This window comes from uncultured Aliiroseovarius sp., from assembly GCF_947497285.1.
Taxonomy (GTDB): domain Bacteria; phylum Pseudomonadota; class Alphaproteobacteria; order Rhodobacterales; family Rhodobacteraceae; genus Aliiroseovarius.
Genome location: NZ_CANMFT010000002.1, coordinates 1 through 112,298, shown reverse-complemented (window position 1 = coordinate 112,298; position 112,298 = coordinate 1). Strand labels below are relative to the sequence as shown.

Here is a 112,298-nt window from a genome sequence, read left to right as displayed (position 1 = left end):
TGGCGGTTCACCTTTAGCGTTCCCAAAGGTGGAAGCTTCAATGTGTCTCCATTCAGCAAGGCATCACCAAGCTCTTCCAGCACAGCCTCATAGACCTCTCGCGCTTTATTGGGTTGCACGTTGGCCCGTGCGGCGACGCGCGCGAGCATCGCCTTTTTGTTGACGACCGAAACCACCGCATCGCTGGTTTGGAAGCCCGCGGCGGGCTTGGCGGATGCCGCGGTTTTGGGTGACGTGGACGTTTTGCGGGGCACAGGCGTACTGGCCGTCTTTCGGACGGACCCTGCAGCGGCAGGCGCCTTGGCAGTCGTCTTGCGGGTCGCGGTCGCGGGGGATTTCGGCTTGCTCGCCATGTCTGGAACCTCATTATATGCGTTTGAACACATCATAGGCTGGCGGGCTGCAGACTTCCACCTTTGCAACGCGGCAAAGCAAAAGGCGCGGCAATCGGCTGCCGCGCCTTTCGGTCTTTCATACGTCCCGTTTGGGGTCAGTGTGCCATGGGCGCCGCACCTGCCGCGTCCTTGGCCAAGGCCTTGGCGGCGGCTTCTTCGGCGGCTTCGTCCCATTCGACGGGATCGGGCTGGCGCACAAGCGCATGCTTCAGAACCTCCGACACGTGACTGACCGGGATAATCTCCAGCCCCTCTTTCACATTGTCGGGGATCTCACGCAGGTCTTTTTCGTTCTCTTGCGGGATCAGCACGGTTTTCACACCACCACGCAACGCCGCCAGCAGCTTTTCCTTTAGCCCGCCAATGGCCAACGCGTTGCCGCGAAGGGTCACTTCGCCGGTCATGGCGATGTCCTTCTTCACCGGGATACCCGTCAGAACCGACACGATCGAGGTCACCATCGCCAAACCCGCCGACGGCCCATCCTTGGGCGTCGCGCCTTCGGGCACGTGCACGTGGATGTCCCACTTTTCGAACTTCGGAGGCTCCACGCCGATTTCAGGCGCAATCGAACGAACATAAGAGCTGGCCGCGTCGATTGATTCCTTCATCACATCGCCTAGCTTGCCCGTGGTCTTCATCCGACCCTTGCCCGGCAGACGCAGGGCTTCGATCGACAGAAGGTCACCGCCGACACTGGTCCAGGCAAGCCCCGTGACGACACCCACCTGATCTTCTTGTTCTGCCAGCCCGAAGCGGTGCTTGCGCACGCCAAGATAGTCGTCCAGCAGATCGGGCGTTACCTCGACCGAGGTGACTTCCTTTTTCACAAGTTTGGTCACGGCTTTACGCGCCAGCTTGGCCAGTTCGCGCTTCAGGTTCCGCACACCCGCTTCGCGTGTGTAATACCGGATCATGTCCGTCAGCGCGCTTTCCTTGACGGCGAATTCGTCTTTTTTCAGCCCATGATCCTTGATCACTTCCGGCAACAGGTGACGGGTCGCGATCTCTCGCTTCTCATCCTCGGTATAGCCCGCCAGCGTGATGATCTCCATCCGGTCCAGAAGCGGGCCGGGCATGTTGTAGGAGTTCGCGGTGGTCAGGAACATCACGTTCGACAGGTCATATTCGACCTCAAGATAGTGGTCGACGAAGGTCGAGTTCTGTTCCGGGTCCAACACCTCAAGCATCGCCGACGCCGGGTCGCCACGGAAATCCTGCCCCATCTTGTCAATCTCATCGAGCAAGATCAGCGGGTTCGTGGTTTTCGCCTTTTTCAGCGCCTGAATGATCTTGCCGGGCATCGAGCCGATATAGGTCCGGCGGTGGCCGCGAATCTCGCTTTCATCGCGCACCCCACCCAACGAGATGCGAATGAACTCGCGCCCCGTGGCCTTGGCGACCGACTTGCCCAAGCTGGTCTTACCCACACCCGGAGGGCCGACAAGGCACATGATCGGCCCCTTCAGCTTTTTCGAGCGCTGCTGAACCGCCAGATATTCGACGATCCGTTCCTTGACCTTCTCAAGCCCGTAGTGATCTGCGTCGAGCACTTTTTGCGCGTTGTTCAGATCGCGCTTGACGCGGCTTTTCGTGCCCCATGGCAGGCCCAGCATCCAGTCAAGATAGTTGCGCACAACGGTCGCTTCCGCTGACATGGGCGACATGTTCTTGAGCTTTTTCAGCTCGGCATCCGCTTTTTCGCGCGCCTCGGCCGACAGTTTGGTGGCTTCGATCTTTTCTTCAAGTTCGTTCAGTTCGTTCTGGCCTTCTTCGCCGTCACCAAGCTCTTTCTGAATGGCCTTCATTTGCTCATTCAGATAATATTCGCGCTGAGTGCGCTCCATCTGGCTTTTGACGCGGGTCTTGATCTTTTTCTCGACCTTCAGCACGGACATTTCGCCCTGCATCAGCCCATAGACTTTTTCCAGCCGCTCGCTGACCACGAAGGTCTCCAGCAGCTCTTGTTTTTGATCAACTTCGACGCCCAGATGGCCGGCCACAAGGTCGGCCAGCTTGTCAGGCGCGCGCGTCTCGGACACGGCGGCAAGGGCTTCTTCCGGGATGTTTTTCTTGACCTTGGCGTAGCGTTCAAACTCGTCCCCGACTGACCGTAGCAACGCTTCGACGTCGTTGGGATCGCCGGGTCGTTCCTCGATCACCTCAGCGAAGGCCTCGAAATAATCTGCATTGTCGACATAGTCGCTGATGCGCACACGCGATTGCCCTTCGACCAGCACTTTCACAGTGCCGTCGGGCAGCTTCAAAAGCTGCAAGACATTCGCCAGAACGCCAACGGAATAGATGCCATCCACGTCTGGTTCATCCACCGACGGGTCGATCTGGCTGGACAAAAGGATCTGCTTGTCATCCGCCATCACTTCTTCCAGCGCACGCACGGATTTTTCACGTCCGACAAAAAGCGGCACGATCATGTGGGGAAAGACCACAATGTCACGCAGCGGCAGGACCGGGAAGGATTGGCTCAGTTGCTCACTCATAGGATTTCCTTGTTATTGGCAAAGCGCCCTGCCCCTGTGTTTCGGCAGCGCGGGCACCTCCTGTTCGGGTATTCAGATGGGGATCGTGCCGTCCAACGTCAACCCGGTTTGCCCCAACACTCTGCCCCTGCCGCGCGCTGACGACAAGGGGAAAGCTGGCGCAAAATTGGCATGGTCCGGGTTTCGGAACCCTTAAAGCGGTTCAATATCGCCTTGCGCGCGGTTCGCGTGGAAATCTGCTTCCCATTCAACAAAGCTGTGCGTTGAAATTGCGTCGCGCATACCCTGCATGATGTCTTGGAAATAGTGCAGATTGTGCCATGTCAGCAGCATCCCCGAGATCATCTCTTGCGCGCGGAAAACATGGTGCAGATAGGCGCGCGAATAGTTGCGGCAGGCGGGGCATCCGCAGTTTTCATCCAGCGGGCGCGGGTCGTCCTGGTGGCGGGCATTCTTGATGTTCAAAACGCCGTGACGGGTGAACACCTGCCCTGTGCGCCCCGAGCGTGACGGCAACACACAGTCCATCATGTCGATGCCGCGTTTGACCGCGCCGACGATGTCATCAGGCTTGCCAACGCCCATCAGATAGCGCGGCTTGTCGTCGGGCAGGAAATCCGGCGCAAAATCAAGGCAATCGAACATTGCCGCCTGCCCTTCGCCCACGGCCAGACCGCCCACCGCATAGCCGTCGAACCCGATCTTTTTCAGGGCCTCGGCGCTTTCTTCGCGGAAGTCGCGTTCCAGCCCACCTTGCATGATCCCGAACAGGGCGTGGCCGGGGCGATCCCCGAACGCATCGCGCGACCGTGCGGCCCAGCGCATCGACAGGTGCATGCTTTCGGCAATCCGGTCGCGATCAGCGGGCAGCGCAGGACATTCGTCGAAACACATCACGATGTCCGATCCCAGCAGCTTCTGGATCTCCATCGAGCGTTCCGGCGTCAGTTCATGCTTCGAGCCGTCGATATGCGATTTGAAGGTCACGCCCGCTTCGGTCAGCTTGCGCAAGCCCGCAAGGCTCATCACCTGAAAACCGCCGCTGTCGGTCAGGATCGGCTTGTCCCAGTTCATAAACTTGTGCAGCCCGCCAAGACGGTCAATCCGCTCTGCCGTCGGGCGCAGCATCAGGTGATAGGTGTTGCCCAACAAAATGTCGGCCCCGGTCGCCGCCACGCTTTCCGGCATCATCGCCTTCACCGTGGCCGCCGTTCCGACAGGCATGAAGGCGGGTGTGCGGATCTGGCCGCGCGGCGTGTCGATCACACCGGTGCGGGCCTTGCCGTCCGTGGTCTTAAGGGAAAACGTTATGCGGGGTGGGTTTTGATCTTGCATGCGGCTGATGTGGCGCATGCCGGCAAGATTGCCAAGAGTTTTCTGTTCGCAGGTGATGTAACGGGTGTTGGGCGCGACATGTCAGGTCGTTTCGTCCTGTTCTAACGGGACGCGTCCATAGCTGCTGGTCGAAAACCGTTCAGACAGCCGCTCAAGCTTGCGACAGGCCAGCATGAGCTCCGTCAGGGTCGTGCTGTCGACACGGTTGGCCAGCGTATAGGCCACGTCCTGCACCATGCGTGCAGCCTCATCCAACTGCTCTTTACATGTAGGTGAACGGTTTTCGCCACTACCTGTCGGTTTCACTTCTTTGTGCTCCCCTAACAACACGGATTCTGCATGGACGCAAATGATTGACCCATCGTCAACGTCAGCGCGGATATCGTCCATTTTAAGGCAAATTCTTGTCGATTGCGCATCAATCCTCTGGCAATTGGGCGACAGTTCTCGCTTTTGACGCTTATTGGCGTCGGAAAAGAAACGAAAGGCAGCCGCGCAATGTGGCCCAAGCGGCCACCGCGCCGGTTGTCTGTTCCGCTGTGCGCAAAGGTCGCGCTGCAAACGCATCATTGAACGCGACGCCGCCACTGGACCTCTGCCGCTCCAATCCTTATATGTTCAGTCAGGATTAAGACGGACACAGCATGACCATGAACACTCCGGACCAACTTGAAGGCGAACCCCTGATCAAGCCGTCAACAGTGGATCACCCCCTGTATGACAGTGTTGTCGAGGCATGCCGAACGGTCTATGACCCCGAAATTCCAGTCAATATTTATGATTTGGGCCTTGTTTACACGATCGAGATCAACGACCAGAATGAAGTTGACCTGACCATGACGCTGACCGCGCCCGGTTGTCCGGTTGCCGGTGAAATGCCGGGTTGGCTGGTCGAAGCGATCGAGCCGGTGGCGGGCATCAAGCACGTGAACGTGGAAATGACGTGGGATCCCCCCTGGGGCATGGAAATGATGTCCGACGAAGCCCGACTTGAACTGGGCTTCATGTAAGCCCGGACGCCAGCCACTTGAGTGACACCCTTCGAGACCTTACCTTGAAGGCGAAGGAGACATCCATGTTTGGTATTCCCGGCAAATCGCCGATCACCATGACCGCCACCGCAGAAGCGCAGATCGCCAAGCTTATGGCGTCTGGGGGCCACAAAGGCTTGCGCATCGGCGTCAAGAAAGGTGGCTGTGCGGGTATGGAATACACCATGGACTATGTCGATGAGGTCGACCCCCATGACGAGGTTGTCGAACAAGGCAATGCGCGTGTGATCATCGCCCCGATGGCGCAGATGTTCTTGTTCGGGACCGAAATCGACTATGAGGTGTCGCTTCTTGAAGCTGGCTTCAAGTTCCGCAACCCCAATGTCAGCGAAGCCTGCGGCTGCGGAGAATCGATCAAGTTCGACGACAACCTGACCACGCAGACCTCAACCAGCTGATGGCGGTTTCAGACGCCGATATCGCCTTCGTCAAAGAGCTGTTCAGCGGACTTGGCCCGTTGACACATCGCAAAATGATGGGCGGCGCGACCTTTTATGCCGACGGGCAAGTCTTTGCGATCCTGTCCAGCGACGGCCAGGTTTTTCTGAAGGCCAAGGGCGATTTTGCCGACGCTTTGCAGGCTGACGGCAGCCGCATCTTCGGCATGAATGGAAAGACGATGGGCTACTGGACCCTGCCCGAGGCCGCTTTGGATGACCCAGAGCTTGCCTGCGATTGGGCGCAGCGGGCGCTTGCGGCCTTGTCTTAATCCCGCGCGGCCTTTTTCAGGTGTAGATAGGTTTCGTCAAACCTCTTCTTCATATGATCCCCCGCCAGTATGACCCGCCCCGCGCCTGGCGGCGCGACGTTGGTGTCGTGATTGGGGTTGAAAAACAGAGGGACCGAAATGCGCTCCTCGGCCGTGCCAATGACGCGGTGCAACGTCGCTTTGACGCGCCCTGCCGTCCACATCTCAAGCATTTCGCCGAAATTGATGACGAAGTCTCCGATCGGGGCGTTCACCTTGGACCAGCTGCCATCGGCGCTCAGAACCTCCAGCCCTGCCACGCCGTCTGAGGCCAAAAGTGTCAGGCAGCCATAATCGGTATGGGCTGCGATGCCGAAGTCTTTTTCAGCCGCCCAATCGGGCCGCGGCGGATAGTAATTTCCGCGCAACAGCGCCATCGGTCGGGTGAAGGCTGCGTCGAAATGGTCCTCGTCCTCACCAATCGCGGCGGCGATTGCGCGCAACAGCCCCATCGCCACCGTAAGGGCCTTTGCATAATAGCCTTCGATCACGTCGCGAAAGCCCGGCACGTCAGGCCAAAGGTTGTCGCCGTAGACCGACAGGTTTTGGGCGCGCAAGGGATCGTCGGCCTTCAACGCAAAGCCGCTATCAAAGACTTGCTTGTAGTCGGGGTTGGCCGCCGGGTCGACTTGCTCGGCTCCCTGAGCGCCCCAGCCCCGGTTGGCCCCGGTCTGGGCCATATCTACGGCGCGTTTTTCAGCGTCGGGCAAATGAAAAAAGGCGCGATAGGCTTCGATGACGCGCGCAATGTCGGCGCGCAAAATCGCTGTGTTGTGCACTGTCAAAAAGCCGACCTTTTCGACGGCGTGTCGAAGGGCATCCATTGTCGCAGGATCGCGCGCGTCAATCAGTGCAGCGTCCAGTCTGGGGACCATGGCGACATTCCTTCTGGCAGTCCATTGTGCCGTATGGTTGTAGCGATCCCACCTGCCCGCGCAAGGCCTGCGGATTGCGCCGGGGCTTGACGCCCCCCGCCCTGCATCGGACAACGGTCCCATCAGACAGAGGAAGGATAAAAAAGATGCGGCGCAAACTGGCAGCGGGCAATTGGAAGATGAACGGAACCAACGCAAGCCTGACCGAGTTGACGGCACTGGCATCTGCCCACCCCACGCCGGGATGCGACATCCTGATCTGTCCCCCGGCAACGCTTCTGTCGCGGGCCGCTGACATAGTGCCTGAACAAATTGCCATCGGCGGGCAGGACTGCCACGCGCAGGAAAGCGGGGCACATACGGGCGATATCTCGGCCGGGATGGTGGCGGATGCGGGGGCGCAGTTTGTGATCCTTGGCCATTCAGAACGGCGCGAAGACCACAAGGAAAGCGACGCAAATATCCGCCAGAAGGTGTATGCCGCCATCGCCGCAGGCTTGAAAACCGTGGTTTGTGTCGGCGAAACGCTTGACGAACGCGACGCTCATAACACGCTGGAAATCATCGGAGGTCAAATGGCAGGGTCCATCCCGGACCATATGACGGGCGAAAACCTTGTCGTCGCCTATGAACCGGTCTGGGCCATCGGCACGGGCAAGGTTCCGACATTGGACCAGATCGGCGAGGTTCATGATTTCATCCGCGCCCGTCTGGAACGCCGCTTTGGCGAAGGGGTCGGCCGCTCGACGCGTATCCTGTATGGCGGGTCGGTCAAAGCCTCCAATGCGGCCCAGATCTTTGCCGTGTCCAACGTGGATGGCGCGCTGGTGGGCGGGGCAAGCCTGTCGGCCGCGGATTTTTCGCCGATCATCACGGCACTTGAAAACGCTTGAGCCGATCCGATCGTCTGGTGTTGACGCTATGGATAACTTGACGCTGCCACTCACTCGGTTAACAAGTTAACAATATACCTGTTGGAGCGAGCAATGGACTATTCAGAACTGGCAGACTGGCAAAAACGCGCAGCCGACTGGGCGCGTGACTACCACGCCGGGCTGCGCGACCGCCCGGTGCGCCCCGACATCGCGCCAGGCGACTTTCTGGCCAGGATCGAGGCCCCCGTCCCCGAAGCGCCCGAACCGATCGAGGCGATCTTCGACGATTTCACCCGGCTGGTGCCCGACGCGATGACCCATTGGCAGCACCCGCGCTTCTTTGCCTATTTCCCAGCCAATGCGGCCCCGGCCTCGATGCTGGCCGAACAGCTTGCCAACGCAATGTCGGCGCAGGCGATGCTGTGGCAAACGGCGCCGGCGGCCAACGAGATGGAAGACCTTGTCATCCGCTGGCTGCGCGACGCCTTGGGGCTGCCTGCCGATTTCACCGGCACCATTCATGACAGCGCGACCACCGCGACATTTTCAGCCGTGACCACGATGCGAGAGCTTGCGTTGAGCCATCAAGGGATCACCAAGGGCCTGTCTGGTGCGCCCCGCCTGCGCATCTATGCCAGCGCGCAAACCCATTCCAGCGTGGACAAGGCGGTGCGCCTGTCCGGGATCGGGCAAGACAACCTTGTGAAAGTGCCGACCATCCCCGACCACCCCACCTGGTCGATGGACGCTGACGCGCTGGAGGCAATGATCCGCGCGGATATTCAGGCGGGGATGAAACCCGCAGGCGTCGTTCTGTGCGTCGGTGGCACATCGATCGGGGCGTGTGATGATATCGGCGCCTGTATCAAAGTGGCGCATAGCCACGGGTTGACCGTTCATGTCGACGCGGCTTGGGCAGGCTCGGCAATGATCTGCGAAGAGTTTCGGGCGCTCTGGGCTGGGATCGAGGCCGCCGACAGCATCGTCTTCAACCCGCACAAATGGCTTGGTGCGCAGTTCGACTGTGCGGTGCAGTTTCTGCGCGACCCCGCCCCCCAGATCGGGGCCATGGGACTGCGGCCCGAATATCTGAAGACACAAGGTGGCGACGAGGTCGTTAACTACAACGAATGGACCTTGCCGCTGGGGCGCCGCTTTCGGGCGTTGAAGCTTTGGTTCTTGTTGCGGTCCGAGGGACTGTCCGGCCTGCGCACCCGCATCCGCAACCATGTTGCATGGGCCAATGATGCCGCGCGTGCCATCGCGGCCCTGCCCGGCTTTGCCATCACGACACCCCCGATCCTGTCGCTGTTCACCTTCCGCTTCAAGGATGATGAGGCAACGGCCACCCTTCTGGATCGTGTGAACCGGGACGGGCGGATCTATCTGACGCAGACCAGCCACCAGGGCCAGTTCGTCATTCGCGTCACGGTCGGCCAGTTCGCTTGCACACGCGACGATGTCATGATGATCCCAACCATCCTGTCGGAAATGTCGCAGGGCCTCTAAGGTCATTATTTCTTTACATTTCTCTGCCAGCTTTTAGACTGAAAGTGCGTCGTGTCACGTGCGGTTGACATTTTATTTCCCGCATATCGACATGCCGATGCCCGTATTGGCTCTTATCTATTAGATAAGCGAAAGGGTGGTTCGATGGAGTTCGGGAAGGACTTTACATACCGCGAATATATCGCAGATGGCGTTGTCCATGGGTTTGGTGTTTTTGCCGCCCTGATCGGCGCAGCGGCTCTGATCTATTGGGCGCTGGGGGATGCGCCCATGGGATATTTGCCTCCCATGCTGGCCTATGGTGCCGGATTGATCGCCAGTTTCACGCTTTCGGCAGCCTATAACATGACGCTGCACAAATCAGCGCGCAGGGTCTTGCGTCGCTTCGACCATGCAGCCATTTACCTCATGATTGCAGGAACTTACACGCCGATTGCGTTGATCGGCATTGGCGGGACCAATGGCATCGCACTGGCGGCCGGGGCATGGACGCTGGCGTTAATCGGCGTCACGCTGAAGCTGTTCTTTTTTCGCCGTTTCGAACGGCTCAGCTTTATGCTGACCCTGATGCAGGGCTGGATGGCTGTGCTGATGATCGGCCCGTTGATCGCTGTGTTCAGCCCCGTCGTGCTTGTGTTGCTGGTCGGTGGCGGCGTTCTGTTCACCCTAGGTATCGTATTTCATCTGGGCGATCATCTTCCGTTCAATCGGGCGATCTGGCATGCCCATGTGCTGCTGGGGGCTGCGGCCCATTATGCGGCTGTGGTGATGGTTGCCGGCTTCTGACCCTGCCTGAGCGACGCGGGATGCCGCAAACGCGATAGACCTGTCGCAAATTGTCTTCCAGGCTGCTCGGCAGGAGGGGGCGGAATGGACCAACTGGACTGGCTCGTGACCATCATCACGCGCACCATCGGTGCAGAGCGTGGGCGCGCCGCGCGCGGGCGGCCCTGAAGGCGCAATTTTGTCGCCATTCCTTGCCCTTATCCTCAGGTTTCTCACATGACCAATTCCTCTGCCCGCCGCTCTGGTGGTCGCCTCGCCCGGCAAGCCCTTCGTTCAGCGCCTTTGTCCCGTGACCTTCGCCCAGTGCGCCCGGGGATGGAAGGCGGAACATACACGCCGCTTTCGCCGGATGGCATCGCGCGCATCCATGCCGCAGCGTTGGACGCGCTCGAACAGATCGGACTGGCGGATGCCCCGCGATCAGGCATCGACCATATGACCCGCGCCGGGGCCATTCTGGGAGATGACGGGCGCCTTCGCTTCCCACGCGCATTGGTCGAAGACATGCTGGCCAAGGCGGCCAAGGACATCACCCTGTGCGGTCGCGATCCACAGCACGACCTGACCCTCAGCGGCAAGCGCGTGCATTACGGCACCGCAGGCGCGGCAGTTCACATGGTCGACCCACATGGACGGGAATACCGAGAAAGCACGGTTCAGGACCTGCATGATGCTGCACGCATCGTCGATCAGCTGGACAACATCCATTTCCTTCAGCGGCCCATGGTCTGCCGGGATATTCCCGACAACCGCGAGATGGACCTGAACTCAATCTACGCCTGCACATCAGGGACAAAAAAGCATGTCGGCGTCTCATTTTCAGAGCCCGACTTTGTAGAAGACGGGATCGAGCTTCTGCACATGATCGCGGGCGGCGAGGACGCGTGGCGCACGCGCCCCTTCGTGTCGAACACCAACTGTTTTGTCGTGCCGCCGATGAAATTCGCCACCGAAAGCTGTCAGGTGATGGAGAAGGTCATCGCGGCTGGCATGCCCGTGTTGCTGTTGTCAGCCGGCATGGCCACAGCCACTGCGCCCCCCACGCTGGCCGGCGCGATCGTTCAGGCCGTGGCGGAATGTCTGGCGGGCGTTGTCTATGTCAATTCAATCGCACCGGGGCACCCCGCGATCTTCGGCACGTGGCCCTTCCTGGTCGATCTGCGGTCCGGGGCGATGTCGGGCGGATCGGGCGAACAGGCTTTGATGACGGCAGGCTGCGCGCAGATGCACCAGTTCTATGGCCTGCCCGGTGGGGCCGCCGCCGGGTTCTCGGATTCGAAACTGCCGGATATGCAGGCCGGTTGGGAACAGATGTGTTCCAATGTGCTGGCCGGTCTGTCGGGTCTGAACATGGTCTACGAGGCCGCAGGCATGCACGCTTCGCTTCTGGGCTTCTGTCATGAAAGCCTGATCCTTGGCGACGACATCGTCGGGCAGGCGTTGCGCTGCGTGCGCGGGATCGAGATCACTGAGGATTCGGTCAGCATCGAAATGATGAGATCGGTCTGTCTTGGGGGGCCGGGTCATTACCTAGGGGAAGATCAGACGCTGAGCCGGATGCAGACAGATTTTGTCTATCCGACCCTTGGCGATCGGACGTCTCCGAAAGAATGGGCCGAGGTTGGCAAACCCGATCTGATCGCTGCCGCCACCGCGCGGAAAGAGGATATTCTGGCGCAGCGGGGCAGTGCGCGCTTTGACCCGCAAGTTGACGCGGCGATCCGGGCGCGGTTCAACATTCACCTTCCCGTATAAAAGATAAGATGCGGGGCCTGCGGCCCCGCCTCACCCGCGCGCGGCCTCTGCCTTTTCTTCGAGCGCCAGCCATTCCTCTTCGGCGTCGGCCAAGGCATGTTGCCGCTGGGCCAAACCTTCAGATGCTTTCTTGAACTTCACCGGTTCTTTGGTGAACAGATCGGGGTCCATCAGAAACTCTTCCAGCTTGGCGATCTCGGCAGACAGACGGTCCATTTCGGCAGGCAGCGCGTCAAGACGGTGCTGTTCGGTGAAAGAAAGGCCTGCCTGTTCGTGGCGCGGATTTTGCTTGACCTTCACCTCGTTAGGCTTTGATTTTGTGGCTTTTTGCTCTGGCTCACTCGCGCGCGCCTTGCGCTGTGACTGATAATCCGACCAGCCACCGGGATAAATCGTGGCGCGGCCGTCCCCTTCCATCGCGATGGTGCGTTCGGCGACGCGGTCCAGAAAATCACGGTCGTGGCTGACCACCAGAACCGTGCCGTCATAGGCTGAAATAAGCTCTTGCAGCAGGTCCAGCGTTTCAACGTCCAGATCGTTGGTGGGTTCGTCCATCACCAGAAGGTTCGATTGCCGCGCCATGATCTTGGCCAAGATCAGGCGTGCCTTTTCGCCACCCGACAGCGACCGGACCGGTGCGCGGGCCTGCGCGTCAGAGAACAGGAATTCCTTCAGGTAGCCGACAACGTGTTTCGGGGTGCCGCGCACCATCACCTGATCGGCCTTCCCCGACACCCGCATTTCGGGATCACCCACCAGATTTTCCCACAGGCTGTCATCTTCGACCAACCCGGTGCGATTTTGATCGAACACTGCGATTTCCAACCCGGTGCCATGACTGACACTTCCCGTGTCGGGTGCCTCGTGCCCAATCAGAATTTTCAACAGCGTGGTCTTGCCCGCCCCATTCGGCCCCACAAGCGCAAGGGTTTCGCCGCGCATGACACGCAGGTCGAAGTCGCGCAGGATCACACGGTCACCGTAGGATTTAGAGATGCCTTTCGCCTCGATCACCTTGCGGCCCGATTTCGGGCCCGCGTCAAGCATCATTCCAGCAGCACCTTGCCGGGAAATCTGTGCCGAACGTTCCGCCCTCAGATCGCCAAGGGCGCGCAATCGTCCCTGATTTCGCTTGCGCCGTGCGCTGATGCCTTCGACCGCCCAGCGCGCTTCGGCTTTGATCTTGCGGTTCAGTTTGTGGCGGCTGGTGTCTTCTTCGTCCCAGACTTTGTCACGCCATGTTTCGAAATTCTCAAAGCCCTTTTCCTGTCGGCGCACCTGCCCACGATCCACCCAAAGCGTGGCACGTGTCAGCGCCCGCAGAAAGGCGCGGTCGTGGCTGATCAGAACAAAACCCGCGCGCGTTTGCGTCAGCTCGGCTTCTAACCACTCGATGGCTTCGATATCCAAATGGTTCGTGGGTTCGTCCAGCAACATCAGGTCAGGCGCCTCGGCCAGCAACTTGGCCAGCGCCGCGCGCCGCCGTTCACCGCCCGACGCCGTGCCGACCGGGGCGTCCAGCCGCATCTTCAAGCCCTCGGCCACCCGTTCAACCAGATAGTCCTGCCCCGGCTCAAGCCCCGATACCGCGAAATCGCCCAAAGTGGCGTATTGGGACAAATCCGGGTGTTGTTCCATATACCCCACCGACACGCCGGGCGACAAAACCCGTGCGCCACGATCGGGTTCGACCAGCCCCGCCATGACCTTCATCAGGGTGGACTTGCCCGACCCGTTCCGGCCAACCAGCGCAACCCGGTCGCCGGGTTGGATGACCAAATCCAGACCATCAAAAACCGGATCGCCGCCAAAGGTCAGCGAGATATCGGTCAATTGTAGAAGAGGTATACGAGCCATGGCGCCGGGTTAGGCAATTGACGCCATGACGTCAACCAGCCTGCGCGCCTGCAAGCGCGCGCAACAGGCGTGCCCGCGCCGGCGGCACCGCGTTCACCTCGACGCCGGTGAACACATGCAGCGTGTCCAGATCGCGATCAACCACAGCATGGTCCGACACGCCGCCCCCCATCACCAGATACGACCGCAGAAGCGGCGGCATTGTTTGCGCGGCGCGTTTCAGATCCGGCACATGGTCTGTATCTTGCGAGAATCGGATAACGTGCGGGGCCTTGATGCGAGGCCGCCAGCGCTTGGGCGCCATATGCCGGTCGTGCAAGACCGCGAAGGCGTCGCGGTATTGGATCGGGTCGGTGCCATGAAACGTGGAACAACCGAACAGCATTGCAATCCCCTGCTCGTCCACATACCGCGCTATTGATCCCCACGCGACGCGCAGCGCCTCGACCCCATCCTTGGCCTCTGGGTCGATGCAGAACCGGCCGACCTCGACCATCGGGGCCTTGAGCTGGCCAAGTGCCGTCAGGTCATAGAACTGCGCAGAGTAGCTGTCATGGATCTGGTGCCCTTCCGCCAATGGGAACAACCGGAAACAGGCGGCAAGCTGCCCTGACGTGGCATCATCGACCAACACATGTCGGCACAGGTCATCGAAACGGTCGCTGTCGACCCCGTTGCCTTTGCGAAAGCAACGGTGGCGCAAGGCTTGCGCGGCACGCAGATCACGGGCGTCATCGGCAAACCTTGCCCTGTATCGGGCTTTACACATACTCGGCATCAAGGCTCTCCGCCCTTGGCGCAACGCGCTTTCGTTCCTAAATATGTCTGCGGCACACGACCGCCGCAAGGTGCAACTGGATGATGTTGTTCCTGACCGGATAGAAAAGGAGGCCTTATGGCGAAGATCAAGAAAACCGAAGCGGAATGGCGCGACGCACTTGGCGACGAGCTTACTTTTCAAGTGACCCGTAATGCGGCGACCGAACGCGCCTTTTCGCATCCCGGATTTCCCGAAGGCGACGGCGTCTTTCGCTGCACATGCTGTGGTGAACCCCTGTTCGACAAGGCCGAGAAGTTTGAAAGCGGCTGCGGCTGGCCCGCTTTTTCTGCCCCGCGCGACACCGCCCCAGTGGCGGAAAAGGTCGATACCAGCCACGGCATGCGCCGCACCGAGGTGCTGTGCGCCAATTGCGACGCCCATTTGGGGCATGTTTTTCCCGACGGCCCCGGCCCGACCGGCTTGCGGTATTGCATCAACGGGGTTGCGCTGGATTTCGAACCGGATCAGGCCACCGACGACACGGACGCCTGACGCCCTCTTGAAGGTTGGCAAACGAAAAAGGCGCGGCGGCCGTGACAGCCCCGCGCTTTATCTATTCGTTTCTATTCGTTGGCAATTCTGGCCGGGCGTCTAGCGCCCGGTCAACTGCTCTGCCACGTCGATGCGTCCGATCGACCCGAACAGCTGGCGCAGGAACCCAACGCCTTTGATGTTGCTGTCTGTCACGCGACGCTCAAGCACTACGACCCGCCCGTCTTCCAGGCCAAACCGCTCGATGTTTTCAACGACGCCCTTTTCGGTGAACGAGACCGCAAGCACTTCGCGGTCAATTTCTTGCGGTGCGTTATAGAGGTAGTGCTTGAACCGCGAGCGCACATAGTAATAGCCACTGTCAGCCAACAGCCCCGCCGTGCCCGGTTTGCCGATGGCGGCCGCAACCGTCTCGCGGGTGTCCTTGCCGACCACGATCAGATCGACATCCTCGTTCGGTGGCATGTAGCCATGGTTGCGAAAGGTTGCAGAACAGCCGCTTACGACTGCAACCAGCAGCAATGCAGTGACTGCCTTGCTGATGTTTTTGCCTATCTGGTGCAGATTAGACATGCCGCCCCCCTTGCCTTAGCTACTCGCTCTTGGGTATCGGCTTAGCCTAGGATCGCCGCTGGTTCAAGAAACGATCACCCGGCACGTGACACCCTCTTGGATGTCCCGACCCCGGTCGGAATATCCACCACAGGACGCGGAGACGCAAGATGACTGAGACACCCAATGGCGCGGACCCCCTTTCGGACGCCCTGCCCTATACCCATCCGGTGCGGCCTGCTGCGCTTTCCACCAGTGCGCCGACATCTTTCGAACTGGTGCCGTCCGCACAGGACTGCGACGCAATCGCTGCCTATCTGGGTCTGACCGGGCTGCGCAAACTGCGCTTCACGGGCGCGTTGCGTCCTTTGGGCAAGCGTGACTGGCAGATGCAGGCGCAGCTTGGCGCCACCGTCGTTCAGGACTGTGTCGTCACGTTGGCACCTGTCACCACGCGGCTGGAAGACACTGTCGATCTGCGCTGGCTGCAGAACATGCCCGAAACGGACACCACCTTATCCGAGGTCGAGATGGCTGGGGATGTCAGCACCGAACCGCTGACCGAGGTGATCGATCTGGGACAGGTGATGATCGAGGCGCTTGCGCTTGCGCTGCCGCAATACCCCCGCGCCGAGGGTGCACAGACGGGAGAGCTGATCTTTACCGAACCTGACGCCAAACCGATGACCGACGAAGATGCCAAACCGTTTGCCGGGCTGGCCGCCTTGCGCGACAAATTCGGTGACAACAGCGACAGCGATGATGGCGAAGGTGGTGAAGGTGGGGCTGCATAGGGTGCCAAAGCGCCTAATTGTGACGCAGATCCGGGGTATTCACCGATAAGCGTGCAAAAACGACGGAAATCTGCCGAATTCGGTGCAATTACCCCCTTGCGCCGCGAGCGAATCCCAGTATTTTCCCGCCTTCTTCCACAAGATGGGTTGGACAGCGCACCGCAAAGAGCGTATGAGGCGCCGAGACTCAGGAATGACTTGAGAACACCGGGCGATCCCGCCCCAGAAATACACCGGGCTCTATGCCCCCGAATTCCAAAGGTTGAGACGATGGCTGTCCAACAGAACAAAGTATCAAAGTCGCGTCGCAACAACCGTCGTGCACATGACGCTCTGGTTGCTGCAAACCCGAACGAATGTTCGAACTGCGGCGAGCTGAAGCGCCCTCACCACGTGTGCCCTTCGTGCGGCCATTATGACGACCGTGAAGTGGTCGCAATTGCCGACGAAGTCGAGTTTGACGACGAAGACGCGGCGTAAGGCTCTTGCCCGACGCGGGTGGTCGTGTCAGAAAATCCCCGAGCATGGGATGAAGAATGACAATGGACGCCCCCAAACGCACAATCGTATCGGTCGACGCCATGGGCGGAGATCTTGGACCGGCAGCCGTTGTTGCCGGTCTTGCGCTGTCTGCGGACAAGAACCCGGATATCGGGTTCATCCTGCACGGCAACAAGTCAGAACTTGACCAACTGATCGCCCGCACCAAGGGCCTGTCCGAGGTGTGCGAAGTGCGTCACGCCGACGAAGTCGTCACGATGGATGACAAACCCAGCCATGTGATGCGCAACGGTCAGAAGACCTCTATGTGGTCGGCAATCGAGGCGGTGCGCGACGGCGACGCCGATGTGGCGGTCAGCTGCGGCAACACCGGTGCGCTGATGCTGTTGTCGATGGTGCGCCTGCGCAAGCTGCCCGGCATCAACCGCCCCGCCATCGCCTGCCTCTGGCCGTCGCACAACCCGTCCGGGTTCAACGTGATGCTGGATGTGGGTGCCGATGTGCGCGCCGATGAAAACGACCTGCTGCAATATGCCATGATGGGCGCGTCCTATGCGCGCAACGGGCTGGGCATCAACCGCCCCCGCGTCGGGTTGTTGAATGTCGGGACCGAAGAACACAAAGGCCGCAGCGAATTGAAGGCGGCGCATGAGCTGATCTCGAATGCCGCAGATGGCGCGCAAATCGACTTTGTCGGCTTCATTGAAGGGGTTGATCTTCCGTCGGATCGCGTCGATGTGATCGTCACCGACGGGTTCACCGGAAATGTCGCCCTGAAAACCGGCGAAGGCACAGCCAAACTGATTTCCGGTCTGTTGCGCGAGGCGTTCGGCGCCACGATCTTCTCCAAGATCGCCGCCGTTCTGGCAATGGGACCGCTGAAGCGTATGGGCCAGCGCGTGGACCCCAGCCGCAACAATGGCGGTGTGTTCCTAGGCCTGAACGGGACGGTTGTGAAAAGCCACGGATCAGCAGATGCCACAGGTATTTCCGCAGCGGTCCGGCTGGCCTTTCAACTGGGCAAAAGCGGTTTCAACCAGAAGCTCGCAGCTCGGGTTGCATCCGGGGACGCATCACGCCAAGATGTCGCTACGGAAAGCCGGCAAGGTGAGCAGCAAGAATGATAAGACGCGCCGTGGTCAAAGGCGTCGGGCACTATCTGCCTGAACGCGTTGTCCCGAATTCTTTTTTCGAAGACATCGTGGACACCACGGACGAATGGATTCGCACCCGCTCTGGCATCGAACGGCGCCACTTTGCCGCCGAGGGGGAAACCACCTCGCAAATGGCAGCCCATGCCGCCCGCGCCGCACTGTCCAATGCGGGGTTGGTGGTGGACGATATCGACGCGATCATTCTGGCGACCTCGACCCCTGACCTGACCTTTCCATCTGTTGCGACCATGGTTCAAAACGAACTGGGCATGACACGTGGCTTCGGTTTTGATGTGCAAGCCGTCTGTGCAGGCTTCGTTTTTGCGCTGACCAATGCGAACGCGCTGATTATGGCGGGACAGGCTGATCGTGTGCTCGTGATCGGCGCCGAGACGTTCTCGCGGATCCTCGACATGACCGACCGCGCCACCTGCGTGCTGTTCGGTGATGGCGCCGGCGCACTGGTGCTTGAGGCGCAAGACGGCAAAGGCGACACCACGGACCGTGGCATCTTGTCGGCGGACCTCAATTCAGATGGGCGGATGCGCGACATGCTCTATGTCGATGGCGGTGTGTCGACCACGCAGACATCGGGCCATTTGCGCATGCAAGGCAACCCCCTATTCCGCCAAGCCGTTGGAAAGCTTACCGAAACCGCTGAAACTGCGCTGACCAAGGTCGGCCTGACCGATGAAGATGTTGACTGGATCGTGCCCCATCAGGCCAATATCCGCATCATTCAGGGCACCGCCAAGAAAATGGGTGTGCCGATGGATCGGGTGGTCGTCACGCTTCAAGATCATGGCAACACCTCGGCCGCGTCGATCCCGCTGGCCTTGTCGGTCGCACAGGCCGAGGGCAAGATTAAGCAGGGCGACATTCTGGTCACCGAGGCAATCGGGGGTGGTTTGGCGTGGGGGGCTGTGGTCCTTCGCTGGTAGGCCGTGGCCTTGGCCTGAACGACCGGGGCAGACCAACAGAACAAGTCATTGATATTGACTCGGAAATTCAAACCTCCCATGCTTCCGGAAATCATTTCAGGGGGACAGCATGAGTGAAAAGACTTTGACCAGGATGGATCTGAGCGAGGCGGTGTTCCGCGAAGTGGGCTTATCGCGCAACGAAAGCGCGCAGCTTGTCGAAACCGTTCTGGGCCACATCTCCGATTCTCTTGTCGACGGCGAAAGCGTCAAAATCTCGTCCTTCGGCACCTTTTCCGTCCGAGACAAAGCCGCGCGCGTCGGGCGCAACCCAAAAACCGGCGAAGAAGTGCCGATCTTGCCGCGTCGTGTGCTGACCTTCCGCCCGTCGCACCTTATGAAAGACCGGGTCGCAGACGGCAACAAACGCTGATCCTGCGCGTGGGGCTGTGTGCGGGTCACGCCATTTGATAACCAGTAGAACGGACAGGTCTGAGCATGGAAAAGAAGTCTCCTGACGCCTTTCGCACCATCAGCGAGGTGGCCGAATGGTTGGGCGTGCCGACCCATGTTCTGCGGTTCTGGGAAAGTCGGTTCAGTCAGGTCAAACCGGTTAAACGGGCGGGTGGCCGTCGCTACTATCGTCCGTCGGACATGGAGCTCTTGGGCGGCATTCGCAAACTTCTGCACGAAGATGGCATGACCATACGCGGTGTGCAGAAGCTTTTGCGCGAAGAAGGCGCCAAACACGTGGCCGCCATGTCGCCATCACTGGACAGCGACGATATGCGCGATGTGACGCCCTCAAATGTGGTGCCGCTTGACGTGCAATCCACCGACACAACGTCCGAGGTGCCCAAAGAGCCGCGCGAACGCGCTGAGGCCGATTTGGTCGAGGATGCCGAGATCGTCGAGACCGACGTCGAGCCTGACATGCCCATGCAGGACACGACAAAAGCCGAACATGTTGACGCATCGAAAGCCGCAGAGCACGTGGACACGTCTGACACCAAGCCTGACACAGCACCTGACGCCCCGTCAGAGGTCGCCGCTGAGGCTGCGACGACCGCCGGTGACCAGCACGACATCAGCCAGCGAATTGACGCAGAAACGGCAGCGTCTGCACCAGATGATGTGACCTCTGACCCTGTTCCCGCAGTCGAAACGCCAGAAGGCCCCACCGCTTCTGACGTTGCAGTCGACCCAACAGCTTCAGCCGAATCGCCCCCCTCGGCTGATGCGGCACCCAGCGGCCCTGCCCTGCCCGACATCACGCATATCCCTGATGATCCGTCGGATGAGGATGCCATCGCAGACGCCCCGATCCTTGCCGTGTCCCTGCGTAAAGCGCGGACCAATGGCACCGACGCGCATATTGCAGCGGTGCAGGCACTTGCTGATCGCCTTGAGACGCTGGCCGCACAGATGCGTCAGGCGCGTGGGCGCCAGCCATAGGCAGCGCTTGCGGCCCCCGCTTTGTCGCGCCCCGAAAAAGGACAGGCGAAACATGACTTTCCTGCCGTTTCCCGCTTGCCCTGCCTGCGAAAATCACTATGTAAGGTCTCCAGTCGGGCTATGGCGCAGCCTGGTAGCGCGTCCGTCTGGGGGACGGAAGGTCGCAGGTTCGAGTCCTGCTAGCCCGACCAAATTCAAAACCGCCCGCCCGACTTTCGGGCGGGTGTTTTTGTATCCGCGATCAGGATCAAGGGGAGGATGGGCATGAAAACCGGCGTTTTGGCAGACCACCAGATCAAGCAGATGGTCGTGGGCGGCGCAATCGCGGCCTCGTCCCCGATCCTGAACGAACAGATTCAACCCGCATCGCTTGATCTGCGTCTGGGTGACATCGCCTATCGTGTGCGCGCCTCGTTCTTGCCCGGCAAGGGGTCCACCGTGACCCAGCGCCTGGACCAGTTAACCATGCACGAGGTCACGCTAACCGGTGGTGCCGTTCTGGAGAAAGGCTGCGTCTATGTCGTCCCGTTGATGGAGCGCCTGCAGCTGCCCCAGGGCATGACCGCCGCCGCCAGCGCCAAAAGCTCGATTGGCAGGGTGGACCTGATGACCCGCGTGATCACCGATCAGGGGATCGAGTTTGACCGTGTGCCCGAAGGCTATGACGGTCCCTTATATGCCGAGCTTTGCCCCCAAAGCTTCTCCGTCGTCGTGCAGCCGGGGCAATTGCTGAACCAAATCATCTTTCGGCAGGGCAAAACGATCTTGACGGATGACGAACTGCTCGCGGTTCATGCCCGCACACCGATCGTGTCGGGCGATCCGGTAATTTCCGACGGGTTGGGGTTTTCGGTCGATCTGAAACCGCGCTCGGGCGATCTGGTCGGTTACCGCGCCAAACGGCACACCGGCGTGGTTGATCTGTCAAAGCTCGCCCATTACGACCCGGCAGACTATTGGGAAGAGGTGCACACCACCGAGGGACGCATCATCCTGGACCCCGGTGCGTTTTATATTCTGGTCAGCCGTGAAGCCATCGCAATCCCACCCGATTGCGCCGCCGAAATGGCCCCTTACCTTGCCATGGTCGGCGAGTTTCGCGTCCATTATGCAGGCTTCTTCGATCCGGGCTTTGGCTATGACGCCGCGGGTGGCTCAGGGTCGCGCGGCGTGCTTGAAGTGCGCTGTCACGAAGCGCCATTTGTGCTGGAACACGGACAGGTTGTTGGACGGCTGGTCTATGAGAAGATGTCGGACCGGCCGAGCGCCCTTTATGGGGAAGATATCAAATCGAACTATCAGGGGCAGGGATTGAAATTATCTAAGCATTTCAAATCCGTATGACGTTTTGTCTGGCCATACCGCGGTATCAGAACAGCTTGCGTGACACTTTCTGCGCCTTCCGGGCACGGTTGGCCAAGTCCTTGCTCTGACGCGCGCGCGCCTTGTCTTCTGGCGACATCTCGTCGTCGGACTTGCCGCGCCGCGCCGCCATATCAATCCCGGCATCAACGCCTTTGTTAACCAACTGACGGGTCACCCGACGGATGATCATATTGATGATCTGGTTCACATTCATATCCGTGTTTCCTTTGCCTGCTCAGGCGCAGTCTATCCCAATATTTGGGTATTTTCATGTCCCTTCACAAGACATGCCGCAGATCGCGCGCGGGCTCGCTTAGTCCTCGAACAGCTCTGACTGGCCTTCAGGGCTTTCATCTTCGTCATCCGTGTCCGGGCCGGGTAGGGTTCCGGGCGGCGGGCGGCTTTCCAGAAGGCCAGCCGAGCGCAGTTCTTTCAGCCCCGGCAGGTCGCGCGCGCTTTCCAGTCCGAAATGGTCCATGAAAATCTGGGTCACGACAAACGTCACCGGACGGCCCGGTGTCATACGGCGGCGGCCAAAACGGATCCACTCCATTTCGATCAACTGATCCACAGTGCCGCGACTGACCGAGACACCACGGATTTCTTCGATCTCGGCGCGGGTGACAGGTTGGTGATAGGCGATGATCGCCAGCGTTTCGATGGCGGCGCGCGACAGTTTGCGCGTCTCAACCGTTTCTTTCTGCATCAGATAGCCAAGGTCCGGCGCGGTGCGAATGGCCCACGCGTCGCCGACCTTCACCACCGACACGCCCCGCCCTTCATAGCGTTTGCGCAGATAGACCAGCGCTTCAGCGGCGTCTGACCCATGCGGCATGCGCGCCTCAAGTTCCTTGACCGTCACAGGCTCGGCAGAGGCAAACAGGATGGCTTCGACCATGCGTTCCTGTTCGCCCATCGGCGGGGCCTCAAACAGGCTGTCATTGGGCGCGGCTGCCCCCTTGTCGGCGGTTACATCGTCACGCGTTACATCATCCGTCATGTGTCTTCCTGCGGATCTGAATGGGGGAAAAGACCTCCCCCTGTCTAAGTTCTACGGCACCACGTTTGGCAAGTTCCAGCGTGGCTGCAAAATTTGCGGCGGTGGCCGAGCGGCGGCGCGCGGGGTCGGTTTGCCAGCCTTCCGGCAGATACGAGGTCAGGTCGGTCCAGTCGCCCGCATAACCGATCAGCCCCCGCATCCGGTCCAGCGCCTGTTCCATCGTCATCACCGCGTCACGGTCCATGACGAAGGGGCGGAATTCATCCTTGGTGCGGATGCGTGCGTAACCCTGCATCAGGTCCAGAAGGGTCGCGGTATAGGTCACGCGGCGCACGCGCGTCACGTCTTCGGGAATACCGCGGGCAAAGAAATCGCGCCCCAACTGGTCGCGCGCCATCAGCTTGGCCGCCGCATCACGCATCCCCTGAAGGCGTTCAAGCTGGAACGCGAGGTGGGCTGCCAGTTCTTCGCCTGACGGGCCGTCTTCAGACGGATCAGGTGGCAACAACAGGCGGGATTTCAGAAACGCCAGCCACGCCGCCATCACCAGATAGTCCGCCGCCAGTTCGATGCGCAGGTGGCGCGCCTTTTCCACAAACCCCAGATATTGTTCGGCCAGTTCCAGAACCGAGACCTTGCGCAGGTCAACCTTCTGGGTGCGGCTCAACGTCAACAGCAGGTCAAGCGGGCCTTCATACCCCTCGACATCAACGATCAAAGCCTCGGCCGCCAAGCGTTCCGAGACCGACATCGCGTCGCTTTCAAATTCGTCAGTCTCGTTCATCCGCCGCCCGTTCAGACCCCTGACCTGTCATCAGGTTCTGAAACTCGGTGTCAAGCGCGGGAATGTCAATGGGATCGGGGGACCTGCGCCATGTCAGCGCGTCATCAGCGCGTGCCTGGGCGGGGCCGCCCAGCGGCCCGGTGGCGTCAGCAACCTCTTCCATTTGCTCCAACACACCGTTGCAATGCAGGACCATGTCGCACCCGGCCTGCAACGACCGGCGCGCGCGCAGAGACAGCGGGCCCGACAACGCCTGCATCGACAGATCATCGGTCATCAACAGGCCGCCAAACCCGATCCGGTCGCGGATCAGCTTAATCACCGCGGGGCTTTGCGTGGCAGGGTTTTCAGCGTCGATATCTTCGTAGACGATATGCGCGGTCATGCCGATGGGCAGTCCGGCCAAGGGTTCAAACGCCATGAAATCTGTGCGCGCCAATTCCTTGGCCTTGGTTTTCACGTGCGGCAACACTTTGTGGCTGTCCAAATTGGCGCGCCCGTGGCCGGGGATGTGCTTGACCACTGGCAAGACGCCGCCTTCCAGAAGCGCTTGCGCCACCGTGCCTGCGCGTTCAGCCACGCGCACAACATCTTCGCCGTAACAGCGGTTGCGCAGGATAGGATGGGTGTCGGCGTTGGCAATGTCAGCGATTGGCGCACAGTTTCCGTCGATGCCGACGGCCAACAATTCATCGGCGATCAGGCGATACCGGATAAAGAGCGTGCGCAGGGCGTCGCGTTTGTTCAGCGTCACCTGATCCAGCGCAGGCAACCATTCGCGCCAATGCGGCCCGGTCATCCGCGCCACGCGCCCACCTTCTTGGTCGATAAAGATCGGGGCATCACGACCAACCGCGCCGCGCAGCTCGGCGGTCAGCGCGCGGAGCTGATCGGGGGTTTCGACATTACGGCCGAACAGAATGAAGCCCCAAGGCTGGGCGCGTTCAAAAAAACTTCGTTCGTCCGGGGTAAGCTGTAGCCCCTTGCAACCGAAGATATAGGCGCCCTGCCCTGTCATGATTTTACCGGTTTACGACCGGTATGCACGCAGCTTTCGAGGCCATCAGCACCGAACAGAACCGACGCGCATCGGCCAGATCTTCGAACCCCATCGCGCGCAGGCGATAGAAGGTTTTGCCACCTGATTGTGCCTGTTGGATGACCCGCGATTTACCGTCCAAATAGTCTTCGAAGCGCACAGCAAGCTTGTCCCATTCGGCACGCGCCACGTCGGCGCTGTCAAACGCGCCCAATTGAACCAGACGGGTGCCAGCGGCGATCTGGTCAGGGGCGACATCGGTGACGGCGGCCACACCGTTGGCGGCTCCGGCTGCGGGGGCGGCTGCGACACGAGTGTCCAAATCCATCGGTCGGCCTTCGGGGCGCGGCGATTGGCGCACGCCGGGAACCGAGGCCGGGATGATCTTCGGCCCGTCGGCAGCCTCGGCAGCAGGCGCAGTTTCTGGAGCTGCGGCGACAGCGGCCACCACAGCATCGCTGCTTAGCGGTTCGGCGCTGGCGGCCACGCGTTCGGCAATCGCCAACGCAGCAGCGACCGGGTCCACCGGCAGCGGTTCGGGCACAGGTATGACAGCGGATGCCTCTTGCAGGGGCAAGAGTTCCGATGGCGATGTATCGCTGCGCGCAGATACCTGGGTGGCGATATCCTCGTCGGCAAGTTCATCAGGTGCGGGGGCCAAGACAAGCCGGTCAGCCGGGGCAGAGGCTTGGCCTTCGGACTGAACGCTGTTCACAGCCAAACCCTGATGGGCCGCCGAAAGGCCGCCGGGATTGTCAGGTTGCACACGCATTGGGCCTTCCAGCGCACGCACGACCGGAATACCCGTCACGTCGCGCACCGCCAGCTTGTAGCCCCAGACACCCAGCCCGACGATCAACGCCAACGACAGGGCGGCTCCGACGTAATTGAAGACTGTTCCAAGCCCACCAGGTGCGGCAGGCCCGCCCATGGCACCGGGGTCGGTCTGTGTCGGGTCTTCGGTCAGGTCTGCCATCGGCGCGTCATGCCCATAGGGCACCGCGCTCAGATGCGGGTGATGATGTGACGGGTGTTGTTGCGGATGCGGCGCGGGCCCACCGTGGGCGGGATGAACATGCCGCGACGCTGCCATGGTATGTCTCGGATCAACGACCGGAGGCTCCGGTCGATATGCTGGGGCGTGGCCCTGATCATATTGGTTCTGATACGTCGCCTGCGGAGTGCGGTGACTCCAATTCGTTTCTGCCATCTTGCCTCACATCCGGCGATGGACACCCTGGCCGTTTTCGGCTCTGTCGGCGTCCTGTTCCGGTTACTGCATCAACCTCTCCCCAAGACCGAACAGCACTTGTGATCAGCGCATTTCCTCAGCCGGGGTGACGCCCAAAATACCCAAGCCGGCCGAAATAACAACGGCTACTGCGCGCGGTAGGGCGATTTTCGCCGCTGATGATGCGTTATTGCCATCCTGAAGGAAGCGCAGTTCAGCTTTGTCATTGCCGCGGTTCCACAGGCTGTGGAAATCCGAGGCAAGCTCATAGAGGTAAAACGCGATCCTGTGGGGCTCATGGGTGCGCGCGGCAATCTCGACGAGGCGCGGCCATTCGGCCAGCTTTTTGGCCACCGCAACTTCGGCCTCGTCCTCGATCTTGGGCGTGTCGGTCAGGGCGATCCCCTGATCTTCTGCCTTGCGCAACACCGACCGCACCCGTGCGTGGGCGTATTGAACGTAGAACACGGGGTTGTCGCGGCTTTGCTCCAACACCTTGTCGAAATCGAAATCCAGCGGCGCGTCGTTTTTCCGCGTCAGCATCACGAAACGGGTCACATCGGAACCAACCTGTTCCACCACGTCGCGCAGGGTCACGAACGTGCCCGCCCGTTTGGACATCTTGAACGGTTCACCATTCTTGTAAAGCTTCACAAGCTGCGTCAGCTTCACATCCAGAGGCACACGGCCATCCGACAGCGCCGATACCGCGGCTTTCATGCGTTTTACATAGCCACCATGATCTGCCCCGAACACATCAATCAAGGCGTCATAGCCGCGTTCGATCTTGTCGAAATGATAGGCAATGTCGGGGGCGAAATAGGTCCAGCTGCCATCAGATTTCTTGACCGGCCGATCGACATCATCGCCGTGATCGGTGGACCTGAACAATGTCTGCTTGCGCGGCTCCCAATCTTCAGGCGTTTTGCCCTTCGGCGGCTCCAACACACCTTCGTAGATCAAGCCCTTGCTTTCCAAGGCTTCAAGGGCCGCTTCGATGCGCCCCGTGCCATACAGCGATTTTTCCGAGAAGAAGACATCCATCTTCACCCCCAGCATCGCCAGATCCTCGCGGATCAGGCCCAGCATGGCTTCGGTGGCAAACTCACGGATTTCGGCCAACCAGAACTGTTCGCCCTTACCGACATAGGCGTCACCAACCCTGTCTTTCAGCGCGTGGCCCAGCGGAACCAGATAATCGCCGGGATAGGTGCCATCTTCGAACGCGACGGCCTGACCGTGCGCTTCGAGATACCGCAGGTAAACGGACCGCGCCAACACATCGACCTGCGCGCCGCCATCGTTGATATAATACTCGCGCGTCACATCATGACCGGCGTATTCCAGCAAACTGGCAAGCGCGTCACCAAATACCGCACCCCGCGTGTGACCCACATGAAGCGGGCCGGTCGGGTTGGCCGACACATATTCCACATTCACCTTTTGCCCCGCCCCCATCGACGATTGGCCATAGTGATCAGACGCCAGAACCTGTTCTACCAGCTTGGTCCAGATCACCGCATCCAAACGCAGGTTCAGAAAGCCGGGTCCGGCCACATCGACAGTGTCGATCCGTGCGTCTTCAACCAACTTGGCCGCCAGAGCCTCGGCGATGTCGCGAGGCTTCATCTTGGCAGGCTTCGCCAGCACCATCGCAGCGTTGGTCGCCATGTCGCCATGGGCCGCATCGCGTGGCGGTTCGACAGTCACGTTGTCAAAGCTCAGGCCTTCGGGCAATGCTGCCTCGGCAACCATCGCGTTCAGGGCGTCGATCACAAGGCTGCGGATATCGGCAAACAGGTTCATAGCTTGGGTCCTTTTCTCGTGGCGCACTCCTACCAGTCCCGCCCCAAAGGTCAAGCGGGCAACGTGCAACCCCGAAACCCAAACGCAGCCACGCCCTAGCTGCCCAGCCCCAGACGTTTGTGTTCCTGAAGCGCGAAGCGGTCGGTCATGCCCGCGATATAGTCGGCCACCAGCCGCGCCAGTTGGATGTCGCTTCGGGCGGCTGCGATTTCGTCGCGCCATTCTTCCGGCAAGTCGCTTGGCGTGGCTTGAAAATGGGCAAACAGCTCTTCAACCACACAGGTGACGCGCTTGCGCATCGCGACCACCGACGGGGCGCGATACATGCGGGTGAACAAGAAGTCGCGGATCGCCTTCAGGTCACCCCACAAATCCGCAGAGAACCCGATCACAGCATGATCCAGCGCGCGAATGTCCTCGACTGATTGCGGCGCGGCGCGGGCCAGATGGGTTTGCGAGGTGGCAAGCACATCTTCGACCATCACCCCGAAGACGCGCCGCAATGCTTCGTGTTGGCGACGGCCGGGATCAAGGTTGGGATAGGTGGCATCGACCTCGGCGATGGCCGGGCCGACGATGGGCAGCGCGGCAATCTCGTTCATGGTAAACAGTCCCGCCCGCAAACCGTCGTGCAGATCATGGTTGTTATAGGCAATGTCATCGGCAAGTGCCGCCACCTGCGCTTCTGCGCCTGCATGGGTGTTGAGCTCCAGATCGTGCAGCGCATTATATTCGGCCAGCGCATAGGGCAGATCACCCACCACAGGGCCGTTATGTTTGGCAATTCCTTCAAGGGTTTCCCAGGTCAGGTTCAACCCGTCCCATTCCGCATAATGGCGTTCCAACGATGTCACGATCTTTAATGCCTGTGCATTGTGATCAAAGCCGCCAAAGGGCGCCATCAACGCGTTCAACGCGTCTTCGCCGGTGTGACCGAAGGGCGTGTGGCCCAGATCATGGGCCAGCGCGACAGCTTCGGTCAGGTGGCTGTTCAACCCCAGCGCACCTGCGATCGTGCGCGCGACCTGCGCCACCTCGATCGAGTGGGTCAGTCGGGTTCGGAAATAATCGCCCTCATGCTCGACGAAAACTTGCGTCTTGTGCTTGAGGCGCCGAAAAGCCGAGCTGTGGATGATCCGGTCGCGATCGCGCTGATACGGTTCGCGAAACGCGCTTTCGGGTTCATCGTGAAGCCGACCGCGGGAATTGCCCGGTTGGGTTGCATAAATGGCGAGCATGCTCTGCCCCCTTTTTGCCTGTCACTGCTGGTGCGTGCGGTTGTCCCGACCGAAACGCGCCGTCCGGGCGTCTTGTCGCGCCCGCATGCCCCCCCTATATTCTGTTTAGCGTGAACATGAAATGGATTTCCTATGGATCTGACCCTTCCCCCGACCGTCACCGAACGCGCCTTCGCGCGACTGGCCGAAATCGGCGCGGGCGCACAGGGGAAAGCCCTACGCGTTGCCGTCGAGGGCGGCGGCTGTTCGGGGTTTCAATATGACATTTCTCTGGATGAGCCGGCCGAAGGCGATTTGGTGCTGGAAGGGGCTGGCGAACAGGTGGTGGTGGACGAGGTATCGCTGCCATTTCTTGGCAACGCGGTCATCGACTTTTCCGAAGAGCTGATCGGCGCACGGTTCGTCATCGAAAACCCCAATGCTTCGGCATCATGTGGTTGTGGCACGTCGTTTTCGATGTAGCGGCACCTAAGCTGCCATCAACACAGCGCCCGCTTCTATGTCGCGCAAGGCTTCCATCTTCGCAATCCGCCACGCATAGGCAAAATCGCTTTGCCAGGATTGTTTGAGCTGTCGTTTCAGCGAACCGATCAGCGTGTTGACCAGAATGTCGGCGTGATCACGATACATGCCGCGCATTGCCATTCGAAAGCCGAGCACTTGCAGCTTCGTTGCCAAGGCCTGCTCATCCCCGACAAACGCTATAATCATCTGATAAAGCGTGTGAGTTTGCACCATCGGGTCGTCAATACCCTTGGGAAACATCGCCTTCAATTCGGGCGCCCGTTCAAACAGGAGTGGAAAAAAGGCGTCGGCAATTTCCCGTTCCTGCCCGACCAGAAGATCCAGACTGTGTTGGCATTGTGCGCGTGTGAGTTGATCCATGGTCGCGATCCTTTTGCGATGATGCAGATTTGCGTCGAATTTGACGGATCTGCGTTAACAAAAGCTAACCAAGTGCAGAAAATCTGCCCCAACGTCGCATTTTTCTTCCCCCTAAAATTCGAACGCGCTAGGTGCAGCCCATGAAGACCGACTGGGATACGATCATCATTGGCGCAGGCGCCGCCGGCCTGTTCTGTGCGCCCTTCGCGGCATCGGGGGGCAAGAGCACGTTGCTGATCGACCACGCCGCCAAACCCGGCGAGAAGATCCGGATCTCGGGCGGAGGACGCTGCAATTTCACCAACATGAATTGCGAGCCCCCCAATTTCACCGGTCAGAATCCGCATTTCCACAAGTCAGCTTTGGCCCGCTTCACGCAGTGGGATTTCATCGAGCTGATCGACCGCGCGGGCATCGCGTGGCACGAAAAGACATTGGGGCAGTTGTTTTGCGACGGCAAAGCCACGCAGATCATCGACTTGTTGCTGGAACAGATGAACGAAGCGGGCGCTGAGATCCGGCTGTCCACAACGGTTGAACGCATTGACCGTCAAGACGGGACGTTCGCCCTTAAAACCTCGGTCGGTGATCTGACCTGCCGCAATCTTGTCCTTGCGACGGGCGGCAAGTCGATCCCCAAAATGGGCGCGACGGGCTTTGCCTATGACATTGCGCGCCAGTTCGGCCACGAGGTAATCGAGCCGCGCCCCGCCCTTGTCCCGCTTACCTTCCCCGAAGGCCGTTTTGCAGCCCTCGCCGGTGTGTCCCTGCCCGTTCGCGTCTGGACCGACGCTGCCCGCTTTGACGAGGCGATGCTGTTCACCCATCGCGGCTTGTCCGGCCCTGCGATCCTGCAAATCTCATCGTTTTGGCGCGAGGGCGAACCGATCCATGTGGACCTGACCAGCGGACGCGACGTGTTCACAGCTTTGCGCGACCAGCGCCAAACTGAGGGACGTCGCCAGATCTCGACCGAGCTTGCGCGCCATCTGCCCGCGCGGTTGGTGGAGTTTCTGACCACTGAATGGGCCGACCAGTTCGACCTGACCGCGCGTCTGGCAGACCAGTCGGATACGGCGCTACGCACGTTGACCGATCACTTGTCGGATTGGGTGCTGACGCCCTCTGGCTCGGAAGGCTACCGCACAGCCGAGGTAACGTTGGGCGGCATATCGACCGATGGGATCGACAGCAAGTCGATGATGTCCAAGACGGTCCCGGGGTTATACTTTGTCGGCGAATGTGTGGACGTAACCGGATGGCTTGGCGGGTTCAACTTTCAATGGGCTTGGTCCAGCGCGCATGCCGCCGGGCGGCATATCGCCGAAACCTAAGACGCATCGCTTGCACACCCGCCCGTTTGCGCCCACATTGTCCGCCACGAACAGGAGGGGCTTCATGAAAATCGCCAGTTTCAACATCAATGGTATCAAAGCACGTTTGCCTGCATTGATGGACTGGCTGGACGAGGCGCAACCCGACGTCGCAATCTTGCAGGAGATCAAGTCAATCGACGAGAACTTCCCGCGAGAAGTCTTTGAGGACAAAGGATATAACGTCGAAACCCACGGGCAGAAAAGCTTCAATGGGGTTGCGCTTCTGTCCAAGCTGCCGCTGGAAGATGTGACGCGCGGCCTGCCCGGTGACGACGCCGACGAACAGGCTCGTTATATCGAGGCGACGGTGGTCGGCGATCACGCCGTGCGCATCTGTGGGCTATACCTGCCCAATGGCAACCCTGTGCCGGGGCCGAAATACGACTACAAGCTTGCGTGGATGAAGCGCCTGCAAGCGCGTGCAGAAGAATTGCTCGCCGCCGAGGAGCCCTTTTTGATGGCGGGGGACTACAACATCATCCCGCAGCCTGAAGACGCCGCCCGCCCGCAAGATTGGGTTGAGGACGCTCTGTTCCGCCCCGAAAGCCGTGAGGCATGGCGCAAGATCGTGAACCTTGGCCTGACCGAGGCGTTCCGTGCCCGCAATCAAGCGCCAGAGCAATATTCGTTCTGGGACTTCCAGCGCGGCGCGTGGCAGCGCAATGACGGCATACGAATCGACCATTTCCTTTTGTCACCAGAATGCGCCGACCTTCTGACCGACTGCCAGATCGACAAAGAGGTGCGCGGGCGTGAAAAGCCCTCCGACCACGTTCCGGTTTGGATTGAGTTGGCGGCATAAGGACCTGACATGGTAAGAAAAATTATCATTGACACTGACCCCGGTCAGGACGACGCCGTGGCCATCCTTCTGGCCTTGGCCAGCCCCGAGGATATCGAGGTTCTGGGCATCACCGCCGTCGCTGGTAACGTGCCGCTGGAGCTGACGGCCAAGAACGCCCGGATCGTTTGCGAACTGGCCGAAAAGCCCGACACCAAGGTATTCGCGGGTTGTGACCGCCCGCTGCGCCGCGATCTGGTCACAGCGGAATATGTGCATGGCAAGACGGGGTTGAACGGCCCGGTTCTGCCGGACCCGACCATGCCCCTTCAAGACCAGCACGCGGTGGATTTCATCATCGACACCCTGCGCGCCCATGATGCCGGCACCGTGACCCTGTGTCCGCTTGGTCCCTTGACCAATATCGCCACCGCCTTTGAACGCGCACCCGACATCGTCGACCGCGTACAGGAAATCGTCCTGATGGGCGGGGCTTATTTCGAGGTGGGAAATGTCACCCCCGCCGCTGAATTCAACATTTACGTTGACCCGCAAGCCGCTGATATCGTGTTCGGATCTGGCGTGCCGCTGGTAGTGATGCCGCTAGATGTCACCCACAAGGCGCTGGTGACGAAAGCGCGCAACGACGCCTTTCGCGCCCTGCCTGGTGACGTGGGTCATGCGGTGGCCGAGATGACGGATTTTTTTGAGCGGTTCGACAAGGAGAAATACGGCTCGGACGGTGCGCCTTTGCATGATCCGACCGTCATTGCCTACCTGATCCGGCCCGACATATTTCGTGGCCGCCACGTGAATGTGCAGATCGAAACCCAGTCCGAACTGACCATGGGCATGACCGTTGCCGATTGGTGGGGCGTGACCGATCATGCGCCCAACGCGCTGTTTGTCGGAGATCTGGACAGCGACGCCTTTTTCACCCTTCTGACCGAAAGGATCGCCCGGTTATGAGCAGCCTGCGCCTTGCCACCCCGGAAGATCTTGACCGGTTGATGCCGCTTGTGGCCGGCTTTCACGCCCAAAACGGTATCGAACAAGATGAAGAGACACGGCGCGGCGCGCTGCAACCTCTGCTGGAGGGCTCGCCGCATGGGGCAATCTGGCTGATCGGTCCACGCGTCGCCCCGGTCGGCTATATCGCTGTCAGCTTCGGCTGGTCGATCGAGTTTGGCGGCTTGGATGCTTTTCTGGACGAAATCTATGTGCGCGAACGCGTCCGTGGCCGCGGCATGGGCAGCGAAGCATTGTCTGCTCTGGTGCGGGCACTGTCCGAACAGGGCATCAATGCCATGCATCTTGAGGTCGACACCGACAATGACCGCGCGCGTCTTTTGTATGAACGGGTCGGGTTCCAGTCCCGCAACCGCTATCACCTGATGACGCGGGTGATGTAGCGGGTAGTGAATTTTGATAGGGTGCTGGCAATGCGCGACGACTTTGACAATTCCTACGCCCGTCTGCCCGACAGGTTTTACACCAAGCTGCCGCCTGTCCCGGTCGCAAATCCGCAGGTCTTGCGCGTCAATGACGCCCTTGCACGGGAGCTTGGGATAGATCCCTCTGACCTGACCGCCGAGGTTCTGACCGGCAACACGCTTTTGCCCGGCACCGATCCGTTGGCGCAGGTCTATGCGGGCCACCAGTTTGGCGGTTGGGTGCCACGTCTGGGCGACGGGCGCGCGATTTTGCTGGGTGAGGTCGCCGGCGATTTCGGGCGGCGCGACATTCAGCTTAAGGGCTCCGGCATCACGCCTTACAGCCGCAACGGCGACGGGCGGGCGTGGGTTGGTCCGGTGATGCGCGAATATATCGTCTCCGAGGCGATGAACGCGCTTGGCATCCCTACCACCCGCGCGCTGGGTGCCGCTTTGACCGGCGAAGGCGTGCAACGCGAGCGGCGCTATCCCGGCGCTGTCCTGATGCGCGTCGCCGCCAGCCATATCCGCGTCGGCACCTTCCAGTATTTCGCCGCACGTGGCGACCGCCCCGCCCTGCGCCTGCTTTTGGACCACTGCATCGCGCGCCATTACCCCCAAGCGGACGACCCACTATCCTTCCTTGCCGAAGTGGTGGCCGCACAAGCGCGGCTGGTCGCGAAATGGATGAGCGTGGGGTTTATCCACGGCGTGATGAACACCGACAACATGGCCGTGTCGGGCGAAACCATCGACTATGGCCCATGCGCGTTCATGGATGCCTATCACCCGCGCATGGTGTTTTCCTCGATCGACCAGCAGGGGCGCTATGCGTTTCAGGAACAGCCCAACGTGGCCGTCTGGAATCTGGCGCAACTGGCGACCTCGCTGTTGCCGCTGATGGATGGCGACCCCGAACATGCCGCAGGCGAAGCGACACGCGTGCTGGAAGGGTTTGCCACCCATTTCAGCCCGGAATGGTTGCGACTGTTTCGTGCCAAGATCGGCCTGACCACGCAGGAAGACGGGGACGAGGCGCTGATCACCGGGCTTTTGTCCCGCATGGCCAGCTCGCAGGCGGACTTCACCGTCACCTTCACGGCGCTGACCGAAGGTGATGCGCGCGACCACACCACCGATGAGGGCGCATGGGACAGTTGGGCACCCGATTGGGAGGCCCGGCTGTCACGCGAACCCGGTGATCCCAAAGCCACGATGCGCGCCGCCAACCCCGTTCTGATCCCCCGCAATCACCGCGTCGAAGAAGCCATTCAGGCCGGAATTGACGGGGATTACGCGCCTTTCCACCGCCTTGTCGATGCCCTCGCCCGTCCCTTTGATCCGCTGCCCGAGCATCTGGACCTCGCCACCCCGCCGCGCGCAGATGAACGCGTGTTGCGCACGTTCTGCGGCACCTAAACTGGCCGACTTCTGGAAATGCCCTGCTGCGGTTGTTAAGTTGTGAGTATGAAATCCCATGCCAAGGACCTGAAACTGGTCACATACAACATGCGCAAGGCCGTGGGCCTTGACCGGCGCCGCGACCCGCACCGCATTCTGGACGTGATCAACCGGCTCGAGGCGGACGTGGTCGTGCTGCAAGAAGCCGACCGCCGGCTTGGCCCCCGACCAACGGCCCTTCCCTATCACCTGTTGTCGGACGAGACCGATTTCGTGGCTGTGCCCTTTGCCAGCAATGGCGTGTCGCTTGGCAGCCACGGAAACGCGATCCTTGTGCGCAAGGGGCTGACCTTTCACGCGGCCGAACAGCTGGAGCTGCCAGGGCTTGAACCACGCGGCGCCGTCTCGGTCGAGATCGACGGGCGGTTGAAACTTGTGGGCACCCATCTGGGCCTGCTGCGTCCCTATCGCCACCAGCAGATGCGGCAACTGGCCAAGAAGCTGGCCATCACGCCGCTGCCCACGGTCATCATGGGCGATTTCAACGAATGGTCCCCGAAACGCGGGTTCGAGCCATTGGAACATCGCTTCGACGTGGTGTCGCCCGGCCGGTCCTTTCATGCGTCCCGCCCGGTTGCTGCGTTGGACAGGCTGGCGCTAAGCCGTGGTGTCGAACTGCGCGACGCAGGTGTGGACCAGTCTCCGCTGGCCAAGGTGGCATCCGATCACCTGCCGGTCTGGGCGTCTGTGCGCCTGAAGGACTAAGCGCGCAATTGTCGTGTTGGGTCAGTCTTGGCGATTTGTCATGGCGACCCCGCATGATAAGAGGGGGCTGAACCTCTCAGGACCGCGCATGAACATCCTACAAATCACCTCACTTCTGATCGTGCTGGCTGGCGCTTTTGGGTCGATCAACTATCTGTTCCTCAAGCTTCCCTCGCCTATCGGGATCTTGCTGGTGTCTCTGATGGCGTCGCTGGCGCTGATGGGGCTGGACTTTCTCATACCCGCGATGGGCGTTGCCGATCAGGTGCGCACCACGGTGGAGAACCTCGATTTCTCCGACACATTGCTTGAGGGGATGTTGGGGCTGCTGCTGTTTGCCGGCGCATTGCACGTGAAAATCCGCGATTTGCGGGCGCAATGGGGCGTTGTTTTTTTGATGGCGACGATGGGCGTCGCGCTGTCCACCGTGGTGGTCGGCGTCGGGTTCAGTTGGCTGACTGGCGCACCGTTGCTGATCGCGCTGGTGTTTGGCTCTCTGATTTCACCCACCGACCCGGTGGCCGTATTGGGCGTGTTGCGCGAAGCCAATCTGCAAAAGTCGCTTGAGACGAAGATTGCGGGCGAAAGCCTGTTCAATGACGGCGTCGGCTATGTGGTTTTCTTGGTGCTGGTGGGGCTGGCCTTTCCGTCCGGCCACGGTGACCATGCCAGCGACCCGAGTATTGAAGCCGCCTTCACCCTGTTCTTTCAAGAAGCCGTCGGCGGCGCGGTGCTGGGCGTTGTGCTGGGGTGGCTGACCTTCCGCGTGATGCGCCACATCGACGACTATTCGCTTGAGGTGCTGCTGACGCTTGGGCTGGCCTTTGGCGGCTACGAGCTGGCCGTGGCGCTGCATGTGTCCGGCCCGATCATGGCGGTCTGTGCGGGGCTATTGATCGGCGATGTTGGCACCAAACACGGCATGACCGAAGAAACCCGCCGCTATGTCGAAGCGTTCTGGAAGCTGATTGACGAGATCCTGAACGCGGTCCTGTTCCTGATGATCGGGTTCGAGGTCTTCGCCGTCGCCTTCACCACCGACGCCGTGACCGCCGGCGTCCTGTCGATCGTTCTGGCCCTGTTTGCCCGCCTGACTGCCGTCGCCGTGCCGGTGTATTTGCTCAAACCCTTCCGCAGTTTTTCCAAGGGCGTGGTGCCGATCATGACATGGGGCGGCTTGAAGGGCGGGATTTCGGTCGCCTTGGCGCTGAGCTTGCCTGACAATGAATGGAAACCGCTGATCCTGACGGCGACCTATATCATCGTGGTGTTTTCGATCATCGTTCAGGGCTTGACCGTAGCCCCCCTTGCGTCCCGCTTGGGTCGCGAACCTGAACTGATGTAGCGCCGTCAGTCCACCCCAAGAATGTGGCGGACGGACGGTGGAAAGGCGCGGTCGAATTGGTGCACAGCAAAGCTGTCGCGCAAATCGGCGGGCAGTGTCGCGGGGTCGCGACCGGATGGCAAATCAAGCTGCGCCGCCCCCAGCAAAGCCTGAAACAACACCAAAGACAGCGCCTCGGCGCGGGCGGGTGGCACCTCCAACAGGGTCGCCAGCTTGTTTGAAAACCGGTTGCTGGTCGCAAGAATCCGGCGCTTGGCGGCAAACAATGGCTCGTCCGCGACATTGGCCTCGATCACCGCTGCGAGCCGCGCATAAAGCGGCAGAAACAACGGTGTGTCCGACACCAGGCGGGTCAGCTGCTCGGGCAATTGATCGGCACATGCCTCGGCTTCGAAGCGGGTCACGACATCTTCCATCGCCTCCACGAACAGCAAAAGAAACAGCTCTTCCTTGCTTCGCACGTAGAGATAAAGGGTGCCTTTGGCGACTTGGGCACGTTTGGCCAAGGCGCTCATCGTGACGCCGTCAAACCCAAGATCGCTGATCAGTCCACGTGCCGCCGACAGGATCGCTTTCTGCCGCTCGGCTTTCTGGTCGACTGATCGCGCGCGTTTCGCTGTCCCGTCCAATTCTGTTCCCCGATCGTTTGCAGTCGCGCCCTGAAATGGTCACCAGTTGATCATACCGCCCTACTATCCGCGCCGGGTGACTGCAATTGCAAGGGAAAGCATACATCACTGACCAATCAACCTGCCGCTTCCGTCAGGTTCCGTCAGGTTGACCATTTCCCCCGGTGCGATTTCACGTCATAACGGACACCACTTGATTGAGCCGACCGGAGGTTACATGGCAGCTGCGTCTGTTTTGAAACGTTGTGAAGAGCTTGGGCTGCGCATGACCGAGCAGCGCCGCGTCATCGCGCGCATTCTTGAACAAGCCCACCGTGACCACCCCGATGTAGAAGAGCTGCACGCGCGGGCGGCCCGTCTGGACAGCCGTATCTCTCTGGCAACCGTTTATCGCACTGTGAAACTGTTCGAAGAAGCAGGCATCCTTGTCAAAAACGAGTTTGGCGATGGGCGCGCGCGCTATGAAAGCGCGGATCGCGACCATCACGACCATCTGATCGACCTGACAACCGGGCAGGTGATCGAGTTTCTGGACCCAGAGATCGAAGCCTTGCAGGAAAAGATCGCCGCCAAGCTGGGATATCAGCTCAAAGGGCATCGGCTGGAGCTGTATGGCGTGCGCCGGAAAGACCCGAAATAGGCGCGACCGATCACGCCGCGTGATCTGCCCCATCACCCGGAACAACTTGCCCTGTCATGAAAAAACGGGTTTGGTCGCGTGACTGTCTGTCCCCGAACCGCGCAAAGCTCCGACGCCCCATGCAAAACATCCGTGGCATCATCCTTGTTATCGTGTCCATGGCCGCTTTCGCGGTCGAGGATACGTTCATCAAGTCCATGTCGCGCGGCCTGCCCGTGTCGCAGGTCTTGGTCATGCTGGGGCTTGGCGGGTCGGTGGCGTTTGCCATCCTGACCTATGTCCAACGCGGCACATTGGCCCCGCTGGTGCATCGCGACATGCGCGCACCCATCATGCTGTGGCGCAACGCGTCCGAGGCGATATCGGCGATGTTCTTCATCACCGCGCTATCACTTGTCCCGATCTCGACCGTGGCGGCCGTCTTTCAAGCCACGCCGCTGGCCATCACCGCGGGGGCTGCGCTTTTTCTGGGCGAACAGGTCGGTTGGCGCCGCTGGACCGCCATCGCGATCGGGTTTATCGGCGTGTTGATCATCATTCGACCGGGCGCTGAGGGCTTTCAAATCGCCGCTCTACTTCCACTGGCGGCCGTTTTCGGCATCGCACTGCGCGATCTGCTGACGCGCCAGCTCGACCCTACCATCCCCTCCGTCAGCGTGGCTTTCTATGGGTTCGCCGCAGTGATCCCGGCAGGGCTTGCCATGTCGATTTTCACCGCCCCGTTCGTCATGCCCATCGGGGTCGAATGGGCGTTTATCCTGGGCGCAATCTGCTTTGGCGTGTCCGGGTATTACGCGATCGTTCTGGCGATGCGGATCGCCGAAACCTCGATCATCATGCCGTTTCGCTATGCCCGGCTGATCTTTTCGATGATCCTTGGCATGATCGTGTTTGGCGAGAACCCGGACAGGTGGACCTATCTTGGGGCCAGCATCGTGATCGGCATGGGCATTTACACCTTCCTGCGCGAACGCCGCGCCACCCGCGACGAGGCGCCCGAACAAGCTGCATGACAGTTGTCGAAAGGCGCAGGACGCGCTAAAGAGCCTCAACTGAAGTTTTCTTCTTATTGGGAGCGCTAACATGAGCACCATCGTCGATATTTTCGCCCGCGAGATTCTGGACAGCCGCGGCAACCCCACCGTCGAGGTGGATGTCATTCTGGACGACGGCACGCTGGGCCGCGCGGCTGTGCCATCGGGTGCCTCCACCGGCGCGCATGAAGCGGTTGAGAAACGCGATGGCGACAAATCGCGCTATATGGGCAAGGGCGTTCTGGAAGCGGTCGAGGCGGTGAACGGCGAGATTGCAGATGCACTGGTCGGCTTTGACGCGACAGAACAGGAAGCCATCGACGCGACCATGTGCGAATTGGACGGAACGCCCAACAAAGCCCGCCTTGGCGCCAACGCCATTCTGGGTGTGTCGCTGGCTGTCGCGAAAGCCGCTGCCGACGCGTCCGCCCTGCCCCTTTATCGCTATGTCGGCGGAGCGTCCGCGCGCGTGTTGCCGGTGCCGATGATGAACATCATCAATGGCGGCGAACATGCCGACAACCCGATCGACATTCAGGAATTCATGATCATGCCGGTCGCAGCGGAAAACATCCGCGAAGCTGTGCGCATGGGGTCGGAAGTGTTCCACACTCTGAAAAAGGAACTCTCCGCCGCTGGTTTGTCCACCGGCATCGGGGATGAGGGCGGCTTTGCGCCCAATATCGGATCAACCCGTGAAGCGCTCGATTTTATCATGAACGCGATCAAGAAAGCGGGCTACACGCCGGGCCAAGACATCTATCTGGCGCTCGATTGCGCCGCGACCGAGTATTACAAGGGTGGCAAATATGTCTTTTCAGGTGAAGGCAAATCGCTGACCAGCGACGAGAATGCCCAATACCTGAAAGCGCTCTGCGATGACTACCCGATCATCTCAATCGAAGACGGCATGTCGGAAGATGACTGGGACGGCTGGGTCGCGCTGACCGAATTGTTGGGCGACAAGATCCAACTGGTCGGCGACGACTTGTTCGTGACCAACCCCGAACGTCTGGCCGAGGGGATCGCCAAGGGCGCGGCCAACTCGATGCTAGTGAAAGTGAACCAGATCGGCACCTTGTCCGAGACGCTGAAAGCCGTCGACATGGCGCACCGTGCGCGCATGACCAACGTCATGTCCCACCGTTCCGGCGAGACCGAGGATGCCACCATCGCAGACCTTGCCGTCGCCACCAATTGCGGCCAGATCAAAACCGGCTCGCTTGCGCGCTCTGACCGGCTGGCGAAGTATAACCAGTTGATCCGGATCGAGGAACTGCTGGGCGAGACGGCGGAATATGCCGGGCGGTCGATCTTGAAGTAAGCGACCCGCCGACTATCAATAGCAAAGGCCGGGGCAATGCTCCGGCCTTTTTTCTTTGCTTGGCGATCAAGACGCCTAGCTTGCCACGGCCTGATATGACTTCTGGCCTTCCTGCGCTTTTTTCATCGCTGACATGGCCTCTTTACTGGTCATGAGCTTGGTCGTTGATCCACCCGCCATGGTCCCCGAGGCGCCAACCACCAAGGCACATGCCGCCATGACTTCGTCGCTTGGCGCTTCGATCAGCGCCATCACGTCATCTTCGCCGAAGCAAAAGAACATGTGGTGTAACTTCCCACCCATCGCCGCGATCATCTTCCCCGCGGCAGCTTCGCGATCTTGCGGTTTCTCCACGAGGGAGCGCAATGAATCCGTGCTGTATTGACCTTTGAACATATAAAACGACATCTGATCTTCCTTTTTTGTTTGGAAGGTTTCATGCCGATGGCGCCTGCCCCATTGTGCAGTCTGGTGGCCGGACCCTATCATGGATGCGCGCTTTTGTCATTTCTTGGCCCGCGCGCCACGGGGCCGGACCGGAGATCGAAATGAACATGACGGCTGAGCAGATCATTCGCCACCTCAACCTCGCCCCGCATCCGGAAGGCGGGCATTATCGTCAGACTTGGGTGGACGCCGACAGCGATGGTCGCCCGACGGGCACCTGCATCTATTTCTTACTGAGAAAGGGCCAGCGCAGCCATTGGCACAAGGTCGATGCGACAGAAATCTGGTTGTATCACGCGGGGGCGCCATTGGTTCTGTCTACGGCGGCGACTGACGCGGGGCCTGCGAAGGGCCGCGTGCTTGGCCCTGAACTTTCCGCCGATCAGGCCCCCCAACTGATCGTGCCGAAGGGTCATTGGCAGTCTGCGGTCTCGACCGGTGAATACACGCTGGTCAGCTGCACGGTGTCGCCGGGGTTCCGGTTCGAAGGTTTCACCCTAGCGCCCCCAGGTTTCGATATTCCTCGAAGCTAAGATCGTTGCGGGTGCGTGATCAATTCCCCAACAAAATCGCGGACACAGGCGCCATGGCCACCGACTTGACCCGATTTCCAAGGCTCCATTCGATCAAGGCTTGAACCGTTTCAACGTTGGCGCGACCAAACATGATCACGCCACCTTCTTGCCCAGCCTTGAAGGCCGCATTGTCCATGAAACGCCGGATGACCTTGCCGTCCTGCCCCTCGCTGTCCAAATCCCGAAACACCAAGCCCGAAGCAACCCCCGTTTTGAGCGCCGTTTTATGGCCGGTGTTCAGGCCTTGTGGCTGGGTCACCAAACCATGGCCAGAGGCCGCCAGGATCGCGGCAATCTGGGCGGCAAGTTGGCTGTCGCTCTGAAAGCCGCTGTCGTGGTCCATGTAAATCGCGACCGCCTGGTCCAACAGCGGGGCCTGCACTTGCAGGTTTACTTCGGCATCGGTTGGCGTCGCGTTGGGCGGCAGAACAGGTTCGACGATCACCTCGGCACCAGCAGCCCGGTAAAACGCAATCGCCTGACTTGCATCGCTTGCACTGGCGTCCACGATGAAACTGACCGGAAATGGCAGGTTATTGAGGTCACCCATCGCCCGCCGCTTTTCGCCTTGGTCCAGCAAAACGACAGACATCAATGGCCGCCCCTCGGGGTCCGCGAAGCTTTCTGCGTTTCGCATGATGGCAAGCGACAACGTGTCGGTCAGAAGCTGCGCCTCGGCGGCATCTGGTGCATCGGTGCCTTCCTCTTCGGTTGGGGCAGCTTCGATCGTCGGCAACCGGTTCGTTGTCACGCCGTCGGCCTGATCTTTGATCGGCGCCACAGGTTCGCTTCTGATTTGAGGCGTGTTGGCAAGCTCGGGGATTGACTGGGCCGGGGCGTCGGCGTCCGGTGGCGTGGTCTCTTCGACCGGCGCATCTGGCGCAGTCGCTGGTGTGTCTGCGGCCGATGCAGACGGTGTTTCTGCCGGGATCGGGGCCGCTGCCGGACCTTCCGTTTCGACCGGCGCCGCGTCGATCGAGGCACTTGCACCCGGCAAGGCCCCCGGTGCCGCACTTGGTTCGACACCTGTATCTGGTGCCGGTTCGACCGCTGCATCATCAAGAGCGCTTTCGGGTGCGGCGATGTCAGCTGGGGCGGTTTCTGTTGCCTCGGGCGCATCGGCATCGGAAGCTGTGTCTGTGTCCGGTTCTGGCAGAGTTTCCGCCACCGGCACCGTCGATGGTTTCATTGAAACCGGATCCAACTGAAGCGATACCACGCCCAGTCCAAGGACCGAAACAACCGATCCCCACAATACGCCTGACAGGAAGCCCTTTGGCATGGCTTTCTCTCCCCGAAACCTCAATCCAAACGCGCGCCGCTCTTGACCCTCGGCGCCTGCGTGGATCATGTATAGCCCGACAGACGCGGGACGTAACCCCCGCTGCGAAAAACTAGGCGAAAGGCCGCAAAATGATCTTGCTGATCGATAATTATGACAGCTTCACCTACAATCTCGTCCATTATTTCGGCGAGTTGGGGGCAGATGTTGTGGTCAAACGCAACGACGCGCTGGATGTGCAAGAGGCGATGGGCATGGGCGCGGATGGAATCGTTTTGTCCCCCGGCCCCTGTGACCCCGCACAAGCCGGGATTTGTCTGGCCCTGACAGCTGCCGCTGCCGAAGCCAAAGTGCCGCTGCTTGGCGTCTGCTTGGGCCATCAGGCGATTGGCGAGGCGTTCGGCGGCAAGGTCGTGCGCGCGCCCGAGATCGTGCATGGCAAAATGGGCGAGATCATCCATCAGGGCAAAGGTGTGTTCGAAGGCCTGCCCTCGCCGCTTTTGGCCACGCGCTATCATTCGCTGGTGGTGGATCGCGACACCCTGCCCGACTGCCTTGAGATCACCGCCGAGCTGGACAATGGTCTGATCATGGGTCTGCGTCACAAGACGCTTGAGGTTGAAGGCGTGCAGTTCCACCCGGAAAGCATCAGGTCCGAGCATGGGCACAAGATGCTGGAAAACTTCCTGAACAGAACGAAGGTGTCAGCATGAGTGACGCGATGAAACCCCTGATCTATGCCGCGACCGAAGGCCCCCTGTCCCGCGCGCAGGCCGAGCTTGCCTTTGAAGAGCTGTTCGAAGGGCGCGCAACCCCTGCCCAAATCGGTGCGCTTCTGGCCGCGATGCGGGCGCGTGGGGAAAGCGTCGCGGAATACGCCGCCGCTGCCGCTGTCATGCGCGCCAAGTGCGCCAAGGTCAGCGCCCCGGACGGTGCGATGGACATTGTCGGCACGGGCGGCGACGGGATGGGCACGCTGAACATCTCGACCGCGACGGCCTTTGTCGTGGCGGGCGCGGGTGTGACGGTCGCCAAGCACGGCAACCGCAACCTGTCGTCCAAATCCGGCGCGGCGGATGCGCTGACCGAGATGGGCGTGAACGTCATGGTCGGTGCTGATGTGGCCGAACGCGCGATCAACGAAGTCGGCATCGGCTTCATGATGGCGCCCATGCACCACCCGGCGATGAAACATGTGATGCCCGTGCGGCAGGAAATGGGGTGCAAGACGATCTTCAACATCCTTGGCCCCCTGACCAACCCGGCCGGTGTCAAACGCCAACTGACCGGCGCCTTTGCCGCCGATCTGATCTTTCCGATGGCGGAAACACTGCAATCTTTGGGAGCAGAGAAAGCATGGCTGGTGCACGGGGCGGACGGGATGGACGAGATCTCGATCACCGGGGTGACGTCGGTGGCAGCTCTTGAGGATGGCAAGATCCATGCGCGCGAAATTCACCCCGAAGATGCGGGGCTTCCGGTGCACCGGCTTGCGTCGATCCTTGGGGGTGAGCCTGCCGAGAATGCCGTCGCCTTCCGCGCATTGCTGGCGGGCGAGGCATCCGCCTTTCGCGACGCAGTGCTGCTGAATTCCGCCGCTGCTTTGGTGGTGGCTGACAAGGCGGGCGACCTGAAATCCGGTGTTGAAATGGCCGCTGACAGTATCGACAGCGGGGCCGCGAAAGCAAAGATCGAAGCACTGGCAAAGCTGACCTCGGCCGCGTGACATTCCACGCCTTGCCCCCCAGCGCACGAAGGCATAAACCAAGCCCATGAGCACCGTTTTAGACAAGATCAAAGCCTACAAGCTGGACCATGTGGCCGCGTGCAAAGCAGCCCGCCCCCTGTCCGAGGTTGAGGCCGCCGCCCGTGACGCTTCCCCCACGCGGGGCTTTGCCGCCTCCCTGATGAAGGCTGCTGAAACAGGCTATGGCCTGATTGCCGAAGTCAAGAAGGCCAGCCCGTCCAAAGGCTTGATCCGCGCCGATTTCGACCCGCCCGCATTGGCCCGCGCCTATGAGGCTGGCGGCGCGACTTGCCTGTCGGTTCTGACGGACACACCGTCCTTTCAAGGCGCGGACGAGTTCCTTGTCGCAGCCCGTGCGGCGGTCAGCCTTCCTGCCCTGCGCAAAGACTTCATGTATGACACCTATCAGGTCGCTGAAGCGCGCGCTTTGGGCGCAGACTGCATCCTGATCATCATGGCATCCGTGGACGACGCGCAAGCGCAAGAGCTTGAGGACGCCGCCTTTTCATGGGGCATGGACGTTCTGATCGAAGTGCATGACGAGGACGAACTCGACCGTGCCCTTGCATTGAAATCCCCGCTTCTGGGCGTCAACAACCGAAACCTGAAGACGTTCGAGACGTCGCTCAACACCACCCGCCGCCTGTCGAAATTAGCCCCCGCCGACCGTCACCTTGTGTGCGAAAGCGGGCTGTCGACACCGCAGGATCTGGCGGATATGGCCGAATACGGCGCGCGGTCCTTCCTCATCGGCGAAAGCCTGATGCGGCAGGACGATGTTGAGGCTGCGACCCGAAACCTGCTTGCCAACCCGGTGCCCGCATGAGCGACAAATCCCCCCTCACCCATTTCGACTCCGACGGGCAGGCCCATATGGTCGACGTGTCCGACAAGGCTGTGACCGACCGGGTTGCGCTGGCGGAAGGCTTCGTGAAAATGACGCCCGAAACGCTGGCACTGGTTACGTCGGGCAGCGCCAAGAAAGGCGACGTGCTGGGCGTCGCGCGGCTGGCCGGGATCATGGGGGCGAAACGCACCTCGGACCTGATCCCGCTGTGCCACCCACTGCCCATCACCAAGGTCGCGCTAGACCTGACCACTGCCCCCGACCTGCCTGGCGTGCGGATCACCGCGACCGTCAAGACTGGCGGGCAAACGGGCGTCGAGATGGAAGCGCTGACTGCCGTATCCGTCGCCTGCCTGACCGTCTATGACATGCTGAAGGCCGCGGAAAAGGGGATGGAAATCACCGGCATCCGCCTGCTGCGCAAGGAAGGCGGAAAATCAGGCATCTATGAGGCCGACGGATGATCTCCGTGACCCAGGCGCTGGACGCCATCTTCGATCTTGTCACGCCACTGGACAGCGAAGAGGTGACGCTGGCCGACGCCGCTGGCCGCGTGCTTGCAGCACCCGTCACCGCGACCCGGCTGCAACCACCTTTTGCCGCCTCCGCCATGGATGGCTATGCGCTGAACGGGGTCGAGGCCGACCCCGAAGCGATGTTCCGCGTCATCGGCGAAAGCGCGGCGGGGCATGGATTTGCCGGCAAAGTCGGCCCCGGCGAATGCGTGCGCATTTTCACTGGCGCGCCGATGCCCACTGGCGCGGATCGCGTGATTATTCAAGAGGATGTGGAGCGCAAGGGCAACCTGATCACACTGGCGCGCAAGCTGGACAAAGGCCCGCATGTGCGCCCTGCCGGTGCTGACTTTGCGCCCGGTAACACGATCCCGGCCCCCCGTGTTCTGACCGCCGCCGATCTCGCGCTGGCCGCGGCAATGAATGTGCCGACGCTGACCGTGACCCGCAAACCTGTCGTGGCGCTTTTGGCGACGGGCGATGAGCTTGTCATGCCGGGCGAGGAACCGGGACCGGACCAGATCATCGCCTCCAACAGCTTTGGCCTGAAAGCCCTGATCGAGGCCAATGGCGGCCACGCCCGCATGTTGCCCATCGCGCGTGACAATTTCGACAGCTTGCGCACGGCTTTTGAACTGGCGGCGGGTGCGGACCTGATCGTTACCATTGGTGGCGCCTCGGTCGGTGATCATGATCTGGTCGGTGTTGTGGCGGCCGAAATGGGTATGGACCAAAGCTTTTACAAAGTGCTGATGCGCCCCGGCAAACCCCTGATGGCCGGACGCATGGGCGACGCTGCCATGATCGGACTGCCGGGCAATCCTGTGTCCTCGATGGTATGCGGACATGTGTTTCTGGTCCCTGCCCTGCGCGCCATGCTGGGCTTGGGTGCGACCCCAGCCCCGCGCCAAACAGCGGTGCTGGCAGCCCCAGTCAAAGCCAACGGGCCGCGCGAACATTATATGCGCGCGCGCGTCGAAGGTGGCAAGATCACGGTCTTTGACAGCCAGGACAGCGCCCTTCTGAGTGTCCTGGCCCAAGCCAACGCGCTTTTGGTCCGCCCGGTCAACGCCCCCGCCGGCGATGCGGGCAGCCAGGCAGAGTATCTGCCGATCTGATCGGACACACCTCCCACACCCTCCAGTTGCACCATGTTGACACAAAAAGGGAACATGGATAGAACATACCTTGAACGCCCCCATTCACGGGGCCGGGATTGGCATATCTTTACGCGTTGATCCCCGATCAGACAAAAATGGAGGCGCGCGATCATGTTGACCCGCAAACAGTTGGAACTTCTTGAATTCATCCATGGGCGAATTCAGAAGGATGGTGTTCCCCCCTCATTCGACGAAATGAAAGAAGCGTTGGACCTGCGCTCCAAATCCGGCATTCACCGCTTGATCACAGCACTCGAAGAACGCGGCTTCATTCGCCGCCTTGCCCACCGCGCCCGCGCGATCGAGATCGTGAAACTGCCCGAACCAATGGAAAACGCTGGACGTGCGGGTTTCGAACCAAGGGTGATTGAAGGCAATCGACCCTCCAGCACGCCCCCCAGCGCGATTGCTTTGGAAGGCATGGGCGTCAGCGACTTGCCTCTTTTGGGTCGGATCGCCGCTGGCGAACCGATCGAAGCGATCACCGACGGCGCTCAACATGTCTCGGTTCCCGAAAACATGCTGGGCACCGGCGGGCGCCACTATGCGCTGGAGGTCAAAGGCGATTCGATGATCGAAGCCGGGATCAACAATGGCGATGTCGTCGTCATTCGCGAAACCAGCCATGCCCAGAACGGCGATATCGTTGTGGCTCAGGTCGACGGCTATGAGGCCACCCTGAAACGGTTTCGCAAAAACGGTGACATGATCGCGCTTGAGGCTGCAAACCCTGCCTATGAAACCCGGCTTTTGCCGGAAGGTCAGGTCAAGGTGCAGGGCAAATTGGTCGGGTTGATCCGCACCTATTGAGCGTCGCCCCTCTCGGGCTATCTGTCGCAACGCCACAAAAAAAGACGCGCCTCGGGCGCGTCTCTTTTTTCGTCAACTTGGATCAGTCGCTCTTTCCCGCGCGGCTTGCCTGTCAGCCGAGGCCGGACAGTTTTTTCTGCAGCTCAGCAAGTTGCTTTTTTATCGCATCCAGATCGTCATTGCCGGCTTTGTCGTCCGTGGACGCTGCCTCTTCATCCTCTTCCGGCGGTGAAGACGCCCCGGGAAATCCGCTCATCATTGCTTTCATGAACGCTTCTTGCTGCGCTTGCATCACCTCGAACCCTGGCATCTGGGCCAAAGGGTTTCCCATCGGTCCAAGGTTGCCCAGCATCTTGGATTGCCCATCGCGCAGCATCTCGAAGCTGGCGGCCAGAAACTGCGGCACAATGCTTTGCGCCTGCGTGGTATAGGATCGGACCAGATCCGTCAGAACATCCACCGGCAGAACGCTTTCGCCCCGGCTTTCGTGTTCAGCGACGATCTGCAAAAGATATTGCCGCGTCAGATCATCCCCGGATTTCAGGTCAATGATCTGCACTTCACGCCCATCGCGGATGAACCCGGCGATGTCGTCAAGCGTCACATAATCCGAGGTTTCGGTATTATAGAGCCGCCGACTTGCGTAGCGCTTGATCAGCAGCGTGTCCTGTTTCTGTGCCATTGTACCTCCCCGCAGCAATTTTGTGCTGCACTGCAAAATCCTAACAGCGACAAGTTCAAAGGCAAGCCTTTTGCGCACCTGATGCAGCATCGGCCGAACAGTCGCGACAAAGAAAAAGGGCGAGCATGATGCTCGCCCTTAGGAAAAATGCCGGTTGGGAGGTAAGTCCGGCGATTGTTCCGATTACTTAGCAGTCGCTTTTTTGGCGGCCTTCTGAACTTCGTCAGTGGCTTTTTTAACAGCGGCTTGAGCGTCGTCACCGATCTCTTTGCCAGCAGCCATCATCAGTTCAACTGTTTCAGCTTGAACTTTTTTAGCAACTTCAGCGAAAGCAGCCAGGTTCTCAGCGGCCAGCTCGGCTTGAGCCGAAGCGAAGTCGGTTACGGCTTTGCCATAATCAGCTGCTTCTTCTTTTGCAGTGGTAACGTCGCCCATTTTGGTCAGCGTTTCTTTGGTCCACTTGGTCGAAATCTCAGCCGATTTGTCTGCAGCTTGCAGAGCAACTTTCGACATCTTTTCGGCCAGAGCGGCTTGGTTTTTGAAAGCGTCTTGAGCGACCGACATGTCAACAGGGAAGTTACCCATCATGTCTTGGAACATCTTGGTGAAGTCTTGTGTCTTAGTCATTTCTATTCTCCGTGGTGCGACGCCGATGTGAGGAGGTGGCGTCTGAATTTCTCAACTGAAGACAATATGCATGCTGCAGCGCAGCAAATCAAGTCTTTTTCTGCACTGCAGCATAACTTCTTCAGAAGACGTTGAAATTCAGATATTTGGCTTCGCGACGACATATGTTCCGGGAGCGGGCGCCAGCGGTTTATGATCCGAATCGCCTATCTCGCGGGCGTCGATCATCTTGCCAGACTGCGCACCAAGCCACTCGGCCCACCTGCCCCACCACGATCCTTCGTGGAACGTGGCCCCGTCCAGCCAATCCGACGACGCTGCTGGCCAGTCCTCATTGGTGTAGTGTCCGTATTTCTTTTTCGAAGGCGGGTTCACAATGCCCGCGATATGGCCACTTTCCGACAAGATGAACGTCTTGTTCTTCGACCCCATCTGCCGGAAACCGTCGTAAGACGATTTCCACGCGGCGATGTGGTCCGTTTCACATGCGATCGCGCACAGCGGGACATTCACATCTTCGATCGACAGATGCTCGCCCAACAAGGGGAAGTCCCCTTTGGCGAACTGGTCACCCTGACACAGCCCGCGCAGGTATTCGACCGTCATCTTGGCCGGAAGGTTTGTGCTATCGCCGTTCCAATACAGCAAATCAAAGGCGGGTGGCGTCTTGCCCAGCATATAGCTGTTGATGGCCGGCCCATAGATCAGATCATTGGGACGCAGATAGGAAAACGTCCGCGACATGAAGAAACTGTCTAGATAGCCCGCCTCTTTCACCTCTTCCTCGATCCCGTTCACGAAATCATTGTCGAGGAAGACCCCGACCTCTCCCTGATCCGAGAAATCCGTCAGGGTCGTGAAGAAGGTTGCCGACTTCACCGAGGTATCGCCGCGCTTCTTCATCAGCGACAGTGTCAGCGACAGCGTTGTGCCGGCGATGCAATAGCCAACCACGTTCACCTTCTTCTGCCCCGTGATCGCCTTCACTTCACGCATCGCGGCCAGATAGCCGTCTTCGATGTAATCCCCCATACCAACATCGGCGTAAGAGGCATCCGGGTTTACCCAACTGACCACGAACAGCGTAAAGCCCTGTTCGACGATCCACTTGATCAGGCTGTTTTGTTCTTTCAGGTCCAGAATGTAGAACTTGTTGATCCAGGGCGGGAAGATGATCAACGGCGTGGTGTGGACCTTTTCGGTCGTCGGGGCATACTGAATCAGCTCCATCATCCGGTTGCGATAGACGACCTGCCCCGGCGTTGTTGCGATGTTCTTGCCCACTTCGAAGGCGGTATCGTCGACAAGCTTGACCAGCAATTCGCCGTCATGCGCTTCCAGATCCGCAACCAGATTTTCCAATCCGGCGACCAAGGATTGCCCTTTGGTTTCGACAGCGCGCTCAATCGCTTCGGGATTGGTGGCCAGGAAGTTGGTCGGGCTCATCATGTCGATGATCTGGTGGGTGAAGAACTCCAGACGCTTGCGTTCGCTGTCTTCCACGCCCTCGACATCGCCAAGAGCCTCTTTCATGGCTTGCGAGGTCGTGAGGTATTGTTTCTTGAGGTAGCTGTAATACGGATGCGAATCCCAAAGCGGATTGGAAAAGCGCCGATCCTTGGGCGTTTCATCATCGGCGGAATTGAAGTCGCCTCTGGCGATCGCCGCCTGAGCTTCGATAGCGTGTTCAAGCGTTTTGCCCCAATAGCTCGCCTGATGTTCAATCATTTTGGCTGGGTTGGCCAAGATCTCGGCCCACACCTTGCCGGCTGTCTCCAAAAAGAATTCCTGACCGGGGGCCTGCAAACTGGACCTGACGGGCTTGCGATGCGCAATGATATTTGCAAGTCGCGTGGACAATGCCTCGATACGGGCAAGATTGTCGTTTAATTCACTCAACTCCTGGCCCTGATTATTTTGGTCAGTTGTCATGAAGCAATTTCCCCCGTATGATTTCGCACGTGCAGCATCGAGATATCCGCATGTGTTTTCGACTATGCGAATGCAGCGAGCAAAAATCAAAGGGTAATTCACATGCGATATATGGCGACCTACGACCTGATGGAAACCATCCGCAACACGAATCAGTGGCTCGGTGCGACCGCCGCCGCGATGGGTTCCTATCCGGCAACGGCGCTTATGCCGACCCCGTTCTTTCAAATGATGGCCGCTTGGGGCGAAGTCACAGAACGCAGCTTTCACCGCATGGTGATGAAGCCGGATTGGGGCATCACCAGCGTCGTCGCCGAAGATGGGCGTGATCACATCGTGCAGATCGATAAGTTGGTCGAACGCCCGTTCGGAGACTTGATCCAATTCAAAGTTCTAGGTCGGCCTGAGAAAGAGCGCCGCATATTGCTGGTTGCGCCGATGTCGGGCCACTATGCCACGCTTCTACATTCGACCGTCGCCAGCCTGTTGCCTGACGCCGAGGTCTATATCACCGACTGGCACAACGCCCGCGATATCCCGGTCAGCGAAGGCAAGTTCGATATCGAGGATTATACGCTCTACCTTGTTGAATTCATGCGCCATCTTGGGCCGGACATCAATGTGGTAGCGGTCTGCCAACCGGCCCCCCTGACCCTTGCCGCGACGGCCTATCTGGCCGAAGTTGACCCCGAGGCCCAACCGCAAACGCTGACCCTGATTGGCGGGCCGATCAACCCCGACGCCGCCGCCACCGACGTGACGGACTTTGGGCGTCGCGTGACGATGGGACAATTGGAAGAGCTCGCCATCCAGCGCGTTGGGTTCAAATACAAGGGCGCAGGCCGGATGGTTTATCCCGGACTGTTGCAACTGGCCGGCTTCATGTCGATGAATTCCGAAACCCACTCCAAGGCGTTCAGAAATCAGGTCATGCGCGTGGCCAAAGGCGAAGCGACCGAGAATGACAAACATAATCGGTTCTATGACGAATACCTTGCCGTGATGGATATGACTGCAGAATTCTATCTGTCCACCGTTGAACGCGTGTTCAAAAAGGGCGAGATCGCCAAGAACGAATTCGTCGTCGACGGCCACACGGTCAATATCGGTGCGATCACCGATGTCGCGGTGAAAACTGTCGAAGGCACCAAAGATGATATCACGGCACCGGGCCAGTGTATCGCGGCACTTGAGATGCTGACCGGCCTGCCCGACAGCAAGAAGGCCAGCCATGTGGAAGAAGGCGCCGGACATTACGGCATCTTCGCGGGCAAAAGCTGGCGCAACAACATCCGTCCCTTGGTGCTGGACTTCATTGACCAGAACAAAGGGCGCCACGCCGCGCAAGCCGCGAAGAAACGGGCGACCAAAGCACGCAAGTCTGCTGTTTTGAAAGCCGTCTGAGCAGCCAAGCATCCGGCGGAAAAAACAAAAGAAGGCGCGCCTGAACGGTGCGCCTTTCTTTTATTGTTTTCTACAACTTACCTACCGAAGTTCAAGCGGCATTTCCAACCAGGCGCGCAGCCCGATCGTGACTTGAAGCGGCACCTCAAGCGTGGGCAGATGGCCTGCATCCTGCAATGTGACAAGCTCTGCCCCCGGGATAAGCGCCGCCATGGTTTCATGCCTTTTCGGAGGTGTCAGCCCGTCATGCGCCCCACACATGACCATCGCCGGGACACGCAATTTCTGAAGCGCACGCTGTGCATCCGGGCGGCGCTGTAGCGCGCGCGATTGGCGCACGAACATCTCGGCACCAAGCCCGTGCGCCATGTCGTGCACAAGCTCCAGGATCGGAGCTCGACCGGCGCCAGGGGCCAGATTGTCCGGCGACATTGCTTCGTTCAGCGCCTCATCCAGCCGCCCTGCGCTTGCGCGCACAATCTGCGGTTCACGCCACGCGGCTTGCGCTGGGGTGTCGGGCAATGGCGTGGTTGAAATCAATGCCAGCCGGTTGACCCGCTCGGGTGCGCGGCGCGCCATCTCCATCGCGACAATGCCGCCCATGCTCAGCCCGGCCAAGGCAAAGCGCGCCGGCGCTTGATCCAAAATATGCGCTGCCATTTCACGAATGGTGTCGCCCACCACGGGGGCGGCCACGTGAACGGCGTGATCACGCGAAAGATCGTTGATCTGCGGCCCGAAAACGCGCGCATCACACATCATTCCCGGAATTAGCACCAAGGGGTCTGGCATCATTCGCTCGCTTGTCTGTCTTGCCTCGGTCGGGACTTTGAAGCGCAGCGCCGAATTGCGCAAGCGCTATCGCGGAAGCCGCAGAAAGATGCGGCAATCATCCGCGCGACAGCACGACTTTCACCATCTTCTGAATGGTGCGCAGGCATTCTTCGTCTGAAAACCGGTGATCGGCGCCTTTCACCAACGTCAGCCGGATGTCGGCGCCTTCGACATGCTCAAGCAGTTTCACCGCCTGCGCGGTCGGCACGGCGGTGTCCTCGGTCCCTTGCAGAAAACGCACAGGCACATCAAGCTTCAGCAGGCTGCGCAGAACCAGATGATCGCGCCCATCTTCGATCAGGCGCTTGGTGATAATGTAATCCTCGTCATAGTCCGAGGGGAGCGTCACGAAGCCCTTACGCTCCAGTTCCGCCTTCTGATCATCGCTGAACCCGGCCCAATAGCCATCTTCGGTGAAGTCAGGGGCAGCCGCGATGGTGACAAGACCCACCACCCGGCCCGGTCGTGCGCGCGCCAGCAACAGCGACTGCCAGCCGCCCATTGAACTGCCGACCACCAGAACGGGGCCGTCAATCAACTGGTCGACAACTGCCAGTGTGTCCTCATGCCAATCTCCGATGCAGCCTTCGGTAAACTCGCCCGAGCTTTTGCCGTGCCCGGAATAGTCAAACCGAAGGAACGCCCGCCCCTCGGCCTTGGCCCAAGCCTCAAGCGCGACCGCCTTGGTGCCCTCCATGTCCGACTTCAGGCCGGACAGAAACAGGATCGTCGGCCCCTGCCCGTCTGTTTTCACGTAAGCGATGCGGCGGCCATTGGCGGTGTCGAGATACTGAATGTCGGTCATGGTCTTTCCCGTCTGATGTGTCGCGCAAACCATACCGGGCGCGAAATGCTCTGCAATCCCCAACTTGCCCTTCAAGCCGTTGACAGCCGCGCACGCAAGGTTCAAAAGTCGCCCACACATAACCCGCAACCGGGCGTTCCGTGGGCGCCAAAACGACGAGGAGAAGGCCAATGAGCCAGATTTCCCTTACATTTCCTGACGGCAATTCGCGCGACTATGACGCGGGCGTGACCCCTGCCGAGGTCGCCGCGAGCATCTCAAATTCGTTGGCGAAGAAAGCCATTTCCGCGACGGTCGGTGGTGCCCATTGGGACATGCAATGGCCGATCAACGACGATGCGTCGATCTCGCTTCACACGATGAAGGACGACACGCAGGCGCTGGAGTTGATCCGCCACGACTTCGCCCACGTGATGGCGCGCGCGGTGCAGGAGATCTGGCCCGACGTGAAAGTTACCATCGGCCCGGTGATCGATAACGGCTGGTATTACGATTTTGACCGCGAAGAGCCGTTCACGCCCGAAGACCTCGGCCAGATCGAGGCCAAGATGAAAGAGATCATCAACAAGCGCGAACCCGTCACCACCGAGATTTGGGAACGCGACCGCGCGGTGAAATTCTATGAGGCCAATAACGAACCCTACAAGGTCGAGCTGATCGAAGCCATTCCGGGTGACGAGCCGCTGCGCATGTATTGGCACGGCCATTGGCAGGATTTGTGCCGCGGTCCGCACCTGCAACACACAGGCCAACTGCCCGCCGACGCGTTCAAACTGATGAGCGTGGCGGGTGCCTATTGGCGTGGCGATTCAGATCGCGCGATGTTGCAACGGATCTATGGCGTCGGCTTCCAGAACAAGGAGCAACTGAAAAAGCACCTGCACATGCTGGAAGAAGCCGCCAAACGTGACCACCGCAAGCTGGGCCGCGAGATGGACCTGTTTCACATGCAGGAAGAAGCCCCCGGCCAAATCTTCTGGCACCCCAACGGCTGGACGATCTACACAGAGCTTCAGGACTATATGCGCCGTCAGCAAAAGCGCGGCGGCTATGTCGAGGTGAACACGCCGCAGGTCGTGGATCGCAAACTGTGGGAAGCCTCGGGCCACTGGGAAAAATATCAGGAGCATATGTTCATCGTCGAAGTGGACGAAGAACACGCGCGCGAGAAATCCGTCAACGCGCTGAAACCGATGAACTGCCCGTGCCACGTTCAGATTTATAATCAGGGTCTGAAATCCTATCGCGACCTGCCCCTGCGCATGGCCGAGTTTGGCTCGTGCAACCGGTATGAGCCGTCGGGCGCTCTGCACGGGATCATGCGGGTGCGCGGGTTCACACAGGATGACGCGCATATTTTCTGCACCGAGGCGCAGATCGAGGACGAGACGAAAATCTTCATCGAGTTTCTGTCCGCGATCTACGAAGACCTTGGGTTCGAAAACTTCGCGATCAAGTTCTCGGACCGTCCTGAAAAGCGGTCGGGATCGGACGAGGTCTGGGACAAAGCCGAGACCGCGCTTTTGGGGGCCACCAAAGCGGCGGGCTATGACTGCGAACTGAACCCCGGCGAAGGGGCATTCTATGGTCCCAAGCTGGAGTTTGTATTGACCGACGCCATCGGGCGCGACTGGCAATGTGGCACATTGCAGGTGGATTTCGTCCTGCCGGAACGTCTGGATGCGAATTATATCGGCGAGGACGGGGCCAAGCATCGCCCGGTCATGCTGCACCGCGCCACGCTGGGGTCTTTTGAACGCTTCATTGGCATCCTGATCGAAAGCCACGCGGGCAAGCTGCCTTTCTGGGTCGCACCACGTCAGGTGGTTGTCGCCTCGATCGTGTCGGACGCTGATGACTACGTGCAATACGTCGTCGCCGCGCTGAAAGCAAAAGGCATCCGCGCAGAGGCTGACATTCGAAATGAAAAGATCAACTACAAGGTCCGTGAACACTCGGTCGGCAAGGTGCCGGTCATTCTGGCCTGCGGCATGAAAGAAGTCGAAGACGGCACGGTATCGATGCGCCGCTTGGGCGACAAGCATTCGAAGGTGCTGCCGTTGGAAGACGTGGCCGGGATGCTGGCGCACGAAGCGACCCCGCCCGATCTGGCCGAATAGCAGGGCTAAGACCTTAAACCCCCGCCAAGCGCGGGGGTTTTTTTCTATCCCAATACGTCGCACCCCCTCACATTGCCCGTGACAAACGGAAAGTATCACCAAAAAGCCTGTAACAAACGCCAAGAAGACGGCGCTTTTCTTGAAACTTTCGAAATCGCAATTGGCTCGGGTCACGCAAAGTTTGCGAAGTCGATTTTCCGATCGCCCAGATTTTCCCATTGATATGAGGGCTTAACGGGCTCAAGCCACGCGCCACCACGCCAACGAACGCGCCTTTGCAGCGATCACTCCCGCTAACGGAGCCGTGAATTACGCGTTCGTGAATGGAGCCGCCTGCCCCCCACGCTTTACCTTTCCCTTACCGCCCATGAGCGGTGAGAATAAAACCCGAAAGGAAAACTTGATGTCCAACAACATGAAAACCGTCGCCGTTCTTGGTGCAGTCTCTGCCGCAGTTGCCGCCAGCGCCGTGCCCGCCTTCGCTGATGGCGAGCAGGAAAAATGCTTTGGTGTGTCGCTTGCAGGTCAAAACGATTGCGCCGCTGGCCCCGGCACCACCTGCGCAGGCACTTCCACCGTCGACTACCAAGGCAACGCCTGGAAACTGGTTCCGGCCGGCACGTGCGAGACCATGGAGGTCACCGACGCTGAAGGCATGATGATGAAGGGCTCGTTGGAGGCTCTGGATACCAACCTGCCTGCCAGCTAAATCTGGTTGCAAATCGCTCTGGCCGGTTGTCCGGCCGGAGCCACCATCGCGCCTGACCAGCCTGCACCCTTTGCCAAGTCAACCGCCTGACCCGAGCTTTCGATGGAGCTTTCCATGCTTGATATTGCCCATGACAACACGTTGCCCAACGGGGCGGGCGTCGGATACAAACCGCAGCATTTTGCGGCCCTCATCGACAACCCCGGCACGGTCAGTTGGCTTGAGATTCACGCGGAAAACTACATGGGCGACGGCGGACGCCCAATGGCGCAACTGCGCCACTTGGCCGAGCATTTCCCGATTTCGGTGCACGGTGTCGGCCTATCCATCGGTGGTGAAACCCGTTTGGACCCCGAACATCTTGCCCGCCTGAAGCGCTTGGTCGATTGGCTGAACCCCGCGATGTTTTCCGAACATCTGGCGTGGTCGACCCATGACGGCGCGTTCCTGAACGATCTTTTACCGCTGCCCTACACAACCAACACACTCACCCGCATCACCGCGCATATCAACGAGGTGCAGGATCACCTTGGGCGCAAGATGCTGCTGGAAAACCCGTCATCTTATCTGGCCTTCGCTGAAAGCACGTGGTCCGAACCGGATTTCCTGCGCGAAGTTGCCCGGCGCACCGGGTGCGGGCTGCTGCTGGATGTGAACAACGTCTTTGTCTCTGCGACCAATCTGGACTTTGATCCACGCGCCTATATCGACGCCTACCCGCTTGACTTGGTTGAAGAATTTCACCTTGCTGGCCATGACGAAGATGCCGACGAGATGGGTCGCAAGCTGTTGATTGACAGCCACGGCACGCCGGTGGACGAACCCGTCTGGACCCTGTTTGACCACGTGATCGCCCGTGCAGGCGCGCGCCCTGCCCTTGTGGAATGGGACAATGACGTGCCGGATTGGGACATTCTGGAAGCCGAAGCCGCCCGCGCGACGCGCCACATGGAACCAGCATTGGCCGCGCAGGTCTCGGCATGACGCGCGCTGAAACCCTTCCCCGCACAGGTGATGTAACCGTGACGCAAACGGCGTTTCGCAAAGCGCTGCTTGATCCACAACAGGCGGTGCCGGACGGGCTGACCAACCCCGACGGTCAACAAGCCTCCAAGCGGTTCTCGGTCTACCGCAACAACGTTGTGCATGGCTTGTCCGAGGCGATGCTGACGGGGTTCCCGGTGCTTGCCAAATTGGTCGGCGACGAATTTTTTCGCGAAATGGCAAAGGTTTACCTACGCATTCACCCGCCAACCTCGCCCCTTATGATGCATTACGGGGCCGCCCTTCCGGGGTTTCTGGAAAGCTTCCCCGGCACGCTTCATCTGAAATACCTGCCCGATGTGGCGCGGTTGGAACTGGCCCTGCGGCGTGCCTATCACGCGGGCGACGCGGCACCTGTTAACCCTGATGACCTGACCAAGCTGGACCATCGCGCATTGATGGCGACGCGGCTTCAGATGTCGCCTGCCAGCGAGGTTTTGGTCACCAAATGGCCGGCAAAGGCGATCTGGGATTTCAACATGAAGGGTGGGCCACAGCCCAAAGGCGGAGGTGAGACCATCCTGATCAGCCGCATCGGCTTTGATCCCGTGGCCGAGCTGCTGCCCGATGGCGGCGCGCGTTTCGTCAATTCCCTGATCAAGGGTTGCAGCTTTGGCACCGCGCTGGGGCTTGCCACGGCAGACACACCTGATTTCGATCTGACAGCCACTCTTGGCGTTCTGATCGCAACCCACTCTATCATCGGCATCGACAAACCAGACTGAACACTCGGAAGGATACCGCCATGCGCGCCTTGGCAAATCTCTATAACCTGCTTGCCGATTTGGCCGAGCGGTTGGCCCCGGCCACCCTGCCCACGCTGGCCCGCTTCACTTTCGCTGCGACTTTGCTTGGGTATTTCTGGGCCTCGGCGCTGACTAAAACGGGCGACGGCCTGCTTGGCGTTTTCCAACCCAGCCTTGGCGCCTATGCGCAGATTTTCCCCAAAGCGATGGAGGCCGCATCGTATGACATCGGGCAGCTTGGCATGTTCCACTGGGCCGTGGTCGTCGCGGGCACCTTGGCCGAATTCGCCTTGCCGCTATTGATCACCATCGGATTGCTGACCCGCCTAACCGCCCTTGGGATGATCGGCTTTGTCGTCGTGCAAAGCCTGACCGACCTTTTTGGCCACGGCGGGATTGAGCAGCCCGAAACGCTGGGCGCATGGTTTGACCGCATTCCCGACAGCGTGATTTTGGATCAACGCCTGTTCTGGATGGTTGTGCTGGTGACCTTGGTGCTGAAAGGCGCAGGCCCGCTGTCTGTCGACCGACTGCTGAACATCCGCTGACGCGGACCCTAGTGCGGGTCGGGCTTCACCGCGACCAGAGCGAGCAGCCCACCCAGACCTGCCAGCGCGATTGGGAACATGGTGAACACGCCATAGCCAAAAGCGAAATACATGCCGGCCGCGGACAAAAGCAGCAAGATGCCCCCAACCTGTGCGGCAGAGCGCGCCATCGCACCACCCGCCAGCGCAAGAACCGGCGCGATAAGGGCAAAGGCGCGGACCCGGCCCGGATTATCCACCTGTTCGGCCAGATCGGGCAACTCGCCCATCCGCGCGATCACTTCGGTATAGCCATAGCCGAAAAATCCAACGATCATGCCCCAAATCCCGGCGATGATCCCCAAAACCAATGCAGCGTTGCGCATGCAAATACCTCCTACTTTCCGAACAGATAGGCGCTCAGGCGGCGCCCTCCAACCAGCTGTCACGCGTTTTTGCGTCCCAACCTAACGTCAACTTGTCCCTGTCCTCGATCACCGGGCGCTTCATCAATGTCGGATTTTGTGTCAACAATTCAATAGGATCACCCGCGCGCTCACTGTCAGACAAGCCGCGCCACGTGGTAGAGCGTTTATTGACAAACGCCTCGCCAAACGCCGCATGGAACCGCGCCAGATCGGCAGGGTCAACGCCGTCAGCACGCACATCTACGTAATCGACAGAGAGGCCCGCTGCCTCCAACGCCTTCACCGCCTTGCGGCATGTGTCACAGTTTTTCAGACCCCAAACGCGCATATTGCCTCCTAGATTGGCATCAATTTGGCTAGGCACGAATGCCGCCCAACGCCTGTTATGGCGTGGTCTGGGGCGAAACGGAAGGGGGACTGCTATGGCCTAGGAACTGATCGAGTGATTGGGGACGCGCTTCGTTTTCAAAGGGCAGCGCCCGACCCTGGGATGGTGCGAAGCGCCCTCCCGTGGGGAGGGTCGGGCGCTGCCCGTGCGCGGCACGGGTTACTTAAGCATTATCTAATCCGCCTGCCCTCGCAGCTCATCAAGCCTCTTAATCTTTGCGTCAATCTCGATTGGCACCTGATAAAAATAAGAAATTACGTTGCCGACCAATCCGATCATAATTTCTGCAGATTCTCGATCAACCTCAACGTTAGGATCAAAGTGAGCACCTTCGTTTCTGCGTTTTTTCACAGCAAGGGCAAGATCCTTCATCGGTTGACTGAAATCGTATTCTTCGACAGCTTTTTCAATGAGTTGATACAAAGAAAGATCCGTCGAATCTATGCCAATCACGTCCTTCAGCACTCCTTCTAACGTGCGCCCAGCAGCCGCCGCCGCGCTATTGCTAGCGCCAGATGCTAGAGAACTGACCGCTTCTGAAAGCGCGTCCACAATCTTTTGCGGAACCAGTTCAGAATAGTTGGAGGCTATTGCCGAAAATTCACTCGCGTTGGAGGCGTATATCCTTGTCAGTTTCTTACTTCCCCCATTTTCGGGACGAAGGATGAACGTCATTCGTGCATTGCAGCCTGAGCAGTTGGAAAATGCCGTCCCTAGACCAGAGTGCACATTGTAATGTAAGCCTCGTAATTCAAATGTGCTCAGGTGATAGCAATGTGGGCAACGAATGCTAACATGTTTTGGCGACTGTAAGTCACGCACATTTGGGACAACCCCCCAATTTCGGAGGTTCCTTTCTTCCACCTGAACAAAATCATCCATTCATCACCCCTTCAACTCCGCCTCAAACTCCCGCCATTCGCCCTTCGACATGCCGGAGTTCTCCTGCGTGACCTCTTCGCCTTTCAGCATGCGGCGCACGCAGTCCATAGCGCGGCCGGACAGGTTGGCGCCGCCCAGACGGTAATCCTCGAACGCGCCGTATGCGGCGGGGACCCAGTCGGCGACGATGTTGCAGATCGCGTCGGCATAGACGCGGATTTCGTATTGGGCGTGGTGGTCGGCGCGCAGGCGCAGGAAGTGGAACAGGTTGTGCAGGTCCACCTTCCAATACCATTGCGTATAGATATTGGCGGGCAGATTCATCCGCGCGAGTTCCCGCGCCAGCCCCTGTTGGCCGTCATCCGAGATCATCTGTTCATAGTGATCATAGGCGCGGTTGCTGTCGGCCTTCAGGATTTCCAGCACGCGCGCGGCTTCCTCGCCTTCCAGCGCGGCGCCGCGACCCTGATTGTTCACAACCGACTGCGCGGCGACGTGTTCGGGTGCGGGGATATAGAACTCGCGGTCGAGGATCGAATAACGCGCCGAGTATTCGTTCACATTCGCGGTCCGGTGGCGGATCCACTGGCGGGCCACGAAGACAGGCAGTTTGACGTGCAGCTTGATCTCGCACATTTCAAACGGGGTCGAATGCCAGTGGCGCATCAGGTAGCGGATCAGGCCCGCGTCGTTCTGCACGCTTTTGGTGCCCTTGCCGTAGCTGACCCGCGCGGCCTGACAGATCGCAGCGTCGTCGCCCATATAGTCGATGACGCGGACAAAGCCGTGGTCCAGCACTTCATGCGCGGTATAGAGGTGCTTTTCCATGCCGGGGCTGACCGCCCGCAAGGTCGGCTGTGGGGTGCTGCGTTGTTCTTCGATTTCGCGGATCTGTTCGGGGCTCAGGGGCATGTCGAATCTCTCGTCTCATGATTGCCCGGCCACTATATATAGTCGAGGCGGATCGCAAAACAGCAAGATGCCGTAGATGCGGCGTTTGCGCTTTTCTTGGGCGCTTGACCTGTTAGGCTGTTGGCGAACCCGCCTTGATCACCGGAGGATACAGATGAAAATTCGTTACCTGCACACAATGGTTCGCGTGAAGAACCTTGAAGACAGCATTCGGTTCTTTGAACTTCTGGGGCTTGAGAAAATCCGCCAGATGGACAGCGAGCAAGGGCGGTTTTCGCTGATTTTCATGGCCCCGCCGGGACAGCCGGACTGCCCTGTGGAGCTGACCTATAACTGGGATGGCGACGAAGGCCTGCCATCGGACAGTCGCCATTTCGGGCATCTGGCCTATGAGGTCGAGGATATTTACAAGATGTGCCAGCATCTTATGGACAACGGTGTGACCATCAACCGGCCGCCGCGAGACGGCCACATGGCCTTCGTTCGCTCGCCCGACAATATCTCGATCGAGCTGTTGCAAGCGGGCGACCGTCTGACCCCGGCAGAGCCATGGGCCAGCATGGAAAACACCGGTCACTGGTGATGAAACACGCGCGCGGGGTTGTCACACGGTGTGTTGCGGTTTGTGGCTTCCTGTTCGCAGCCGGGCTGTTCTGGATCACACCTCCGGCGGCTGCCAGCGCCCAAACTGGTGCGGACTGCCGGCAGGCCCTTGCGCTTGGTTTGGATGTTTCCGGGTCGGTCGATGCAGGCGAATATCGGCTGCAAATGAATGGCTTGGCTGCGGCCCTTGAACACGAAGACGTGCTGCGCGCGATCCTGTCTTTCCCTAAGACACCGGTTCAGATCTCGGTTTTCGAATGGAGCGGTCCACGCCATCAGCGGTTGTTGCAGGACTGGGTGTCGTTGACCGACCGTGCAGCGGTGCTTGGTGTCGCCAATCGCTTGCGCGCGACCCTACGTATTCAGGCCGACCCTTCTACGGGATTGGGTGCGGCCATGATTTTCGGCCAGAGGCTGTTGTCGCAGCAAAACTGTTGGGTGCGAACATTGGATATCTCGGGTGATGGGCCAGCGAATACTGGTCCCCGCCCGCAAGATGTCAGGCATCTGGCGGGGTTTGATGGTATCACGATCAATGGTCTGGTGATTGGGGCGGGCGATGCAAAGTCCGACCTTGTTGCGTATTACAAAGAGCTTGTGATCCACGGCAGGGGACGGTTTGTCGAACAGGCCTTCGGCTTTCAAGACTATGAAGAGGCGATGGTGCGCAAACTTCTACGCGAACTTCAGGGCATGATCGTTAGCCAAGTCGAGCCCGACGGTTCGGGCGACACCACCACTGTGATCCGTCAATAGATATAGCGGATTTGGTCTGTCCAATACCGTTCGACCCGCTTGAGTGACGCATTGATGTCTTCGATCCCCGAGGCGCTCAGCACATCACGCGACTGCAGACCGTCTGCGTGCCGCTCAAAAAGTGTCGCGACAGTTTCGCGGATGAACCGACCTTTTTCCGTCAACCGCACCCGCACCGACCGGCGGTCAATTTCACACCGTTGATGGTGCATATACCCCATATCGACCAGCTTCTTGAGGTTGTAGGAGACGTTTGACCCTTGGTAATAGCCGCGCGACTTCAACTCGCCCGCCGTCACCTCGTTGTCACCGATGTTGAACAGCAACAACGCCTGAACGGCGTTCACCTCCAACACGCCGACACGCTCGAATTCATCCTTGATCACATCCAGAAGAAGCCGGTGTAACCGTTCCACCAACGCAAGCGCTTCAAGATACTGATACACAAAAGTCTGGCTGCCTGTCTGCCCAATGGGGGTTTGCATGCTCATCCGTCTCTCCGACCTAATTAACAGGAGCGACCTTCGCGGCAAAAAAAGAACATTCAGTTAAATGCAGAAAGGAGTTGCAGAAAAATTTCGCAAAATCCGAACCGGTGGCGCCGCTTAGCGCGCGCCGGTGTGTCGCGCGATATGTTCGATCAGCTCGGACAGATGCGCCGGCGCGGACTGCTGGCCAGAAACCCATTGATACAGGTCTTGATCGTTTTCGCCCAGCAGCGCCTCGTATAGGTCAAGCTCGGCGCCGTTCATATCAGCAAGCTGATCGTCGGCATACTTGCTGAGGATGATATCCATCTCTTTTATACCGCGCCGCATGGACCGCATTGCCAGCCGCTTCACGCGGTGATCATGCGTTTCACCCGGCCGCGCGCCGGGCGTTTCTTTCAGTTGATCGAGTGATAGGCTGCTCATGCCACAGTTCCTTCCAGACGTTTGCGCAGACGCTTTTCCAGTCGGGCAAGTTGTTCGGAAGATCGGGCCATCTGGGATTTGATATCGCGCATTTCCAGCAGCAAATCCCGGATGTCGGGCGCATCGTCGGGCGCCTCGGTCGGGGCTTCGACACCGGTGCCTTCGCCGGTCAACATCCAGCGCAATGACACGTTCAAAATGCCCGACAGCATCTGAAGCTTGTTGGCGCGCGGTTCGTTCAGGTCCTCTTCCCACCCGCGCAGGGTCTTGAGCTTTACACCGACGCGGCGCGCCAATTCAGCCTGGGTCAACCTCTCGGCTTCGCGTGCACCCGCAAGGCGATCACCGAAGGTTGCAGCCTCTTCCGAAAACCAGCCCTCATCGTCGAGAATTTCGCTCATCGTCATACCCTTTTCCATCGCGTCGCTTGCGCCGATCCAAGGTTGGCGCTTGATCGGTTTCGCGCCTGACCCTAGAAGAATTGAGACCAACTTACAAACCGAGGGCCCCATGTCTTTCCTATCAGCGACACTTGATCGCGTAAAACCATCGCCCACGATCGCTGTTTCGACATTGGCCGCGGAATTGAAGGCCGCAGGGCGCGATGTCATTGGCCTTGGCGCGGGCGAGCCAGACTTTGACACACCCGACAACATCAAGCAGGCGGGCAAAGACGCAATCGACGCGGGCAAGACAAAATACACAGCCCCGGACGGGATGCCGGAACTGAAAGCGGCGATTTGCGACAAGTTCAGGCGGGAAAACGGGTTGGACTATGCGCCAGGTCAGATCTCGGTTGGCACGGGTGGTAAGCAGATCCTGTACAACGCCCTGATGGCGACCCTGAATCCCGGTGACGAGGTGATCATCCCTGCCCCCTATTGGGTCAGCTACCCGGATATGGTCTTGCTGGCCGGTGGCGAACCTGTCGTGGTCGAATGCCCGATTGAAACGGGCTTTCGCATGACGCCCGAACAGCTGGAGGCCGCGATCACGCCCAAGACCAAGTGGCTGATCTTCAACTCGCCCTCCAACCCGACCGGTGCGGGATATTCACGCGATCAACTGAAAGCGCTGACGGATGTGTTGATGCGTCACCCCCATGTCTGGGTGATGACAGACGATATGTATGAGCATCTCGCCTATGATGGGTTCGAGTTTTGCACCCCGGCCGAGGTAGAGCCGGGCCTGTATGACCGCACGCTGACCTGCAACGGGGTGTCCAAAGCTTACGCAATGACGGGCTGGCGCATCGGCTATGCCGGCGGTCCGGTCGAGCTGATTTCAGCCATGCGCAAGATCCAGTCGCAATCGACCTCGAACCCCTGTTCGATCAGCCAATGGGCGGCGGTCGAGGCGCTGAATGGCCCGCAGGACTTCATCGCCGAAAACAACAAAGCCTTCGTGCGCCGTCGAAATCTGGTGGTTGAGATGCTGAACGCCGCCGAAGGGCTAGACTGCCCGGTGCCGGACGGGGCGTTCTATGTCTATCCCTCGATCAAGGGCTGCATCGGGAAGACAACGCCTGCAGGCGTGAAAATCACCGATGACGAGGTGTTCGCCAAAGCTTTGCTGGAAGAAACCGGCGTGGCCGTGGTTTTTGGCGCGGCTTTCGGGCTGTCCCCCAATTTCCGCGTCAGCTATGCAACCTCGGACGCGGCTTTGAAAGAAGCCTGCACACGCATTCAAGGCTTCTGTGCCGCACTGGCCTGAAACCAGCATCTCAAGACGCCGCCAAGGCAAGGAGCACCCATGCCCGCAGACCTGCCGGACTATTACTTCCGCATCCGTGAAAACGGAGCTTTCGTGTTCCGTGTTGACACTGAAAACCGTCATCGTCGGATCGAGATGGATCAGATCGCTGCGATCAACATCAAGAATGGCGAGGTGAAGGCCAGTGGCGGGCGCGAGCTGACCCAGGAAGATCAGGACGCGATCTCCAACTGGATCAGGGACCGGCGCGACACGCTTGCCAAGCGGGATATTGACGACATTCTACGCGCCGTTGACCACCTGAATCTGACCGCCCATTGGGCGCAGACGCGCGCCTCGGACGAGGCATTGGAGCAGGTGACGGATGCCCTTTTGTTGGCGATGCATGATCTGCGGACGGTTTTGGTGCGAAAGAAAGCTGACCGGCTGATGAAAGAGGAATAAGACGGCCCTTAGACCTCGGCCGCCTGCCCAATGCGCGACGATCGCGCCCAGAACCGCCACGACATCAAGACACCCGCGACCAGCAGCCCGATCACCAACCCCATCCACACACCTTCGCCGCCAAAGCCCCATGTGATCCCCATCACATAGGACATCGGCACCCCAATGATCCAATAGCTGACTGTCGCAATGATCATCGGCACCTTGGTGTCATGCACCCCACGCAATAGGCCAAGGGTGATCGCCTGCCCCCCATCAGCAAACTGAAACAGCGCCGCGACGATCAAAAGCGAACGTCCGATGCTCAAGATCTCGTCCTTCAGGGGTTCATCGGGATCAAGGAACGCAAGGATCATGGGGTCGGGAGCACCGACCAGCAACATCACCGTGACGATGCCGAACAGTGCCGACATCAGCAAAACCGCCAGTGCGCCGCGGCGCAGACTGTCTTCGTCCCGCCGCCCAAGGGCGCGGCCCGCCCGCACCGTGGCGGCATTTGAAAACCCAAGGTGCACCATGAAAAACGCCGATACGATCTGCAGGGCGATGCCGTGGGCGGCCAGCTCCAACGTGCCGATCCACCCCATAACAACTGTGGAAGCCGAGAACATCCCGACCTCGGCCAGCCCGGTCAACCCGATCGGAACACCCATCCGCACAAGTTCGCCCAAGGCCTCCCAGTCAGGTCGCCAGATCCGCTGAAACAGCGCGTGTTGCGGCAAGGCGCGGGTGGCATACACTGCCATCACCAACCCGGCTGCAACCTGGATCACGACCGAAGCGATCGCCGCCCCGCGCACCCCAAGTTCCGGCGCGCCCCAATTGCCGAAGATCAGCGCGTAATTGATCACTCCATTCATGGCCGCACTTAGAATGGTGGCCCACAAGACCACGCGGGTGCGCTCTAGCGCGGCAAGATAGCTTTTCAGGGTCATCACGAACAGGGCCGGGATCAACCCCCAGCCTGCGATGCGCAGATAATCCTGCGCAATTTCGCTAAGCGCTGCGTCCTGACCGATCGCGCGCAACAGCGGCGCGGCGAACCACAGGATCGGCAGGACCAGCAGGGCAATCCCGAACGACACCCAAAGCGCCATGCGCGTCAGCCGCCGAACCCGCGTGTCATCGCCTGCCTCGGACGCCGAGGCAATCAGCGGCATCAACGCCCAAGCCGGCCCCGAGCCGACGATCAGGAAAAGCAGAAAGACCGTGCCTGCCAGCACCACGGCGGCCAGTTCCTCGACCCCATACCACCCCAACATCACCGTATCGATGATCTGCACGGCGAACTGCGCCAGATGCGACGCCACAAGTGGCAGGCCCAGGACAAGGACCGCTCGCATGTGAAGGGGGAAGGACAGGCTTTGGTTCATCACCCAGACCTATGCCGGAAGGTAAGGCGGGGCAAGCTTGGTTTCGTGCCATCCCCGCCTGGTCTGCGAGGTGCGCATGGGTCAGCGCAGCATGGACAACAACGCCCGCGAGGGACGGCCCGTCACCGGCAAACCGCGGGCGCGCTGGAATGCCTCGATCGCTGCAAAAGTCTTTTTGCCGATCACGCCATCTGCTTCACCCACATCATGGCCCGCGCGCGTCAATCCCACCTGCAACGCCTTGCGATCCTCCAAGGTCAGCCCATATTCGTCCGGCCCGAACGTCGCCCGCAATGGGCCACGCCCTGCCAAGCGGTCAGACAGGTGTCCCACGCCGATAATGTATTTCTGCGCGTTGTTGTAACGCCCCAGAACGCGGTAGTTATGGTAGACCTCGAAGACCGGGCCATTTTCGCCCGCCGGCTTCACCACACTGCCCTGCCCGGTCGGTGCGCGGCCGGTAATCTCGTCCCCCCACCGCTGTCCGCGCTTCCAGCCAGAGCGGCTAAGATAGGCCGCCGTCGAGGCCAGCGCATCCGTCGGGTCATCTGACCAGATGTCGCGCCGCCCGTCCCCGTTGAAGTCTACCGCATAGGCCAAATACGAGGTCGGGATGAACTGTGTGTGCCCCATCGCCCCTGCCCAACTGCCCGTCATTCGTGCAGGCGTGGTGTCGCCGCGTTCCAATATCTTGAGCGCCGCGATCAGCTGGCTTTCAAAAAACCGACCGCGCCGCCCGTCATACGCCAAGGTCGACAAGGCCGAGATGACCGGCACATCGCCGCGCCGTTCACCATAGCGGCTTTCGACGCCCCAAACGGCGACGAGAACCTCTTTCTCGACCCCATATTTTGCTTCGAGCGCGGCCAGCAAACTGGCATGACTGCGCAACATCACACGCCCTTTCGCAATGCGATCGTCAGAGGCTGCGATGGCCAGATAGTCTTCGAACGAGCGGACGAATTCGGTCTGGTTGCGGTCCCGCTCCACCACACCGGGAAGAAAGCCAACCCCGCGAAAGGCCTGCCGGACGGTCGCAGGATTGATACCACCGGCGATGGCGCGCGCTTTGGCGCCTTCGACCCACGCGTCAAAGCCCGCGTTGGGGACCGACCGCATGGCAGCACCAGTTGCAGGGCGTGCGGCGGGCGCGGTGGCGCCTCCTGACTGACACGCTGTCAAAAACACCCCGGCAAGGCCGAACGTAAAGAACCGTCTTGATTGTAACATCCTGCTCACCTTTGCCCATTTTCAACCGACCTTAGCTGGACGTTGGGCGAAGGCAAGGGGTGGTCGCACGCCCGGCGGCAATCAGCGGGCAACGACACAGAAAAAGGGGGCCGTGAAGCCCCCTTTCCTGTCGTATTGATTGCTGCGGCCCCGGCCGCGCGATCAGTTGCGGCGCTGTTCGGGGTGCAAGCTTGCGCCCAGAATGTGATCCGCATTGTGGATCACCTGACTGGCATGGCCCACGATCAGAGGATCAGGCTGACCAACCAATTCGTGGTCTTTGTCCGGGTAGTCAATCGTGGACAAGAAATGCCGCATGCAAGCAATCCTTGCGCGTTTCTTGTCGTTTGACTTGATGATTGTCCAAGGTGCGTCGGCCGTGTCGGTATAGAAGAACATTGCTTCCTTGGCTTCGGTGTAATCGTCCCATTTTGACAGCGACGCCACATCCACCGGGCTCAGTTTCCAACGCTTCAACGGGTCACCCTTACGGCTGTCAAAACGGCGCTTTTGCTCTTCGCGTGTGACCGAGAACCAGTATTTGTAAAGCTGAATACCCGAGCGGCTAAGGTGGCGTTCAAACTCGGGTGTTTGGCGCATGAACTCCAAGTATTCGTTGGGCGAACAGAACCCCATGACGCGCTCGACCCCGGCGCGATTATACCACGAGCGGTCATAGAAGACCATTTCACCCGCGGTTGGCAGATGCTGGATATAGCGCTGATAAAACCACTGGCCGCGTTCGACATCGGTGGGTTTATTCAACGCAACCACACGCGCTTCGCGTGGGTTGAGGTGCTCCATAAAGCGCTTGATCGTGCCGCCCTTGCCCGCTGCATCGCGACCTTCAAACAGCAAAACAAATTTCTGCCCGGTCTCACCGACCCAGCGCTGAACTTTCAAAAGCTCGGCTTGAAGCTTCGCCTTCTGCGCCTCGTAATCCTTACGCCCGAGCTTGTGCGCATAAGGATACTTGCCGTTCTCGAAGGTTTGGCGGATCTTGTCTTCGCTGACGGTGGGAAAGCCACCTTTGTCCGACGATACCGTATCGGGCACCACGTTGTCCGGTTTGGTTTCCGCTTTCTTGGCTTGTGCCGTGGCTTTTTGGGTGGCTGCTGCGGGTTGCTTCGCTGTCATGCGCATCTCTCCTTTTGTGCTGTCAGATTGCTGATAGCACTGGCGTCGGTTGGCTGCATTGATCCGGGTCAATGGATTTGCAGAATTCCCAACGAAATCAGGCCCGCCATACGGCGGGCCTTGGTCGCATATGAAAGGGAAACAGCGCGGCGACCGGTCAGACCGGCCGATCCACGCGCATTGTTACATGTGCCGTTCCACGCACCGCTTTTGACCACGTCAACGCCACCTTTTTGTAGCTCGGCCCTTGATTGACCAACACATGCGGATTGTCCCAAACTTGGTTGTTGCCAGCATCGCGCAGATCCCCTTCGATGGTGACGCTTTGCACCGTTCGCGCGTTGCCGCCAAACGGAAGATAATCCGAGCCGTCGAGTACCCAGGTGGCGGCTTCAGTGTTCTGGTTGAATTCCAGCGTCACCGGCGAAATCGTCTTCTGGCTGATCCCGACGAATGCATTGTTTTCAAAGGTGACATCTTTCATGCTCCAGTAATCCAGATCGGCATGGGTGGTGGACACGCCCTCGACCCGATTGATGGCACCCGCGATGGTCCGGAAGGTGTTGTTGGTCACGTGAAGCCCCGACAGGTAGTGGCCGGTGCCGAAGGGTTTGACATAAATCCACTTGAACCAGGATGCGACATCATTGGCCGTGAAGATGTTGCCGGTGATCGTCATGCCGCCAAAGGAGTATTCGGACCCAAAATCTGGGAAGGCATCGTGTTCGTTGTTCCATTCGACGAAACAATTGTCGATGTAGTTGCCATTCAGAACGGTCTTGTTGTTTTCATAGGTGAAAACAAGGCCCGCAACCCGTGGGCCATCTGTCACCTCGTCACCTTGAAACAAGTGGTTGCCTTGGATGATGTGACCCGATCCGTGCAGCACCATCGAGGTGCCCATCCGCTGGAACCGGTTATCGCGGATCTTGGCGTCATTTGCGTTCACGTTGAATGCCACCGACACCCGGTCAGTCGCCGCAATGCCCTGTTCGTTCGAGATGAATTGGCAGCGATCCAAATGCAGATCCTGACACCCGCGCCCGACCGAGCTGATCCCCCTGTTTTTGGGTTTGATGAAAAAGCAGTCCTGAAACACGAAGTTTTCGCCATCACGCGGCAGCATCACGCCCGAGGCATGCCCGTTGCACTGAAGCTCGACCTCTATCAGGTTCAGTCGGTTCACCTCTGCAAACCCGCCGAAATCGAGCACGTATTTGTGCCGCGTAAAGGTATATGTCTGATTTGCGGCCGCACCCCAAAGCGGTTGGCTCAGTTCGACCTCGGAGTTGGCGACATCCACCGTCTTTACATAGATTTCGCGCCCGACACCGAAACCGCTGACAACCGACCCCGGCATAACTGCGGAAATATTGGCCACATTGGTCAACCGATAGGGGTTGGCGGCGTTATATTGCGCCGTGGCGGTGGTCACCTCGTCATCCCAAGCGGACCCACCGACGACATAAAACTGCCCATTCTTGATGACCCGTCGGATCAGGAAGCTGTCGCCTGAATTGTAAGCATCCTGCATGTCAATTGGTGACGTGACATCAATCCGGCGGCCACACATGTCCAGAATTTCGTGATCGGCATAGTGCAACAGGGCCTGAAACGCTTTGCGAAAGCCAAGCAGCTCGGTCCCGAAAGCGTCGATATAGGTTGGCAGATCAAAATTGCGGGTCAGTGACAGATAGGCGTTGTCCGGCATGGTCAGCGTGCCCTCAAACCGGACATCGGCGTGCAGGGTCAGGTTCGACGCAATGCGATAGGTGCCTTCGGGCACCAAAACAGTGCGCCCATTGGCGGCAGCGTCTGCGGCTTGAAACGCCGCCTTGTCGTCGGTGACGCCATCGCCTGCCGCGCCAAAGTCGCGCACATCGACCCAGTCCATCATGTCCCGCAAATAGGCGCCCGTCACATCTTCGACGACAATATCGTCGATGCGAACGACGGCGCCGTTCGTTCCCGTCAGGTCGATCCCGACATGGGCATAGGCGACATCCGCCCCCCAGATCATGTCGACGCCATTGCGGCTGCCTGACCCGATAATGGCGGACACCTCGACCACCTCACCATAGGCCGTCAGTGCGGTTGCCGGACCGTTTTCTACGTATCCGCCGGCATGCGCTCCGCTCGCCTGCGCGGCCCATGTGGCCACACGCGCCTCGGGCAACGGACCCGAAATCGCTTTCACCCGCGCCGAGACACGAAGATAACACCCCTGTTCAAACGGCGTCTGGCCCATGTAGCGCAATTTTTGCGTGTTCTGATCTTTGAACAGCTCAAGACAGCCATCAAAATCCTGATCCGCCGGGACCAATGCCGCATTGCCTGCGCCAACATAAGTCAAAGAGCCCGGCGTGCCATCCTCACTGGACCAGACGCCAAGCCCGTTTTCGAACGCGGGTGGCATGAACACCACCCCGTCGGTAATCGCCTTGTTCATAGAGTTCCCTTTCAGGTCTAGACATGCATGCCCCGGACCCTCTGCGCCTGTCAGGCTGCTGGGGCCACCCGCGCAGACACGCGCGCGCGAACGGGGCAAGAAACGCCAAAAGGGCTATCAACAAGGGTTTAACGAGCGTTAACGGGGGCGCGCGTTGCACAGCCACACCGCAACGCAAAACGGCGCGCCAAATAGGGCGCGCCGTTCTTCTTCTGTCAGTTGAAAAAGCTCTAGCTGGTCAAGTCGCCCGCTAGCCCCCGATCAATCAACTCGGCGGTTTCGCTCACTCCATAAAGGGCTGCGAAACTTCCAAAGCGCGGGCCTTGGCTTGCCCCCAGAAGCACTTCGTAAAGGGCTTTGAACCAATCGCGCAAATTGTCGAACCCGTGCAGCTTGCCAACTGCAAAAACAATCGACTGCAAGAACTCGTCCGAGGTGAAATCCACCTCGGGCAGCGGGTCGTCATTGCCCATCTGCGCGTTTTTGCGCGCGATCACGTCCAGTGCGGTATCGCCATCGCGGAACGCGGTCGCAAGCTCCTCCATCGCAGCGCGTTCCTGATCGGTCGGCAGCCGGAACGTGCGCGCAGGTGCCACGAAGTCCTGATAATACTTGACGGCATACCCCGCCGCCGCATCCAGATCCGGATGGGTCTGGGCCGAGGCGTCAGGCGCATAACGTTGGATGAAGCCCCAAAGCTGTTCCTTGTCATCCGCCGATGCGACTGAGGCAAGGTTCAAAAGCATGCTGAACGACACCACCATCTTCGATTGCGGCACGTCTCCGCCATGGATGTGCCAAACCGGGTTGTTCAACCGCGCTTTCAGATCTTGCGTTTCATAAGCCCGCAATTGCTGGTGATATTCATCCATTGCCTTCGGGATCACATCGAAATGCATCCGTTTGGCCGTTTTCGGCTTGAGATACATGAAATAGGCAAGGCTTTCCGTCGAAGCGTAGGTCAACCACTCGTCAATCGACACGCCATTCCCAGACGTTTTCGAGATCTTCTGTCCGTTCTCATCCAAAAACAGCTCATACGAAAAGTGTTCCGGCGGACGCCAGCCCAGAATCCGGCAAATCCCGTCATAAATCGGCGTATTGGTGGAATGGTCTTTGCCATACATCTCGAAATCGACTTCAAGCGCGGCCCAGCGCGCGCCGAAATCTGGTTTCCATTGCAGTTTCACATTGCCGCCGGTGACCGGAAGGGTCCATTCGCGTCCGTCCTCGTCATCAAACGTGATCGTGTGATTTTCCGCATCGACATTTTTCATCGGCACATAAAGCACACGCCCAGTTTCAGGATGCAGCGGCAGGAAGATCGAATAGGTCTGGCGACGCTCCTCACGCAGTGACTTCAGCATCACCTCCATGATCTCGTCGTATTTCTCGACGGCGCGTTTCAACACCTCGTCGAACTGACCCGAGCGATAGAAATCAGTGGCCGAGTAGAAATCATATTCAAAGCCGAACGTGTCCAGAAACCGGCGCAGCATGGCGTTGTTGTGATGGCCAAAGCTTTCATGGGTGCCGAACGGATCGGGCACCGAAGTCAGGGGCTTTTGCAGATGTTCATGCAAACCCTCGGAATTGGGCACGTTGCCCGGCACCTTGCGCATGCCGTCCAGATCGTCCGAAAAACAGATCAGCCGCGTCGGGATGTCTGAAATGACTTCGAACGCGCGCTGGATCATCGTCGTGCGGGCCACTTCCCCAAACGTGCCGATATGGGGAAGGCCAGATGGTCCATAGCCCGTTTCAAACAGCACATAGCCCTTTTCCGGCGCGCCTTTTTGATAGCGTTTGAGAACCCGGCGTGCCTCTTCAAAGGGCCAGGCTTTCGAACTCATCGCAGCGTCTCGCATTTCGGACATTTGCATTTCCTTTCATGGCACGGACACCACGCCCGCACACCAATATCGTGCTCATTGCTCTCCCTATTGCGATGAACGCGTCGGGTCAATATTCTGCACTGCAACGAATAGGAGCATCCAACGTGCAAAGCATCCCACATTCCCTGACTGCCGAAGATTGTCTGATCGCTGTCATGATCGCGGTTTCGGCGTCAGACGAACAGATCAACTCGGCCGAACTGGTCAAGATCGAGGTCATCGTCAACCACCTTCCCGTCTTTGCGACATACGACGCAGATCGGGTCAAGACAGTGTCACAAACAGTGTTTGACCTGTTCAGTGTAGAAGATGGGCTTGATGCGCTTTTCGGACTCGTGCGCGACAACCTTCCCGAAGCCTTGTGGGAAACCGCCTATGCGCTGGCCTGCGACGTGGCAGCAGCCGATGGTGCCTTGCGCGAGACCGAGCTGCGTCTGCTGGAAGAGATCCGCTATGAGTTGAACATCGACCGCCTGCATGCCGCTGCCATCGAACGCGGCGCCCGTGCGCGCCACGCAACCCTATAAGCGGATCCCTGTCGCCTTAAGCGCGCTCAATCCCGCTTTCTTGCAATCATCTCACGGCGCTCGCCCCTGAAAGGACGTTCATGCTTGAACAATTTGCGATCACCAAACGCTGGCCCGCCAAAGATCCCAGCGTGATCCAGCTTTATTCGCTTCCCACGCCCAACGGCATCAAGGCATCTGCCATGCTGGAAGAAACCGGGCTCCCTTACGAGGCGCATCTGGTCAACTTTTCGACCGACGACCAGTTCACACCTGAATTCCTGTCGCTGAATCCCAACAACAAGATCCCGGCGATCATCGACCCCAATGGACCAGACGGAAAGCCCCTGCCGCTTTGGGAAAGTGGGGCCATCCTGATCTACCTGGCCGAAAAGTCAGGACAGTTTCTGCCCACGGACCCGGCAAAGCGCGCCGAAGTCCTTCAGTGGTTGATGTGGCAGATGGGCGGGTTTGGCCCGATGTTGGGACAGTTCGGTTTCTTCTATGCCTATGGCGGGAAAGAGATTGAAGACCCACGTCCGTTGGATCGCTACAAGGCCGAAGCCAAGCGTCTGCTATCTGTTTTGGATCAAAGGCTTGAAGGGCGTTCCGTGGTAGCAGGCGACGACTATTCCATCGCTGACATTGCCATCTGGCCTTGGGTGCGTGCGCTTTTTACAGGCTACAAAGCGGCCGATGTCCTACAGCTTGAAAGCTACGCCAATGTCTTGCGCTGGCACACCGAATGCGCCGATCGCCCGGCCTCGCAAATCGCGGTCAACATACCGCCACGGCCCTAAACAAAGGCGGTGAAGGGTCGCCCTTAGCCTCTGTTGGCAGCACCACAACGCGCCTAGGTGCCATGCATGATGGCCCAGCGCGCCAGCAATTGGTGCTGAAGCCAGCGGGATTGACGGCTCCAACCCTTTGCGCCTGCGGGTCGCTCTCGGTCTTGGCGGCTAATCGCGGCGCGACGGTCCAAATCTGCCGAGAAAAACGCAAACGCCAAGCGCCGCTCATCCGGTGCCGTCACATAGCCAGCAAGGGAGCTGACAAAGTTCAACGTCCCTGTTTTGGCCTGAATGCCATAAGGGGCTGCGTTTCTCGGCCGACCCTTGACGTCAAGCGGCGTGACATCTTTCATCAGCCCCTGCAGCGCGCCGGCGGGACCAGCGCTGACCAACACCTTGACCATGTCCAGCGCCGATAGGCGTGATCCATCACCCAACCCGCTATGGTCCTGAAATTGCGGCCTGTTTGCCCCCAGCTCGGCCTTGGCCCAGGTGGCCATCATGGCACCGGACCCCGACAGGCTGGTTGGTGCTGCGCCAAGCTCGGTGCTGGCAGACAGGCCAATGACTTCGGCTGTCAGGTTGGTTGAGTATTTCAACATACCCCGCGCGATTTCTGTCAGCGCGCGTGACCTGTGCTGCGCCAACACCACGCCTTGCGGCGCATCGCCAGAGGCGACAGGTGGCGGCAGCCGCACGCCTTGTGCACGCGCCAAGACCTGAAACACTTCGCCCGCATACAGGTCCGGACGGCGGACTGGCAGCCAACGTGATCCGCCATTGCCCAACGCCCCGCGCGCCACCGTCCAGTTGTCCACCCCCATCGCATCTTCATAGGTATAGACCGGCACCTTGCGATCAACGATCTGCATCTTGGCCATATTGACGGATGGACGGAACCGGTCCGACCTTGCATCCATCGCAACGTCAAAGCTTTGCCCTGCGCGTTTCCATTCGAAATGAACGCGATTGTAGTTAAGGTTCAATCCCGAAACGGCCGGATTATAGCCAAGGTGATCAGGTTGTCCGGGATCTATCACACGCTGATAGGGAAGCCGTCCACCGTGCACCAGGAACTTTCCCTTCAGCGCCAGCACGCCCTTGGCTTTCAACGCCGCAGCCATTGCTGCAAGTGCGTTCGTGTCCAGCGTCGGGTCGCCCCCTCCCACCAAGACAAGATCACCCTGAACGACACCCGCCTCGATCGGGCCTGTGGCGATCACCTCGGTCGGAAAGCTGTGCTCGGCGCCCAGAACCGACATGCCATAGACTGCGGTGATGGCCTTCGTGACGCTGGCTGGCGGCAGTGGCAACAGGGGGCTTCGCACTTCCAGCACCTCGCCCGTGTTTGCGTCGGCGACGACAAACCCCAGCTTACCGCCAAGATTTGCCTGTGCGACCAAGGCATCGGCGCTGGGAAGTGTAAGCTTGTCAAACCCCGGCGCTTTGGGCGCAGGTCGGATCGACCGGGTCGGTGCATTTGCATAAGCCACGCTTGCAAGGCCTGATCCAAGCCCCCCAAGAACCGCACGCCGTGAAATAACTCCCGTCATACGGGCAAGTAAACCTTGCCGACCCGATGAGAGCAAGCCGATAAAGAACCGCCCACGACTGAACGTCGCGCTTGGAGGGGGCCGCGGGCCTGCAAGAGTGCCCCTACCAGTCGCCCTGCGCGCGGATCTGGGACGACGAGACATCGACCATGGGCACATTCACAAGGCACCAAGCGGGTGATGGCGCGCGTGCCAGCAAATGCGAGGCGCGCCCCGATATTTTCGCCTGTCGAAACCGATTGGCCGCCGGGGACATCCGTGCCGCCACCCGGTTGTCCGGGCGTGCGATCACACCGACCGGGAAATTGGCCATAATCCAATCCCACCTGCCCCAGCGGTGAAAGTCGGCCAGATTGTCCGCGCCCATTAACCAGACAAACCGAACACCGGGATACATGGCTTGAAGCGCTTTCAGCGTTTGCGCGGTGTAGCGCGTTCCAGTGTGGCGCTCGATGTCTGTGACGTCGACGCGCGGGTGCTGCATCACCACACGCGCGCGCGCAAGCCGCACCTCGATCGCTGCGGGTCCGTTTTCTTTCAACGGGTTGCCCGGTGAAACGAGCCACCAGACACGATCAAGCCCGAACCGTTTCAGCGCCTCTCGCGTGATATGTGCGTGACCTTGGTGGGCCGGATCGAAGGACCCTCCCAACAGACCGACCACCTGTCCGGGCCGTGCATATGGCAGTTCGTAGCGCATCTGGATCTCTTTGCCCGGCCTGTTTCGCGTGTCGCCTGCCCTAGTCCGTCTCGGACGAGGCGGCCCACAGGTTTGCAGTCTCTTCGCTGATACAGGCGTCAATTTCGGCCAGCTCGTCTTTGGTGAACGCCAGATTGTGAACGGCGCCCGCACAATCAAGAACCTGTTCAGGCCGCGACGCACCGATCAGGGCCGTCGTAATCCCGCCATCACGCAAGACCCATGCGATCGCCATTTGCGCCAGCGTCTGCCCGCGACGCTCTGCAATACCCGCCAGCGCACGAAGGCTTTTCACCACATTGTCGGACACCAGCGATGGGGCCAAAGATTTGCCCTGACTGGCGCGGCTGTCCTTGGGAATGCCCTTCAGGTATTTGCCCGTCAGCAAGCCCTGCGCCAGCGGTGTGAACGCGATGGACCCGACGCCCAATTCGGCCAGTGTATCCTTCAACCCATCCCGCTCGACCCAGCGGTTCAGCATATTGTAGCTGGGTTGGTGGATCAGGCAGGGCGTGCCCAGATCATTCAGGATCGCCACCGCCTCGCGCGTGCGCTGACTGTTATAGCTGGAAATCCCGACATACAGCGCCCGCCCTGACCGCACGATGTGATCCAACGCGCCCATGGTTTCCTCAAGCGGTGTGTCAGGGTCAAACCGGTGGCTGTAGAAGATATCGACGTAATCAACGCCCATCCGCTTCAGGCTTTGATCGCACGAGGCAATCAGATATTTGCGGCTGCCCCATTCACCATAGGGCCCCGGCCACATGTCGTAGCCGGCTTTGGAGCTGATGATCAACTCGTCACGGAAGCCCACAAAATCCGTCCGCAAAATCTCGCCAAATGCTTCCTCCGCACTGCCAGCGGGCGGGCCATAATTGTTGGCCAAATCGAAATGCGTGATCCCGTTGTCGAACGCCGCGCGGCAAATCGCTTGCTTGTTTGAATGTGGAAAGTCATGCCCGAAATTGTGCCACAGCCCCAAGCTGACCGCAGGCAGTTTCAGACCCGACGCCCCGCAACGCCGATATTCCATCTTTTCATAGCGATCTTCAGCCGGATGGTAGGTCATGAAAGCTCCTTCGGGTTGCCCTGCCCCCTTTGTCTGGCTAAGACAACCGGAAGTCAAACGCGAGGACACATCCCATGGCCGCTTATCAATACGTTTACCACATGGACGGGGTTTCCAAGACCTATCCCGGTGGCAAGAAATGCTTCGAGAACATCCGTCTGAGCTTCCTGCCCGGCGTGAAAATCGGTGTGGTCGGCGTGAACGGCACCGGTAAATCGACGCTGATGCGGATCATGGCGGGGATCGACAAGGATTTCCAGGGCGAAGCGTGGGCCGCCGAGGGCGCCAAGGTTGGCTACCTACCACAGGAACCGGAACTGGACGCATCGCTGGACGTGCGCGGCAACGTCATGAAAGGCGTGGCTGATAAGAAGGCGATCCTCGAACGCTATAACGAACTGGCCATGAACTACTCGGACGAAACCGCCGAGGAAATGGCCAAGCTGCAGGATGAAATCGACGCCCAGAACCTCTGGGATCTGGACGCGCAAATCGACGTGTCGATGGAGGCCCTGCGCTGCCCCCCCGATGACGCCGACGTCACCAAGCTGTCAGGCGGTGAAAAGCGCCGTGTGGCCCTGTGCAAGCTGCTGCTTGAAGCTCCCGACATGCTGCTGCTCGACGAGCCGACCAACCACCTGGACGCCGAAACCATCGCGTGGCTGCAACAACACCTGATCGACTACAAAGGCACCATCCTGATCGTCACTCACGACCGTTACTTCCTGGATGACATCACCAGCTGGATTTTGGAACTCGATCGCGGCAGTGGCATCCCCTACGAAGGCAACTATTCCGCTTGGCTGGAACAGAAGGCCAAGCGGCTGTCGCAGGAAGCGCGCGAAGACAAATCCAAGCAAAAAACGCTGGAGCGAGAGCTGGAATGGATGCGTCAGGGCGCGAAGGCCCGGCAGGCGAAATCCAAAGCCCGGATCAACGCCTATAACGAAATGGCAGGCCAGTCTGAACGTGACCGCGTGGGCCGCGCACAGATCGTCATTCCGAACGGGCCGCGTTTGGGGTCCAAGGTGATCGAGGTCGACGGCCTGAAAAAACACATGGGCGATAAACTGTTGATCGAGGATCTGTCCTTCAGCGTCCCCCCCGGCGGCATCGTCGGCGTGATCGGCCCCAACGGCGCCGGTAAATCGACCCTGTTCAAGATGATCACCGGGGAAGAGACACCCGACGACGGCACCATCGAAATCGGCGACACCGTGAAACTGTCCTATGTCGACCAGTCCCGCGATGATCTGAACGCGAACGAAACCGTGTGGGAAGCGATCTCTGGCGGGGCCGAGCTGATCGAACTGGGTGATGCGCAAGTCAATTCAAGGGCTTACTGCTCGTCCTTCAACTTCAAGGGCGGCGATCAGCAGAAAAAGCTCAACCTGCTGTCGGGCGGTGAACGCAACCGCGTGCACATGGCGCGCCTGTTGAAAGAGGGCGGCAACGTGCTGCTGCTCGATGAGCCCACCAACGACCTCGACGTGGAAACCCTGCGTGCCCTCGAAGACGCGCTGGTGGACTTCGCCGGCTGCGCCGTCGTCATCTCGCACGACCGCTTCTTCCTTGACCGTATCTGCACCCACATCCTCGCTTTTGAGGGCGACGCCCATGTGGAGTGGTTCGAAGGCAACTTCGAAGATTACGAAGAGGATAAGAAACGGCGGCTTGGACCAGACGCGCTGGAGCCCAAGCGGTTGAAGCATAAGAAGTTTACAAGGTAAGAGAGCGGCCCCTTTGGGGGCCGTTTTCATTAAACCCACTTAGATTTTCTTGCTTACAACAATTATTTCTCCTAGCTTTTCCTCAATCTATTGGAGATATGCATGAAATTTTCACTGAAACTGGTTTTACCAATTGGTGTTTTGTTTATTGGACTGGCATTTGTAGGATACAGATCAACCTTCCCGAACGGCCCTACGTCAGTTGAGACTTTTTTTGCTACCGTCCTGCTAACAGCTGCGTCTTGGTTTATATCAGCTGCAATGTCAGAGCAAAGCGCCATGGAAGCGGCTGAAAGCAGCGCAAACGAAAAAATCGATGATATCGCTTGGCTGTCCAGCAAAAAGCTCGCCGATCAGTCTACAAACTTCTTTGAGCTCGAACGCTACATCGAGCAAACTCTTGTTGAGAAAAATGAGATTGAAAAGCTCTCTGAAACCGACTTAACAGCTATTATTCGGGACCTTCGACAGTTGCGCCGAGCAAACACGGGCTTGATGCAGGATTGGAACCGCGTCGCCAGTCAACACGTTACTGATGAGGTGACACATTGGATTGAAGAGCAACTCACGCTATTTGGCGAACTTGATTTCTCGTACAGACCAACAGACAACCAAGAAACAGCGGATGAAATGCATGCACCGACTTTGCCGCTATCAGCCCGACCTACTCGGACAGTCCCGGTGGTCGGCGACGTGTCACAAGAAATCGAAGGTGCTTCTTCAAATCACAACTTAGGTGAAATTACGGTTGAAATACAAAGGCCTATATATAGCTTTACCGCGACGGGCAAAATTGAACCCAACTTCTCTTCACCACCACATAACGTTGATGTAAAGTTAATTGGTTATCCATCGGGAACTCCTAATGACATTAAAGTGCATGGTGGCGCTGGCACGCCTTTCGATTTTTCAGTTCACTTGAAGTCAAGAATATTTGGAGTAATGCTACCTGCAGGAACCTACATATTCGCTTACGAACTTTCGGGTAAGGATGACGAAATTCCCGCTTCATGACACATTTGATTGGGTTACGTCACAGTTGGACTATCAACGGCAACCGGCTGCCCACCCTCATCCAACGCCACAAACACAAACACCCCTTCGGTTACCTTCTGGCGCTCGCCAAGGCGGTCGCGGTTGACCCAGGCTTCAAGCTCGATTGCCATCGACGTGGTGCCGACCCGGCCAACCCGACCATAGACGCACAGCACGTCGCCCACTTTCACCGGTTGGATGAACTTCATTGCATTCACCGCAACCGTGGCCACGCGGCCTTGTGCGCGTTCGCCGGCGATGATGCCGCCTGCGATGTCCATTTGGCTCAGCACCCAGCCGCCGAAAATATCCCCGGACACGTTGGTATCCTTGGGCATCGCCAAAGTGCGCAGGATGATGTCACCTTCGGGTGCGGTGTGTTGGTCGCTCATGGGAACCTCGTTCTAATCTAACCTTTCCCATGGGTAAGCCGCGCACTGTCACGACGCAAGCGCATTGCAGCGTCAGGAGGCTTCGGCCACCGCGTAAAGCTCGTTCAGCAGGTCCAGCAGCGTTTCCATCTTCTCGTGCCCGAACCGGTTTTCAAGATCCTCATAGATCTTCGCGGCCTTGCCCGACATTTGCGTGTATTTCGCACAACCCGCAGGCGCGATCTGCACCTTTCGACGGCGGCCGTCGCTGTCGTTCACCCGCTCAATCAGCCCACGTTCCGTCAGGTTTTTCAGGATGCGGCTCAGGCTTGGCGGCATCAGCACGCAGCGTTCCGCCAATTCGGTCGCACAGCAGGCTTTGCCCTCGGCCAGCACCCGGATCACGCGCCATTGCTGCACGGTCAGGTCGATCTGGTCCAGCTCGTGGCGGAAGGGCTTCAGGGTTGCTTCACGCGCGTGAAGCAGCGCGATGGGAAGGGCGCGTTCTAGTTTTCTCATTCCGGTTCCTTTTCGCGGAGGGCCGCGTGGATCGTGCTCCAGCTTTTGCGGCTGAAGCGGGTTTCAATGTCCTGAACCTCAAGGCTAAGAATGAAGGGCGTATCGCCCATCTGTGGGCGCAGAGCAGCCTCAACTGCCGCGTATAGCTGGTCGGCGATGGCGTCGCGCGTCGCCTCGTCCCGACCCTGCCCAAGCCTGAGGATCATATCAAGGAAGTGATACCCGCCTGCCCCGTCGCCGATGGCGTCAACGTCCGCTTCGAACCCACGCACGCGGATGCCGCCGATGGGGCACTGCCCCGTGGCTGCCAGTGCGGCGCGCATGGTCTCGGCCAGCGCTGGCAAATCTGCCTGTTGGCCCAGCCCGTGGCTGCATTCGAAAGACAGGTGCGGCATGGTCACTCCTTAACACTGGCAGTAAACACCGCGCGCTTGGGAAACGCAATTCATTGTAGGTGCAACAAGTTGCCTCATGCCTTGACGATGCCTGCCGCGACCCATCCATCGAATTCGGTCAACACGCGGTCTGAAAACGCCGGGTCATTGATATGGGCGTCCAATTCCAGAAGGGTCACGTTGTCAGGGCATTGTGTGCGAATTTCATCGATGAACGCCGCCAGACCTTCGGCATCATGCAGCGGTCCACCTTCACGGTCCCATTCGTTGCCACCCTTCAAAGGCAGGAGCAGCGTCACAGGCCCCTTCGCGTCGGAAAGCTGGGCACACATGGCCCGCGCCATTTCACGGCGCTGATCCGGCGACATCACCACCGACGAGAGGAGCCGGTTATGAGCGTGCACCTCCTGCCCCGCCAGCTTTTGCGGCACGTCCTGCCAGCCGATGAAATCCACCAGATCATAGCACCCGATCGACACCATCTGCGGTGTTTCAGACCCACCTGCGCCTGTCATCCGATCTGGCCCGGCGGAAATCGTTGACCCCATGATATGATTGCCCAGTTCCTGCGGGGCAAAGTCCAGAACGGCGGCAAACGCTCCCTCTGCTGCAAGGCTCTCAAACGCCCGGCCGCCCATGCCGGTGGCGTGAAAGACGGCCACCTCGAACCCGCGTGCTTCCAGTGCCGGTTTCAGGCTCACCATATAGCGCAGCACCGTCTTGCCAAAGCTGGTCATCCCGATCAGCGGCTTTTTGAATTCCGGCGTCTCAACAGCCCGCGCCGCGCCCAACACAGCCCCCGCAGCTTGCGACAGGGACGCCTTGCAGATCGAGTTCAGCCCATAAAGCCCACCCGCCCACAGGATCATCTGCACATCAGCCGGCAGGCGTTCTGGCGGGATTAGAGGCGAGAAGCTGACGGTCGAGACCACGTATTTCGGCACGCCAATCGGCAGTGCCTGACACAAGTCCAGCGCCGCATCGGTGCCCATCGTGCCGCCGAGCACGATCAACCCATCAAACACGCCATCGCGGTAGAGCCTCAATGCCAGCGCCGCCGATCCTTGCGCCATGATCTGCATCGCGGTGTTCTCATCCCCGCTGTCGATGGCGGCCTGTATCGTCGACCCACCAGCCTCGGCCACCTCATGCTTTGAATAGTCGCACGGCGCGTTGGGGTCGCCCAGGACCGAGATGTCCATCGTCCTGACCGCACCGCCCTGCCCACGGATCACGTCCGCGATGTAATTCAGCTCGTCATCCTTGGTGTCATAGGTCCCGACGACCAGAATTGTCTTATCGCTCATAGCTGCATCCAGGCTGTCTTAAGGTCGAAATACTTGTCGAACGCGTGCATTGATTTGTCATGCCCATTGCCGGATTGCTTGACGCCACCCAACGGCACCGTGCCGTCCGCACCGCCATAGGTGTTCACATGCACCACGCCCGCCTGAATGTCGCGCACCATTCTGTGCGCACGGCTTAGGTTCGACGTCCAAACCCCTGCGGCCAAACCGAAATTTGTAGAATTAGCTATTTGCACGGCCTCTTCATCGGTCTTGAAGGGGGTCACGGCAAGGACCGGGCCAAATACCTCGTTCTGGGCCACATGATGCTGTGGCTGAACGCCAGTCAGCACGGTCGGTTCCATATAATATCCGCCGGTGTCCTCAAGCACACGCGACCCGCCCAGCGCGACATGCGCGCCTTCTTCCTGCGCACGGGTGACAAAACCCAGATTGCCCTCAAGCTGGGTCAGGTTGTTCACCGCGCCGATATTGGTGGTCAGGTCCAGCGGGTCACCAACCTTCATGGCTGCGGCGTGGCGTGACAACGCTTCAACGAATTCGTCATGCACGCTGTCCTCGACCAACAGCCGAGACCCCGCGACGCAGACCTGACCGGCATTGCGGAAGATGCCCGCCGCCGAGACCTTCGCGGCCTCCTCCAGATCCGGCGCATCGGCGAAGACCACGTTGGGCGATTTGCCCCCAAGTTCCAGATAGCAGCGTTTCAGGTTCGACCGCGCCGAATATTCCAGCAGTCTGCGCCCAACCCCGCCGGAACCAGTGAACACCAACACGTCCACATCCATCGACATGGCCAGCGCCTCGCCGGTGACCGACCCTTTGCCGGTCACGACGTTCAAAACGCCATCCGGCAAGCCTGCCTCTGCGGCCAGTTCCGCAAGCTTGAGCAAACTCAGCGATGCGGTTTCAGCAGGTTTCAGAACCACCGAGTTCCCCGCCGCCAGTGCAGGGGCCAGCTTCCATGCCCCGATCATCAACGGGAAGTTCCACGGCACGATGGCGCCGACAACGCCCACAGGCTCCTTGTGCACAAGCCCCAACACGTTGCCCGCCGTCGGAGCAATCTCGCCGTAAACCTTATCCAGAGCTTCGGCGTAATACCGAAACGTGCCAGCGGCTGATCCGGGTTCCGCCTTCAACGCCATTCCAACCTCGGTCCCGTTGTCACGGACACCAAGAACCGCCAGTTCCAGCGCGTTCGCTTCGATTAGATCGGCCAGCTTGTGCAGCACCTTCTTTCGATGCGCAGGCGCAGCCCTGCTCCACAGCCCGTCGTCAAACGCGCGCCGTGCAGCGGCCACCGCCCGATCTACATCCAGTGCGGACGCACGGATGATCGTCGTCAGCGTCGATCCGTCAATCGGCGAGAGAACGTCTTGCGTTTCCCCCGAACCTTCTTCCCACGCTCCGTCAATATAAAGGTTCTGCGGCGCGACAGGATGGCGGCGAAGCTCGTTGATGCGTGACTGGTCTGCCATTCGTCCGTCTTTCTTTCTGTGTGATCCAGCCAGACCCGGCGGAAATGCAGGATCAGAACCAGAATGATCATTGTGAACAGGATCGCCGCAATCGGGCGATCAATAAAGTCGAGCGGGGTTTTCACCCGCGCCATGGCACTGCGCAGCTTCACCTCCATGATGCCGCCAAGCACCATGCCAAGCACGATGGGCACGACGGGCAATTGCATCCGTTTCATGATGAACCCGAAAATGCCAAAACCCGCCGCCAGAATGCAGTCGGTGAACGAGTTGCGCAGGCTATAAACCCCCACAAAGCTGAGGATCAGGATACAGACGCCTAGAAACCGATTGGGGATCTTCACCACCTTGATCAGCTGGTTGGTCGCCACCAGCAAGAAGATCACCACCAGCACGTTCAGGATCAGCAGCGCGAGGTAGAGCGCGACGACGAAGTCCATCTCGTTTTGGAACAGTTGCGGTCCGGGGATCACGTTGTGCACGTAAAAGACCGACAGCATCATCGCCGTCAGCGCCTCGCCGGGGATGCCCAACGCGAGCAGCGGCACCATGGCGGCCGCAGGCACGGCGTTGTTGGCGGTTTCGGCCGCGATCAGCCCCTCGCTTGATCCATGGCCGAAATCTTCGGGACGTTTCGAGGATTTCTGCGCATAGGTGTAGGACATGAACTGCGCGGTAAATTCGCCCACGCCGGGGATCATCCCCATGATCACGCCAAAGCCTCCGGACACACCGGCGATGCGCGGGTGGCGGGCAAGCTCTCGGAACCCCTGAAAAAAACTGCCCTTCAGCTTGGTCAGGCGCACTTTTTCGTCGTCACCATGCAGCAGCGTGAAGGCTTGGCTCAGGGCAAATAGCCCCAGCACGACGACAATCAGGTTCACGCCGCCCGACAGCCAGCTTTGGTCAAACGTATAGCGCTTGGAGTAGCTGGCTGAATGCAGCCCGATCGTGTTCAGCCAAATGCCAAAACACGCCATGGCGGCAGCTATCAACGTGTGTTTGCGGTGCGCTGTCACCACAAGAATGATGCCCAGAAGAGCCGCCAAAAAGATTTCCCGGCTGCCAAACATCGGGGCGACTTTCGCCAATACCGGCGCGAAAAAGATCAGGCACATCACCGAGAAAACGCCACCGAAAAACGACGAACTGTAGGCCAGCGACAACGCGCGCCGCGCCTCGCCTCGAGTGGTCATCGGAAAGCCGTCATAGGTGGTCAGCGCATTGACCGCCGTGCCTGGGGTGTTGATCAAGATCGCTGGGATCGACCCGCCATACATCGAGCTTCCATAGATGCCCAACAGCACCGTCAATCCGACAATCGGGTCCATCGAGAAGGTCGCGGGCAGCAAGATCGCAATGGCAACCGCTGGCCCCACGCCGGGGATCGCGCCGATGATCACGCCGCCAACCGACCCGACCAAAAGCGCCAGCACCACGTCCCAGCGCGCCAGATAGTTTGAACTGGCCTGAACCTGTGCAAGGAAGTCGAAAATCAGGTCCATCGGCCCCTCAGAAATTCAGGATGAAGAAAGAGCGCAACGCGCCGGGCAAATACTCATACAGCGCGCTGCCGGGGATTTTCACTTGCAGGAAGCTTTTGAAAACCAGCACGACGGCGATGGCGAACAGAACCGCGCTTATCATCATGATGCGGTCGCGGTAGCCCACCCGCCATGTCAAGAGCAACGTGAAGGCGACAGTCACCGGCAGATACCCGATGATCGGCACCAAAAGGACATAGGCCAGAAACCAACCCGCCCATTCAACCACGGACGCCCAGACCTTCGCCTCGCGCCGGTCGGTCCAGTGTTGGTACAGCCATGTCACGCGGATGGTCGCCACAAGAAACACATAGGGCGCGGCCTTGATCGGCCCCAGCCACAGCGACAAGGCAAGCGCCAGTGCGCCCCAGAACAGGCTTTCCGCCCATTGTAGCCAGTCCGCTTCGCGCATCCAGCGCGGCAGACGTCGCGGTTTGCGAGGTAGATGCCAGAAATGCAGGGCAGTGAATAACACCATGCCACCCACGCCAATGGCGGGCCAGAACCGGGGCTGGGCAAAGAAATCTTTGCCATCCAGCCACTTGGTCTGGCTGCCCAAGGCCGCGATCAACATCGTCGCGCAGATCAGGAACAAGGCTGCGAACAGCACTTGGCCGCGCTGCGGCCGGTCCGGATGTTCGGAAATGTCGTCACTCATGCCTGCCCCTCATCGGAAAACAGGGCCAGACGATGCCGGCCCTGCTCAGGGAGTATTATTCGAGGATCTTGCCAATCCGCGCACCGGTTTCTTGGTCGGTTGCGATGCGGGCCGCAGAGGCCTCTGCATCCATCCAATAGACCAGCGCGCCGGTTTCCTTGGCGACAGCCTGCGCCCGTTCGCTCATCACGGTTTTCGAGGCAACGGCTGCGATCTTTTCACGCACGTCTGCTGGGGTGTCTTTGGTGACAAACAGACCGTTCCATAGTGCGATGTTCAGGCTTTCATCCAATTCGCCGATGGTCGGCACGTCGGGGATAAGGCTGATACGCTCGTCGGTCACAGCCATCAGCACCTTCACACTGTCAAGGCAGGGCAGGATCAACTGCAACGTCGTGTTGATGACGTCCGCATCGCCGGACGCCAGCGTATTGCAATCCAGCGCGTCGAAGGCCGCATCCGATCCCCAGCTGAATTCAGCATTGATCGCGTAGGCTTTCGTCACCTGCGTGGGCGTCAGAACGTCGCCGAAATGGCCAAGCGCCACGTCGTTTTCCTTGGCATAGGCCGCAAGCTCTTCCATCGAGCTATAGGGCGCGTCCATGCTGGTCGCGATCACAAACGGGTAAGTCAGGAAAATGCCAATCGGGTCGAACTTAGCCGGGGTCAGTTCGTCGATGCCGATCTCGTGGCCGATCACCGGCACGGCGGGGACGAAACTGCCGATGGTGTAACCATCCGCCGGGGCGGTTGCCACGTCGATCGCGCCGGGGAACGGACCACCGCCGCCGCCGGGTTTGTTCACCACAGCCGCCGACACGCCGTATTCGGCCTGAAAGTCCTCGGCGATCATCCGGGTCAGCACGTCTTCCAAGTCGCCCGGAGGCCACGGCACGATGAAACTGACAGGCTTTTCCGGGTATTCGGCCAGCGCCGGGCCAGCAAGTGCAGCAGCGGTTAGCGCGACGGCCCCTGCCAGAATGGATTTGGTGTTCATGACGATCTCCCTATTGCGTCGTGGTCTCATATGTCGGTTCATTATTTGAACCATTGGTTTTAATTTAGATTGACAGAGCCGGGTCAATCCTGTCAACAAAACAATGAACATGAGAAGTAATTTTGCGGGCAGCGCCGTCGCTTGTGCCCCGCAATAATTTGGGATCACCGATGGGAACGACCTCCAAAGCCCTGTCTCTGCTGAATTTTTTCAGCCGCGCCACCCCGCAGATCGGGTTGAGCGAGTTGGCGCGCCTGTCGGGGTTGAACAAGGCCACGGTGTATCGGTTGCTGGGTGAGCTCGCCGCGCACGGATTCGTCGAACAGGTCGGAACCGGGCGTGAATACCGCCTTGGCCCCGCCTTTCTGCGTCTTGCAGCACTGCGCGAAAAGCATGTGCCCATGCGCGATGTTGCGCTGAAGCAATTGACAGACCTCAGCGATGCAACGGGCGAAACCGCGCATATGTCGCTGCTGAATGGCGAGGTGCTGTCAAACCTCGCCTATGCCTATTCCAACCGCCACGGCACGATGGTGATGATGGACGACGCCGAAGTGTTGGAGCTTCATTCCACGGGTTCGGGACTGGCCGTGCTGGCCTATTCGCCAAAATCCTTGGTCGATGAGATGCTGTCGCGCCCGCTGAAAGCCCGCACATCCCAAACGATCACCGATCCAAACCAGATTCGCGCGCTGCTGCCGTCGATCCGCACCGAAGGCATCGCAGCCTCGGTCGGTGGATTTGAGGAAGATGTATTCTCGCATGCCGCGCCGATCTTTGATGCCCGGTCAATCTGTATTGGCGCGATGGCCGTGGCCGCGCCGGTGTCGCGGATGACGGACCCGCTGCGCATGATGATCCGAGACAATCTGTTGGCCCATGCCCGCCAGACAACCCGCATTCTGGGTGGCTTTCCACCTGATACTTTTCCGACACGCGAACCGCAGATGATGCTGCAGAAAGAGGCCTGACATGAAAGATTCCAACTTTCTGAAAGAAAAAAACGCCCGATCACTTTGGCATCCCATGACGCACCCGGCGGACAGCTTGGCCAATCCGCCCACCATCGTCACCGGGGCGCAAGGTGTTCGGATTACAGATGTCGACGGGCATGAAGTGGTCGACGGTGTCGGCGGCCTGTGGAATGTGAACCTTGGTTTTTCTTGCCAACCAATCAAGGACGCTATCACCGCCCAGTTGGACCAACTGCCCTATTATTCGACCTTCCGGGGCACCACGAATGACAAGGTGATCGAGCTGTCCGAGATGCTGCGCGATTTCTTTGCGCCCGACGGGCTGACGCGCGCTTTCTATACCTCGGGCGGGTCGGACAGCATAGAAACCGCGCTGCGGCTTTCGCGCCAGTTTCATAAAATCAGGGGCGAACAGGGGCGCACCAAGTTCCTGAGCCTGAAGAAAGGCTATCACGGCACCCATATGGGCGGCGCCTCGGTGAACGGAAACGCCAATTTCCGCACCCAGTATGAGCCGCTGCTGCCGGGCTGCTTTCACATCCCCGCGCCCTATACCTATCGCAACCCGTTTAATGAGACCGACCCGGCAAAACTGGCGCAGCTTTGCCTGCAAGCGCTTGAGGACGAGATCGCCTTTCAAGGCGCAGGCACCATCGCAGCGTTCATCATGGAGCCGATCCTTGGCGCAGGCGGTGTCATCCCGCCCCATGAAAGCTTCATGCCGGGCGTGCGCGAGATTTGCACCAAACACGGCATACTGCTGATTGCAGACGAGGTTATCACCGCCTTTGGCCGCACCGGCGGGTGGAGCGGCAGCCGCTATTGGGGTGTCCAACCCGATTTCATGTGCACCGCCAAGGCCATCACCAACGGCTATTTCCCCTTCGGCGCGGTGATGATCGCCGACCACGTGGTGGAGACGTTTGAGAAAGACACGACAGGCAAGGCCGCCATTGGCCACGGCTATACCTATTCTGGTCATCCGGTCGGGGCCGCCGCTGCCATCGCGTGCCTGCAGGAAACCCTGCGTTTGAAGGTCAACGAAAACGCCGCTGCACGCGGGGCCGAGTTGTTTGCCGGACTGCAAAAGATTGGCTCGGCCAATGATATCGTGGGCGACGTGCGCGGCGGGCACGGGTTGATGTGCGCGCTAGAGCTGGTGTCGGACGCCGCCACCAAAGCCCCCATCGACAAGCAGACGGTCAACACCATTCAAGAGGTCACGTATCAGAACGGCGCCATGATCCGCGTGTCCGGCCCGAACATCATTCTATCGCCACCACTGGTGCTGACGGCTGATGATGTGCAAACGATCCTGACCGCATTGGAAGCGGGGTTCGCGGCGGTCTGACCCACGTCGCGCAAATGCAAAAGCCGCCCCGATTTGGGCGGCTTTTCTCATTATCGGTGCTGATCAATCAAAACCGGCACACCGTCGGGGTCGATCACAACAAAACTGGCTGGGCCGTCATCTCCGCCTTGCTCCTGCGTCACTTCCAGCCCCGCTGCTTTCAAGCGCGCTTTGATGTCCCGAACATCTTCAAACGGGTCCACGTTGCCCGCCGATTGATCCCATCCGGGGTTGAAGGTCAACATCGCGCCTTCGAACATGCCGTGAAACAGCCCGATCAGCGTGTCTCCGTTCTTCATAATCAGGTAATTATGCTCTTCGGTTCCGGCATAGGCGGTGAACCCAAGCGCCTCATAAAAGGCGCGGGATTTCGCCAAATCCTTGACGGCAAGACTGACTGAAAATGCCCCAAGCTGCATGATGTGATCCTCCGTTTTGTGCGCCCAGTGTAGCACAAATCGGACGGGCCCCCAGGTCACCTCAATTGAGATTAAACAAAATGCACATAAAAATCCCTAAGCCCGTCGCCTTCCAGATCACGGGTTTTAATGACTTCCTTGCGCTTCATGAAAATGTGGTTGTCGACCAGAAGCCGCCCCACCGCGTCACCCAGCACCTGGTCAGCCTCCAGATCATTCATCGCGCGTTTCAGGTCGACGGCCGTGCCGTCACGCGCGTCGGTGCGATCAAACCCATCGCCCGTTTCTATTGGGCCAAGGTCATAACCCTGCTCCACCCCCAGCAGCGATGCCTGAAGCACAGCCGCGACCGCCGTGTAAGGGTTGGCCGTCGCGTCCGCCATCCGGTGTTCCAGCCGCGTTTTGGCCCCGCCCTCGCCCGAAATGCGCGTGGTGACGTTGCGATGATCCCCGCCCCAGTTGCGCCAATAGCCGGACAGCGAGCCGGGTTGCAGCCGTTGATAGGAATTCGAAGTGGGTGCCACCAAGCCCGACAGCCCCTTGTGGTGATGCATCAGACCCGAAATACAGCCGCGCGCCAGTTCGTTCATGTTATCGGGTCCGCCAACCGGGCCATTGTCCAGCGCATTGCGCCCGTCCTGATCCTGAAAGCTGAAGTTGATATGCATGCCGGACCCACCAGCCTCGGCAATTGGTTTCGGCATGAAGGTCAGGACCAATCCGTGTTCCAACGCGACCTCACGCGCCATCTGGCGGAACAACACGATATCGTCCATCTGCTTCAAGGCTTCATCGAAGGTCAGCGTAAATTCGAACTGCGGGCTGTCATATTCTGCGGTGATCATGTCGACATTGAAGCCCAGATTGTCCGCGCGTTCCCAGATGTCATCGGTGAAGCGGAGAGGGTCCGAAAACGGCCCTGTCCCGTAAACCACCCCGCCCGGCGCGTCATAAGGCACAAGGCGGCCGATTTCGTTGGCCATCAGTGCGTAGCATTCCAGTTCGATCCCGATCATGGGTTTCAGCCCGTGCGCTTCCCACGCGGCAATCGCGCGCTTTAACGCTTGTCGCCCGCACAGCTCAAGCGGTGCACCGTCCTGATCATAAAGATCGCCAATCACGATCTGGGTTGAACTTTCCCAACTGTCGCGGATATCCGCCTCGCGCCAGCGAAGCTCCATATCCGGCAGGCCTTCCTTCATCATCGCGCCGGGGGCGTCCAGCAGGTCTTTGTCGTAATGCACGCCGAAGGTGGACCGGCAGAAGCGCGTATTCCCATCTTCGATCTTGTGGTTGGGCAGGTATTTGCCGCGCAGAATGCTCAGGTGATCGCACCACAGGGCGCGCAATCGGTCTTTCATCTAACCTCCCTGCCCGATCACTTCCGGGCCAACCCCGATTGCCGGGGTTATTTGGCCTGCATCGTGACAGGCAATTCCTTGATCCCACCGACAAAGTTAGACCGCAGGAACTTGTGATCCCCTGCCGGTTCCACCAGTTTGACGCGTTTTGCGAGTTCTTCAAACAAAACCCGCACCTCAAGACGCGCCAAATGCATTCCAAGACAGACATGCGGGCCACCTTGGCCGAATGACATGTGCCGGTTGGGGCTGCGGTGCAGGTCAACGCGGTTCGGGTCGTCGAACACCTCTTCATCGCGGTTTGCCGAAATCCACCAATAGAGCACCTTGTCCCCTTCGTGGATCGTCTTGCCGTGGATTTCATGGTCGCATGTCGCCGTGCGCCGGAAATAAAGCGCGGGCGTGGCCCAGCGGATGATCTCGTCCGGGGCGGTGGCCCAGACATCGCCGCCTTCTTGCATCTGGCCCAGCAGTTCCGGCTGGTGACACATCGCCTGAATACCCGCTGCGATCGAATAACGCGTGGTGTCATTGCCCGCCGCCACCAAAAGGCAGAAGAAATTGCGAAACTCCTGTTCCGGCATGACGTTGCCGTCTTTGTCGGGTTGCAAGATCATCTGAAGCACACCGTCCGTGTCGCCCGCGCGCTCCTTTTTCGCCAAAAGATCGCGGGCATAGTCGAACAATTCGGCGCCCGCCGGGCTGTTAAACGGCATCATCCGGTATTCGTCGGTTTCCATCTTATCAAGCACATGATCGGTGAAATCCGGGTCCGTATTGGCAATCAGCGCATCGCCTTTTTCAACCAGCCAGGGCAGGTCTTCGTCGGGCGTGCCGAGAATTCTGCCCAACATCATCATAGGCAGCAGGCGTGAAATCTCCTTGGTCGCATCAAACGTGCCCATCGCAAGCGCTTTGTCCAAAATTGGCTGGCACAAATCACGGATCTGCTGTTCAAACTCCGACACCACGGGGCGCGAAAATGCCTTGCCCACCTTCATGCGCGTTTTCAAATGCTCGGGCGGGTCGGTTTCCTGAAAGGTACGTCGCGCCAGATATTCTTCGTAAGACTGGTCCTCCATGCGAATGCCGCGAGCCGAGGACATGACCTGGTAGTTGCGGTTCAGCTCGGTGATGTCCGCGTGGCGCACGATGTTCCAGAAGCCTTTTCCGCCCTCCCAATCTGACCAACTGACCGGATCATCACGGCGCAGGCGGGCAAACGTATTGTGTGGCGGACCATTCACGAAAGTGTCGTGGCTGGACAGATCGGCAAATCCGTCGTCATTGGGGGTCCAGACCGTCATGCGCGCCTCCTTGGCCGTTATGCAGTTGTATGTTGCGCGTCTGAAAATATGTTAGAGAACATGTTAAATATGTAAAGCGGGGAAATCATGCGGATCGCGATCTTGATGACCAACACCGATGAAAGCGCATTTGCACAACGCCATCCAAAAGATGGGCAAAAGTGGCAGACCTTGATTGGGGCAAAGCGCCCTGACTGGAAATTCACGGTGTTCAGCGTGAAGGATGACGAATTTCCGCAATCGCCTTCGGAGTTCGATGGCTGGATCGTAACGGGAAGCCCTGCCTCGGTGCATGACAACGCCGGTTGGATCGTAAAGCTGCTGGACCTGATCCAACGCTTGGAGGACGCACGTGTGCCAATGTTCGGTGCCTGCTTTGGTCATCAGGCTATCGCCATGGCCCTTGGGGGACAGGTTGACCAAAACCCCGATGGGTGGGTGTTCGGCTCGACAGAAGTAGAGGTTTGCAGCCACATGCCATGGCTCGAGGTCAAACGCTTCTGGCAATATGGTGCACATATCGAACAGGTTACCGCCCTGCCTGACGGTGCGCAGGTGGTGTTTCGCCATGCGGGCTGCCCCATCGGTGGGTTCGTGGTCGGCGACCACATCTTCACCACCCAAAACCATCCTGAGATGTCACATGATTTCATCGCCGCGTTGATCGAGGAACTGGCTGATGACAAACCCGCCGCCGTCATAGACGCGGCGCGAAAGTCTCTTCCCAAGTCAGCTGATAACGGCATGTTCGCCGACTGGATTGTCCGCTTTTTCGAACATGATCGCAGCGCGTGAGCGATGTCTCAGCCAAGCGTTGCAAACAGATCCATGACCGCTTTGCAGTCAAGCTGTGCCTGCCGCACCTTTCGCACCCCAGCCTGATTGCCGCGACGACTCCCCAGCTGCAGCGACCCAGGAACCAGGGTGGCAATCACGAGGACAATGCCAAACCACGCTCAATCTGGACATAAAGATAGAAACCACTGGCCCTATTTCTTGCGGCCCCAAATGAGGTCATTCTTTTGATCAAGGAATCTCTGTTCTCATGACTGCCGGTCGCAGCGGGAACACCCAGTGACGGAGGATACCATGGACGGCGCGATCAAGGACAACGACATCTCGAAGGTGGTCGAGGCTGACAAGGCTCATGTGTGGCACCACCTGACACAGCATAAACCGTTTGAAACGGTTGACCCCCGGATCATCGTCGAAGGCAAGGGCATGCGCGTTTGGGACCAGAACGGCAAGGAATACCTTGACGCGGTCTCTGGCGGTGTCTGGACTGTCAACGTTGGCTATGGCCGCGAAAGCATCGCCGATGTGGTGCGCGACCAACTGGTTAAGCTGAACTATTTCTCGGGGTCTGCCGGGTCGATCCCCGGGGCCATGTTCTCGGAAAAGCTGATCTCCAAAATGCCAGGCATGACGCGGGTCTATTATACCAACTCGGGCTCTGAAGCGAACGAGAAGGCCTTCAAGATGGTTCGCCAGATCGCGCACAAGCGCTATGGTGGCAAGAAGACCAAAATCCTGTATCGGGACCGCGACTATCACGGTTCGACCCTCGCCGCGATGAGCTGTGGCGGGCAAGACGAGCGCAACGCCCAGTATGGCCCCTTCGCGCCTGATTTCGTGCGGGTGCCGCACTGTATGGAGTACCGCGCGCACGAACAGGGTCTGGCCCATCTTTCCAGCGAGGAATATGGCCAACACGCAGCCGATGCGATCGAACAGGTCATTCTGGCCGAAGGCGCCGACACCGTGGGTGCGCTGTGCTTGGAGCCGGTTACCGCAGGTGGTGGTGTAATCCCCCCTCCGCCCGGGTATTGGGAACGCGTGCAAGAGATTTGCACGAAATACAATGTGCTCCTGCATATCGACGAGGTGGTCTGCGGCGTCGGGCGCACCGGAACGTGGTTTGGGTATCAGCACTACGGCATCAAGCCCGATTTCGTCACCATGGCAAAGGGCGTGGCGTCAGGCTATGCGGCAATTGCCTGTTGTGTGACGACCGAACATGTCTTCGAGATGTTCAAGGACAACAGCGACGATCCGATGAACTATTTCCGCGACATCTCGACCTTTGGCGGCTGCACGGCTGGTCCGGCTGCAGCCCTTGAAAACATGCGCATCATCGAAGACGAGGGACTGCTTGATAACACCATCCAGATGGGCGACAGGATGCTGGACAACCTGCGCGCCCTGATGGAAAAGCACCGCGTCATTGGCGACGTGCGGGGCAAAGGGCTGTTTCTTGGGGCCGAGCTGGTCACGGACCGGACCACCAAAGACCCCGTTTCCGAGAAAGAGATCGCCGCAGTCGTCGCGGATTGCGGCGCGCAGGGCGTGATCATCGGGGCGATCAACAGGTCTGTTCCGGGGCGCAATAATGCGCTGTGTTTCAGCCCCGCGCTGATCGCGTCGGCGGATGACATCGACCGCATCACCGACACCGTGGACAAGGCGTTGACCAAGGTCTTTGGGTAATCCCACCCAATACCCACCTAGGAAAAGCGGCGTTGGCAAGACGCCGCTTTTTCGCACTCAAATTCATTTCGAAAGGTCCACCAAATGTGGCCTGAGCCTGTTTCCCTCGCGGGCGAACATGTCCGCCTTGAGCCGCTTGATCCGGCCCATGCACCGGACCTGAAAACTGCCAGCGCAGACGGTGCATTGCATCGCCTTTGGTATACGTGGGTGCCCGCGCCCGACGATATGGAGGCCGATATCCAGCGGCGCCTGTCGCTTCAAGCCGCGGGCACGATGCTGCCTTTTACGGTCATGACACCCGATGGCACACCGGTCGGCATGACAACCTATATGAACATCGACGCCGCCAACCGACGGCTCGAAATCGGGTCGACCTGGTATCGCAAGGCTGTGCAGCGCGGCCCCTTGAACACCGAAGCCAAACTTTTGCTTCTGTCACATGCCTTCGACACGCTGGACTGCATCGCGGTTGAGTTTCGAACGCATTTCATGAACCAGCAAAGCCGTGCCGCGATCGAACGGCTTGGCGCAAAGCTGGATGGCGTTCTGCGCAGTCACATGCAGGGACCGAACGGCGCCTTGCGCGACACGGCCGTGTATTCGGTCATCGCCGCCGAGTGGCCGACCGTGCGCACCAACCTGACCCACAAGCTGACTGCCCCCCGAGACTAAGCCTGCGAGCACCGTATCACGTGAAGGTGTAAAACCAATTCGCTGGACTTTTCGGTCATTTTGTTCTACTTTTGTTCTATGGCGTTGCGCCAAGGACAGGAGGAACAGTTATGCTACACGCTCATACACTTCCGCCAACCCCCAAACAGGTGGATTTCGCCCGCCACATCGCCGCACGGCTGGGCGCAACTATCCCAAGCGACAAGATCAATGATCGCGCCTCCTTGTCCTCTTGGATCTCGGAGCATCAGTCGCAGCTGAAAACGCGCACCCGTGGTGGCCATGCCACCTCGCGGCAGGTCGAGTTTGCCGAGCGGATCGCGCGTGCCAAACGGCGCGCCATCCCCGATGAATGTTTCCGCGACGCGGGCATGATGTCGGCATGGATTTCGTCCAACCGCTGAGCACTGCGATATATCCAGATTGCATGGCGACTAAGGCCACGCTAGGCTAGTGACATGGCCGCACCCGTCGAAACATTCTTTCTGGATCAAGATGCCCAAGGCACGCTTCAGGCGCAGATTCAGCAAATGATTGCCGAGGCTATTCTGTCCGGTCGCCTGCCGCGCGGCGAAAAGCTTCCATCGACACGAAGATTGTCGGCCCATCTGGGGGTCAGTCGCATCACTGTGACCTTGGCCTATACCGAACTGCAGGCAAATGATTACCTCTCGTCAAAGGGCAGAAGCGGCTTTTATGTCTCTGAAAACGCGCCAGAACCTCCGTCTTTCAAGTTGCGCGCACGCAGCGAAGACACGGTCGACTGGCAGCGCGCCATAGGCACCAGCTTCACCGGGGGCAGTACGCCCCAAAAACCCCTCGATTGGCGCACGAACAAATACCAATTCATCTATGGGCAGGCCGATTCAAATTTGTTTGACCACAATGCGTGGCGGCTTTGTGCTCTGCGCGCACTGGGTCAAAAAGATCATAAGGCAATGATGGGTGACTACTATGATCAAGACGACCCGCAGCTGATCGAATTCATCACCCGTCACATCCTGCCCAGACGAGGCATTCTGGCCCGACCTGAAGAAATCCTGATCACGCTGGGGGCGCAAAACGCGCTTTGGCTATCAGCGCAGGTTCTTCTGACACAACGTCGCACGGCAGCGATCGAAGACCCGTGCTATTATTCGCTCCGTGACATCCTGATGCAAAGCCGCTGTCATGTCTGCCCGATCCCCGTGGACCGCGACGGCCTACCACCTGACGGTTTGCCCGAAGGCACCGACGTCATCTTTACGACGCCAAGCCATCAAAGCCCGACCACAGCCACTATGCCCATCGAGCGGCGAAAGAACCTGCTAGAACGGGCAAGGGAACTGGACGCAATCGTGGTTGAAGATGACTATGATTTCGAGATGTCGTTCCTCAAGCCCCCTTCCCCCGCCTTGAAATCCCTGGATCGGGAAGGGCGGGTCGTTTATGTCGGCAGCTTTTCAAAATCGCTGTTTCCCGGACTGCGCCTCGGCTTTCTCGTTGGCTCTGAACCCTTCGTTCGCGAGGCGCGCGCGCTTCGATCCGCAGTGCTGCGCCATCCGCCTGGATTGATCCAGCGCACGGTGGCCTATTTCCTTTCCCTTGGTCACTACGACGCCATGGTCAGGCGCATTGGGGCCGCGTATCAAGAGCGACGCGAAGTTATGAACACCGCTATTTCAGAGCAGGGCTTGACCATTGCCGGTCGCGGCGTGTTCGGCGGCTCTGCTTTTTGGATGCAGGCTCCTTTGGGGGTCGACACATCCCTTCTGGCCCAACAGCTTCACACCCAAAGCGTGCTGATCGAACCGGGAGCGCCCTTCTTTGGCACGCCAGACCGACCCGATCATCATTACCGCATCGCCTACAGTTCGATCCCCTCATCGCTGATCCCACAGGGCATAGCGCTGATCGGCGATGCGATCCGCCAAGCGGCGCTCACTGGTGCTAAATAGCCGAAAAAACTGGCCCTATCGGGCACCCGGTCTGCTGCCTAAGAATAAAGTCAACGCCACAGCGCGCCGGTCACGCGCGACCTCGGTCGCTTGAACCGTTTCCAAGGGAGAGCCAAGATGAAGATGACGACGGAAGAAGCATTTGTGAAAGTGTTGCAGATGCATGGGATTGAGCATGCATTTGGGATTATCGGGTCGGCCATGATGCCGATCTCGGACATTTTTCCCGCAGCCGGCATTACGTTCTGGGACTGTGCCCATGAATGCTCGGCCGGAATGATGGCCGATGGCTTTACCCGAACAACCGGCAAGATGTCGATGATGATCGCCCAGAACGGCCCGGGGATTACCAATTTCGTGACGCCCGTCAAAACGGCCTATTGGAACCATACGCCGCTTCTTCTTGTTACCCCGCAGGCTGCGAACAAGACCATTGGTCAAGGCGGCTTTCAGGAAGTCGAACAGATGAAATTGTTCGAGGACATGGTCGCTTATCAAGAAGAAGTCCGCGACCCGACCCGCGTGGCCGAGGTTTTGAACCGTGTGATCATGAATGCGCGGCGCGCAAGCGCACCTGCGCAGATCAACATCCCGCGTGACATGTGGACCCAGGTTGTCGACATCGACCTGCCGGCAATCGTCGCATTCGAGCGCCCCGCTGGCGGTGAATTGGCCGTGGCGCAGGCGGCTGACCTGTTGTCGAACGCCAAGAACCCGGTGATCCTGAACGGCGCTGGAACGGTGCTTTCGAAGGGGGGGATTGCGGCCTCTATGGATCTGGCTGAGCGTCTGGATGCCCCTGTCTGTGTTGGCTACCAGCACAATGATGCTTTTCCCGGCTCGCACCCGCTTTTCGCAGGTCCTCTTGGTTACAATGGCTCCAAGGCAGCGATGCAGTTGATCTCAGAAGCCGATGTCGTTTTGTGCCTTGGAACGCGGCTCAACCCGTTTTCGACCTTGCCGGGGTATGGGATCGACTATTGGCCCGCCGAGGCAAAGATCATTCAGGTCGATATCAATCCTGACCGGATCGGTCTGACCAAAACGGTCAGCGTCGGCATCGTGGGTGACGCCGCCAAAGTCGCCAAAAGCCTGCTTGCCCAGCTGTCCGAAACCGCTGGTGATGCGGGCCGTGAAGACCGCAAGACACGGATTGCACAGAAGAAATCCGCGTGGGCGCAGCAGCTTAGCTCGATGGACCATGAAGACGACGATCCGGGCACCACATGGAACGAACGCGCCCGCGACGCCAAACCCGATTGGATGAGCCCGCGCATGGCATGGCGCGCCATTCAATCCGCCTTGCCGAAAGAGGCGATCATCTCGTCCGATATTGGCAACAACTGCGCGATCGGAAACGCCTATCCGTCCTTTGAAGAGGGCCGAAAATACTTGGCGCCCGGCCTGTTCGGGCCGTGTGGCTATGGGCTGCCGTCGATTGTCGGCGCCAAGATCGGCCACCCCGATACGCCGGTGGTCGGGTTCGCGGGCGATGGCGCCTTTGGGATCTCGGTCAATGAGCTGACGGCGATCGGGCGCGAGGAATGGCCCGCGATCACTCAGGTCGTCTTTCGCAACTACCAATGGGGGGCAGAGAAGCGCAACACCACCCTGTGGTATGAGGACAATTTCGTCGGAACCGAACTGGACACCGAAGTCAGCTATGCCGGGATTGCGAACGCCTGTGGCTTGCACGGTGTCGTCGCGCGCACGATGGATGAACTGACAGCGGCGCTGGATCAGGCCATCAAGGACCAGAAGGCGGGCAAGACGACGCTGATCGAAGCCATGATCAACCAGGAACTCGGCGAACCCTTCCGCCGCGACGCGATGAAGAAACCCGTTGTGGTCGCCGGCATCAGCAAAGCCGACATGAAGCCACAGAAAGTCTGATAAGATCAGAGTGGGCGCTATTCCGGCGCCCGCTCACCCTGCCCGGCCCACTGCGCCGAAGGCGCCTCGCTCACGTCGCGTGACCCGGTCAGCCCGTTTTGGCAGCCCGACAAACTGCCCGAGATGCAGGAAACGAGGCCCTATGAAACCGCTGGAAACGTTATTGCGAAACGCAGCACGGTCGCAACACCGGATTATCCTGTCTGAAGGCAGCGATCCCCGTGTTGTGCAAGCCGCACATGATGCGACCACGCAAGGTATTGCGAAGATCAGTTTGGTTGGCGAGCGCACCCAGATCGAAGCGCAATTCGCTGCGTTGGGATTGCCGCTGGGCCGCGATATTGAAACCCTCGACCCCGCCGACGCGCCGTGCTCTGGCGAACTGGCGGCGCTCTACTACAAGCTGCGCAAGCATAAAGGTGTCAGGGAAGAGGACGCGGCCAAGGCTGCTCTGAACCCGCATGTCTTCGCCGCTTTGTTGGTGAAAGCCGGTCACGCAGACGGCACGGTCGGTGGTGCCGTTGCAACCACCGCCGAGATCGTGCGCACGGCGATACAAGTCATCGGCACCAGACCGGACACGCCGTTGGTATCAAGCTTTTTCCTGATGCTTTTTTGCGAAAAGCATCACGCTCGCAAGGGGGCGATGATCTTTGCAGACAGTGGGCTTGTCGTAGACCCGACCGCCGAGGAAATGGCACAAATCGCCTTGTCGTCGGCTGTCTCGTTCAAAATCCTGACCGGCGAGGCGCCGCGGGTTGCCATGCTGTCCTTTTCAACGCTCGGAAGCGCCGAGCATAACGCCGTGTCAAAGGTGGTGACCGCCACGGCCATCGCAAAAGCCCGCGCGCCCGATCTTGTGATCGACGGCGAATTGCAGTTCGATGCCGCCTTCGTCCCCGATGTCGCCGCCAAGAAAGCCATAGGTTCGCCCTTGGAAGGCACTGCCAACGTATTCATCTTTCCCAATTTGGAAAGCGGCAACATTGCCTACAAGATCGCCCAACGGATCGGTGGTGCAACCGCCATTGGCCCGGTCCTTCAGGGCCTGTCGAAACCAGCCAATGACCTGTCGCGCGGGTGCACTTCCGAAGACATTCTGCACATGATCGCCGTCACGGCCGCACAAGCCAGCGACGTCAGCTAGGCCATGCGGTCGCCTGCGATGGCCAACACCGTGCTGACGACGATGTCGTCAACCGTTGCGCCGCGCGACAAGTCGCATACCGGTCGCTGAAAGCCCTGCAGGATCGGCCCATAGGCGCGCGCGCCGGCCAGTTCGACCATCAGCTTATAGGCGATATTGCCTGCATCAAGGTTGGGGAAGATCAGGACATTGGCGTGCCCGCCCGCGCCCGCGCCCTTCTGGCGCGCGACCGCTTCGTTCAGGGCTGCATCTCCCTGTAAGGGTCCCAGAAAGCCGGTCGCCTTCGCCGCTTCTTTCACCTTTTCAACGGATGCCCCCACCCCGGATGCACCGGTGGAATACGACAAGAACGCCACGTCGCTCTGCCCCAAAAGCGCTTGAGCTGACCCTTTCGAGGCGCGCGCGATATCTGCAAGCTGTGTGGCATCCGGGTCCACATTGACGGCGCAATCGGCGAAGATAAGATTGCGCCCATCGGGCAGCACCATCAGAAAGAAACTTGACGGTGTTTTGATCCCCTCGGCCAATCCGATCACGATCGACGCAGCTTCGATGACCCGTTTGGTTGGCGCCACTGCCCCGGCCACCATCAGCTCTGCATCCCCGCTCGCAACCATGGCCGCCGCGCGCATGAGAGGGCGCTGCAGCAGGCGGATGGCGACCGTTTCGCGCATAGGACGTTGCGCCAGCAGAGTTTCCAGATAGCGTCCGGATGCTGGCGCCAAGGGCACAGGTTGGGCCAGCCCCTCTTGCGCCAGCCGTCGCCCAGCGGCCGCAATGCGCGGGTCGTCGCCTTCGGGCAACACAACACGGGCTTTTGTGCTGCGTGCGATATCAAAAGCGCGGTCAAGGACGGACATGGATGCTCCTTGCAGGGGCTGGGCGGGCCTGGCGACCCTGACTGTCAGACCAGTAAACCTTTGCGCGGGCCCAGATCAAGCCTGCGCTAGTCATCGCGAAAATGGGCTGGTGACGGGCCGCGATACTTGACCGTCAACGCCTCGTCGACCTCTGAGCCGTCATAGAGGAATGGCAGGATACCGCGTCGCATCGACCGCCCGCGCGCGCCAATGATATCACTGTCCGACTTCGTGACGCGCTGGGACATTCGGCGCCCCCATTGGGCAAGATACCCATACAGCCGGTCAATATGTTCACGATGATTGGTGGTCTTGCCCAGATCATGAAATTCATCCGGGTCAGCTTGCAGATCAAACAACATGGGGCGAAATCCGCCCTCGGCATGGATCAGCTTGAACCGGCCGTCATAGACCATGAACAGCCGCGCGTCGCGAGGGGTCAGCCCCAAGGCGACACATTGCGGGGTCGAAGAATAGTCGTATTCGCTAATCACGAACGTGCGCCAGTTCGGCTTTTCCCCCTGCAACCAAGGCATTAAAGAGCGTCCTTCAATGATGTGATCTGGCACCGTTCCTCCCGCAGCCTCGACAAAGGTGGCCGCAACGTCGATGCTTTCCACCAACGCGTCGCAGGTCGAACCACGTGTCGCATCGGCCGTGCTGCGCGGGTCATAGATGATCAGGGGGATCTTGACCGAGGGTTCGTGAAACATATCCTTCTCACCCAGCCAATGGTCACCCAGATAGTCCCCGTGATCCGAGGTCAAAACGATCATCGTGTTGTCCATCCGGCCGGTGGCCTCAAGGTGGTCCAGCAAGACTCCCAACTGATCGTCGCATTGCTTGATCAATCCCATATAGGCCGGGATCACCTTGTGGCGAACCTCGTCGCGCTGGAAGGCTTGCGCGACCTTGTTGTTCATGTAGGCCCCGAAAACAGGGTGTGGGTCATCTCGTTCGCTATCGTGGCGGGTGGCGGCTGGCACCTGGTTGGGGCCATACATGTCGTGATAGGGCGCAGGCACGATATAGGGCCAGTGCGGCTTGATATAGCTTACATGCGCGCACCACGGCCCGTCGGCCTGATCGATGAACTCGATCGTTTTTCGGGTAAGCCAAGGGGTTTCGCTGTCCTGCTCGTGGATGTTGGCAGGCTGGTCGGCATTGCGGAACATCCATCCTGACGCGATGTCCCCATCTGCGGTGCGGCCTGCATTTGCGAAATCCGCCCACGGATTCTGGGATGAGTAGCCCTTTAACTTCAAGTATTCGTTATAAGGCGATCTTTTTTCGTCATAAAACCCATCCGGCCCTTCGGCCCACAATCCGTCATCACGGATCCAGCTGTCAAAACCGCATTCGGCCTGTCGCGCGCCAATGACGGTATCTGGAGACAGCCCCAGCCGCGCCATGCCGTCCGCGTCGGCCTTCATATGTGTCTTGCCGATCAGCCAACACGCCATACCTGCGCGGCGCAAATGATCACCCATGGTCTGTTCGCCCACGCGCAGGGGAAAGCCGTTCCATTGCGCACCATGCGACGAGGTATATCGCCCGGTATAGAAGCTCATCCGGGAGGCACCACAAATCGGGGACTGCACGTAGGCATTGGTGAACCGCACGCCCATCGCCGCGACGCGATCGAAATTCGGTGTCTCAAGGTGCGGATGGCCGGCACAGGACAGATAGTCAAATCGCAACTGATCATACATGACAAACAAGATGTTCATCTTCTGCGCAGCCTTCGCCTCTTGTCCTTCAGACACATCCAATTCCTTCTTTGGTCGCAATGGGTTGCCAGAGTCTGGCACGCCCCTTTCGTAAACCTAGCATCTGGGCGCGGTCAGGTTCACCCCATTTTCATAATCGGTCCCGTTTCATGCTGGCCGCGCCGAACGCAGCGCCATCATGATTGCATAAATCAGCGTGGCGGCAACGATGATCGAAGGCCCCGCAGGCGTGTCAAACCGCAACGACCCCCACAGCCCAGACAGCGTCGCGCCCCACCCGATCAGCACCGCAACAACAGCCATCACGGCGGGGCGATGCGCACGCTGGCGTGCGGCTGCGGCAGGAATGATCAGCATGGCCGACACCAAAAGCGCGCCGACGACCTTCAAGGACACCGCAACGACCAACGCAAGGGAAAGCGTCAAAACGAGGCTCTCTCGGCTTGGGTTGATGCCAGAGGCAGCCGCCAAATCCGAACTGAGCGTTGAGAGGAGCAACCGCGACCACCGCCAGACGATCACTCCGGCCACGGCGACAGAGCCGCCCCAGACCACCAACAGGTCAGATCGCGTGACGGCCAGAATATCGCCAAACAGAAACGCAGAAAGGTCGACCCGCACCCCCGGCGCAAAAGAGATAGCGACCAGTCCCGCCGACAATGCCCCGTAGGACAAGACCCCTAGCCCGGTATCGGCAGACTGACCCCGCAGCGTCATCCAGCTGACGGTCAGGGCCATGGCCAGCGCCACGATCAAAGTGCCCAGCAAAATGGGGAACGACAATAAGAGCGCAAGCGCGACCCCCAAAATGGCGGCATGCGCGGTTGCATCACCAAAATACGCCATGCGCCGCCATACCACAAACGCGCCCAGCGGACCGGTGGCAATTGACAGCCCGATCCCCGCAGCGGCGGCCCGGATCAAGAAATCATCAGGCATCTTGCACCTCGTCTGGCGCCGTATGGCTATGATCGCAGGCGGCATGGTCATGATCATGGTCGTGCTGATAGAGCGCCAACGCGCCATGCGTCCCATGCCCGAACAGCGCGCGATACTCTGGCGCTTCGCGCACCACATGGGGTGTGCCTTCACAACAGACATGTCCGTTCAAACAGATGACCCGGTCCGAGGCGCTCATCACCACGTGAAGGTCATGCGACACCATCAGCACGGCCACACCGGTTTGCCGCCGCACGGACTCGATCAATTGATAAAAGGCCGCTTCGCCCATTTGGTCCAGTCCTTGCGTTGGTTCATCCAACACCAGAATGTCGGGATCAGACAGCAATGCGCGCGCCAAAAGCACGCGTTGCAACTGCCCGCCCGACAAATCGGCGATCTGCTGCCCTTCCACGCCGGAAATCCCCACTTTGCGCAGCACCTCGGCCTGCGCGGCGGGCGAATGTGCTTTTGGCAAGTTCAGAAAGCTTGACACTGGCATCGGCAAACTGCGGTCCAGCGATAGCTTTTGTGGCACATAGCCGACCACCAACCCCGGTTTTCGCTGAACGCTTCCAGACCCCGGCAAGATCCCCAGCAACGCACGCAGCAATGTAGATTTGCCCGACCCATTGGGACCGACAATGGTCACGATCTCACCCTTTGAGATTGTGAAATCCACATGCTCAAGCACCCGCTTGCGCCCGTGTGACACCGTCAGGTCTTTCGCTGTGATCAAGCTCACTGACCCTGCCCCGCGTGGCAAGTCGGGCACAGGCCCATGGCTTCGATATTGGTGCGCTCGACAGCAAAACCCAGTGTGCGGCCAAGGTCGTCAATTGCTGCGCGCACGGATTGCTCCGGCGCTTCGGCCACCGCGTTGCAGGTCTTGCAAATGAAGAATACCGGCGCGTGGTGTTGCCCGGGATCGGTGCAGGCGGCAAAGGCGTTCAACCGGCGAATACGATGCACCAACCCTTGTTCGGCCAAGAAATCCAGCGCCCGATAGGCGACGGGCGGCTGGCTTCCGAACCCTTCGGCGGCCAGTCGCTCCAGCACATCATAGGCGCCCATCGCGCGATGTTCTTCCAGCAAGATTTCCAGCACCCGCCGCCGCACAGGCGTCAGTCGGGCGCCGCCTTCTTTGCAGAGGGTTTCCGCGCGGGTCAGCACATCTTGGGTGCAGGCGGCATGGTCATGGCTGTGAAACGCACAGGAAGGGTCGGGGTTTGGCATAGGGTTTGACACCATCATTGAGTTATACTATCACTTTTTGAGATAGTATTACATCACACATCACCCGACAAGGACCAACATGTATAGAGCTCTGTTTCTTGCCGTCTTGCTGGGTGCCACAGCGGCCCGCGCCGAAGCACCGCGCGTTGTCGCCGACATTGCCCCCGTCCATTCTTTGGCCGCGCAGGTGATGGACGGGGTGGCGACCCCGACCCTTTTGCTGCCACAAGGCGCGGACCCGCACAGCTTTCAGATGCGCCCGTCGCAAGTTCGACATTTGTCTGGCGCAGATCTGGTCATTTGGGTCGGGCGTGACATGACACCTTGGCTGGAACGTGCGCTGACAGGGACTGGGGATGCGGCCTCGCTGTCGCTGTTGACGGTCAAGGGGACACACCTGCGCAAGGGTGACCAAAGTCACGACCACGATCATGGCGACGATCACAATGACGATCATGACAGCACGCCGCAGGACGGCGCACGGGTCGATCCGCACGCTTGGCTGTCGCCGGAAAATGCCGCAATCTGGCTTCTTGCGATTGCCGATGAATTGGCGGCGCTGGACCCGGAAAACGCCCAAACCTATCAGAAGAATGCAGCCCAAGCGCGCGCAAACCTGATCCAGATGGACCATGAAATACAGCAAATTCTGGCCCCCCTGCGCACCGTCGGGTTCGTGCTTTATCACGACGCATACGGGTATTTCACCGAGCACTATCAGCTAAACGCCCTTGGAACAGTCCGCGAAAGCGACGCCGCCCCGCCCTCGGCGGCACGGCTTCGACAGATCACCGATCTGATTGCCGCGGGCAAGGTTGCGTGTGCGTTTGCCGAAGTATTTCAGGACGAACAGGTCATGGCGACACTGGTTGAAGGCACGCCTGCAAAGCTTGGCCTACTGGACCCAAGTGGGGCGACCCTCCCGCCAGGGGTAGACCATTACGACGCCCTTTTGCGCGGCCAGTCAAAAGCCTTCCTTGACTGCTTGTCACCGTAAGGGAACGTCCGCGCGTTAGGGCGCGTCGCTCTCACGCTCGCCCCCAACCGCCTCCGCCGGGTGTGCGCATCTCGAACAGATCGCCAGCGTCAAGCGTGATCTCGCCATTGCCCGGCATCTCGATACGCGTGCCGTCCGCTTTCTCTGCGGTGTTAATCCCGACAGCGCCCGGGTCTCCGCCCTGTCCGCCGAACGGTGGCACCACGCGGTGCGAGCTGAGCGTTGTGACCGTCACCGGCGCCAGAAACCTAAGCCGCCTTTCGACGCCATTTCCACCGCGCCACTTGCCGGCGCCGCCAGACCCGTGGCGGATCGAAAAGGATTCCAATCGGACCGGAAAGCGTTTTTCCAGGATTTCCGGGTCCGTCATCCGCGTGTTGGTCATGTGGCTTTGCACTGCATCGCAGCCGCAAAACCCCGGCCCCGCCCCCGTGCCGCCCGCGATGGTTTCATAGTTCTGGAACGCATCATTGCCCCATATGAAATTGTTCATGGTGCCCTGACTGCCTGCAATCACGCCCAACGCGCCATAAAGCGCATTACAGGCGGCTTGACTGACCTCGGTATTGCCCGCGATCACCGCCGCAGGATAGACGGGGTTCAGCATGCAGCCTTCGGGCACGATGATCTGAAGCGGGGCAAGGCAACCTTGGTTCAGCGGGATGTCCGCACCGACCAGCGTTCGGAACACGTAAAGAACCACCGCTTTGCTGATCGAAAGGGGGGCATTGTAGTTGCCCTCTTGCTGGGGTGATGTGCCGCTAAAATCGACGCAGGCGGACCGGTCGGCATGGTTGACACTGACCCGCACTTTGATTTCAGACCCGCCGTCCATCGGATAGGTGAATTGGCCGTCCTGCAGCCGGTCGATGACCCGCCGCACACTTTCTTCTGCGTTGTCCTGCACGTGGCGCATATAGGCCTGAACCACGTCGATGCCGTATTGTGCCACGACGCCCAGCAAGGCCTGCCGCCCGGTTTCGTTCGCGGCAACCTGCGCCTTCAGGTCAGCCATATTCTGATCGATGTTGCGGCAGGGGTATCGCCCAGAGGCCAAAATCGCGCGCATTTCAGCGTCGCGCAACCGCCCTTCGGCAACCAGGCGCGTGTTCTCGATCAAGACACCCTCTTCTTCGATATGGCGACTGTCGGGTGGACCAGATCCCGGCGTGCGCCCACCAATATCGGCATGGTGACCGCGCGCGCCCAGCCAGAAGGCGATGTCATCACCGACGAAGACCGGCGTGACCACCGTCACGTCTGGCAAATGCGTGCCGCCGTTGAAAGGGCTGTTTAACACAAAGGCATCGCCTGCGCGCACCGTGCCTTCGTTGTCGCGCATCACCGTGCGGATGCTGTCGGACATCGAGCCAAGATGAACCGGCACATGCGGCGCATTGGCCACCAGATCTCCCTGCCGATCAAATATCGCACAGGAAAAGTCGAGCCTTTCCTTAATGTTCACCGACCAAGACGTGTTCGCAAGCGTCGCGCCCATCTGGTCTGCGACCGACATGAACAGGTTGTTGAACACCTCTAACAGAACCGGATTAGCATCGGTTCCAGCGGCGTGGGTGCTTTCTTTCTGCGATGTCCGTTCCATCAGCAGGTTGCCAACACTGTCTTGGCGCACTGTCCAGCCCGGCTCGACGATGTTGGTTCCGGTGGGCTCGCAAATGATGGCCGGGCCGGTGATCTGCGCATCTGCCTCTAGTTGCCCGCGATCAAAGAGCGACACATCGCTCCAGCCTGCTTCAGTTGCCATAGGCACCAGATCAATCGGATCAGGTCGGCCTTGGGTCGCGTGACCGCGCGGTGCCTCGGCTGAGGCTCCAATCGCTTCAACGGCCAGCATCTCGAACAAAATCGCGCGTTCTGGTGAATGAAAGCCAAACCGCGTGTCGTGCAGCGCCTCAAAGGTGCGACGCATCTCCTCTGCCGTGCCGAACGGCACTTCCAACGCCTGATGCGATCCCTCATAGCGAAGATGAGCGGCCTGTGCGACGCGCGCCTGCGCCACGCCCTGCGCCGAAACTTCATCTTGGGCGGCCTTGGCAAGGATATCCAGCCGAGCCTGCGCGACATCGAGCGCAGCCAGAGGTGCATCAAACTGCTCTTGCCGCAGCGCCCGGACTTCTGCCAGCCCCATCCCATAGGCGGACAAAACGCCCGCATATGGATGAAGGAAGACCCGCGTTATGCCAAGCGCATCAGCGACCAGACAGGCATGTTGCCCGCCTGCCCCGCCGAAGCATTGCAGCACATAATCGGTCACATCATGCCCGCGTTCGATGCTGATCTTCTTGATCGCATTGGCCATGTTGTCCACTGCGATGCGCAGAAAGCCATGCGCCACCTCTTCGGCGGGCGGGGCGGGTTGGCCGGTTTCGGCTGCAATGCGTGCGGCAAGTGCCTCGAACTGCGACCTTACAATGTCACGATCCAACGGCTCTGTTGCTGTCGGACCAAAGACATGTGGGAAATGATCGGGGTTGAGCCGCCCCAGCATCACGTTGCAATCTGTGACGGTCAACGGACCGCCGCGGCGATAGCAGGCCGGTCCGGGATTTGCTCCAGCACTTTCCGGTCCGACCTGAAAACGGCCGTCGCGAAACTGACAAATTGATCCACCGCCGGCGGCGACGGTATGAATATCCATCATGGGCGCGCGCATGCGCACCCCTGCAACCTCGGTTTCGAAGCTCCGCTCCAAACTGCCCGCGAAGTGACTGACATCGGTCGAGGTTCCCCCCATATCGAAACCGATCAATCGTTCAAATCCAGCAGCTTGCGCTGTTTTCACCATTCCGACGATGCCACCGGCGGGGCCCGAAAGAATGGCGTCTCTGCCCTGGAAGAATGAAGCATCGGTCAACCCGCCATTGGATTGCATGAACAAGAGCCGATCACAGGCCGCGCCGATATCCAGCGCGTCGGTGACCTGATCCACATAGCGTCGCAGGATTGGCGAAAGATAGGCATCAACGACGGTCGTATCGCCACGGCCCACAAGTTTCGCAAGTCGTGAAACCTCGTGACTGACTGAAATCTGTGTAAACCCGACCTCTTTTGCCAACTCAGCCGCACGGCGTTCATGGACGGGATTGATGTATCCGTGCAGGAACGCAATCGCCACACCGCGCAGGCCGCTTTGGAACGCACGGTTCAGGGTCGCCCGCATAGCGGCCTCATCCATCGGCGTGACAACTGTTCCGTCTGCCGCAAGCCGCTCTGCAACTTCCTCCACTTGCGAATAGAGCAGATCCGGACGTTTGATTTCAAGATCGAACAATTTGGGCCGTGTTTGATACCCGATCCGCAACAAGTCGCCAAAGCCCTGCGTGATCAGCAGCAAGGTGTCGTCGCCCTTGCGTTCCAACAACGCGTTGGTGGCAACCGTGGTGCCCATCTTAACAGAGGCGATACTGCCAGCAGGCAGGGTCTCGGTCGGCTCTAAAGACATCAGATCGCGAATACCTTGGATCGCGGCATCCCGGTAGTGTTCGGGGTTTTCACTCAGAAGCTTGTGGCTGACCAGTCGACCGTCAGGTTTGCGCGCCACAACATCAGTAAACGTGCCCCCACGATCAATCCAAAACTCCCACTGCCCGTCCGCCATGTTGCTCCCTTTCGTTGACACAAGGGGTCGAACATGGCTTCGGAAATGTCAATCGGTCTCAAAACTCTTCCCACGCCTCGAGGTTTTGCTGTTCCGGGTCGGTTTGGGTGTCGGGCGGCGTGGTGGCCGGGGCTATGGCGAGGGCGGCGCCGGAATGCGCCACGGGTGGTGGGTTGGGCGCGGTGGCGCGGTCTGGCGCAGGGTCTTGCGCCGATCCGCCGAAGGGCGCGCCGGTCAGAATCCGCGCCGGGTCGGCACGCGCAACGCCGGTTTCAAACCGCGCCATGGTCGAGGTCAGCGCCTCGGCCTCGCGGGTCA

At 59.5% G+C, this 112,298-nt stretch carries 114 protein-coding genes and 1 tRNA gene (1 of these 115 running past the window's edge); 58 read left to right on the top strand and 57 right to left on the bottom strand.

Features of this window, described 5'->3' with window-relative positions:
• The 4 genes from Q0864_RS04010 to Q0864_RS03995 all read right to left on the bottom strand — a co-directional run.
• Nucleotides 1-353 carry the 5' portion of an HU family DNA-binding protein gene (locus tag Q0864_RS04010; protein ID WP_298566385.1) on the bottom strand. The gene continues 97 nt to the left of window position 1, outside the view, so 353 of the gene's 450 nt are visible here — the first part of the coding sequence; it begins with the start codon at nucleotides 351-353; its stop codon lies beyond the left edge, outside the window.
• Between the two features lie 137 nt (nucleotides 354-490).
• Entirely contained in the window at nucleotides 491-2,896 is a 2,406-nt protein-coding gene (gene lon / locus Q0864_RS04005; RefSeq protein WP_298566384.1) for an endopeptidase La, read from the bottom strand.
• A gap of 192 nt (nucleotides 2,897-3,088) precedes the next feature.
• A complete protein-coding gene (gene tgt / locus Q0864_RS04000) occupies nucleotides 3,089-4,231 on the bottom strand; it encodes a tRNA guanosine(34) transglycosylase Tgt (protein WP_298566786.1) in 1,143 nt (380 codons plus the stop codon).
• An 81-nt stretch (nucleotides 4,232-4,312) separates the two neighbouring features.
• The gene (locus tag Q0864_RS03995) at nucleotides 4,313-4,486 is read right to left on the bottom strand and encodes a hypothetical protein (RefSeq protein WP_298566382.1); all 174 of its coding nucleotides are present in this window, start codon (nucleotides 4,484-4,486) and stop codon (nucleotides 4,313-4,315) included.
• A 389-nt stretch (nucleotides 4,487-4,875) separates the two neighbouring features.
• Here Q0864_RS03995 and Q0864_RS03990 point away from each other — a divergent pair, with 389 nt between their 5' ends.
• The 3 genes from Q0864_RS03990 (at nucleotide 4,876) to Q0864_RS03980 (ending at nucleotide 5,992) form a co-directional block, all read left to right on the top strand.
• A complete protein-coding gene (locus Q0864_RS03990; RefSeq protein ID WP_298566380.1) occupies nucleotides 4,876-5,241 on the top strand; it encodes an SUF system Fe-S cluster assembly protein in 366 nt (121 codons plus the stop codon).
• Nucleotides 5,242-5,306: 65 nt separating this feature from the next.
• Nucleotides 5,307-5,681, top strand: a complete 375-nt coding sequence (locus Q0864_RS03985) for an iron-sulfur cluster assembly accessory protein (protein ID WP_298566378.1) — start codon at nucleotides 5,307-5,309, stop codon at nucleotides 5,679-5,681.
• A complete protein-coding gene (locus tag Q0864_RS03980) occupies nucleotides 5,681-5,992 on the top strand; it encodes a TfoX/Sxy family protein (protein WP_298566376.1) in 312 nt (103 codons plus the stop codon). The genes Q0864_RS03985 and Q0864_RS03980 overlap by 1 nt, the downstream gene beginning before the upstream one ends.
• On the opposite strand, the gene Q0864_RS03975 is transcribed toward Q0864_RS03980, so the two are convergent.
• Nucleotides 5,989-6,906, bottom strand: a complete 918-nt coding sequence (locus tag Q0864_RS03975) for a 2OG-Fe(II) oxygenase family protein (protein ID WP_298566374.1) — start codon at nucleotides 6,904-6,906, stop codon at nucleotides 5,989-5,991. The two genes, Q0864_RS03980 and Q0864_RS03975, sit on opposite strands and share 4 nt — an antisense overlap.
• A 146-nt stretch (nucleotides 6,907-7,052) precedes the next feature.
• Between Q0864_RS03975 and tpiA the strand changes: the two genes are divergently transcribed.
• From tpiA to Q0864_RS03955, 4 genes are all read left to right on the top strand, one after another.
• On the top strand, nucleotides 7,053-7,799 hold the full coding sequence (gene tpiA / locus Q0864_RS03970; protein ID WP_298566372.1) for a triose-phosphate isomerase: 747 nt from the start codon (nucleotides 7,053-7,055) through the stop codon (nucleotides 7,797-7,799).
• A gap of 93 nt (nucleotides 7,800-7,892) precedes the next feature.
• The gene (locus Q0864_RS03965; RefSeq protein WP_298566370.1) at nucleotides 7,893-9,290 is read left to right on the top strand and encodes a pyridoxal-dependent decarboxylase; all 1,398 of its coding nucleotides are present in this window, start codon (nucleotides 7,893-7,895) and stop codon (nucleotides 9,288-9,290) included.
• Between the two features lie 144 nt (nucleotides 9,291-9,434).
• Complete coding sequence (locus tag Q0864_RS03960) at nucleotides 9,435-10,076, top strand: hemolysin III family protein (RefSeq protein ID WP_298566368.1); 642 nt, start codon at nucleotides 9,435-9,437, stop codon at nucleotides 10,074-10,076.
• A gap of 216 nt (nucleotides 10,077-10,292) precedes the next feature.
• Entirely contained in the window at nucleotides 10,293-11,831 is a 1,539-nt protein-coding gene (locus Q0864_RS03955) for a trimethylamine methyltransferase family protein (protein ID WP_298566367.1), read from the top strand.
• A gap of 30 nt (nucleotides 11,832-11,861) precedes the next feature.
• Here Q0864_RS03955 and Q0864_RS03950 read toward each other — a convergent pair whose 3' ends face one another.
• Both Q0864_RS03950 and Q0864_RS03945 read right to left on the bottom strand, forming a co-directional pair.
• Nucleotides 11,862-13,688, bottom strand: coding sequence for an ATP-binding cassette domain-containing protein (locus Q0864_RS03950; protein WP_298566366.1), 1,827 nt, complete (start codon nucleotides 13,686-13,688; stop codon nucleotides 11,862-11,864).
• A gap of 31 nt (nucleotides 13,689-13,719) precedes the next feature.
• Nucleotides 13,720-14,466 (bottom strand): GNAT family N-acetyltransferase, encoded by a 747-nt coding sequence (locus tag Q0864_RS03945; RefSeq protein WP_298566365.1) that lies wholly within the window; start codon nucleotides 14,464-14,466, stop codon nucleotides 13,720-13,722.
• Nucleotides 14,467-14,583: 117 nt separating this feature from the next.
• On the opposite strand from Q0864_RS03945, the gene msrB reads away from it, so the two are divergent.
• Entirely contained in the window at nucleotides 14,584-15,000 is a 417-nt protein-coding gene (gene msrB / locus Q0864_RS03940) for a peptide-methionine (R)-S-oxide reductase MsrB (RefSeq protein ID WP_298566364.1), read from the top strand.
• Nucleotides 15,001-15,099: 99 nt separating this feature from the next.
• Here the strand turns inward: msrB and bamE are convergent, their stop codons facing one another.
• Nucleotides 15,100-15,573: an outer membrane protein assembly factor BamE gene (gene bamE, locus Q0864_RS03935; RefSeq protein ID WP_298566362.1), complete on the bottom strand. Its 474-nt coding sequence runs from the start codon at nucleotides 15,571-15,573 to the stop codon at nucleotides 15,100-15,102.
• A 149-nt stretch (nucleotides 15,574-15,722) separates the two neighbouring features.
• Here bamE and Q0864_RS03930 point away from each other — a divergent pair, with 149 nt between their 5' ends.
• The 8 genes from Q0864_RS03930 to Q0864_RS03895 all read left to right on the top strand — a co-directional run bounded on the left by Q0864_RS03930 (nucleotide 15,723) and on the right by Q0864_RS03895 (nucleotide 21,720).
• On the top strand, nucleotides 15,723-16,346 hold the full coding sequence (locus Q0864_RS03930) for a DUF177 domain-containing protein (RefSeq protein WP_298566360.1): 624 nt from the start codon (nucleotides 15,723-15,725) through the stop codon (nucleotides 16,344-16,346).
• 270 nt (nucleotides 16,347-16,616) lie between these two features.
• Nucleotides 16,617-16,826, top strand: coding sequence for a 50S ribosomal protein L32 (rpmF, locus tag Q0864_RS03925; protein ID WP_091432397.1), 210 nt, complete (start codon nucleotides 16,617-16,619; stop codon nucleotides 16,824-16,826).
• 56 nt (nucleotides 16,827-16,882) lie between these two features.
• A complete protein-coding gene (gene plsX / locus Q0864_RS03920) occupies nucleotides 16,883-17,971 on the top strand; it encodes a phosphate acyltransferase PlsX (RefSeq protein ID WP_298566351.1) in 1,089 nt (362 codons plus the stop codon).
• Complete coding sequence (locus tag Q0864_RS03915) at nucleotides 17,968-18,942, top strand: beta-ketoacyl-ACP synthase III (RefSeq protein WP_298566349.1); 975 nt, start codon at nucleotides 17,968-17,970, stop codon at nucleotides 18,940-18,942. Before plsX ends, Q0864_RS03915 begins: the two co-directional genes overlap by 4 nt.
• A 109-nt stretch (nucleotides 18,943-19,051) precedes the next feature.
• The gene (ihfA, locus tag Q0864_RS03910) at nucleotides 19,052-19,354 is read left to right on the top strand and encodes an integration host factor subunit alpha (RefSeq protein ID WP_298566347.1); all 303 of its coding nucleotides are present in this window, start codon (nucleotides 19,052-19,054) and stop codon (nucleotides 19,352-19,354) included.
• Nucleotides 19,355-19,419: 65 nt separating this feature from the next.
• Nucleotides 19,420-20,376: a MerR family transcriptional regulator gene (locus tag Q0864_RS03905; RefSeq protein WP_298566345.1), complete on the top strand. Its 957-nt coding sequence runs from the start codon at nucleotides 19,420-19,422 to the stop codon at nucleotides 20,374-20,376.
• Nucleotides 20,377-20,490: 114 nt separating this feature from the next.
• Nucleotides 20,491-20,567 (top strand) — tRNA-Pro (locus Q0864_RS03900).
• Nucleotides 20,568-20,640: 73 nt separating this feature from the next.
• On the top strand, nucleotides 20,641-21,720 hold the full coding sequence (locus tag Q0864_RS03895; protein WP_298566343.1) for a 2'-deoxycytidine 5'-triphosphate deaminase: 1,080 nt from the start codon (nucleotides 20,641-20,643) through the stop codon (nucleotides 21,718-21,720).
• 25 nt (nucleotides 21,721-21,745) lie between these two features.
• On the opposite strand, the gene Q0864_RS03890 is transcribed toward Q0864_RS03895, so the two are convergent.
• The 7 genes from Q0864_RS03890 to Q0864_RS03860 all read right to left on the bottom strand — a co-directional run bounded on the left by Q0864_RS03890 (nucleotide 21,746) and on the right by Q0864_RS03860 (nucleotide 28,839).
• Entirely contained in the window at nucleotides 21,746-21,955 is a 210-nt protein-coding gene (locus tag Q0864_RS03890; protein WP_298566342.1) for a hypothetical protein, read from the bottom strand.
• Nucleotides 21,956-22,054: 99 nt separating this feature from the next.
• A complete protein-coding gene (scpB, locus tag Q0864_RS03885) occupies nucleotides 22,055-22,657 on the bottom strand; it encodes an SMC-Scp complex subunit ScpB (RefSeq protein WP_298566785.1) in 603 nt (200 codons plus the stop codon).
• Between the two features lie 73 nt (nucleotides 22,658-22,730).
• The gene (locus tag Q0864_RS03880; protein ID WP_298566340.1) at nucleotides 22,731-23,525 is read right to left on the bottom strand and encodes a ScpA family protein; all 795 of its coding nucleotides are present in this window, start codon (nucleotides 23,523-23,525) and stop codon (nucleotides 22,731-22,733) included.
• A complete protein-coding gene (locus Q0864_RS03875) occupies nucleotides 23,512-24,543 on the bottom strand; it encodes a glycoside hydrolase family 3 N-terminal domain-containing protein (protein WP_298566339.1) in 1,032 nt (343 codons plus the stop codon). Before Q0864_RS03875 ends, Q0864_RS03880 begins: the two co-directional genes overlap by 14 nt.
• A 4-nt stretch (nucleotides 24,544-24,547) precedes the next feature.
• Nucleotides 24,548-25,540 carry an SPOR domain-containing protein gene (locus Q0864_RS03870; RefSeq protein ID WP_298566338.1) on the bottom strand — a complete coding sequence of 331 codons (993 nt, stop codon included), beginning with the start codon at nucleotides 25,538-25,540 and terminating at the stop codon, nucleotides 24,548-24,550.
• 339 nt (nucleotides 25,541-25,879) lie between these two features.
• Nucleotides 25,880-27,601: an arginine--tRNA ligase gene (argS, locus tag Q0864_RS03865; protein ID WP_298566336.1), complete on the bottom strand. Its 1,722-nt coding sequence runs from the start codon at nucleotides 27,599-27,601 to the stop codon at nucleotides 25,880-25,882.
• 95 nt (nucleotides 27,602-27,696) lie between these two features.
• Nucleotides 27,697-28,839, bottom strand: coding sequence for a deoxyguanosinetriphosphate triphosphohydrolase (locus tag Q0864_RS03860; RefSeq protein WP_298566334.1), 1,143 nt, complete (start codon nucleotides 28,837-28,839; stop codon nucleotides 27,697-27,699).
• Between the two features lie 138 nt (nucleotides 28,840-28,977).
• Between Q0864_RS03860 and Q0864_RS03855 the strand changes: the two genes are divergently transcribed.
• On the top strand, nucleotides 28,978-29,301 hold the full coding sequence (locus Q0864_RS03855; protein ID WP_298566784.1) for an iron-sulfur cluster assembly accessory protein: 324 nt from the start codon (nucleotides 28,978-28,980) through the stop codon (nucleotides 29,299-29,301).
• 6 nt (nucleotides 29,302-29,307) lie between these two features.
• On the opposite strand, the gene Q0864_RS03850 is transcribed toward Q0864_RS03855, so the two are convergent.
• Nucleotides 29,308-29,724: a hypothetical protein gene (locus tag Q0864_RS03850; RefSeq protein WP_298566332.1), complete on the bottom strand. Its 417-nt coding sequence runs from the start codon at nucleotides 29,722-29,724 to the stop codon at nucleotides 29,308-29,310.
• Nucleotides 29,725-29,864: 140 nt separating this feature from the next.
• On the opposite strand from Q0864_RS03850, the gene Q0864_RS03845 reads away from it, so the two are divergent.
• From Q0864_RS03845 to Q0864_RS03815, 7 genes are all read left to right on the top strand, one after another.
• Complete coding sequence (locus tag Q0864_RS03845; RefSeq protein ID WP_298566330.1) at nucleotides 29,865-31,058, top strand: NAD(P)/FAD-dependent oxidoreductase; 1,194 nt, start codon at nucleotides 29,865-29,867, stop codon at nucleotides 31,056-31,058.
• Nucleotides 31,059-31,122: 64 nt separating this feature from the next.
• A complete protein-coding gene (gene xth / locus Q0864_RS03840; protein WP_298566328.1) occupies nucleotides 31,123-31,902 on the top strand; it encodes an exodeoxyribonuclease III in 780 nt (259 codons plus the stop codon).
• Between the two features lie 9 nt (nucleotides 31,903-31,911).
• Complete coding sequence (locus Q0864_RS03835; RefSeq protein WP_298566326.1) at nucleotides 31,912-32,850, top strand: nucleoside hydrolase; 939 nt, start codon at nucleotides 31,912-31,914, stop codon at nucleotides 32,848-32,850.
• Entirely contained in the window at nucleotides 32,847-33,293 is a 447-nt protein-coding gene (locus tag Q0864_RS03830; RefSeq protein WP_298566324.1) for a GNAT family N-acetyltransferase, read from the top strand. Before Q0864_RS03835 ends, Q0864_RS03830 begins: the two co-directional genes overlap by 4 nt.
• Before the next feature lie 30 nt (nucleotides 33,294-33,323).
• A complete protein-coding gene (locus Q0864_RS03825) occupies nucleotides 33,324-34,733 on the top strand; it encodes a protein adenylyltransferase SelO (RefSeq protein WP_298566323.1) in 1,410 nt (469 codons plus the stop codon).
• Between the two features lie 48 nt (nucleotides 34,734-34,781).
• Complete coding sequence (locus tag Q0864_RS03820; protein ID WP_298566321.1) at nucleotides 34,782-35,480, top strand: endonuclease/exonuclease/phosphatase family protein; 699 nt, start codon at nucleotides 34,782-34,784, stop codon at nucleotides 35,478-35,480.
• An 88-nt stretch (nucleotides 35,481-35,568) separates the two neighbouring features.
• Nucleotides 35,569-36,825, top strand: a complete 1,257-nt coding sequence (locus Q0864_RS03815; RefSeq protein ID WP_298566319.1) for a sodium:proton antiporter — start codon at nucleotides 35,569-35,571, stop codon at nucleotides 36,823-36,825.
• A gap of 5 nt (nucleotides 36,826-36,830) precedes the next feature.
• Here Q0864_RS03815 and Q0864_RS03810 read toward each other — a convergent pair whose 3' ends face one another.
• Nucleotides 36,831-37,454, bottom strand: a complete 624-nt coding sequence (locus Q0864_RS03810) for a TetR/AcrR family transcriptional regulator (RefSeq protein WP_298566317.1) — start codon at nucleotides 37,452-37,454, stop codon at nucleotides 36,831-36,833.
• Nucleotides 37,455-37,671: 217 nt separating this feature from the next.
• Here Q0864_RS03810 and Q0864_RS03805 point away from each other — a divergent pair, with 217 nt between their 5' ends.
• From Q0864_RS03805 to eno, 3 genes are all read left to right on the top strand, one after another.
• Complete coding sequence (locus Q0864_RS03805) at nucleotides 37,672-38,094, top strand: Fur family transcriptional regulator (protein WP_298566315.1); 423 nt, start codon at nucleotides 37,672-37,674, stop codon at nucleotides 38,092-38,094.
• A 119-nt stretch (nucleotides 38,095-38,213) separates the two neighbouring features.
• Nucleotides 38,214-39,107, top strand: coding sequence for a DMT family transporter (locus Q0864_RS03800; protein ID WP_298566312.1), 894 nt, complete (start codon nucleotides 38,214-38,216; stop codon nucleotides 39,105-39,107).
• A gap of 70 nt (nucleotides 39,108-39,177) precedes the next feature.
• Nucleotides 39,178-40,452, top strand: coding sequence for a phosphopyruvate hydratase (gene eno, locus Q0864_RS03795; protein WP_298566311.1), 1,275 nt, complete (start codon nucleotides 39,178-39,180; stop codon nucleotides 40,450-40,452).
• A gap of 75 nt (nucleotides 40,453-40,527) precedes the next feature.
• On the opposite strand, the gene Q0864_RS03790 is transcribed toward eno, so the two are convergent.
• Nucleotides 40,528-40,860, bottom strand: coding sequence for a GYD domain-containing protein (locus tag Q0864_RS03790; RefSeq protein ID WP_248363662.1), 333 nt, complete (start codon nucleotides 40,858-40,860; stop codon nucleotides 40,528-40,530).
• 146 nt (nucleotides 40,861-41,006) lie between these two features.
• Here Q0864_RS03790 and Q0864_RS03785 point away from each other — a divergent pair, with 146 nt between their 5' ends.
• A complete protein-coding gene (locus Q0864_RS03785) occupies nucleotides 41,007-41,432 on the top strand; it encodes a cupin domain-containing protein (protein ID WP_298566783.1) in 426 nt (141 codons plus the stop codon).
• Between the two features lie 19 nt (nucleotides 41,433-41,451).
• Here the strand turns inward: Q0864_RS03785 and Q0864_RS03780 are convergent, their stop codons facing one another.
• A complete protein-coding gene (locus Q0864_RS03780) occupies nucleotides 41,452-42,756 on the bottom strand; it encodes a divergent polysaccharide deacetylase family protein (RefSeq protein WP_298566308.1) in 1,305 nt (434 codons plus the stop codon).
• A gap of 131 nt (nucleotides 42,757-42,887) precedes the next feature.
• On the opposite strand from Q0864_RS03780, the gene Q0864_RS03775 reads away from it, so the two are divergent.
• From Q0864_RS03775 to lexA, 6 genes are all read left to right on the top strand, one after another.
• A complete protein-coding gene (locus Q0864_RS03775) occupies nucleotides 42,888-43,469 on the top strand; it encodes an aminodeoxychorismate/anthranilate synthase component II (protein ID WP_298566306.1) in 582 nt (193 codons plus the stop codon).
• The gene (gene trpD / locus Q0864_RS03770) at nucleotides 43,466-44,482 is read left to right on the top strand and encodes an anthranilate phosphoribosyltransferase (protein ID WP_298566304.1); all 1,017 of its coding nucleotides are present in this window, start codon (nucleotides 43,466-43,468) and stop codon (nucleotides 44,480-44,482) included. Before Q0864_RS03775 ends, trpD begins: the two co-directional genes overlap by 4 nt.
• Before the next feature lie 46 nt (nucleotides 44,483-44,528).
• Entirely contained in the window at nucleotides 44,529-45,329 is an 801-nt protein-coding gene (trpC, locus tag Q0864_RS03765) for an indole-3-glycerol phosphate synthase TrpC (RefSeq protein WP_298566303.1), read from the top strand.
• A complete protein-coding gene (gene moaC, locus Q0864_RS03760; RefSeq protein WP_298566302.1) occupies nucleotides 45,326-45,814 on the top strand; it encodes a cyclic pyranopterin monophosphate synthase MoaC in 489 nt (162 codons plus the stop codon). The genes trpC and moaC overlap by 4 nt, the downstream gene beginning before the upstream one ends.
• A complete protein-coding gene (gene glp, locus Q0864_RS03755; protein WP_298566300.1) occupies nucleotides 45,811-46,983 on the top strand; it encodes a gephyrin-like molybdotransferase Glp in 1,173 nt (390 codons plus the stop codon). The genes moaC and glp overlap by 4 nt, the downstream gene beginning before the upstream one ends.
• A gap of 153 nt (nucleotides 46,984-47,136) precedes the next feature.
• A complete protein-coding gene (gene lexA / locus Q0864_RS03750; protein ID WP_298566298.1) occupies nucleotides 47,137-47,835 on the top strand; it encodes a transcriptional repressor LexA in 699 nt (232 codons plus the stop codon).
• A 112-nt stretch (nucleotides 47,836-47,947) separates the two neighbouring features.
• Here the strand turns inward: lexA and phaR are convergent, their stop codons facing one another.
• From phaR to phaC, 3 genes are all read right to left on the bottom strand, one after another.
• Complete coding sequence (gene phaR, locus Q0864_RS03745) at nucleotides 47,948-48,517, bottom strand: polyhydroxyalkanoate synthesis repressor PhaR (RefSeq protein WP_298566296.1); 570 nt, start codon at nucleotides 48,515-48,517, stop codon at nucleotides 47,948-47,950.
• Between the two features lie 183 nt (nucleotides 48,518-48,700).
• Entirely contained in the window at nucleotides 48,701-49,144 is a 444-nt protein-coding gene (locus tag Q0864_RS03740) for a Phasin (protein WP_298566295.1), read from the bottom strand.
• 138 nt (nucleotides 49,145-49,282) lie between these two features.
• Entirely contained in the window at nucleotides 49,283-51,076 is a 1,794-nt protein-coding gene (phaC, locus tag Q0864_RS03735; protein ID WP_298566293.1) for a class I poly(R)-hydroxyalkanoic acid synthase, read from the bottom strand.
• A 102-nt stretch (nucleotides 51,077-51,178) separates the two neighbouring features.
• Between phaC and phaZ the strand changes: the two genes are divergently transcribed.
• The gene (gene phaZ / locus Q0864_RS03730; RefSeq protein WP_298566291.1) at nucleotides 51,179-52,480 is read left to right on the top strand and encodes a polyhydroxyalkanoate depolymerase; all 1,302 of its coding nucleotides are present in this window, start codon (nucleotides 51,179-51,181) and stop codon (nucleotides 52,478-52,480) included.
• An 81-nt stretch (nucleotides 52,481-52,561) separates the two neighbouring features.
• On the opposite strand, the gene Q0864_RS03725 is transcribed toward phaZ, so the two are convergent.
• Together Q0864_RS03725 and Q0864_RS03720 are read right to left on the bottom strand one after the other, a co-directional pair.
• A complete protein-coding gene (locus Q0864_RS03725) occupies nucleotides 52,562-53,272 on the bottom strand; it encodes an alpha/beta fold hydrolase (protein ID WP_298566289.1) in 711 nt (236 codons plus the stop codon).
• Nucleotides 53,273-53,369: 97 nt separating this feature from the next.
• Complete coding sequence (locus Q0864_RS03720; RefSeq protein WP_298566287.1) at nucleotides 53,370-54,119, bottom strand: alpha/beta hydrolase; 750 nt, start codon at nucleotides 54,117-54,119, stop codon at nucleotides 53,370-53,372.
• Nucleotides 54,120-54,289: 170 nt separating this feature from the next.
• On the opposite strand from Q0864_RS03720, the gene thrS reads away from it, so the two are divergent.
• From thrS to Q0864_RS03695, 5 genes are all read left to right on the top strand, one after another.
• A complete protein-coding gene (gene thrS / locus Q0864_RS03715) occupies nucleotides 54,290-56,239 on the top strand; it encodes a threonine--tRNA ligase (RefSeq protein WP_298566285.1) in 1,950 nt (649 codons plus the stop codon).
• A 403-nt stretch (nucleotides 56,240-56,642) separates the two neighbouring features.
• Nucleotides 56,643-56,948, top strand: coding sequence for a DUF2282 domain-containing protein (locus Q0864_RS03710; RefSeq protein WP_248363683.1), 306 nt, complete (start codon nucleotides 56,643-56,645; stop codon nucleotides 56,946-56,948).
• 114 nt (nucleotides 56,949-57,062) lie between these two features.
• Nucleotides 57,063-57,932 (top strand): DUF692 domain-containing protein, encoded by an 870-nt coding sequence (locus Q0864_RS03705; RefSeq protein ID WP_298566282.1) that lies wholly within the window; start codon nucleotides 57,063-57,065, stop codon nucleotides 57,930-57,932.
• Entirely contained in the window at nucleotides 57,929-58,717 is a 789-nt protein-coding gene (locus tag Q0864_RS03700) for a DNA-binding domain-containing protein (RefSeq protein ID WP_298566281.1), read from the top strand. The genes Q0864_RS03705 and Q0864_RS03700 overlap by 4 nt, the downstream gene beginning before the upstream one ends.
• Nucleotides 58,718-58,737: 20 nt before the next feature.
• Complete coding sequence (locus Q0864_RS03695) at nucleotides 58,738-59,286, top strand: DoxX family membrane protein (protein ID WP_298566279.1); 549 nt, start codon at nucleotides 58,738-58,740, stop codon at nucleotides 59,284-59,286.
• An 8-nt stretch (nucleotides 59,287-59,294) separates the two neighbouring features.
• Here Q0864_RS03695 and Q0864_RS03690 read toward each other — a convergent pair whose 3' ends face one another.
• The 4 genes from Q0864_RS03690 to thyX all read right to left on the bottom strand — a co-directional run bounded on the left by Q0864_RS03690 (nucleotide 59,295) and on the right by thyX (nucleotide 61,875).
• Entirely contained in the window at nucleotides 59,295-59,651 is a 357-nt protein-coding gene (locus Q0864_RS03690; RefSeq protein ID WP_298566277.1) for a hypothetical protein, read from the bottom strand.
• Between the two features lie 34 nt (nucleotides 59,652-59,685).
• Nucleotides 59,686-60,021 carry an ArsC/Spx/MgsR family protein gene (locus tag Q0864_RS03685; protein WP_298566275.1) on the bottom strand — a complete coding sequence of 112 codons (336 nt, stop codon included), beginning with the start codon at nucleotides 60,019-60,021 and terminating at the stop codon, nucleotides 59,686-59,688.
• Nucleotides 60,022-60,255: 234 nt separating this feature from the next.
• The gene (locus tag Q0864_RS03680) at nucleotides 60,256-60,963 is read right to left on the bottom strand and encodes a DUF4145 domain-containing protein (protein ID WP_298566273.1); all 708 of its coding nucleotides are present in this window, start codon (nucleotides 60,961-60,963) and stop codon (nucleotides 60,256-60,258) included.
• A gap of 3 nt (nucleotides 60,964-60,966) precedes the next feature.
• The gene (gene thyX / locus Q0864_RS03675; RefSeq protein ID WP_298566271.1) at nucleotides 60,967-61,875 is read right to left on the bottom strand and encodes an FAD-dependent thymidylate synthase; all 909 of its coding nucleotides are present in this window, start codon (nucleotides 61,873-61,875) and stop codon (nucleotides 60,967-60,969) included.
• 154 nt (nucleotides 61,876-62,029) lie between these two features.
• Between thyX and Q0864_RS03670 the strand changes: the two genes are divergently transcribed.
• Together Q0864_RS03670 and Q0864_RS03665 are read left to right on the top strand one after the other, a co-directional pair.
• Entirely contained in the window at nucleotides 62,030-62,458 is a 429-nt protein-coding gene (locus Q0864_RS03670; protein WP_298566269.1) for a VOC family protein, read from the top strand.
• Nucleotides 62,458-63,234, top strand: a complete 777-nt coding sequence (locus Q0864_RS03665) for a DUF1194 domain-containing protein (RefSeq protein ID WP_298566267.1) — start codon at nucleotides 62,458-62,460, stop codon at nucleotides 63,232-63,234. The genes Q0864_RS03670 and Q0864_RS03665 overlap by 1 nt, the downstream gene beginning before the upstream one ends.
• Here Q0864_RS03665 and Q0864_RS03660 read toward each other — a convergent pair.
• The 3 genes from Q0864_RS03660 to Q0864_RS03650 all read right to left on the bottom strand — a co-directional run bounded on the left by Q0864_RS03660 (nucleotide 63,228) and on the right by Q0864_RS03650 (nucleotide 64,549).
• Complete coding sequence (locus tag Q0864_RS03660; protein WP_298566265.1) at nucleotides 63,228-63,725, bottom strand: winged helix DNA-binding protein; 498 nt, start codon at nucleotides 63,723-63,725, stop codon at nucleotides 63,228-63,230. The genes Q0864_RS03665 and Q0864_RS03660 overlap by 7 nt on opposite strands.
• A 114-nt stretch (nucleotides 63,726-63,839) precedes the next feature.
• Nucleotides 63,840-64,148 (bottom strand): succinate dehydrogenase assembly factor 2, encoded by a 309-nt coding sequence (locus Q0864_RS03655; RefSeq protein WP_298566263.1) that lies wholly within the window; start codon nucleotides 64,146-64,148, stop codon nucleotides 63,840-63,842.
• Nucleotides 64,145-64,549, bottom strand: a complete 405-nt coding sequence (locus Q0864_RS03650) for a helix-turn-helix domain-containing protein (protein ID WP_298566261.1) — start codon at nucleotides 64,547-64,549, stop codon at nucleotides 64,145-64,147. Before Q0864_RS03650 ends, Q0864_RS03655 begins: the two co-directional genes overlap by 4 nt.
• A gap of 109 nt (nucleotides 64,550-64,658) precedes the next feature.
• Here Q0864_RS03650 and Q0864_RS03645 point away from each other — a divergent pair, with 109 nt between their 5' ends.
• Together Q0864_RS03645 and Q0864_RS03640 are read left to right on the top strand one after the other, a co-directional pair.
• Nucleotides 64,659-65,861: a pyridoxal phosphate-dependent aminotransferase gene (locus tag Q0864_RS03645; protein ID WP_298566259.1), complete on the top strand. Its 1,203-nt coding sequence runs from the start codon at nucleotides 64,659-64,661 to the stop codon at nucleotides 65,859-65,861.
• A gap of 39 nt (nucleotides 65,862-65,900) precedes the next feature.
• The gene (locus Q0864_RS03640; protein ID WP_298566257.1) at nucleotides 65,901-66,305 is read left to right on the top strand and encodes a hypothetical protein; all 405 of its coding nucleotides are present in this window, start codon (nucleotides 65,901-65,903) and stop codon (nucleotides 66,303-66,305) included.
• Between the two features lie 8 nt (nucleotides 66,306-66,313).
• On the opposite strand, the gene Q0864_RS03635 is transcribed toward Q0864_RS03640, so the two are convergent.
• From Q0864_RS03635 to Q0864_RS03615, 5 genes are all read right to left on the bottom strand, one after another.
• A complete protein-coding gene (locus tag Q0864_RS03635) occupies nucleotides 66,314-67,678 on the bottom strand; it encodes an MATE family efflux transporter (RefSeq protein ID WP_298566255.1) in 1,365 nt (454 codons plus the stop codon).
• An 81-nt stretch (nucleotides 67,679-67,759) separates the two neighbouring features.
• Nucleotides 67,760-68,908, bottom strand: a complete 1,149-nt coding sequence (locus Q0864_RS03630; RefSeq protein ID WP_298566253.1) for a lytic murein transglycosylase — start codon at nucleotides 68,906-68,908, stop codon at nucleotides 67,760-67,762.
• Between the two features lie 162 nt (nucleotides 68,909-69,070).
• The gene (gene ppk2, locus Q0864_RS03625) at nucleotides 69,071-70,045 is read right to left on the bottom strand and encodes a polyphosphate kinase 2 (protein ID WP_298566252.1); all 975 of its coding nucleotides are present in this window, start codon (nucleotides 70,043-70,045) and stop codon (nucleotides 69,071-69,073) included.
• A gap of 157 nt (nucleotides 70,046-70,202) precedes the next feature.
• Entirely contained in the window at nucleotides 70,203-72,494 is a 2,292-nt protein-coding gene (locus Q0864_RS03620; RefSeq protein WP_298566251.1) for a glycosyl hydrolase family 28-related protein, read from the bottom strand.
• Nucleotides 72,495-72,724: 230 nt separating this feature from the next.
• Entirely contained in the window at nucleotides 72,725-74,371 is a 1,647-nt protein-coding gene (locus Q0864_RS03615; RefSeq protein ID WP_298566250.1) for a lysine--tRNA ligase, read from the bottom strand.
• A gap of 173 nt (nucleotides 74,372-74,544) precedes the next feature.
• Between Q0864_RS03615 and Q0864_RS03610 the strand changes: the two genes are divergently transcribed.
• Complete coding sequence (locus Q0864_RS03610) at nucleotides 74,545-74,916, top strand: tellurite resistance TerB family protein (RefSeq protein WP_298566782.1); 372 nt, start codon at nucleotides 74,545-74,547, stop codon at nucleotides 74,914-74,916.
• Nucleotides 74,917-74,996: 80 nt separating this feature from the next.
• A complete protein-coding gene (locus tag Q0864_RS03605) occupies nucleotides 74,997-75,695 on the top strand; it encodes a glutathione S-transferase N-terminal domain-containing protein (protein WP_298566249.1) in 699 nt (232 codons plus the stop codon).
• 53 nt (nucleotides 75,696-75,748) lie between these two features.
• Here Q0864_RS03605 and dacB read toward each other — a convergent pair whose 3' ends face one another.
• From dacB to mgrA, 3 genes are all read right to left on the bottom strand, one after another.
• Nucleotides 75,749-77,239 carry a D-alanyl-D-alanine carboxypeptidase/D-alanyl-D-alanine-endopeptidase gene (gene dacB, locus Q0864_RS03600; RefSeq protein WP_298566248.1) on the bottom strand — a complete coding sequence of 497 codons (1,491 nt, stop codon included), beginning with the start codon at nucleotides 77,237-77,239 and terminating at the stop codon, nucleotides 75,749-75,751.
• 103 nt (nucleotides 77,240-77,342) lie between these two features.
• Nucleotides 77,343-77,939: a nicotinate-nucleotide adenylyltransferase gene (locus tag Q0864_RS03595; RefSeq protein ID WP_298566247.1), complete on the bottom strand. Its 597-nt coding sequence runs from the start codon at nucleotides 77,937-77,939 to the stop codon at nucleotides 77,343-77,345.
• A 40-nt stretch (nucleotides 77,940-77,979) separates the two neighbouring features.
• Nucleotides 77,980-79,011, bottom strand: coding sequence for an L-glyceraldehyde 3-phosphate reductase (mgrA, locus tag Q0864_RS03590; RefSeq protein WP_298566245.1), 1,032 nt, complete (start codon nucleotides 79,009-79,011; stop codon nucleotides 77,980-77,982).
• Between the two features lie 74 nt (nucleotides 79,012-79,085).
• Here mgrA and ettA point away from each other — a divergent pair, with 74 nt between their 5' ends.
• Nucleotides 79,086-80,741: an energy-dependent translational throttle protein EttA gene (gene ettA / locus Q0864_RS03585; protein ID WP_298566243.1), complete on the top strand. Its 1,656-nt coding sequence runs from the start codon at nucleotides 79,086-79,088 to the stop codon at nucleotides 80,739-80,741.
• Nucleotides 80,742-80,843: 102 nt separating this feature from the next.
• Nucleotides 80,844-81,755: a hypothetical protein gene (locus Q0864_RS03580; protein WP_298566241.1), complete on the top strand. Its 912-nt coding sequence runs from the start codon at nucleotides 80,844-80,846 to the stop codon at nucleotides 81,753-81,755.
• Between the two features lie 14 nt (nucleotides 81,756-81,769).
• Here the strand turns inward: Q0864_RS03580 and Q0864_RS03575 are convergent, their stop codons facing one another.
• The 8 genes from Q0864_RS03575 to Q0864_RS03540 form a co-directional block, all read right to left on the bottom strand.
• Nucleotides 81,770-82,168 carry an acyl-CoA thioesterase gene (locus Q0864_RS03575; RefSeq protein ID WP_298566240.1) on the bottom strand — a complete coding sequence of 133 codons (399 nt, stop codon included), beginning with the start codon at nucleotides 82,166-82,168 and terminating at the stop codon, nucleotides 81,770-81,772.
• A gap of 72 nt (nucleotides 82,169-82,240) precedes the next feature.
• Entirely contained in the window at nucleotides 82,241-82,666 is a 426-nt protein-coding gene (gene hpaR / locus Q0864_RS03570) for a homoprotocatechuate degradation operon regulator HpaR (protein ID WP_298566239.1), read from the bottom strand.
• Entirely contained in the window at nucleotides 82,663-83,061 is a 399-nt protein-coding gene (locus Q0864_RS03565) for a 5-carboxymethyl-2-hydroxymuconate isomerase (RefSeq protein ID WP_298566237.1), read from the bottom strand. The genes hpaR and Q0864_RS03565 overlap by 4 nt, the downstream gene beginning before the upstream one ends.
• A 74-nt stretch (nucleotides 83,062-83,135) precedes the next feature.
• Complete coding sequence (locus Q0864_RS03560; RefSeq protein WP_298566235.1) at nucleotides 83,136-84,368, bottom strand: Tm-1-like ATP-binding domain-containing protein; 1,233 nt, start codon at nucleotides 84,366-84,368, stop codon at nucleotides 83,136-83,138.
• Nucleotides 84,365-85,786 carry an aldehyde dehydrogenase gene (locus Q0864_RS03555; protein ID WP_298566780.1) on the bottom strand — a complete coding sequence of 474 codons (1,422 nt, stop codon included), beginning with the start codon at nucleotides 85,784-85,786 and terminating at the stop codon, nucleotides 84,365-84,367. Before Q0864_RS03555 ends, Q0864_RS03560 begins: the two co-directional genes overlap by 4 nt.
• Nucleotides 85,714-87,354 (bottom strand): tripartite tricarboxylate transporter permease, encoded by a 1,641-nt coding sequence (locus tag Q0864_RS03550; protein WP_298566233.1) that lies wholly within the window; start codon nucleotides 87,352-87,354, stop codon nucleotides 85,714-85,716. Before Q0864_RS03550 ends, Q0864_RS03555 begins: the two co-directional genes overlap by 73 nt.
• 7 nt (nucleotides 87,355-87,361) lie before the next feature.
• The gene (locus tag Q0864_RS03545; RefSeq protein ID WP_298566231.1) at nucleotides 87,362-88,051 is read right to left on the bottom strand and encodes a tripartite tricarboxylate transporter TctB family protein; all 690 of its coding nucleotides are present in this window, start codon (nucleotides 88,049-88,051) and stop codon (nucleotides 87,362-87,364) included.
• Between the two features lie 55 nt (nucleotides 88,052-88,106).
• Nucleotides 88,107-89,048 carry a tripartite tricarboxylate transporter substrate-binding protein gene (locus Q0864_RS03540; protein ID WP_248363743.1) on the bottom strand — a complete coding sequence of 314 codons (942 nt, stop codon included), beginning with the start codon at nucleotides 89,046-89,048 and terminating at the stop codon, nucleotides 88,107-88,109.
• 170 nt (nucleotides 89,049-89,218) lie between these two features.
• On the opposite strand from Q0864_RS03540, the gene Q0864_RS03535 reads away from it, so the two are divergent.
• Both Q0864_RS03535 and Q0864_RS03530 read left to right on the top strand, forming a co-directional pair.
• Nucleotides 89,219-90,019, top strand: coding sequence for an IclR family transcriptional regulator (locus tag Q0864_RS03535; protein ID WP_298566227.1), 801 nt, complete (start codon nucleotides 89,219-89,221; stop codon nucleotides 90,017-90,019).
• A gap of 1 nt (nucleotide 90,020) precedes the next feature.
• Nucleotides 90,021-91,373 (top strand): aspartate aminotransferase family protein, encoded by a 1,353-nt coding sequence (locus Q0864_RS03530; protein ID WP_298566225.1) that lies wholly within the window; start codon nucleotides 90,021-90,023, stop codon nucleotides 91,371-91,373.
• A gap of 50 nt (nucleotides 91,374-91,423) precedes the next feature.
• On the opposite strand, the gene Q0864_RS03525 is transcribed toward Q0864_RS03530, so the two are convergent.
• The 3 genes from Q0864_RS03525 to Q0864_RS03515 all read right to left on the bottom strand — a co-directional run bounded on the left by Q0864_RS03525 (nucleotide 91,424) and on the right by Q0864_RS03515 (nucleotide 94,460).
• On the bottom strand, nucleotides 91,424-91,792 hold the full coding sequence (locus Q0864_RS03525; protein WP_298566223.1) for a VOC family protein: 369 nt from the start codon (nucleotides 91,790-91,792) through the stop codon (nucleotides 91,424-91,426).
• Between the two features lie 71 nt (nucleotides 91,793-91,863).
• Nucleotides 91,864-93,153, bottom strand: coding sequence for a glutamine synthetase family protein (locus Q0864_RS03520; protein WP_298566221.1), 1,290 nt, complete (start codon nucleotides 93,151-93,153; stop codon nucleotides 91,864-91,866).
• 47 nt (nucleotides 93,154-93,200) lie between these two features.
• A complete protein-coding gene (locus Q0864_RS03515) occupies nucleotides 93,201-94,460 on the bottom strand; it encodes a cytochrome P450 (RefSeq protein ID WP_298566219.1) in 1,260 nt (419 codons plus the stop codon).
• A gap of 87 nt (nucleotides 94,461-94,547) precedes the next feature.
• Between Q0864_RS03515 and Q0864_RS03510 the strand changes: the two genes are divergently transcribed.
• From Q0864_RS03510 to pta, 7 genes are all read left to right on the top strand, one after another.
• The gene (locus tag Q0864_RS03510) at nucleotides 94,548-95,255 is read left to right on the top strand and encodes a type 1 glutamine amidotransferase (protein WP_298566217.1); all 708 of its coding nucleotides are present in this window, start codon (nucleotides 94,548-94,550) and stop codon (nucleotides 95,253-95,255) included.
• Between the two features lie 294 nt (nucleotides 95,256-95,549).
• Entirely contained in the window at nucleotides 95,550-96,947 is a 1,398-nt protein-coding gene (locus Q0864_RS03505) for an aminotransferase class III-fold pyridoxal phosphate-dependent enzyme (RefSeq protein WP_298566779.1), read from the top strand.
• Between the two features lie 84 nt (nucleotides 96,948-97,031).
• Nucleotides 97,032-97,622 (top strand): GNAT family protein, encoded by a 591-nt coding sequence (locus tag Q0864_RS03500; RefSeq protein ID WP_298566215.1) that lies wholly within the window; start codon nucleotides 97,032-97,034, stop codon nucleotides 97,620-97,622.
• A gap of 110 nt (nucleotides 97,623-97,732) precedes the next feature.
• On the top strand, nucleotides 97,733-98,026 hold the full coding sequence (locus Q0864_RS03495) for a hypothetical protein (protein WP_298566213.1): 294 nt from the start codon (nucleotides 97,733-97,735) through the stop codon (nucleotides 98,024-98,026).
• A 54-nt stretch (nucleotides 98,027-98,080) separates the two neighbouring features.
• On the top strand, nucleotides 98,081-99,559 hold the full coding sequence (locus Q0864_RS03490) for a PLP-dependent aminotransferase family protein (protein ID WP_298566211.1): 1,479 nt from the start codon (nucleotides 98,081-98,083) through the stop codon (nucleotides 99,557-99,559).
• 117 nt (nucleotides 99,560-99,676) lie between these two features.
• Nucleotides 99,677-101,452, top strand: coding sequence for a sulfoacetaldehyde acetyltransferase (gene xsc, locus Q0864_RS03485; protein WP_298566209.1), 1,776 nt, complete (start codon nucleotides 99,677-99,679; stop codon nucleotides 101,450-101,452).
• 142 nt (nucleotides 101,453-101,594) lie between these two features.
• On the top strand, nucleotides 101,595-102,599 hold the full coding sequence (pta, locus tag Q0864_RS03480; RefSeq protein ID WP_298566207.1) for a phosphate acetyltransferase: 1,005 nt from the start codon (nucleotides 101,595-101,597) through the stop codon (nucleotides 102,597-102,599).
• Here pta and Q0864_RS03475 read toward each other — a convergent pair.
• The 5 genes from Q0864_RS03475 to Q0864_RS03455 all read right to left on the bottom strand — a co-directional run bounded on the left by Q0864_RS03475 (nucleotide 102,596) and on the right by Q0864_RS03455 (nucleotide 107,364).
• A complete protein-coding gene (locus tag Q0864_RS03475) occupies nucleotides 102,596-103,459 on the bottom strand; it encodes a phosphate acyltransferase (protein ID WP_298566205.1) in 864 nt (287 codons plus the stop codon). The genes pta and Q0864_RS03475 overlap by 4 nt on opposite strands.
• Nucleotides 103,460-103,545: 86 nt before the next feature.
• Nucleotides 103,546-105,189 carry a sulfatase-like hydrolase/transferase gene (locus tag Q0864_RS03470; protein ID WP_298566778.1) on the bottom strand — a complete coding sequence of 548 codons (1,644 nt, stop codon included), beginning with the start codon at nucleotides 105,187-105,189 and terminating at the stop codon, nucleotides 103,546-103,548.
• 147 nt (nucleotides 105,190-105,336) lie between these two features.
• Nucleotides 105,337-106,128 carry a metal ABC transporter permease gene (locus tag Q0864_RS03465; protein WP_298566203.1) on the bottom strand — a complete coding sequence of 264 codons (792 nt, stop codon included), beginning with the start codon at nucleotides 106,126-106,128 and terminating at the stop codon, nucleotides 105,337-105,339.
• Entirely contained in the window at nucleotides 106,121-106,873 is a 753-nt protein-coding gene (locus tag Q0864_RS03460) for a metal ABC transporter ATP-binding protein (RefSeq protein WP_298566201.1), read from the bottom strand. The genes Q0864_RS03465 and Q0864_RS03460 overlap by 8 nt, the downstream gene beginning before the upstream one ends.
• Nucleotides 106,870-107,364, bottom strand: coding sequence for a Fur family transcriptional regulator (locus Q0864_RS03455; RefSeq protein WP_298566199.1), 495 nt, complete (start codon nucleotides 107,362-107,364; stop codon nucleotides 106,870-106,872). The genes Q0864_RS03460 and Q0864_RS03455 overlap by 4 nt, the downstream gene beginning before the upstream one ends.
• A 79-nt stretch (nucleotides 107,365-107,443) precedes the next feature.
• Between Q0864_RS03455 and Q0864_RS03450 the strand changes: the two genes are divergently transcribed.
• The gene (locus tag Q0864_RS03450; protein ID WP_298566197.1) at nucleotides 107,444-108,361 is read left to right on the top strand and encodes a zinc ABC transporter substrate-binding protein; all 918 of its coding nucleotides are present in this window, start codon (nucleotides 107,444-107,446) and stop codon (nucleotides 108,359-108,361) included.
• A 31-nt stretch (nucleotides 108,362-108,392) separates the two neighbouring features.
• Here Q0864_RS03450 and Q0864_RS03445 read toward each other — a convergent pair whose 3' ends face one another.
• Nucleotides 108,393-111,980: a hydantoinase B/oxoprolinase family protein gene (locus Q0864_RS03445; RefSeq protein ID WP_298566195.1), complete on the bottom strand. Its 3,588-nt coding sequence runs from the start codon at nucleotides 111,978-111,980 to the stop codon at nucleotides 108,393-108,395.
• 58 nt (nucleotides 111,981-112,038) lie between these two features.
• On the bottom strand, nucleotides 112,039-112,298 hold a 260-nt coding region (locus Q0864_RS03440), incomplete at its 5' end, for a hypothetical protein (RefSeq protein ID WP_298566193.1).

Coding starts and splice junctions, on each gene's coding strand:
- lon (WP_298566384.1), bottom strand. CDS start 2,896: ATGAGTGAGCAACTGAGCCAATCCTTCCCGGTCCTGCCGCTGCGTGAC.
- tgt (WP_298566786.1), bottom strand. CDS start 4,231: ATGCAAGATCAAAACCCACCCCGCATAACGTTTTCCCTTAAGACCACG.
- Q0864_RS03990 (WP_298566380.1), top strand. CDS start 4,876: ATGACCATGAACACTCCGGACCAACTTGAAGGCGAACCCCTGATCAAG.
- Q0864_RS03985 (WP_298566378.1), top strand. CDS start 5,307: ATGTTTGGTATTCCCGGCAAATCGCCGATCACCATGACCGCCACCGCA.
- Q0864_RS03980 (WP_298566376.1), top strand. CDS start 5,681: ATGGCGGTTTCAGACGCCGATATCGCCTTCGTCAAAGAGCTGTTCAGC.
- Q0864_RS03975 (WP_298566374.1), bottom strand. CDS start 6,906: ATGGTCCCCAGACTGGACGCTGCACTGATTGACGCGCGCGATCCTGCG.
- tpiA (WP_298566372.1), top strand. CDS start 7,053: ATGCGGCGCAAACTGGCAGCGGGCAATTGGAAGATGAACGGAACCAAC.
- Q0864_RS03965 (WP_298566370.1), top strand. CDS start 7,893: ATGGACTATTCAGAACTGGCAGACTGGCAAAAACGCGCAGCCGACTGG.
- Q0864_RS03960 (WP_298566368.1), top strand. CDS start 9,435: ATGGAGTTCGGGAAGGACTTTACATACCGCGAATATATCGCAGATGGC.
- Q0864_RS03955 (WP_298566367.1), top strand. CDS start 10,293: ATGACCAATTCCTCTGCCCGCCGCTCTGGTGGTCGCCTCGCCCGGCAA.
- Q0864_RS03950 (WP_298566366.1), bottom strand. CDS start 13,688: ATGGCTCGTATACCTCTTCTACAATTGACCGATATCTCGCTGACCTTT.
- Q0864_RS03945 (WP_298566365.1), bottom strand. CDS start 14,466: ATGCCGAGTATGTGTAAAGCCCGATACAGGGCAAGGTTTGCCGATGAC.
- msrB (WP_298566364.1), top strand. CDS start 14,584: ATGGCGAAGATCAAGAAAACCGAAGCGGAATGGCGCGACGCACTTGGC.
- bamE (WP_298566362.1), bottom strand. CDS start 15,573: ATGTCTAATCTGCACCAGATAGGCAAAAACATCAGCAAGGCAGTCACT.
- Q0864_RS03930 (WP_298566360.1), top strand. CDS start 15,723: ATGACTGAGACACCCAATGGCGCGGACCCCCTTTCGGACGCCCTGCCC.
- rpmF (WP_091432397.1), top strand. CDS start 16,617: ATGGCTGTCCAACAGAACAAAGTATCAAAGTCGCGTCGCAACAACCGT.
- plsX (WP_298566351.1), top strand. CDS start 16,883: ATGACAATGGACGCCCCCAAACGCACAATCGTATCGGTCGACGCCATG.
- Q0864_RS03915 (WP_298566349.1), top strand. CDS start 17,968: ATGATAAGACGCGCCGTGGTCAAAGGCGTCGGGCACTATCTGCCTGAA.
- ihfA (WP_298566347.1), top strand. CDS start 19,052: ATGAGTGAAAAGACTTTGACCAGGATGGATCTGAGCGAGGCGGTGTTC.
- Q0864_RS03905 (WP_298566345.1), top strand. CDS start 19,420: ATGGAAAAGAAGTCTCCTGACGCCTTTCGCACCATCAGCGAGGTGGCC.
- Q0864_RS03895 (WP_298566343.1), top strand. CDS start 20,641: ATGAAAACCGGCGTTTTGGCAGACCACCAGATCAAGCAGATGGTCGTG.
- Q0864_RS03890 (WP_298566342.1), bottom strand. CDS start 21,955: ATGAATGTGAACCAGATCATCAATATGATCATCCGTCGGGTGACCCGT.
- scpB (WP_298566785.1), bottom strand. CDS start 22,657: ATGGGCGAACAGGAACGCATGGTCGAAGCCATCCTGTTTGCCTCTGCC.
- Q0864_RS03880 (WP_298566340.1), bottom strand. CDS start 23,525: ATGAACGAGACTGACGAATTTGAAAGCGACGCGATGTCGGTCTCGGAA.
- Q0864_RS03875 (WP_298566339.1), bottom strand. CDS start 24,543: ATGACAGGGCAGGGCGCCTATATCTTCGGTTGCAAGGGGCTACAGCTT.
- Q0864_RS03870 (WP_298566338.1), bottom strand. CDS start 25,540: ATGGCAGACCTGACCGAAGACCCGACACAGACCGACCCCGGTGCCATG.
- argS (WP_298566336.1), bottom strand. CDS start 27,601: ATGAACCTGTTTGCCGATATCCGCAGCCTTGTGATCGACGCCCTGAAC.
- Q0864_RS03860 (WP_298566334.1), bottom strand. CDS start 28,839: ATGCTCGCCATTTATGCAACCCAACCGGGCAATTCCCGCGGTCGGCTT.
- Q0864_RS03850 (WP_298566332.1), bottom strand. CDS start 29,724: ATGGATCAACTCACACGCGCACAATGCCAACACAGTCTGGATCTTCTG.
- Q0864_RS03845 (WP_298566330.1), top strand. CDS start 29,865: ATGAAGACCGACTGGGATACGATCATCATTGGCGCAGGCGCCGCCGGC.
- xth (WP_298566328.1), top strand. CDS start 31,123: ATGAAAATCGCCAGTTTCAACATCAATGGTATCAAAGCACGTTTGCCT.
- Q0864_RS03835 (WP_298566326.1), top strand. CDS start 31,912: ATGGTAAGAAAAATTATCATTGACACTGACCCCGGTCAGGACGACGCC.
- Q0864_RS03830 (WP_298566324.1), top strand. CDS start 32,847: ATGAGCAGCCTGCGCCTTGCCACCCCGGAAGATCTTGACCGGTTGATG.
- Q0864_RS03825 (WP_298566323.1), top strand. CDS start 33,324: ATGCGCGACGACTTTGACAATTCCTACGCCCGTCTGCCCGACAGGTTT.
- Q0864_RS03820 (WP_298566321.1), top strand. CDS start 34,782: ATGAAATCCCATGCCAAGGACCTGAAACTGGTCACATACAACATGCGC.
- Q0864_RS03815 (WP_298566319.1), top strand. CDS start 35,569: ATGAACATCCTACAAATCACCTCACTTCTGATCGTGCTGGCTGGCGCT.
- Q0864_RS03805 (WP_298566315.1), top strand. CDS start 37,672: ATGGCAGCTGCGTCTGTTTTGAAACGTTGTGAAGAGCTTGGGCTGCGC.
- Q0864_RS03800 (WP_298566312.1), top strand. CDS start 38,214: ATGCAAAACATCCGTGGCATCATCCTTGTTATCGTGTCCATGGCCGCT.
- eno (WP_298566311.1), top strand. CDS start 39,178: ATGAGCACCATCGTCGATATTTTCGCCCGCGAGATTCTGGACAGCCGC.
- Q0864_RS03790 (WP_248363662.1), bottom strand. CDS start 40,860: ATGTCGTTTTATATGTTCAAAGGTCAATACAGCACGGATTCATTGCGC.
- Q0864_RS03785 (WP_298566783.1), top strand. CDS start 41,007: ATGACGGCTGAGCAGATCATTCGCCACCTCAACCTCGCCCCGCATCCG.
- Q0864_RS03780 (WP_298566308.1), bottom strand. CDS start 42,756: ATGCCAAAGGGCTTCCTGTCAGGCGTATTGTGGGGATCGGTTGTTTCG.
- Q0864_RS03775 (WP_298566306.1), top strand. CDS start 42,888: ATGATCTTGCTGATCGATAATTATGACAGCTTCACCTACAATCTCGTC.
- trpD (WP_298566304.1), top strand. CDS start 43,466: ATGAGTGACGCGATGAAACCCCTGATCTATGCCGCGACCGAAGGCCCC.
- trpC (WP_298566303.1), top strand. CDS start 44,529: ATGAGCACCGTTTTAGACAAGATCAAAGCCTACAAGCTGGACCATGTG.
- moaC (WP_298566302.1), top strand. CDS start 45,326: ATGAGCGACAAATCCCCCCTCACCCATTTCGACTCCGACGGGCAGGCC.
- glp (WP_298566300.1), top strand. CDS start 45,811: ATGATCTCCGTGACCCAGGCGCTGGACGCCATCTTCGATCTTGTCACG.
- lexA (WP_298566298.1), top strand. CDS start 47,137: ATGTTGACCCGCAAACAGTTGGAACTTCTTGAATTCATCCATGGGCGA.
- phaR (WP_298566296.1), bottom strand. CDS start 48,517: ATGGCACAGAAACAGGACACGCTGCTGATCAAGCGCTACGCAAGTCGG.
- Q0864_RS03740 (WP_298566295.1), bottom strand. CDS start 49,144: ATGACTAAGACACAAGACTTCACCAAGATGTTCCAAGACATGATGGGT.
- phaC (WP_298566293.1), bottom strand. CDS start 51,076: ATGACAACTGACCAAAATAATCAGGGCCAGGAGTTGAGTGAATTAAAC.
- phaZ (WP_298566291.1), top strand. CDS start 51,179: ATGCGATATATGGCGACCTACGACCTGATGGAAACCATCCGCAACACG.
- Q0864_RS03725 (WP_298566289.1), bottom strand. CDS start 53,272: ATGCCAGACCCCTTGGTGCTAATTCCGGGAATGATGTGTGATGCGCGC.
- Q0864_RS03720 (WP_298566287.1), bottom strand. CDS start 54,119: ATGACCGACATTCAGTATCTCGACACCGCCAATGGCCGCCGCATCGCT.
- thrS (WP_298566285.1), top strand. CDS start 54,290: ATGAGCCAGATTTCCCTTACATTTCCTGACGGCAATTCGCGCGACTAT.
- Q0864_RS03710 (WP_248363683.1), top strand. CDS start 56,643: ATGTCCAACAACATGAAAACCGTCGCCGTTCTTGGTGCAGTCTCTGCC.
- Q0864_RS03705 (WP_298566282.1), top strand. CDS start 57,063: ATGCTTGATATTGCCCATGACAACACGTTGCCCAACGGGGCGGGCGTC.
- Q0864_RS03700 (WP_298566281.1), top strand. CDS start 57,929: ATGACGCGCGCTGAAACCCTTCCCCGCACAGGTGATGTAACCGTGACG.
- Q0864_RS03695 (WP_298566279.1), top strand. CDS start 58,738: ATGCGCGCCTTGGCAAATCTCTATAACCTGCTTGCCGATTTGGCCGAG.
- Q0864_RS03690 (WP_298566277.1), bottom strand. CDS start 59,651: ATGCGCAACGCTGCATTGGTTTTGGGGATCATCGCCGGGATTTGGGGC.
- Q0864_RS03685 (WP_298566275.1), bottom strand. CDS start 60,021: ATGCGCGTTTGGGGTCTGAAAAACTGTGACACATGCCGCAAGGCGGTG.
- Q0864_RS03680 (WP_298566273.1), bottom strand. CDS start 60,963: ATGGATGATTTTGTTCAGGTGGAAGAAAGGAACCTCCGAAATTGGGGG.
- thyX (WP_298566271.1), bottom strand. CDS start 61,875: ATGCCCCTGAGCCCCGAACAGATCCGCGAAATCGAAGAACAACGCAGC.
- Q0864_RS03670 (WP_298566269.1), top strand. CDS start 62,030: ATGAAAATTCGTTACCTGCACACAATGGTTCGCGTGAAGAACCTTGAA.
- Q0864_RS03665 (WP_298566267.1), top strand. CDS start 62,458: ATGAAACACGCGCGCGGGGTTGTCACACGGTGTGTTGCGGTTTGTGGC.
- Q0864_RS03660 (WP_298566265.1), bottom strand. CDS start 63,725: ATGAGCATGCAAACCCCCATTGGGCAGACAGGCAGCCAGACTTTTGTG.
- Q0864_RS03655 (WP_298566263.1), bottom strand. CDS start 64,148: ATGAGCAGCCTATCACTCGATCAACTGAAAGAAACGCCCGGCGCGCGG.
- Q0864_RS03650 (WP_298566261.1), bottom strand. CDS start 64,549: ATGAGCGAAATTCTCGACGATGAGGGCTGGTTTTCGGAAGAGGCTGCA.
- Q0864_RS03645 (WP_298566259.1), top strand. CDS start 64,659: ATGTCTTTCCTATCAGCGACACTTGATCGCGTAAAACCATCGCCCACG.
- Q0864_RS03640 (WP_298566257.1), top strand. CDS start 65,901: ATGCCCGCAGACCTGCCGGACTATTACTTCCGCATCCGTGAAAACGGA.
- Q0864_RS03635 (WP_298566255.1), bottom strand. CDS start 67,678: ATGAACCAAAGCCTGTCCTTCCCCCTTCACATGCGAGCGGTCCTTGTC.
- Q0864_RS03630 (WP_298566253.1), bottom strand. CDS start 68,908: ATGTTACAATCAAGACGGTTCTTTACGTTCGGCCTTGCCGGGGTGTTT.
- ppk2 (WP_298566252.1), bottom strand. CDS start 70,045: ATGACAGCGAAGCAACCCGCAGCAGCCACCCAAAAAGCCACGGCACAA.
- Q0864_RS03620 (WP_298566251.1), bottom strand. CDS start 72,494: ATGAACAAGGCGATTACCGACGGGGTGGTGTTCATGCCACCCGCGTTC.
- Q0864_RS03615 (WP_298566250.1), bottom strand. CDS start 74,371: ATGTCCGAAATGCGAGACGCTGCGATGAGTTCGAAAGCCTGGCCCTTT.
- Q0864_RS03610 (WP_298566782.1), top strand. CDS start 74,545: ATGATCGCGGTTTCGGCGTCAGACGAACAGATCAACTCGGCCGAACTG.
- Q0864_RS03605 (WP_298566249.1), top strand. CDS start 74,997: ATGCTTGAACAATTTGCGATCACCAAACGCTGGCCCGCCAAAGATCCC.
- dacB (WP_298566248.1), bottom strand. CDS start 77,239: ATGACGGGAGTTATTTCACGGCGTGCGGTTCTTGGGGGGCTTGGATCA.
- Q0864_RS03595 (WP_298566247.1), bottom strand. CDS start 77,939: ATGCGCTACGAACTGCCATATGCACGGCCCGGACAGGTGGTCGGTCTG.
- mgrA (WP_298566245.1), bottom strand. CDS start 79,011: ATGACCTACCATCCGGCTGAAGATCGCTATGAAAAGATGGAATATCGG.
- ettA (WP_298566243.1), top strand. CDS start 79,086: ATGGCCGCTTATCAATACGTTTACCACATGGACGGGGTTTCCAAGACC.
- Q0864_RS03580 (WP_298566241.1), top strand. CDS start 80,844: ATGAAATTTTCACTGAAACTGGTTTTACCAATTGGTGTTTTGTTTATT.
- Q0864_RS03575 (WP_298566240.1), bottom strand. CDS start 82,168: ATGAGCGACCAACACACCGCACCCGAAGGTGACATCATCCTGCGCACT.
- hpaR (WP_298566239.1), bottom strand. CDS start 82,666: ATGAGAAAACTAGAACGCGCCCTTCCCATCGCGCTGCTTCACGCGCGT.
- Q0864_RS03565 (WP_298566237.1), bottom strand. CDS start 83,061: ATGCCGCACCTGTCTTTCGAATGCAGCCACGGGCTGGGCCAACAGGCA.
- Q0864_RS03560 (WP_298566235.1), bottom strand. CDS start 84,368: ATGAGCGATAAGACAATTCTGGTCGTCGGGACCTATGACACCAAGGAT.
- Q0864_RS03550 (WP_298566233.1), bottom strand. CDS start 87,354: ATGGACCTGATTTTCGACTTCCTTGCACAGGTTCAGGCCAGTTCAAAC.
- Q0864_RS03545 (WP_298566231.1), bottom strand. CDS start 88,051: ATGAGTGACGACATTTCCGAACATCCGGACCGGCCGCAGCGCGGCCAA.
- Q0864_RS03540 (WP_248363743.1), bottom strand. CDS start 89,048: ATGAACACCAAATCCATTCTGGCAGGGGCCGTCGCGCTAACCGCTGCT.
- Q0864_RS03535 (WP_298566227.1), top strand. CDS start 89,219: ATGGGAACGACCTCCAAAGCCCTGTCTCTGCTGAATTTTTTCAGCCGC.
- Q0864_RS03530 (WP_298566225.1), top strand. CDS start 90,021: ATGAAAGATTCCAACTTTCTGAAAGAAAAAAACGCCCGATCACTTTGG.
- Q0864_RS03525 (WP_298566223.1), bottom strand. CDS start 91,792: ATGCAGCTTGGGGCATTTTCAGTCAGTCTTGCCGTCAAGGATTTGGCG.
- Q0864_RS03520 (WP_298566221.1), bottom strand. CDS start 93,153: ATGAAAGACCGATTGCGCGCCCTGTGGTGCGATCACCTGAGCATTCTG.
- Q0864_RS03515 (WP_298566219.1), bottom strand. CDS start 94,460: ATGACGGTCTGGACCCCCAATGACGACGGATTTGCCGATCTGTCCAGC.
- Q0864_RS03510 (WP_298566217.1), top strand. CDS start 94,548: ATGCGGATCGCGATCTTGATGACCAACACCGATGAAAGCGCATTTGCA.
- Q0864_RS03505 (WP_298566779.1), top strand. CDS start 95,550: ATGGACGGCGCGATCAAGGACAACGACATCTCGAAGGTGGTCGAGGCT.
- Q0864_RS03500 (WP_298566215.1), top strand. CDS start 97,032: ATGTGGCCTGAGCCTGTTTCCCTCGCGGGCGAACATGTCCGCCTTGAG.
- Q0864_RS03495 (WP_298566213.1), top strand. CDS start 97,733: ATGCTACACGCTCATACACTTCCGCCAACCCCCAAACAGGTGGATTTC.
- Q0864_RS03490 (WP_298566211.1), top strand. CDS start 98,081: ATGGCCGCACCCGTCGAAACATTCTTTCTGGATCAAGATGCCCAAGGC.
- xsc (WP_298566209.1), top strand. CDS start 99,677: ATGAAGATGACGACGGAAGAAGCATTTGTGAAAGTGTTGCAGATGCAT.
- pta (WP_298566207.1), top strand. CDS start 101,595: ATGAAACCGCTGGAAACGTTATTGCGAAACGCAGCACGGTCGCAACAC.
- Q0864_RS03475 (WP_298566205.1), bottom strand. CDS start 103,459: ATGTCCGTCCTTGACCGCGCTTTTGATATCGCACGCAGCACAAAAGCC.
- Q0864_RS03470 (WP_298566778.1), bottom strand. CDS start 105,189: ATGAACATCTTGTTTGTCATGTATGATCAGTTGCGATTTGACTATCTG.
- Q0864_RS03465 (WP_298566203.1), bottom strand. CDS start 106,128: ATGCCTGATGATTTCTTGATCCGGGCCGCCGCTGCGGGGATCGGGCTG.
- Q0864_RS03455 (WP_298566199.1), bottom strand. CDS start 107,364: ATGCCAAACCCCGACCCTTCCTGTGCGTTTCACAGCCATGACCATGCC.
- Q0864_RS03450 (WP_298566197.1), top strand. CDS start 107,444: ATGTATAGAGCTCTGTTTCTTGCCGTCTTGCTGGGTGCCACAGCGGCC.
- Q0864_RS03445 (WP_298566195.1), bottom strand. CDS start 111,980: ATGGCGGACGGGCAGTGGGAGTTTTGGATTGATCGTGGGGGCACGTTT.